We start from the raw sequence: 113,348 nt of genomic DNA on the forward strand, positions 1-113,348 counted from the left end.
GCCTCCGGTTCGGGTGCAGTCAGTACAGACCAAAATAAGTGACTGCACAGTAACCACCCGGCCGACCGAGCGACCGGCCGGGTGGCCACCGTGAAAACCGGTGGACCGAAGGAGCCCGGCCGTCAGGCCGTAGCGGCCTTCTTGCCTCGCGTCGCTCCGCCGCGTCCCCGCAGCGTGACTCCGGACTCGCTGAGCATCCGGTGGACGAATCCGTAGGAGCGGCCGGTCTCTTCGGCCAACGCCCGGATGCTCGCACCGGAGTCGTACTTCTTCTTCAGGTCTGCCGCGAGCTTGTCGCGCGCGGCGCCGGTAACCCGGCTGCCCTTCTTCAGAGTCTCGGCCACCCGTGCCTCCTCATGGGAAGTGCGCTCTGGACTCTCATGATCACCCCTCGAGGGCTTCCTGGCCACCCATTCGGCAAGGTCCGTGCGACAAGCTTTGCCGTGAACCAGCCGGCCGCCACGACCGGAATTTCTCATTCCGGGCGCTCGTGCGCGCACGTCCGAGCGGGTTCCCGCCAGAAGTAGCAGGTCAGCGACGCGCCGGGGAGACAGGCACGGCATGACACCGGACGGAGAGGATCCGCTCGCTGCCACGCCGTGGTACGAGACGTACTCACTCAGATGATGGATCACCCGTAGGCCGAATGATCCATACGGAGTGGATCAGCGCAGGACCGGACCGGAAAGCCCGGAACGAGCCGGGTCAGGCGAGCGCCACCAGGTCCGCGTAGTCCGCGCCCCACAGGTCCTCGACCCCGTCCGGAAGCAGGATGATGCGCTCCGGCTCGAGCGCCTCGACCGCTCCCTCGTCGTGCGTGACGAGGATGACCGCGCCCTTGTAGGTGCGCAGCGCGCCGAGGATCTCCTCGCGGCTGGCAGGGTCGAGGTTGTTGGTGGGCTCGTCGAGAAGCAGGACATTCGCGGACGAGACGACCAGCGTGGCCAGTGCGAGACGGGTCTTCTCACCGCCGGAGAGCACCCCGGCCGGCTTGTCGACGTCGTCGCCGGAGAACAGGAACGAGCCGAGCGTCTTGCGCACCTCGACGAGATCGAGGTCGGGCGCGGAGGAGCGCATGTTCTCCAGGACCGTGCGGTCCGGGTCGAGGGTCTCGTGCTCCTGGGCGTAGTAGCCGAGCTTGAGGCCGTGGCCCGGGGTGACCGCCCCGGTGTCCGGCGTCTCCACTCCGGCGAGCAGCCGCAGCAGGGTCGTCTTGCCCGCTCCGTTGAGGCCGAGGATGACGACCCGGGAGCCCTTGTCGATGGCGAGGTCCACATCGGTGAAGATCTCGAGTGAGCCGTACGACTTGGACAGGCCCTCCGCGGTCAGCGGAGTCTTGCCGCAGGGCGCGGGCTCCGGGAAGCGCAGCTTGGCGACCTTGTCGGAGGCCCGGACCTCTTCGAGACCGGCGAGCAGCCGCTCGGCCCGCTTGGCCATGTTCTGCGCGGCCACGGTCTTGGTGGCCTTGGCCCGCATCTTGTCGGCCTGCGAGTTGAGGGCGGCGGCCTTCTTCTCGGCGTTCTGCCGCTCGCGCTTGCGTCGCTTCTCGTCGGCCTCGCGCTGCTGCTGGTAGAGCTTCCAGCCCATGTTGTAGATGTCGATCGTGGAGCGGTTGGCGTCGAGGTAGAAGACCTTGTTGACGACCGTCTCGACGAGGTCGACGTCGTGGGAGATGACGATGAAGCCGCCGCGGTAGGTCCTGAGGTAGTCGCGCAGCCAGACGATCGAGTCGGCGTCGAGGTGGTTGGTCGGCTCGTCGAGGAGCAGGGTGTCGGCGTCCGAGAAGAGGATGCGGGCGAGCTCGACGCGGCGGCGCTGACCGCCGGAGAGCGTATGCAGCGGCTGGCCGAGTACCCGGTCGGGCAGGCCGAGCGCGGCGGCGATGGTGGCGGCCTCGGCCTCGGCGGCGTAACCGCCCTTGGTGAGGAACTCCGTCTCCAGGCGCTCGTACTTCTTCATCGCCTTCTCGCGGGTGGCGCCCTTGCCGTTCGCCATCCGGTCCTCGTTCTCGCGCATCTTCTTCAGTACGGAGTCGAGGTCGCGGGCGGAAAGGATCCGGTCGCGGGCGAGTATGTCGAGGTCGCCGGTGCGCGGGTCCTGCGGGAGGTAACCGACCTCGCCGGAGCGGGTGATGGTGCCGGCGGCGGGGATGCCTTCGCCCGCAAGGCATTTGGTGAGGGTGGTCTTGCCCGCTCCATTGCGGCCTACCAGCCCGATGCGGTCGCCTTTGGCGATACGGAAGGAAGCGGACTCGATGAGGACGCGGGCGCCGGCGCGCAGCTCGACGCCGGAAGTGGTGATCACGGAAAGACTCCAGGGCGGTATGGACGGCGGAAGGGAAGGGCGTAGGAGCTTCGACGCCGTCTAATGCGCAAGGAGAATTGCCATACCGGCCAGTCTAGCCGGGCCGTGCAAGTGGTTTTGCGCCGCCTTTCCCGGCTGCATTCGGGCTCGGTCCCGGCGTGGCCCGGTGCAACGCCTTCCGCTGAGTGTCAGTGGCGGCTGCGAGACTGAGACGCAGATCACATTCCACCGTCGAGCATGAAGGAGTGATCGAGATGTCGGAGTCTCCAAGCATCTGTCCGACGCTGCTGTACGCGGACGCGAAGGCTGCGATCAAACAACTCACCGAGGCCTTCGGCTTCGCCGAGCACGCGGTGTACGAGGACGAGGCGGGCGCGGTCGTGCACGCCGAGCTGACTTTCGGCAACGGCATGGTGATGCTGGGCAGCAAGGGCACCGGCAGCGAGTTCGACAAGCTGATGAAGGACGCCGGTCCGGTGGGGGTGTTCGTCCATGTCGACGATGTCGACGCACACCACGGCAGGGCGGTGGAGCGCGGGGCGGACATCGTGATGCCGCCGACCGACCAGGACTACGGCGCGCGTGACTACATGGCGCGTGACCTCGAGGGCAATGTGTGGAGCTTCGGCACGTACTCACCAGGGGCGCAGGGGTCTTAGCCTCCCTCGCGCCCGGCGCGTTGTCCTCAATCCCCGGACGGGCTTGATTTCAAGCCCGTCCGGGGATTGAGGAAGGCTCACCGTCCGCGGGACCAGTCGCGGGACTAGGCGTCTCCGGTGTGCACCTGGAACGCCGCCCGGCGTACGGCCTTGGCCAGAGCCGGGTCCGGGTGCGCGGCCGCCAGGGCGACCAGGACCTGGACGGTGCGGGGGTGGCCCCCGGCACGGACCTCTTCGAGCAGCGCCGGGACGGTGCCCTGCACCGCGGAGTCGAGATGGCGCAGCAGCAGCTGGGGCTCCCCGTGGTCGGCGACGGCCGCCGCCGTGTCCACCCAGAGCCAGGTCGCCTCCTCGCGGGTGAGGACGTCCGCGGCGTCCTCGGGGTCCGCGCCTTCGTACTCGGCGAGCCAGAGCAGGACGTAGGGGCGCAGCGAGGACTCGTCGGCGGCGGCGCGGACCTCGGCCTCCGCGGGGGCGCCGACGACGCGCAGCGCCTCGAAGGCGAGCCCGCGCAGCAGGGCGTCCTCGCCGCGGGCGACGGCGAGGAGTTCGGTGACGGCGCTGGAGACGGTGCGGGCGGCGAGCCAGGCGCGGTACTCGGCGCGGGCCGGGCCCGGGGTGAGGCGGGCGCAGCCGCGCAGCATGTCCTCGGCGGACTGCTCGATGTTGCCCGCGGGACTCTGGGCGGCGACGCAGATCTGCTCGAGCTTGACCCAGACCGCCCAGTTGCCGAGGGGGGTGAGGGTGGCGGACCGGCCCTTGTCGAGAGTCAGGGCGCCGACGGCGGACAGTCCCTGAAGGGCCCAGCCGAGAAGCTCGGAGACAGGGATGTCCTGCCCGGCCTCCGGCAGGTCGGACTGCGGACCGTACGGCACTTCGCAGCGCTCCTCGCGCAGTTCCGCGACGCGCTGCTGCAACAGGTCCAGCAGGAGCGGTACGAGCACGGGCCCGGCCGAGAGCTGAAGGAGGGAGAGCACCTGGGGCACGGCCTCGACGACCTCGGCGACCGCGGTGGGGGCGACGTCGTCGGGGGCGGGGTGGACCAGCGACCAGGCGTCGAAGAGGGCGACCCAGCCGCGCAGTACTGCCATGTCGTCGCGGTCCCAGGCGCGCAGCCGCCAGCCGGGGCGTGCGGTGTCGCCGTGCAGCTCGACCAGGCCGGCGAGGCGGGCCCGGTCCCAGCCTGCCCGCACCTGGAGCGGGGTCAACTCCAGTGCGGTGGCTGCCCGTTGCTGCGCCCGCTCGGTGAGCTGGGTGGTGCTGGGGTCCCGCTCGACGGCCGCCCAGCGGGCGATCCGTACGGCGTCGGCGAGGACCGCCCTCGCCTGGCGGGCCAGTTCCGAGGGGGCGGGAGTGCCCTCGGGAGGCCGGGGGGCCGGCCGGGTGCGCCGGGTCGTCACCGCCCGCCGTGCGGTGGCCAGCGATTGCGGGCGGACAAGACGGAGTCTGGAGTTGCGCGCCAATTGCTCATCAGGCTTTCGGGACGTCACGAGGAGCAGTCTTCCCGCTGACGGCCCGAAAGCCCAAACGGAACCTGGTCGGCCGTGCTGTGCGGCCGTCTCGCCAGGGCTGCGCCGGACGGCGTCAGGACCTCGTCAGGACCTCGTCAGGACCTCGTCAGGACCTCGTCAGGACCTCGTCAGGGCTACATCAAGGGAATGAGGAAGCGGCGGAGGGCTTCTTCGTAGCGTGCCGGGTCGGCGTTCCACATGGCGGCGTGCGGGGCGTGCTGGACCGTGTGCAGGCTGATCAGTTCGGGGCGGCGGGCGGCCAGTTCACGCGACCGCTGCCAGGGGGCGAGCGTGTCGTCCGGGCCGTGGAAGATCAGCGTCGGCACGCGCAGGGACTTCGGGTCCGAGGCGTTGAGCAGCCGGTCGCCGTGCAGTCCGGTCCTGCCCTGCGCCGCCCTGACGGCGAGCGGCAGCAGGGCCGCGGGGGTCCGGCGGGCGGCCAGATTGCGCAGGGTGGCCTCCCAGTCGAGTACCGGGGAGTCCAGGACGAGCCCGCTGATCCGGTCGCGCAGCGCGGAGTTGGCGGCGGCGTGCAGGGCCATCGACGCGCCGGTGGACCAGCCGTGCAGGACGATGTGCTCGGCGCCGTGGCGCACCGCGAAGCGGATGGCCGCGTCCAGGTCGCGCCACTCGGAGTCGCCGAGGTGGCCGAGGCCGTCGGGGGGCCTGGGGGCGCCCTCGTCCCCTCTGTAGGCGATGTCGAGGACGGGGAACCGCTGGGCATGCAGGAACGGCAGGAGATTCAGCGGGTGTTCCCGGGTCGCGCCCAGGCCGTGCACGGTGATCATCCACGTCTCCCGCGGGCCCGGCACGAACCAGGCGGGCAGCGTGCCGAGTTCGCCGGGGATGTCGACATCGCGGTGGGCGAGGCCGAGCGCGCTCGACGGGTCGCCACTGTGCACCTGCGGGGTGAGCCGCACCCGGCTGCCGGGCTGCAGGCTGCCGCGGCTGACCCGCTCCAGGCGGCGTACGACGGTGTCGACGGGGTGCGACACCCCGTTGAGCACGGGGCCGACGACCGCGTGGACGTCCTCGCTGTGGAGTGCGTACGTGCCGGGGCGCTGTGTGGCGAGGCTGCGGGTCAGGGTCACCTGGCCGTCGGCCGTGGCGTGCACGGTGGGCCGGGGCTCGCCGGGCAGCGGACGGCCTGGCTGCGCTTTGAGCGCGGCATCGCTTGCGTACCGGCCGACCGCGATCGCGGCCGCGCCGAGACCTATCAGGGTGGTGACGGCCGCTGCCGTCGCTGTAGCCGGGCGCACCGTTCCAGTGTCGGCATCAGCACGCCTCGCTGCCAGTGGACGGCGATCGCAGATGGTGTCAGCGGGGCTGGCCGTACCCCTGGAGCTTCTCCGCGGCCTCGCGCAGCTGGGAGCCGGAGAGCAGGCTGGGCGTGTGTCCGGGCAGCGATGCCGCGGCCAGCCAGAGGCGGCACATCCACTCCAGCTGGGCGGTGCGGTCGTATGCCTGGTCGAGGGAGTCGCCGTAGGCGATGGTGCCGTGGTTCTGCAGGAGGCAGGCGGTGCGCTCGCGCAGGGCGTGGAGCATGTTCGCGGCCAGCTCGTCCGTTCCGTACAGGGCGTACCGCGCGACACGGACGGTGCCGCCGAGGGCCGCGGCCATGTAGTGGATGGGCGGGAGCTCGGGGACGAGGGTGGAGACGGCGGTGGCGTGCACGGCGTGGGTGTGGACCACGGCCCCGGCGTTCGTGTTGCGGTAGACCTCCAGGTGGAGCGGCAGCTCGCTGGTGGGGGCGAGCTCGCCGAGGAGCTGGTTGCCGTCGAGATCGACGGCGACGGCGTCCTCGGGGGTGAGCCGGTCGTAGGGGACTCCGCTCGGGGTGACCAGGACGAGTCCGCCGACCCGTGCCGAGACATTGCCCGATGTGCCCACCACCAGGCCTTCCGCCGCTGTCCTGCGGGCCGTGGCCACGAGGTCTTCCCACGCCCGCTCGATCGCGTCCTGCCGCACCTGATCGGTCATGCGGCGATCCTGTCAGGCGGTGCCGCGGCGGCGCAGGGGCAGGTGGGTGACGGAGATCACGCAAAGTGCCACAAAGGGCCGTTTTTCGCTTCGGCGCGGCGTCGGTGCCGCACCCTCCCCGTGCTGTCACCGGGCAGGCACGGAGCCGTCCGACAAGTGGAGTCAGGAATCCTCACTCGAGGACACCGCAACGCCCGTCCCAGTTCATCTTCCGTTCACTCAGGTTAACTACGTTCACCGGGCCACTGTCGCCAAACGATTGCCTGGGTAAATGGAACACATCACCTTGCTGCTCGCGATTGTGATCGTGACAGCGCTCGTGTTCGATTTCACGAACGGTTTCCACGACACCGCCAACGCGATGGCGACGACCATCTCGACCGGCGCTCTGAAACCCAAGACGGCGGTGGCAATGTCCGCCGTGCTCAACCTCGTCGGCGCGTTCCTGTCCGTGGAGGTCGCCAAGACGATCTCCAGCGGCATCGTCACCGAGGACGGCATCACACCAGAGGTCATATTCGCGGCGCTCGTCGGCGCCATCCTGTGGAACCTGATGACCTGGCTGATCGGCCTGCCCTCCAGCTCTTCGCACGCCCTCATGGGCGGACTGATCGGCGCCACCATCGCCTCGGTCGGCGTCGGCGGAGTCAACGGCGGCACCGTCGTCACCAAGGTGCTGATCCCCGCGATCGCCGCCCCGCTGGTCGCCGGCATCGCGGCGTTCCTGGCCTCCCGGCTGACGTACAGGATCGGCAAGAACGCCGACGAGAAGGCCACCGCGAAGGGCTACCGCGCCGGCCAGATCACCTCGGCGGGCCTCGTCTCCCTGGCCCACGGCACCAACGACGCGCAGAAGACCATGGGCATCATCACGCTGGCGCTCGTTGCCGGCGGCGTGCTCTCCCCCGGCTCCAACCCTCCGATGTGGGTCATCCTCTCCGCCGGTCTCGCGATCGCGCTGGGCACATACCTCGGCGGCTGGCGCATCATCCGCACCATGGGCAAGGGCCTGACCGACCTCCAGCCGCAGCAGGGCTTCGCCGCCCAGACCAGCGCGGCCAGCGTCATCCTCGCCTCCTCGAACCTCGGCTTCTCGCTGTCGACCACGCACTCCTGCTCCGGCGCCGTGATGGGCGCGGGTCTCGGCCGCAAGGGCGGCGTGGTCCGCTGGTCCACCGCCACCCGGATGTTCGTCGCCTGGGGCCTGACGCTGCCGGCCGCCGGTCTGGTCGCCGCGGGCTCGGAGTTCGTGACCAAGCAGGGCGACTGGGGTGTCGCGGCCGTCGCGGCCTTCCTGATCAGCGCCTGCGTCGCCATCTGGTTCGTCTCCCGCCGCCAGGTGGTCGACCACACCAATGTCAACGACGTGGCCGGCGACGCCGAGCCCGCCGGTGTTGTGACCGCCGCCATCGCCGCCGTCAGCCCGCCGCCGGCCGGCACGCCCGCGCAGGACCTCAAGACGACCATCCCGGCTCAGCCCCACGCGGCCGGCTCCGAGCCGACGACGCAGCCGGCCACGGTGTAAGGACAGATCAGCATGAAAATCGACTGGGCAGCACTCGGTTCCGTCTTCGGCGTGAGCCTCGTCGCCACCGTCGCCCTGGTGGGCCTGTTCACCCTGGGCGTCGTGGGCCTGACCAAGCAGGAGTCGGCGGCCGGAGGAGGCGGCGGCTCCGCGGTCCTGGCACGCACGGGCGCGTACGCCTGCTTCGCGCTCTGCGCGGCGGCCGTGGCGTACGGGATCTATCTGATCGTCGTCTGACGGCGGCTCACTCAGCACAAGGCCGGGCCGGGCACCCCTTCGGGTGACCGGCCCGGCCTTTTTCCGTGCCGTCGATGTGGGGCTCGGCACACTGTCCCACCGCAGGTCAAGGGCGAGTTGACGGGCGTTCTCGCACGTGGTGGACTGCCGGGGCCATCTACGGCGGCAGAAGAGGAAGCCGGTGCAAATCCGGCGCGGTCCCGCCACTGTCACCGGGGGAGCACTCCCCCGGAAGCCAGGAACTCTCACCGCCGATCACGTCGAACCAGGGCGCGGACACCCTGAGTGAGGACATATCGCCATGCGCGGCTGCGGTTCAGTTCCTGCTGTGGGTACGAGGGCCATTCCAGGCGAGACGTCGGCCTGAACCCATGCGTGCCGACCGCACTTTCGCCTACGGTGCCACCGCCGGCCTGGTCGGCGACCTGCTGCTCGGCGACCCTCGCCGGGGGCATCCGGTCGCCGCGTTCGGACGAGCGGCGGGCGCCGTCGAGCGCGTTCTGTGGCGCGACCACCGTGGCTGGGGCGCGCTGCACACCGCCGTGTGCGCCGGGGGCGCCGCGGCTGCCGCCGCGCTCCTCGCCCGCGGGGTCCGGGGCCGCTCCGCCTCCTCCGTCGCGCTGACCGCCGCCGCCACCTGGGCCGTCGTCGGCGGCACATCGCTGGGCCGTGAGGCGCGGGCCGTCGGCGGCGCGCTGGCCGCCGGGGACGTGGAGGTGGCCCGGGAGCGGCTGCCGCATCTGTGCGGGCGAGACCCGCAGAGCCTGGACGAGCAGCAGATCGCCCGCGCCGTCGTGGAGTCCGTTGCCGAGAACACCTCCGACGCGGTAGTGGGCGCGCTGGTCTGGGGAGCCCTCGCGGGTGTGCCGGGTCTGGTGGGATTCCGGGCGGTCAACACGCTGGACGCGATGGTCGGCCACAAGTCGCCCAGATACGGGCGGTTCGGCTGGGCCTCGGCGCGCCTCGACGACGTGGCCGGATGGCCGGGCGCCCGGCTCACCGCGGGTCTGGCGGTGCTCGTCGGCCAGGACCCGCGCGGAGCCGTACGGGCATGGCGGGACGACGCGAAGAAGCATCCGAGTCCGAACGCGGGCCCGGTGGAGGCGGCGTTCGCGGGGGCGCTCGGCGTACGGCTGGGCGGAACCCTCTCTTACGGCGGACGCGTCGAGCACCGTCCCGTACTCAACGGCACCGGCCGCCCGGTGGAGTTCGGCGACATCGAACGTGCCGTGCGGCTCTCGCGCCGCGTCGGCTGGCTGACACTGGCGGCCTGCGCTGCGGGCCGCGTGGCGGGGCACGCGCTGCGCGTGCGGCGCGCCGGAAAGGGGCGGGGATGAGCAGACGGAAGGCCGGGGGGCTGCTGGTCGCCGGGACCACCTCCGACGCGGGCAAGAGCGTCGTCACGGCCGGGATCTGCCGGTGGCTCGTCCGGCAGGGAGTGAAGGTCGCGCCCTTCAAGGGGCAGAACATGTCGCTCAATTCGTTCGTGACACGCGAGGGCGCGGAGATCGGGCGGGCGCAGGCCATGCAGGCGCAGGCCGCGCGCGTGGAGCCGAGCGCCCTGATGAACCCGGTGCTGCTCAAGCCGGGCAGCGACCGCTCCAGTCAGGTCGTGCTGATGGGCAAGCCGGTGGGCGAGCTGAGTGCCCGCGGCTACCACGGCGGACGGCAGGAAGCCCTGCTGAGTACGGTCGTGGAGTGCCTGGAAGAGCTGCGGGGCACGTATGAAGCCGTGATCTGCGAGGGGGCGGGCAGTCCGGCCGAGATCAATCTGCGGCGTACGGACATCGTGAACATGGGCATAGCACGGGCCGCACGGCTCCCGGTGCTGGTCGTCGGAGACATCGACCGCGGTGGCGTCTTCGCCTCCTTCTTCGGTACGACGGCGCTGCTCAGCGGGGAGGACCAGGCGCTGGTCGCGGGGTACATGGTCAATAAGTTCCGGGGCGATGTGTCGCTGCTCGAGCCGGGCCTGGAGATGCTGCACGGGCTGACCGGACGGCACACGTACGGAGTGCTGCCCTTCGCGCACGGCCTCGGCATCGACGAGGAGGACGGGCTGCGCGTTTCCCTGCGCGGCGCGGTACGGGAGTCGGTGGTCGCGCCGCCCGTCGGCGAGGACGTGCTGCGCGTCGCCGTGTGCGCCGTACCGCTGATGTCGAACTTCACGGACGTGGACGCGCTGGCCGCCGAACCTGGCGTCGTCGTGCGGTTCGTGGACCGGGCCGAGGAGCTCGTCGTCGCCGACCTGGTGGTCGTGCCGGGCACGCGTGGGACTGTGCGCGCCCTGGAGTGGCTGCGCGAGCGGGGGCTCGCGGACGCGCTGAAGCGGCGGGCCGCCGAGGGCAGGCCCGTACTGGGCATCTGCGGCGGCTTCCAGCTGCTCGGTGAGCACATCGACGACGAGGTCGAGTCACGGGCGGGCCGTGTCCCAGGCCTCGGCCTGCTGCCCGTACGCATCCGGTTCGCCGTCGAAAAGACGCTGGCCAGGCCCGTCGGTCAGGCGCTCGGCGAAGCCGTAGAGGGTTACGAGATCCACCACGGCGTCGCCGAAGTACTCGGGGGCAAAGCCTTCTTGGACGGCTGCCGGGTCGGCTCCGTGTGGGGCACGCACTGGCACGGGTCGCTGGAGAGCGACGGCTTCCGGCGCGCCTTCCTGCGCGAGGTGGCCGCAGCCGCGGGACGGCGCTTCGTGCCCGCGCCGGACACCAGTTTCGGCGCGCTGCGCGAGGAGCAGCTGGACCGGCTCGGCGATCTGATCGAGGAACACGCGGACACGGATGCGCTGCTGCGGCTCATCGAGTCGGGCGCACCGTCAGAACTTCCCTTCATTCCACCCGGAGCACCCGGAACACTTGGAGCGCCCGTATGAGCACCGTGCTGTTGCTGTCCACCGCCGACACGGATCTGCTGGCGGCCCGGGCCTCCGGCGCGCCGTACCGGATCGGCAACCCGACCCGTATCGATGTGGAGGAGGAGCTGCCCGCACTCGTCGCGGGCGCGTCCGTCGCGGTCGTACGGCTACTCGGCGGCAAGCGGGCCTGGGAGGACGGGCTCGCCGCGCTGCGCGCGTCCGGCGTCCCGACCGTGCTGCTGGGCGGAGAGGCCGTCCCCGACGCGGAGTTGATGGCCGAATCGTCCGTGCCCGCCGGTGTGGTCGCCGAGGCACTGCGCTATCTCGTCGAGGGCGGCCCCGGCAACCTGGTGGAGCTGGCCCGGTTCCTCTCCGACACCGTGCTGCTGACCGGCCATGGCTTCGCGGAGCCGCAGAAGATGCCCGAGTGGGGCGTGCACGGCACGCGCGCGTACATCGAGGGGCGGCCGAGTGTCGGCGTGCTCTTCTACCGGGCCCACCAGCTCTCCGGGAACACCGCCTTCGTCGACACCCTCTGCGACCGGATCGAGGCGCGGGGGGCCAACGCCCTTCCCGTGTACTGCGGTTCCCTGCGCGGCGCCGACCCCCAGCTGTACGAGCTGCTCGCCAGGACCGACGCTCTGGTCGCCACCGTGCTGGCCGCCGGCGGCACGCGCGCCAGTGACGCGAGCGCCGGCGGGGACGAAGAGGCCTGGGACATCGGGGCGCTCGCCGAGCTGAACGTGCCCGTTCTCCAAGGGCTCTGCCTGACCTCGTCGCGGGCCGTCTGGGCGGCGTCGGACGCCGCGCTGTCCCCGATGGACGCGGCGATGCAGGTGGCGATCCCCGAGTTCGACGGGCGGCTGATCACGGTCCCGTTCTCGTTCAAGGAGCAGGGCCCCGACGATGTGCCGGTGTACGTCGCCGACCCCGAGCGGGCCGGGCGCGTCGCCGGAATCGCCGTACGCCACGCGAAGTTGAAGCACAAGCCGAACGCGGAGAAGAAGCTCGCGCTCGTCTTCACCGCCTATCCGACGAAGCACTCGCGGGTGGGCAATGCGGTCGGTCTCGACACGCCCGCCTCCGCGGTGCGGGTCCTGGACGCCCTGCGCGACGCCGGATACGCCGTCGAAGGGCATCCGGACAACGGCGACGAGCTCATTCACCGGCTCATCAACGCCGGCGGCCACGATGTGGAGTGGCTGACCGAGGAGCAGCTCGCAGCCGCCCCCGCGCGCGTGCCGCTCGCCGACTACCGTGCCTGGTTCGACAAGCTCGACCCGGAGCTGCGCGACAGCATGCTGGAGCACTGGGGCGAGCCGCCGGGCTCGCTCTACGTCGACGGCGACGAGATCGTCCTCGCCTCCCTCCAGTTCGGGAATGTCGTCGTGATGATCCAGCCGCCGCGCGGCTTCGGCGAGAACCCGATCGCGATCTACCACGACCCCGACATGCCGCCCTCGCACCACTACCTGGCGGCGTACCGGTGGCTCGACCATTCCTTCGGGGCCGACGCGGTCGTCCACATGGGCAAGCACGGCACGATGGAGTGGCTGCCCGGCAAGGGCCTCGGCCTGTCGGCGGGCTGCGGTCCGGACGCGGTGCTCGGCGAACTGCCGCTCGTCTACCCGTTCATCGTCAACGACCCCGGCGAGGGCACCCAGGCCAAGCGCCGCGGCCACGCCACGGTCGTGGACCATCTGGTGCCGCCGATGGCGCGCGCGGACACCTACGGCGATCTGGCAAAACTGGAGCAGCTGCTCGACGAGTACGCGCTCGTCAGCGATCTCGATCCGACGAAGGCCCCCGCCGTCCGGGCGCAGATCTGGACGCTCGTGAAGGCCGCCGAGCTCCACCACGACCTGCATGTCGACGAGCAGCCGGACGACGGCGACTTCGACGAGTTCGTCATGCACATCGACGGCTACCTCTGCGAGATCAAGGACGTCCAGATCAGGGACGGTCTGCACATCCTGGGCGGCGGGCCGGAGGCGGAGGCCCGGGTCAATCTCGTACTGGCGGTGCTGCGCGCGTCCCAGGTGTGGGGCGGCCAGGCGAACGCCCTGCCGGGGCTGCGGGCCGCTCTCGCCGAGCACTTCGGCCTCGAGGAGAAGGCGCTGCTCGCCGAGCCGGGCGCGGCGGTGAAGGTGCCGGTGGAGCTGACCTCGCTGGTCGAGGGGCCCGCGCGGACGGGTGCCGACGCGATCGATCTGCTGGAGCAGCTGTGCCGCCGCCTCGCGGAGGGGATGGAGCAGCGGGGCTGGGACGTCTCGGCTGCGGCCGCGCTGGCACGGGATGTGCTCGGCGTCGAACTCCCCGATGCGGTGGCCGTGTTGGGGTTCGCCTGCGAGGAGGTCGTGCCACGGCTCGCCCGTACGACCGACGAGATCGGCAACATCCTGCGGGCGCTGGACGGCGGCTATGTGCCCGCCGGTCCTTCCGGGTCGCCGACCCGCGGGCTGGTCAACGTCCTGCCGACCGGCCGCAACTTCTACTCCGTCGACCCGAAGGCGATCCCGTCCCGGCTGTCGTGGGAGGTCGGCCAGGCACTCGCCGACTCGCTGGTGGAGCGGTATCTGGCGGACACGGGCGCGTACCCGAAGTCGGTGGGACTGACGGTGTGGGGCACGTCGGCGATGCGCACACAGGGCGACGACATCGCCGAGATCCTGGCGCTGCTGGGCTGTCGGCCGGTCTGGGACGACGCGTCGCGACGGGTGACGGGCTTCGAGATCGTGCCCGCGCAGGAGCTGGGACGGCCGCGCATCGATGTGACAGTGCGGATCTCGGGCTTCTTCCGGGACGCCTTCCCGCATGTGGTGGGGCTCATCGACGACGCCGTACGGGCGGTGGCGGAGCTGGACGAACCGGCCGAGGCCAACTACGTACGGGCGCACGCGGACGAGGACACGGCCGCGCACGGCGACCGGCGGCGGGCCACGGCGCGGATCTTCGGCTCGAAGCCGGGGGCGTACGGAGCCGGGCTGCTGCCGCTGATCGACGCCCGGAACTGGCGCTCGGACGCCGACCTCGCCGAGGTGTACGCGGTGTGGGGCGGCTATGCGTACGGGCGTGGGCTCGAAGGGCGGGCGGCGCGCGGGGACATGGAGACGGCGTTCCGGCGGATCGCGGTCGCCGCGAAGAACGTCGACACGCGGGAGCACGATCTGGTCGACGCGGACGACTACTTCCAGTACCACGGCGGGATGGTCGCCATGGTGCGGCATCTGACGGGTGAGTCGCCCGAGGCGTATGTGGGTGACTCCGCGGTGCCGGACCAGGTGAAGACGCGCACGCTTGGCGAGGAGACGCACCGGGTGTTCCGGGCGCGGGTGGTCAATCCGCGGTGGATGGCGGCGATGCGGCGGCACGGGTACAAGGGCGCGTTCGAGATGGCCGCGACGGTGGACTACCTGTTCGGGTACGACGCGACGGCGGGTGTCGTCGACGACTGGATGTACGAGAAATTGTCGGCGGAGTACGTCTTCGACCCTGAGAACCGGGAGTTCATGCAGAAGTCCAACCCCTGGGCGCTGCGGGGGATTACGGAGCGGCTGCTGGAGGCCGCCGAGCGCGGTCTGTGGGCGGAGCCGGACGCGGAGACGCTGGAGCGGCTTCGGCAGACGTACCTGGAGCTCGAGGGCGACTTGGAGGGGGACGCGTGAGGGTTGCGCCTGCGGCGGGCTTCAAGAACTGGGGCTCCGCCCCACACCCTCCCCCTACACCCTGCGGGCGTGGGGGGACCCCCACGCCTCGAACGCCGGCGAGGCTTGATTCGGGGCTCCGCCCCGGGCCCCGCGCCTCAAACGCCGGCGGGGCTGATTTTTCAGCCCGTCCGGCGAGTGAGGACTGGGGGTCCAGGGGGCGAAGCCCCCTGGTTACGGGAAGGGGCGGGGTGGGGGAATCACACCGCCGCAACACGATCGAGGAGCCCGCATGAGCACCCCATACCCCTTCACCGCGATCGTCGGCATGGACGATCTGCGGCTCGGGCTGCTGCTGAATGCCGTCTCACCCGCCGTGGGCGGTGTGCTCGTACGCGGCGAGAAGGGCACCGCCAAGTCCACCGCCGTACGCGCCCTTTCCGCCCTCCTGCCCAAGGTGTCGGTCGTCGCCGGGTGCCGGTTCTCCTGCGACCCCGCGGCGCCCGATCGCGCGTGCCCCGACGGTCCGCACGAGGCCGGTGGCGGTGTGGCGCGGGCCGCGCGGATGGTTGAGTTGCCCGTCGGCGCGTCCGAGGACCGGCTCGTCGGGGCCCTCGACATCGAGCGGGCGCTGGCCGAGGGCGTGAAGGCCTTCGAGCCGGGGCTGCTCGCGGACGCGCACCGCGGGATTCTCTACGTCGACGAGGTCAATCTGCTGCATGACCACCTGGTCGACCTGCTGCTGGACGCGGCCGCCATGGGCGCGTCGTACGTCGAGCGTGAGGGCGTCTCGGTACGGCACGCCGCCCGTTTTCTGCTCGTGGGGACGATGAACCCCGAAGAGGGCGAGCTGCGGCCGCAGTTGCTGGACCGCTTCGGGCTCACCGTCGAGGTGGCGGCCTCGCGCGAGCCCGACCAGCGGGTCGAGGTGGTGCGGCGGCGGCTCGCCTACGACGACGATCCGGCCGGATTCGCCGCTCGCTGGGCGGATGAAGAGGCCGCCCTGCGGGCGAGGATCGTGGCTGCGCGGGCGCTGCTGCCCGACGTCCGGCTGGGGAACGGCGCGTTGCGGCAGATCGCCGCGACCTGCGCGGCCTTCGAGGTGGACGGCATGCGCGCGGACATCGTGATGGCGCGGACCGCGACGGCGCTGGCCGCGTGGGCGGGGCGCAGCGACGTACTCGCCGAGGATGTGCGGCAGGCCGCTCTGCTGGCGCTCCCGCACCGGCGGCGGCGCAATCCCTTCGACGCGCCCGGTCTGGACGAGGACAAGCTCGACGACACGCTGGAGGAGTTCGGCGGCGAGGAAGACGATCCGGATCCCGACGGTCCGGGCGGCGGTGGCCGCCCGCCGCAGGACGGTCCCGGCACACCGCCGCAGGGCGATACGGGGCAGGGCGACGCTGAGCAGGCTGACACGCCCGCGCAGCCGCAGGAGGCCGACGGCGGGGAGCCGCAGGGCGCGGGCGGCGGTGAGCAGCAGGCCGTACGGGCCGCGGAGCCGTTCCGTACGAAGGTGCTGAGCGTGCCCGGCCTGGGCGAGGGTGCGACGGGGCGCAGGTCCCGTGCGCGGACCGAGCATGGCCGGACGACGGGGGCGCGGCGGCCCCGAGGGGCGCTCACCAAGCTGCACTTGGCGGCGACCGTGCAGGCCGCGGCTCCGCACCAGCGGGCGCGCGGGCGCAGCGGCCGCGGCCTGGTGGTGCGGCGTGACGATCTGCGGCAGGCGACCCGGGAGGGGCGCGAGGGGAACCTCGTGCTGTTCGTCGTCGACGCGTCGGGGTCGATGGCGGCCAGGCAGCGGATGAGCGCGGTCAAGGGCGCGGTGCTGTCACTGCTGCTCGACGCCTACCAGCGGCGCGACAAGGTCGGCCTGATCACCTTCCGCGGGAAGGACGCGGAGGTGGCGCTGCCGCCGACGTCGTCGGTGGACGCGGCCGCCGCGCGTCTTGAGACGCTGCCGACGGGTGGCCGTACGCCGCTGGCGGCCGGGCTGCTGCGGGCGCACGACGTACTGCGCGTGGAGCGCCTGCGCGATCCGTCCCGCCGGCCACTGCTGGTCGTGGTGACGGACGGCCGCGCGACGGGCGGGGTCGATCCGGTCGCGCTGGCGGCGCGGGCCGGGCGGCTGCACGCCGCGGAGGGCACGGCCGCGATCGTCGTGGACTGCGAGTCCGGGCCGGTACGCCTCGGTCTTGCCGGCACGCTCGCAGGCGATCTCGGCGGCACGGCCGTCACACTCGACGAGCTGCGGGCCGATTCCATCGCCGGGCTCGTCCGCGACGTACAAGGATCAAGGAGGGCAGCCTGATGCCACAGGGACAGCCGGCCGTCGTGCCGGACGACGGACTCACGACGCGTCAGCGCCGTAACCGCCCACTCGTCGTCGTGCATACCGGCATCGGCAAAGGGAAGTCGACGGCCGCGTTCGGGCTCGCGCTGCGCGCCTGGAACCAGGGGTGGCCGATCGGGGTTTTCCAGTTCGTGAAGTCCGCCAAGTGGAAGGTCGGCGAGGAGAACGCGCTGAAGGTCCTCGGCGCCTCCGGCGAGGGCGGCCCGGTCGCCTGGCACAAGATGGGCGAGGGCTGGTCGTGGGTCCAGCGCGACAGGCAGCTCAACAACGAGGAGGCGGCGCGCGAGGGCTGGGAGCAGGTCAAGCGCGACCTGGCGGCCCAGACGTACCAGTTGTATGTGCTGGACGAGTTCGCGTATCCCATGCACTGGGGGTGGGTGGACACGGCCGAGGTGATCGACGTACTGCGGAACCGGCCCGGCAGCCAGCATGTGGTCATCACCGGCCGCAACGCTCCGGCGGAGCTCGTCGACTTCGCCGATCTGGTGACCGACATGTCGAAGGTGAAGCACCCGATGGACGCCGGTCAGAAGGGGCAGCGGGGCATCGAATGGTAGCACGTCTCGTCATCGCCGCGCCGTCGTCCGGCAGCGGCAAGACCACCGTCGCGACGGGCCTGATGGCGGCCTTCGTCGGGGCGGGGCTTTCCGTGTCCCCGCACAAGGTCGGTCCGGACTACATCGACCCGGGCTACCACTCGCTCGCGACGGGCCGCCCGGGGCGGAACCTGGACCCGTATATGTGCGGTACGGAGCTGATGGCACCGCTGTTCGCGCACGGCGCGGCGGGGTGCGACCTGGCGGTCGTCGAGGGCGTGATGGGACTGTACGACGGTGCGGCGGGGGCGGGTGAACTGGCGTCCACGGCACAGGTGGCGAAGCTGCTGCGGGCGCCGGTGGTGCTGGTGGTAGACGCGTCGTCACAGTCGCGGTCGGTGGCGGCGCTGGTGCACGGGTTCGCGTCGTGGGATCCGCAGGTGCGGATCGGGGGCGTGATCCTGAACAAGGTCGGGTCGGACCGGCATGAGGAGTTGCTGCGGGAGGCGCTGGAAGAGGGCGGGGTGCCGGTGCTTGGTGCCTTGCGGCGGGCTGAGCAGGTGGGGACGCCGTCGCGGCACTTGGGGCTGGTGCCGGTCGCCGAGCGGCGGGCGGAGGCGGTTGAAGCGGTGCGGGCGATGGGCGAGCAGGTGCGGGCGGGGTGCGACTTGGAGGCCCTGCTCGCGCTGGCGCGCAGCGCGCCCGCGTTGCCGGACGCGGCGTGGGACCCGGGGGTGGCCTGCGGCGCTGTTCCCCACCCCGCCCTCCCCCAGAGCTTCGCCTGGGTGGGGGTGCCCCCGGCGCAGCCAGGGGGAGTACTCCCATCCCGTAACGGGGGGCTCCGCCCCCAGACCCCCGCTCCTCAATCGCCGGAGGGGCTTGCTTGTGCGGCCAGGCCGACATTTTCAGCCTCGCCTGCGATTGAGGAGCGGGGTCCGGGGCGGAGCCCCGGGGAACAAGCCCGCCGCAGGCCGCTCGTCGCCGTCGCCGGTGGTCCCGCCTTCACCTTCTCCTACGCCGAGCACACCGAACTCCTCACCGCCGCCGGCGCCGACATCGTCACCTTCGACCCCCTCCGGGACGAGCAACTGCCCGACGGGGCAAGCGGACTGGTCATCGGCGGCGGATTCCCCGAGGTGTACGCCCCCGAGCTGTCCGCCAATGAACCGCTCCGCAAGTCCGTCGCCGAGCTCGCGCACTCCGGCGCGCCCGTCGCCGCCGAGTGCGCCGGGCTGCTGTATCTCGCGCGGTCGCTGGACGGGCAGCCGATGTGCGGGGTGCTGGACGCCGAGGCGCGGATGGCGGACCGGCTGACGCTCGGCTACCGAGAGGCCGTCGCGGTGGGCGACAGCGTGCTCGCCTCGGCCGGGACGCGGATGCGCGGGCACGAGTTCCACCGGACCGTCGTCGAGCCCGCCGCAGGAGCCGCCCCCGCCTGGGGGATGCACCGGCCCGAGCGCCGCGTCGAGGGGTTCGTACAACAGGGCGTGCATGCGAGCTATCTGCATACGCACTGGGCTTCCGGGCCCGGCATTGCCCGCCGATTCGTTGAAAGGTGTACGCGATGAGCAGGTTGATCGGGGTCGGAGTGGGGCCCGGTGACCCGGAGTTGGTGACCGTGAAGGGCGTACGCGCCCTTCAGGAGGCCGATGTCGTCGTCGTGCCCGTGATGGCCGCATCCGACGGGAAGGACGGCGGCGAGCCGGGACGCGCCGAGGCGACCGTCCTGCACTACGTCGACGCCGACAAGGTCGTACGGGTCGTCTTCGCGCTCAACGAGCGCAGCGACCGCGCCCGGCGCGAGGCCGCCTGGGACGCCGCCGGCGAGTCCGTCGCCGCGCTGCTGCGCGACCGCGGCACCGTCGCCTTCGCGACCATCGGCGACCCCAACGTGTACTCCACGTTCACCTATCTCGCCGAGACCATCGGTGGACTCGTGCCGGACGTCGTCGTCGAGACCGTGCCCGGCATCACCGCGATGCAGGATCTCGCGGCCCGCAGCGGCGCGGTCCTCACCGAGGGCACCGAGCCGCTGACCCTGGTGCCGGTGACCGCGGGGGCCGCCGTGCTCAAGGACGCTCTGGAGGGGCCCGGGACGGTCGTCGCCTACAAGTTCGGGCGGCTCGCGGCGGAGGTGGCGACCGCGCTGCGGGAGACGGGGCGCACCGAGGGCGCGGTGTGGGGGTCGGCACTCGGGCTGCCCGAGGAGTCGATCCGGCCGGCGGCGGAGCTGGCCGAGGGCCCGTTGCCGTATCTGTCGACGCTGATCGCGCCCGCGCCGCGCGGCGGCGGCCGCGGGGGCAAACTGTGAGCTCCTCATTCGGCGAGGCCCACCACCAGCCAGATGAAGCCCACTCCCCCGGCCGTGCAGAGCAGGGTGGAGCGGGCGGGGTGGGAGTGGTGCGCCTCGGGGAGGATCTCGGCCGCGGCGAGATAGAGCAGGGCGCCACCGAAGAACCCGAGATAGCTGCCGAGGAATGCGACCGGCAGCGTGAACAGCAGAGTGGACGCGGCGCCGACGACGGGGGCGAGCGCGTCGGCGACGAGCATCGCGATCGCCTTGCCGCGGGAGTTCCCGTACAGGCTGGTGATCGTGTACGTGTTGAAGCCGTCGGCGAAGTCGTGGGTGATGACGGCGAGCGCCACGGTCGCGCCCATGCCCTCGCCCACCTGGAAGGCCGCGCCGATCGCGATGCCGTCCATCAGGCTGTGGCCGACCATCGCCGCGGCCGCCGTCAGACCCACCTGCGGGACGCGCTCATCCGCACCGTGTGCTGCCTGACGGACGGCCAGCAGCCGTTCCACCAGGTGCGCGGCGAGGAAGCCGCCGACGAACAGCAGCAGTGCCTGCGGCACTCCGAACACCTCGTTGCCCACCGCCCGAAGTGCCTCGGGCAACAGGTCCAGGCCGACCACACCGAGCATCAGCCCGCCGGTCAGGCCCAGCACGAGGTGGCGGCGGTCGGTGACGCGCCCAGCCGTCCAGCCGCCGAACAGCGTCATCAGGAACGCGCCGAGCGCGACGAACACCGCCATGCGCCTTTGCTAGCGGATTGACCGGCCTCACGGCACAGCGAAGATCGAGATCCACCCGAATGACACGAGCGACACGTAAGACACGAACCATCCGAGAGGACCACTGCTGATGGCCGATGCCGCCACCCACGGCAAGGTGACTTTCGTCGGCGCCGGCCCGGGCGCCGCCGATCTGCTGACGTTCCGGGCCGCGCGGGCCATCGCTGACGCCGACGTCGTCATCTGGGCGGCGAGCCTGGTGCAGGCGGACGTTCTCGACCACGCTCGCGAGGGCGCCGAGATCCTCGACTCGGCGGCGATGTCGCTCGAGGACGTCGTCGCGGTGTACGAACGGGCCCGCGACGAGGACCTGAAAGTGGCCCGCATCCACTCCGGCGATCCCGCCCTGTGGGGCGGCACACAGGAACAGCTCGACCGGTGCGTGGAGCTGGGGCTCGCCGTCGAGATCGTGCCGGGCGTCTCGTCGTTCTCGGCGGTCGCGGCGATCACGCAGCGCGAACTGACGATCCCGGAGGTCGCGCAGTCCGTGATCCTGACCCGGCTCGGCGGCGGCAAGACGCCGATGCCGCCGGGCGAGGAGGTGCGGGAGTTCGCGCGGCACGGCACGACGATGGCGCTGTTCCTGTCGGCGGCCCGCTCGGGCCAGTTGACGCAGGAGCTGCTTGAGGGCGGCTATCCGGCGAGTACGCCGGTGGTCGTGGCGTACCAGGCGACCTGGCCGGAGGAGCTGATCCTGCGCTGCACGATCGGCACGCTGGAGGAGACCGTCAAGGAGCACAAGCTCTGGAAGCACACGCTGTTCCTGGTGGGGCCGGCGCTGGCGGCTTCCGGGACGCGTTCGCACCTCTACCACCCGGGACACTTCCACGGCTTCCGGAAGGCCGACCCGGCCGCCCGCAAGGCGCTGCGCGCACAGGGCGCGAACGAAGGAGCAATCGAGGGAGCAACCGAAGGAGCGACGCAGAAGTGATCGGCCTGATCTCAGCGACGACGGCGGGCGCGGCCGCCCGTGACCGGCTTGCGGCGGCGTGGCCCGGCCGCACGAAGGTGTACGAAGGGCCGGTGCGCGAGAGCGTCGAGCGGGCCTTCGCGGAGTGCGAGCAGCTGGTGTGCTTCCTGGCGGCGGGCGCGGTCGTACGGATCGTCGCCCCGCTGTTGGCGGGCAAGTCTGCCGACCCGGGCGTGGTGTGCGTGGACGAGGGGCAGCGGTACGCGGTGTCCCTGCTGGGCGGCCACGGCGGCGGCGCGAATGCCTTGGCAGCGGCGGTGGGTGAGGTTCTCGGTGCGGAGCCGGTCGTCACGACGGCGACGGACGCGGCCGGGATCCCGGGCCTGGACACGCTGGGCTGGCCGGTCGAGGGCGCGGTCGCGTCCGTGACGCGGGCGGTGCTTGACGGCGATCCGGTGGCGCTGCGGGCGGACGCGGTGTGGCCGCTGCCGCCGCTGCCCGGGAATGTGGCCCCGGGGGGCGAGGGCGCTGCCGCCGCTCTCCATGTCACGGACCGGGTCGTCGAAACCGGTCCGCACGACGCGGTGTTGCGGCCGCCGTCACTGGTCGTCGGGGTGGGTGCGTCCAAGGGTGCTCCCGTCGAGGAGATCCTCTCGCTGGTCAGGACGGCGCTGAGCGAGGCGGGACTGTCGGTGCGATGCGTCGCGGAGCTGGCGACCGTCGACGCGAAGGCGGACGAGCCCGGCATCGTCGGGGCCGCTCAGCGGCTCGGGGTGCCCTTGGTGACGCATGCCGCCGAGAGGCTCGCCGGGATCGCCGTGCCGAACCCGTCCGGTGCGCCGCTCGCCGCGGTGGGCACGCCGTCCGTCGCCGAGGCCGCGGCGCTCGCGGGCGGGGGTGAACTCCTCGTTCCCAAGCGGAAGTCGAGCCCTGAGGGGCGGGCCGCGATGGCGACCTGCGCGGTCGTGCGCAAGACGCCGCGCGGCCGGCTGGCCGTGGTCGGCCTCGGGCCCGGGGCCCGCGATCTGGTCACCCCTCGCGCCACGGAGGAGCTGCGGCGCGCGTCGGTACTGGTCGGGCTCGATCAGTACGTCGACCAGATCCGCGACCTGCTCAGGCCCGGCACCCGGGTCATCGAGTCCGGCCTCGGTGCGGAGGAGGAGCGGGCCCGTACCGCTGTCGCCGAGGCCCGCGCCGGGCATGCGGTCGCGCTGATCGGCAGCGGTGACGCGGGCGTGTACGCGATGGCCTCCCCCGCACTCGCCGAGGCGTCCGACGACATCGACGTGGTGGGCGTGCCGGGCGTGACCGCGGCGCTGGCCGCAGCCGCGATCCTGGGCGCGCCGCTCGGGCACGATCATGTCTCGATCAGCCTGTCCGATCTGCACACGCCGTGGGAGGTCATCGAGCGCCGGGTGCTGGCCGCCGCGGAGGCGGACATCATCGTGACCTTCTACAACCCGCGCAGCCGCGGCCGCGACTGGCAGCTCCCGAAGGCGCTGTCGATCCTCGCGGAACACCGGGAGCCGCAGACGCCGGTGGGTGTCGTACGCAACGCGTCCCGGCCGGACGAATCCAGCCGCCTCACGACACTCGCCGGACTGGATCCGGCGATGGTGGACATGATGACCGTCGTGACGGTCGGCAACACGGCCACGCGCGAGATCGCGGGCCGCATGGTGACCCCGCGCGGCTACCGGTGGCAGTCATGACGCCACCCCGCCGGCCACGCGGGCACACGTCGCCGCGCCGCGCACCGACGCCGTACCCCCTGGGCGTGTTCTAGAAGTCCCGCCGCACCCCCGCCGCAAGCTCAGCCGCACCACCCCCACCTCAAGGAGAACGCGTGACCACCCCGCCCGCACTGCTCATCGCCGGCCACGGCACCCGTGACGAAGCCGGGGCCGAGGCCTTCCGGGACTTCGTACGGGAGCTGGGGCGGCGCCATCCCGAACTCCCCGTCGGGGGCGGCTTCATCGAACTGTCCCCGCCGCCCCTCGGCGAAGCCGTCGCCGAGCTGGTGGAGCGCGGTGTGCAGCGCTTCGCCGCGGTGCCGCTGATGCTGGTGTCCGCCGGGCACGCCAAGGGCGACATCCCGGCCGCGCTGGCCCGCGAGCGGGAGCGGCACCCCGGGATCTCGTACACCTATGGCCGTCCCCTCGGCCCGCATCCGGCGCTGCTGCGTGTCCTGGAGCGGCGGCTCGACGAAGCGCTGGGCTCCGTCTCCCGTACGCCCGCGGACCGGGCCGATGTGACCGTGCTGCTGGTGGGCCGCGGTTCGACCGACCCGGACGCCAACGCCGAGGTGCACAAGGCGGCCCGGCTGCTGTGGGAGGGGCGCGGATACGCGGGCGTGGAGACGGCGTTCGTGTCGCTCGCCGCGCCCGATGTGCCGAGCGGCCTGGACCGGTGCGTAAAGCTGGGGGCGCGCCGGATCGTGGTGCTGCCGTACTTCCTGTTCACCGGGATCCTGCCGGACCGGGTGCTCCAGCAGACGCAGGGCTGGGCGGAGGCGCACCCCGAGGTGGAGGTCGTGTCGGCCGATGTGATCGGTCCGACCGAGGAGTTGCTCGACCTGGTGATGGAGCGCTACCGGGAGGCCGTCGCGGGCGACATCCGGATGAACTGCGACACCTGCGTGTACCGGATCGCGATGCCGGGCTTCGAGGACAAGGTGGGCCTTCCGCAGCAGCCGCACTTCCACCCGGACGACGACGGGCACCACCACGGTCATGGGCACGGAAGCGCCCATCACCACCACGGCAGCCATGCGCACTCACACTGACGCACACGACCTGCGGCACCACGGTGACGCGGAGGTGCGGGACGCGGATCTGACGGACCTCGCGGTCAATGTCCGCACCGGGACTCCCCCGGCCTGGCTCCGTGAGCGCATCGCCGGCTCGCTGACCGGCCTTGCCGCCTATCCGGACGGGCGGGCAGCGCGGGCGGCGGTCGCGCGGCGGCACGGTCTGCCGGTTGAGCGGGTGCTGCTGACGGCGGGGGCCGCGGAGGCGTTCGTCCTGCTTGCGCGTGCGCTGACGATACGTCACCCAGTGGTGGTGCACCCGCAGTTCACGGAACCGGAGGCGGCGCTTCGGGACGCGGGGCACGAGGTGGCGCGGCTGCTGCTGCGGGAGCAGAACGGCTTCCGGCTCGATCCGGCTGCCGTGCCCGACGCGGCGGACCTGGTGATGATCGGCAATCCGACCAACCCCACGTCCGTACTGCATCCGGCAGCCGACATCGCCGAACTGGCCCGCCCCGGGCGGCTGCTGGTGGTGGACGAGGCCTTCATGGACGCGGTGCCGGACGAGCCCGAGGCGCTGGCGGGCCGGACCGATGTGCCGGGCCTTGTGGTGCTGCGCAGTCTGACCAAGACCTGGGGTCTGGCGGGCCTGCGTATCGGCTATGTGCTGGCCGAGCCGGAGACCGTCGAGGCACTGGAGCGCGCCCAGCCGCTGTGGCCGGTGTCGACGCCCGCGCTGGCGGCGGCCGAGGCGTGCATGGAGCCCGCCGCGCTCAAGGAGGCCGAGCAGGCGGCCCATCTGCTGGCGACGGAGCGGGCCCATCTGCTGGCGGGGCTGGCGGAGTTCGAGGAGGTACGGGTGGTGGCGGCGGCCGAGGCCCCGTTCGTGCTCGTACACGTCCGGCGCGGCGCCGAGGTGCGGAAGCGGCTGCGCGGTCTTGGCTTCGCGGCCCGCCGCGGCGACACATTCCCGGGCCTCGGCCCCGGCTGGCTGCGGCTGGCGGTACGCGACCGGGCGACGACCAACCGCTTTCTGCAGGCGCTCGACCAGGCGCTGACGATGGTGGGCGACTAGGCACCGGGACGCCGGACGGGCTGACATGTCAGCCCGTCCGGCGTTCGAGGACCGGGGTTCGGGGCGGAGCCCCGGCGTGGGGTCCGGGCGGAGCCCCGGGTCAGCGGCGGGCGCGGGCGCGGACCAGCAGCAGCGCGCCTCCCCCGAGCGCGAGCATCATGGCCGCCCCGCCCGCGATGTACGTCGTCGTGGCGCTGCCGCCGGTCTCCGCGAGGTTCTCCCCGGCGGGGTTCTCACCGGACTGGGCCTGCACGCCTTCGCTTTCGCCCGACTTGTCGGACGACTCCTGCGAGTTGTCGGACGCTTCCTGCGAGTTGTCGGACGGCTCCTGCGTGGCGGGGGCGGTGGCGTTGGCGTTGGCGGCGGTCTTGGGCGACTCGCACTTCGCCTCGGCGAGGGTGACCACGCCGGTCACCTCGGCGACGTTCAGCTTGGCAGGGTTGACCGAGACCTTGAGCTCCAGCGCGGTGGCGGCGGCCGTACGGGACGTGGTGTGCGTCTTCGACAGATCGAGCGTCACCTCGCCGACGCCGGGCACATCGACCCGGGTGGTGCCCTTGGCGGAAAGCGTGACCTTCTTGCCGAGCACGGTCACATGGCCGAGCACGTTCGACTCTGCGACCGGCTGCTTGCCCGCCTCGCAGACGGCCTTCGACGTGACCTTCTCGACCTCGATCAGGGAAAGCAGCGGCAGCCCGGGCACATGCACCCGGGCGCGCACGAGGTTGCTGTACCCCTCGGCCCTGTGCTTGTCGACGGTCGCCTTCGCGGTGGCCACGTCCGCGCGCAGCACCTGGATGGGCCTGCCCTGGTCGACCCCGTCCAACTGCACGGTCAACGCGGTCTTCTCGGCACTCGCCGGCGCCTGCACCTCGTTGAGCGTGGCCTTGAGCGGGACGTCGACGGTCTTGCTGAGCAGGGAGACATCGAGACCGGTACGGAGCACGACCGCACTCGCCCGACCCTCGCCGCCCCCGGTGGCGTGCGCCGGAGCGGCGAGGGCCACGGGGCCGGCGACCAGCGCGGCGGCGGCCGTGACGGCGGCGCAGCGGCGTGCGGCGGGCATGCGGAAGATGTTGCTGTTCAAGGTGGTGGAACCCCCACAGGAGACATGGCGTCGCCGACCGCCCCACGGGGACGCGTGGGCGGCGGCGACCAAGACACCGGAATCCTGTACGCACTGAGAGTGAACTGACAGACACCTGGCGCGAGTTCACCCCAAAGTGGGGTTTCCGTGCCGTTATTCGATTCTTGAGGTACGGATGTTCCCCTGAGCCACGCGTGTCACGGCGACAGGGTGGTGCGCCGGTCGACCCCGCGGGATCGCGCGTGGAGTGCTTCCACCAGCGTTTCCGGCCCTGGGGCACGCTCGGTCAGCACGGCGGTGGTGTCCGTCAGCCGATCACCCGGCCGTTCAGGATCACCCGCCGCGGCCCCGCCAGCGCCCTGACGTCGGCCCGCGGATCCTCGTCGTACACCACGAGATCCGCCGGTGCGCCCTCCTCGAGCACCGGGCGGCCCAGCCACTGGCGCGCCCCCCAGGCCGTCGCCGACAGGGCCTGCAGCGGCGGGATGCCGGCCTTCACCAACTCGGCCACCTCGGCCGCCACCAGGCCGTGCGCCAGCGAGCCGCCCGCGTCCGTGCCGACGAAAATGGGCACACCCGCGTCGTACGCCGCGCGCACCGTGTCGTAGCGGCGCTGGTACAGCCGCCGCATATGGGCGGACCAGACAGGGAACTTGGCCTCGCCGCCCGCCGCGAGGTCCGGGAACGTGGCGATATTGACCAGCGTCGGCACGATCGCGACACCCCGCTCCGCGAACAGCGGGATGGTGTCCTCGGTGAGCCCGGTGGCGTGCTCGATGCAGTCGATGCCCGCCTCGACCAGGTCCCTCAGCGCTGCCTCGGCGAAACAGTGGGCGGTCACCCGCGCGCCCAGCCGGTGCGCCTCGGCGATCGCCGCCTCGACCGCGCCGCGCGGCCAGCAGGCGGTCAGATCCCCGGCGTCCCGGTCGATCCAGTCGCCGACGAGCTTGACCCAGCCGTCGCCGCGCCGGGCCTCCTGGGCGACGTACGCGACGAGGTCGTCGGGCTCGATCTCATGGGCGAAGTTGCGGATGTAGCGGCGGGTGCGCGCGATGTGACGGCCCGCCCTGATGATCTTCGGCAGGTCTTCCCTGTCGTCGATCCAGCGGGTGTCGGACGGTGATCCCGCGTCCCGGATGAGCAGCGTGCCCGCGTCCCGGTCGGTGAGGGCCTGCTTCTCACTGGTCGCCTCGTCGACCGCGCCGTGGTGGTCGAGCCCGACATGGCAGTGCGCGTCGACCAGGCCGGGGAGCGCCCAGCCCTGGACTGTGACGGCCTCGGCGAGGGGCCGGTCGTAGGAGATCCGGCCGTCCACCACCCACAGTTCGTCCCGCGCCTCCTCGGGCCCGACGAGCACCCGCCCCTTCACATGCAGCACTGTGTGATCGCTCATATCGAGCACTGTACGAGGCGCCGTGGGGGCAGCCCGCCGGGCGGTCACCGGGGCCTTCCGGCGACGGTGAACAGCATTTCTCCTGGTATCAAAGTCGGCGTTAATTAAAAATGCGTGAAGATGCTTTATTCCAGCCAGCTTCCCGTATTCTTCTGCCCCCGTTCCGCGATCCTAAACGCCAAGATTTCGATAGGATCGAACGGCGTAATTCGGACGGGTCTCGTTGCCGTTACGGATATGTGACCGACCCCACAGGGTGCCCGATTAGCCCCTTATTTACGGCACAAATCGCCCGAAATCGCTGGTCGGCAGCACTAGCGCCCGCGCCCGCGCGATAACACAAAGAGGCGCTCCACCCAACCCCTTCCCTCAGTGCATTTTCAGAATTAGCTCGGTAAATTGCCTCGGCATGACCGCCGCACAAGAAGACCTTGTACGAGCCAACCCCCCGAACGAATTCCCGGAGATCGACACCCCCCGAGTGGAGGACGGAGCCGCGATCTGGCGCATCGCCCGCGACTCCGAGGTCCTGGACCTCAACTCCTCGTACAGCTATCTGCTGTGGTGTCGCGACTTCGCAGCCACCTCGCTGGTGGCGCGCGGCCGTGACGGTGAGCCGATCGCTTTCGTCACCGGCTATGTGCGCCCCGACCGCCCGGAGGCCCTGGTCGTCTGGCAGGTCGCAGTCGACCACGCGCACCGCGGCCGGAGGCTCGCCGGTGTGCTGCTCGACGCGCTGACCGCCAAGGTCACGGACGAGCGCGGGGTGCGCGAGGTCGAGACGACCATCACCCCCGACAACACCGCGTCCGACCGGCTGTTCACCTCGTACGCCAAACGCCACGGGGCGCCACTCGCGCGTGAAGTCCTGTTCGACGGCGGGCTGTTCCCCGAAGGAACGCACCAGCCGGAAGTGCTGTACCGCATCGGCCCCTTCTCCGCCTGACCCCCCACATCTGGAGACTTGCTGTGACCATCACCCCGCCCGCCCTGAGTGTCTTCGAGACCCTGGAGTCGGAGGTGCGCAGCTACTGCCGCGGTTGGCCCGCTGTGTTCGACCGTGCGCAGGGCAGCTACCTCCACGACGAGGACGGACACACCTACCTCGACTTCTTCGCCGGCGCCGGATCGCTCAACTACGGGCACAACAACCCGGTGCTCAAGCGCGCGCTGATCGACTACATAGAGCGCGACGGCATCACGCACGGCCTGGACATGGCGACCACCGCCAAGCGCGCGTTCCTGGAGACGTTCCAGAACGTGATCCTGCGGCCGCGCGACCTTCCGTACAAGGTCATGTTCCCTGGCCCGACCGGCACCAACGCGGTCGAGTCGGCGCTCAAACTGGCCCGCAAGGTGAAGGGGCGCGAGTCCGTCGTCTCGTTCACCAACGCCTTCCACGGCATGTCGCTCGGCTCGCTCGCCGTCACCGGCAACGCCTTCAAGCGGGCCGGCGCCGGCATCCCGCTGGTGCACGGCACACCGATGCCGTTCGACAACTACTTCGACGGCCAGGTCCCCGACTTCCTCTGGTTCGAGCGCCTCCTCGAGGACCAGGGCTCCGGCCTCAACAAGCCGGCCGCCGTGATCGTCGAGACCGTGCAGGGCGAGGGCGGCATCAATGTGGCCCGCGCCGAGTGGCTGCGCGCGCTCCAGGACCTGTGCCACCGCCAGGACATGCTGCTGATCGTCGACGACATCCAGATGGGCTGCGGCCGCACCGGCGGCTTCTTCTCCTTCGAGGAGGCGGGCATCACGCCGGACATCGTCACTCTGTCGAAGTCGATCAGCGGCTACGGACTGCCCATGGCGCTCTGCCTGTTCAAGCCGGAGCTGGACATCTGGGAGCCGGGCGAGCACAACGGCACGTTCCGCGGCAACAACCCCGCCTTCGTCACCGCCGCCGCCGCGCTCGACACCTACTGGGCCGACGGCCAGATGGAGAAGCAGACCCTCGCGCGCGGCGAGCAGGTCGAGCAGGCACTGCTGGCCATCGTCGGCGAGAGCGGCGAGCCGGGCGTGAGCTTCCGTGGCCGCGGTCTGGTGTGGGGCCTGGAGTTCGAGGACAAGACGCGCGCCTCGGCGATCTGCGCCCGCGCCTTCGAGCTGGGGCTGCTCCTTGAGACCTCCGGCCCGGAGAGCGAGGTGGTCAAGCTGCTGCCCGCGCTCACCGTCTCCTCCGAGGAGCTCGACGAGGGTCTGCGCATCCTGGCCCGCTCCGTCCGCGAGACGGCCTGACACCCCGTACCAACCCCCGCAGGAACCCGGCGGGGAAGAGGAAAGGCAACAACTCACCGTGATTGTCCGATCGTTCAAGGACATCGAGAACACCGACCGCCATGTGAAGGCGGCGTCCGGGACCTGGGAGAGCAAGCGCATCGTGCTCGCCAAGGAGAAGGTCGGCTTCTCGCTCCACGAGACCGTGCTGTACGCGGGTACGGAGACGTCGATGTGGTACGCGAACCACATCGAGGCCGTGCTCTGCGTGGAGGGCGAGGCCGAACTCACCAACGACGAGACCGGCGAGACGCACTGGATCGAGCCCGGCACGATGTATCTGCTGGACGGCCATGAGCGCCACACCATGCGTCCCAAGACCGATTTCCGCTGTGTCTGCGTCTTCAACCCGCCCGTCACCGGACGGGAGGACCACGACGAGAACGGCATCTATCCGCTGCTCACCGAGGAGGGCTGATCCATGACCACCGCCGCTGTACGCACCGACCTGTACCCGACTCGTGGCGTGAACGAGGTGACGACCCCGCGCCAGGACCCGGTGGTCTGGTCGGCACACGGCGCGCCGGGGCCGATCGCCCCCTCCGGGCTGATGGAGTTCGAGCGCGACGGCTTCCTCACCGTCGACGAGCTGATCTCGCAGGACGAAGTCGCGCTCTACCGCACCGAGCTGGACCGGCTGATCGCCGATCCCGCCGTACGGGCCGACGAGCGCTCGATCATCGAGCCGAAGTCTCAGGACGTGCGCTCGGTCTTCGAGGTGCACAGGCTCAGCGAGATCTTCGCCTCTCTGGTGCGCGACGAGCGGGTGGTGGGCAGGGCCCGGCAGATCCTCGGCTCGGACGTGTACGTCCACCAGTCCCGTATCAATGTGAAGCCGGGCTTCGGCGCCTCGGGCTTCTACTGGCACTCGGACTTCGAGACCTGGCACGCCGAGGACGGTCTGCCGAACATGCGCACCGTCTCGGTCTCGATCGCGCTGACTGAGAACCGCGACACCAACGGCGGGCTGATGATCATGCCCGGGTCGCACAAGACGTTCCTGGGGTGCGCGGGCGAGACACCGCAGGACAACTACAAGAAGTCGCTGCAGATGCAGGACGCGGGCACGCCCTCGGACGCGGCGCTGACGCGGTTCGCCGACCGGCACGGCATCCGGCTGTTCACCGGCAGGGCGGGGTCCGCAACCTGGTTCGACTGCAACTGTATGCACGGCTCCGGGGACAACATCACCCCGTACCCGCGCAGCAATGTCTTCATCGTCTTCAACAGCGTGGAGAACGCGGCGGTCAAGCCCTTCGCGGCGCCGGTGCCCAGGCCGTCGTTCATCGGGGCGCGGGACTTCACGCCGGTGCGCTAGCCCGTCCTGTCACGAATGGGCCGGGCGCCCCTCACGGAGAGGGGCGCCCGGCCCTTTCGTACAACCGCCTTACAGGGCCGGGTAGTCGATGTAGCCCTTGTCGTCACCGCCGAAGAACGTGGCCGTGTCCGGGGTGTTGTACGGGCCTTCGGCCTTGAGCCTGACGGGCAGGTCCGGGTTGGCCAGGAACAGCGAGCCGAAGGCGAGGATGTCGGCGATACCGTCCTCGATCAGCTCCAGCGCCCTGTGGTCGGTCGGCCCCTCGGTCGCCGGATTGAGGATGAACGTGCCGCTGAACTGCTTGCGCAGCGCGAGCGTCACGTCCCTGAGCCCCGGGACCATCTCGACGATGTGCAGATAGCCGAGGCCCAGCGGCTCCAGCTCCCTGACCAGCGCGGGGTAGACCGTCTCCGGGTCGGTCTCGGCGATGTCGTTGTACGGGTTGCCGGGAGAGATCCGCAGTCCGGTCCGCTCGGCACCGATCGCCGCGGCCACGGCCTGCGTCACCTCGACGGCGAAGCGGATGCGGTTCTCGACGGAGCCGCCCCACTCGTCGGTGCGCAGGTTGGTGTTGGGGGCGAGGAACTGGTGGATGAGGTAGCCGTTGGCGCCGTGCAGCTCGACGCCGTCGAATCCGGCCTCGATGGCGTTGCGGGACGCCTCGACGAACTCGCCGACGACGGCGCGTACTTCGTCGCCGGACAGCTCGCGCGGGGCGATGAAGTCCTTGGGACCCTCGTGCGTGAAGAGCTGACCCGCGGCGGCGACGGCGGACGGGGCCACGCTCACCTGGCCGTCCGGGAACAGCACCGGGTGGCCGATGCGTCCGGCGTGCATGATCTGGGCGAAGATCTTCCCGCCCTTGGCGTGCACGGCGTCGGTGACCTTGCGCCAGGCGGCCACCTGCTCGGCGCTGTGCAGGCCGGGGGTGTCCGGGTAGCCCTGGCCGACGACCGAGGGCTGGATGCCCTCGGTGATGATCAGGCCTGCCGAGGCGCGCTGGCCGTAGTACTCGACGGTGGAGTCGGTGACTGTGAGGCCCTCGCCGTGCGCCCTGCTACGGGTCATCGGCGCCATGGCGATCCGGTTGCCGAGCTGTGTGCCGGACAGGTCGATCGGGTCGAATGCAGTGGTCATGAAAAGCTCCCCAGAATTTATGTGGTCGGCCAAGTAATCGCGCCGAGTGCCACTGTAGACCATTAATTGGCCGACCAAGGTAAAGTTTTTGGGGACACTGTTCACCAGACAGTCGCCACCCCTCCCGAGGAGGCCCGATGAAGCCCGAGACCGCGGCCGACCCGGTCTGTACCGAGCCGCTGCCGAGCTCCGCGCTGGCCGGGCCCGTCAGCCATGCCGTCTCCCGGGTCGCCCGGCTGCACCGTATGGCGGCGGGCAAGCTGCTCAGGGGAGCCGGCCTCTACCCGGGGCAGGAGTTCGTGATGATGCACCTGTGGGACGCGGGCCCGGTGCGCCAGTCCGAGCTGATCAAGGCCGTCGAGCTCGACCCCTCCACGGTGACGAAGATGCTCCAGCGTCTGGAGCAGGCCGGACACGTCCGCCGCTGCCCCGACCCGGGCGACCGGCGCGCGGTGCTCGTCGAGGCCACGGAGGAGAGCTGCGCACTGCACTCCGCGGTGGAGGCGGCCTGGGCGGATCTGGAGGAGCACACGCTCGCGGGGCTCGACCCGGACGAGCGCAGGGAGCTGACCCGGCTGCTCGGGAAGGTCGAGGAGAACCTCTGCGTCCAGACGGCGGACTGCCCCGGCCTTCGGGCGTAATGGCATGGCGGGGTTTCGCCGCGAACTCGGCGTGGACGTAGGCGAGTTCGCATAATCTGACGAGACCACGGGGAAGGGGGAGCCGAACATGGCGTACGCCGGAGAGATACGGCTGACAGACGGCAGCGGCGTGTGGGTGGAGATCGCCGACGGGGAATCCGGCGGTGTGAACCGCGTCGGCCGGGCGGCATCCTTGGCGCGGGCCACGTCCGAGACGTTGCAGGACGCCATGAGCCATGTGCGGCCGGCACTCGACGTCATAGCGGAGGGCCTGCGCGGCATGGCCCATGTGCCCGAGACCGTGCGCGTGGACTTCGGTATCAAGCTGTCCGCCGAGGCTGGAGTGGTCGTGGCCAAGGCGGCCTCGGAGGCCAACTTCACGGTGAGCGTGGAATGGCGGCCACGGGACGGGGCAGGACCGGCCTCCAGCCCGGCGTAACAGGCATCACCATGGCAGCGGTCCATGAGGAAGAGGTACTGGCGCGCTCCCTCGTCCGCGTCCGCTCCCGCTCCGGCGAAGTGGTCGGAGCGGGGTTTCTGGTCGATACGGACGTCGTGTGCACCTGCGCCCACGTCGTCGCGCAGGCAGCGGGACTGTCCACGACCCCCGCGGAGGCTCCGCAGGACACGGTGCTGCTGGAGTTCCCACTGCTGCGGGACGACTCCGGAGCCGTACCCGGCGGCCGCTCCACGGTGGTCGCCTGGCGGCAGATCAACGACGACGACACCGGAGATGTCGCGCTGATGCGACTGGAGCGGCCGGTGCCCGGTACCCGTCCCGTGCCGCTCGTGGACGGTACCCAGGTATGGGATCACGCGTTCCGGGTCATGGGCTTCCCCCAGGGTGCCGAGCACGGGGTGTGGGCCTCGGGTACGCTCCGCGGTCGCCAGGGCGCGGGCTGGCTGCAGATGGAGACGGCTGCCCCGGGGCAGCGGATCTCCCCCGGATTCAGCGGGTCCCCGGTGTGGGACGACGCGCAGGGCGGTGTCGTCGGAATGACGGTGGCGGTCCAGCGGGGCACCGACTCGACCACCGCGTACCTGACTCCGTCCGCCTCGCTCGTCGACGAGCGCATCCTGCGTCCACGCTGCCCGTTCCGTGGGCTGGCCCCTTTCACGGAAGCCGACGCGGGCGTGTTCCACGGACGGGAGGAGGAGACGGAGCGCCTGCGGGCCGCCGTCGGCCGGCATCCGCTGACCCTTGTGGTCGGTCCTTCCGGCTGCGGCAAGTCCTCACTGATCCGCGCCGGCCTGCTGCCCCGGCTCCAGGCCGCCGGTATGACGGTGTCCGAGTTACGCGCGGTCCCGGGGGTGAGTCCGGCCGCGGTCGTGGCCCGTACCGTGGTACCCGTACTGGAACCCGGACTCGGTGAGGTCAACCGCCTGCGTACGGCCGCGGAGTTGGCCGAGCTGCTGTCCGCCCGGCAGCAGGGCGCCGAACCCGCCACCGGACCGCTCGACGAGCTGTCGGCCGAGCTGCGATCCCGCATCCTCGCCCACGCGGGCGAGGGCGGACATGTGCTCTTCGTGGACCAGTTGGAGGAGTACGCCGGCGCCGACCCGTCCGCCGCCCGTGAACTCCTGCGGCTCCTCACGTCCCTCGGCTCGGGGCAGGACCCCGGAGCGGAGCCGGCGCTGCGCGTGGTCGCCACCGCCCGCCCGGAGTCGCTCGACACCCTCGTGACGCCCGGGACCGCTGACGTACTGAGTGGCGCGACCCAGTTCCTGGCCCCGCTCTCCTCCCAGGGACTCCACCGGGCGGTCACCGCCCCCGTCGAGGCGGTTCCCGGCCTGTGGTTCGAAGCAGGCCTGCCCGAACGAATCGTCGCCGACGCCGCGGACGAGCCCGGGCGGATGCCGCTGGTGGAATTCGTCCTGACCCGGCTGTGGGAGCGGCGGGACCGTGCGATGCTCACGCACGCCGCCTACGACGGCCTGGGGGGCGTCGCCGGGGCACTGGTCGGCTACGCCGAGGAGTCCCTGCGTACCCACCTCGCCGCCGACGAGGACTTCCTTGCCCGGCGGCTGTTCGCGCAGATGACACGCCCTGACGACAGCGGAGGCTTCTCGCGCCGACCGGCACAAGTGGCCGACCTCGACCCCGCCCTGCAGTCACTCGCCCGGCGGCTGAGCCCGACCAAACTGGTGGTCCTGGGCCGCGCGCCCGACGGCGGCGAGATCGTCGACCTGGCCCATGAGGCGCTGGCCACGCTGTGGCCGCGGCTGAACCAGTGGCTGGTCGATTCCCGGGACTTCCGGTTGTGGCAGGAGCAACTGCGCCGCGACATCCGGCGCTGGCAGGACCAGGGAAGAGAGCCGGGCGCGCTCCTGCGCGGCAGCATCCGGGCCACGGCTTCGGACTGGCTGGAGCGGCGGCCCGAGGACATCGCCGACGCCGAGAGCGCGTACATCCGGCAGAGCAACCACCACCACCGGCGCAGCGCCCGGCGCTGGCGCATGCTGGCAGCAGTCCTCACCGTGCTGACACTGCTGGCGGCAGGCCTGGCGGTGAGCGTCCTGGAGAGCAACAGGCAGGTCGAAGCGCAGCTCCAGACCCAGGCGTCGCGGCTGCTCGCCGACATCTCGGACCGGCATGCGGTCAACGAGCCGGCCCTGTCGATCCAGTTGGCCCTCGCCGCCTGGCAGACCGATCCGACACCCGAGGCGTATGCAGCGCTGCTGCGCCAGTACGCACGCGGACAACGGCTGACGGGCAGCCATCCCGGGCTGTGGCCGGGCCGCTTCCAGGGCATGAGGACCACGGCGGACGGCGGGACCATGGTGGTGCATTCGGTCGGGGACAAGGGCGAGCTCACGTTCACGGTGATCACGGGTCTCCTGGAGAACCGCCTTCGGCAGCACCGGCTCCGCGAAGTCCCGGAAGGCGTACAGGAAACCAGCAGGAGTGCCCTGAGCCCGGACGGCCGCAGCTACGCCCTGGCGGGGGCGGACGGCAGAGTGTGGATATGGGACCTCACCGCCGATGGGGAACCTCGCGTTCTCGGGTCCGAGGACGCGAAGGGTCGCAAGGTGAACGGCGCCGCACTGGACTACAGCAGCGACGGGCGACGTCTGCTGCGGATGCTCAAATTCTTCGACGGGTCCGGGGCTACCGGCGCCCGCGACCGCCACGCGGCGATCTCCGCGTGGGACCTCCCCTCCGGCCGGCGCGTGGCGACCGCCCCGGGCCTGGTGCCCGGCGAGCCGGTGGATGTCGCGTTCACGGCCGACGCCGGCCAGGTCGTCTTCACGGTCAGCTCCGGGGCCGTCGGGCGGCGAGCCGTGATTCGCGACCTGGTGACCGGCCGCGACATCCGTGCCTTCACCGAGGCGTCCGGAGTCACGGTGATCGCCGGAGGCGGCGAGTTGATCGTCGAAGAGCAAGGAGCCTCCGGCGCGGAAAGGGCCGCTCGCGCCCTTCCGGCGAGCCCGGATCGGGGCCGTACGGTGCCCCTGCCCCCGACGGCCGGCGTGCTCGACATGACCGACGCGACGGGCGAGTTCGCTGTCCTCGCCGAGTCATCCACGAAGGGTGCCTACCTCGAACTCACCCTGATCGAGCTGCGCACCGGTAAGGCCTACCGGACCAGGACGCCCCCGAGCGGGCTCTCCGACGCCCCCCAGACCGGATCTGACGTCGCGGTGGTACCGGCCGCGGGTGGCAACGTCACCGTCATCATCCCCACGGTGGACGCACTGCTGACCGCCGTGGCCGTCCCGGTGGACGGGAAGTTGTGGCCCCGCGTGGCCGACGTGTCGGCAGAAGGGGCTCTGTCGCCCGACGGCAAGTATGTCGCGCGGGCCGGACGCACGTTCCTGGAGGTCGTCACGACCACCCACGGCAGTCGCGAACAGGTGCCTTGGGCTCTCGAAACGCAGCCAAAGCCGCTGTGGACAGCCGATTCGCAGTGGGTCGTACTGGAGCGGCCCGACGGCGGGCTGTCGGCATTCGCGGCACGCAACCCCCGCAGACGCGTCGACTTCTCATGGGAGGACGGGGACGGGACAGCCAGGAGGAAGGGCGTGGAGGCAGTCGCGCCGGTGCAGGGCAGTGAGGTCGCGGTACTCACCACCGACGGCAGGCTGATGCTGGTCGACGCCTCCACGGGGAGGCGGATCGGACCGCCCATCCAGGTGGAACGGAAGACCGAGCAGCAGACAACCAACCCCTTAACGGCGTTCGGCCAGTTGCGCACCCGCCCTGGACATCCGTATGAGATGGCGGTGGTGACGAGCGCCGGGACGAAGACTGGGACGGTGGAAGTGTGGAACGTGCGCACCGGCACCCGCCTCCATACCCTGACCGTGGGCGAGCTTGAACCCGTCTTCGTACTGACGCGACCGGCCGGCCTGCTGTTCACCCCGGACGGAAAGCACCTGATGTCGGCCAACGACGACGGCTTTCTGCGCCGGTGGGACGTGGACCGGGGTGTCGTGGTCGGACGTCCGCTGGCCGCCACCGGCACCGACGTCTTCGAGCTCGTCGCCTTCGGTGTGAACGACACCCTGATCACCTACGGGGGCAAGGAGGCCGAGCTGCAGTTCTGGGACCTCCGCAGCGGGCTGCTGCTCGCCGGCCACCCCGCGACGGCGGTCTGGGGCATCGTGGTGCGCGACGAACGGCTGATGATCGCCGGTGAGGGCTGGTATCAGGAACTGGACCTGCGCCCGAAGGCCATGGTGAAAGCCCTGTGTAAAGGGGTGGGCCGGGACTTCACGGCAACCGAACGCGAACTCCTGCCCTCAGGCGCGCTGCGGACCCCGCCATGTAAGAGGAGCCACCGCGCAACCGAGGACCTGGACTTCTGAGGTCAGGAGTTCTGTTCCCATATACGGCGAGGCTTTCGAGGGCCGCGCCCCTGGCATCCGGTCCGATGCTCTCAGAGCCCGGTCAGATCCAGCTCGCCGACGACCTGCTCGCCGCTCTTCTCCCCGGTCAGGCAGAAGCCGAGCCCCAGATAGAACTGCTCGGGTCCGTGCTCCCCCAGCCCCCAGGTCGTCGTCACACGCGTCTGCCCACGCCTACGGACTTCCTCGCACACAGACTCCACGGCGAAGCGGCCGTACCCACGGCCCTGTTGACCGGCAGCGATGTTCAGCCGCCAGAGGCCACTGCGGGGCGTGTCGTCCGGGTTGTCCGGGTCGAAACGGACCATGAAGAAGGCCATCACGAAACCGACGAGCAGCTCGCCGTCGAAGATCAATCGGGGCCAGGCGATCTCGGGTTGCACATACGCCTCGGCGAGTGACCGCGCGACCGGGGCCACGAACTCCTCCTGCTCAGGCCGCACTTTCAACCGGCACGCGTCGAGAACGCTGTCCGGTGTGACCTTGTCCAGGCGAAGTGACGAAGACATCCCGACACCCTATCGACCGCCTCCGGGACGGGCGGTGCCGCTCTCGTCGGCGTCGGCGAGGCGGTCCAGCACCCGTTCAACATCGGCTGCGGAGTTGTACAGATGGAACGCGGCCCGCAGGTTGCCCGCGCGATCGGACACGACGATCCCCACGCGGGCCAGTTCCGGCACGCGGTCCCCGAGCCCGGGTACGGCGACGATCGCCGAGTCGCCCGGGAGCGGCTCGTACCCCAGATCCGTAAGCCCCGCCCTGAACTGCCGGGCGAGCGCGGTGTCATGGGCGTGCACCGCCTCGATCCCGATCTCCTCCAACAGCGCCAGGGACTGTTCGGCCGCGTGGTAGGCGAGGAAGGACGGGGGCTCGTCGTAGCGGCGGGCCGAGCGTGCGAGTTCCTCGATCGGGCCGTACATCTTCTCGGTCTCGGCGGCGAAGGGTCCGGCGTGCAGGGGCGGCACCGACTCCTGCGCCTCCTCCGTCACGGTGAGGAAGGAGACACCGCGCGGGCAGAGCAGGAACTTGAATCCGCCGGTGACCGTGAAGTCCCAGGCGCCCGCTTCCAGCGGCAGCCAGCCCGCGGACTGGCTGGTGTCGAGAAGCGTACGGGCCCCGTGCGCGGCCGCCGCCGCCCGCACCGCCGCCAGATCGGCGACCCGGCCGTCGGCGGACTGCACCGCGGAGAAGGCCACCAGGGCGGTGCCCGGCCGTACCGCGTCGGCGAGCGCGTCCAGCGGCGCGTAGCGCAGCTTGAGATCGCCGCGCACGGTGAAGGGCGTGACGACGGAGGAGAACTCGCCCTCCGGGAACAGGACCTCCGCGCCGGGCGGCAGCGAGGCCGCGATCAGCCCCACATGCACCGCGACCGAGCCTCCGGCGGCGACCCGGTCCTCGTCCACGCCGCTGAGCCGGGCGAAGGACCGGCGGGCGGCGTTCATCGCGGAGTAGTCCCCGGCGCCACCGGGTCGCCCGGCGGCCAGCTCGTCAGCGAGCGTCTTCACCGCCCGGACCGCCCGCCGCGGCAGCCGCCCGCAGCTCGCAGTGTTCAGATACGTCGTCCCGGGCGCGAACTCGGCGCCGGCCAGCGTGCGAAGGGTCTCCATGGGATCACCCTCCGACGCCCCGCGGCTGTGGTCAATCACGAATTGCTGCGGGGCACCGTTCAGCTGTGGTCAACGGTCGGTGTGCCGTCAGGACGCGGTCTGCGGGACCTCGCAGGAACCGTCGGCGTCACAGGCGGCGGCGTCGGTGCCGATCGGGGTGATCGCCCGGCCCTGCCAGGCCTGCTCCAGCGCCTGCGTGAAGTTCGGCGGGCTGGCCGCCGGAGACCCCGTAGCGGCGGTCGAGTACGAAGAAGGGCACCCCGGTCGCGCCGAGCTCGGCGGCCTCGCGCTCGTCGGCCCGCACGTCGTCGGCGTACGCCGTCTCGTCGGCGAGGACCGCCCGGGCCTCGTCCGCGTCCAGACCGGCCTCGACCGCGAGCGTGATCAGTACGTCGCGGTCGAAGACGGACCGCCCGTCGGCGAAGTTCGCCCGGTAGGCGAGGTCCAGCAGCTGGTCCTGGCGGCCACGGGCCTTGGCCAGGTGCAGCAGCCGGTGGATGTCGAAGGTGTTCCCGTGATCACGGCCCTCGGTCCGGTACTCGAGCCCCTCGGAGTGGGCATTGGAGGCGACGTGCTCCTCCATGGCCCGGGCCTCGTCGAGGGTGCGGCCGTACTTCTTCGCCAGCATCTCGACCACGGGAGCGGTGTCGTGCTTGGCCCGGCTCGGGTCGAGCTCGAAGGAGCGGTGGACCACCTCGATCTCGTCGCGGTGGGCGAAGGCCGCGAGTCCCTTCTCGAAGCGTGCCTTGCCGATGTAGCACCAGGGGCAGGCGATGTCGCTCCAGATCTCGACGCGCATCTTCTTCATCACTCCAGGGTCGTACGGTGCGGAGGCCACCTCCGCCAAGAGGTGAACGCGCACCGGGACCGGCGCATTCCGGCCCTGACATCAGGGCCGGTCGCATGAGCGGTCGGCCCTGGCCAATTTGCGCCTCGCCGGGGCAGGACTATTCCTCTGCGAAGATCTCCTCTGCGCAGGATGCGGTGATCGCCCGGGCGAGCCACTGCCGCAGGATCTCGGGATCGCCGCAGCTGGTGATGCGTTCGCGGGTGTCGACGGGAACGGCGATGTCGCGCTGCTCGAGCAGGAGCAGGATGCTCTGCGCGATGCCCTGGGCGCGGCCTTCCGCGCGGCCTTCGTCTCGGATCTCTTCCGAGAGGGGTGAGGTGTAGAAGGAGAGGTCCACGGCCACCAGGTCCTCCAGTGTTGTGCGGCCGGGAGTCTGCCCAGGCCTTGTGCTGTGAGTTCGACGATGGGGTCTGCGATGGTTTCCGGCGTGTCCCGCAGTGCGGTGGACAGTGCTTTGAGTATGGCACCGATGTCCGGATCCGCGGCGTGTGTGATGGCGGACAGGGTGGCGAGTGCCAGGTCCTTCCGGGCCTCGGCCGTGTTGGTGATCCGCGGCATGTTGTGAGGGCCTGCGACGAGGGGGGGGCAGGGTGAGGGCGGGCCACTGGGGCGGGCCGATGTGGGTGGTGCGGGAGGCCCATTCGGCGGTGGTGCGGTCCTGGCAGACGACCAGCAGGAGGGGATGGAGTTGGTACTTCGTGTGCAGGTAGGACAGGTAGTAGGCCCAGCTGGCGGGTTTGGCCGGGTCCTTCTTGCCCTGGGCTTCGACTGCGAGGAGGAGCGAGTCGCCGTCTTCGGTATCGAGTCGTAACAGGGTGTCGACGCGGCGTTCGACCGGCCGTGCCTCGGTGAGATCGGTGGGCAGGACGGTGACCGAGGTGGGTGGGGCGAAGGTGACGCCCAGCACTTCGGAGACCCGGCAGAAGAGTCCGGGGTACTCCTGGAAGATGCGGTGCATCGCCTCGTGAGGTGAGCTGACCATGCGGGTCCTTGTCGATACGGGGTGGTGCGAGTCGTGCGGTGGAGGTGCCAATGGCACATGCAGATGGCGACTCTCGTGGCGAGCGTAAGAAGGCAAGGCGGTCTTGGTGAGGGGAAGTTGAGGCAATTCACTCGCAGGAGTGTGCGTGTTCGATGTGCCTGGCCTCGGCTACGTCGGCACGAGGTCCGTACAGGTAGGGCGCTCGGACCCAGCGGTCGTGTGGGCGGGCCGCATGCGCACACGGACGGGTGTTCCGCCCTGCTCTAGGATCAGGTTCTTGTCGATCCGGGGGAGTTATGCGAAGGCGTCTGGACCGAAGGGCTCGGCTGCATGCCGTGACGATGGTCGGGGCGAGCGCGGCGGGGCTGGCCCTGCTGGCGGTGGTGGTGTTGCTCCTGCCGGGCCTCGTGGTTGATCACGACCTGGCAGGCGCGAGCATTGCGCCGAAGGATCGGCTGGGCGCGGTGAACAACGTCCGGACCACGCTGCTGCAAGCCGTAGGCGGCATAGCGATCTTCGTCGGAGCGTACGTGACCTGGCGTCAATTGCGGGTAAGCCAAGAGGGGTTGAACGCGACGCGGGAAGGGCAGATCACCGACCGCTTCGGGCAGGCGGTGGAGCAGACCGGGAGCGACAAGCTCGACGTGCGCATCGGCGGCCTGTACGCGCTGTGGCGGGTGGCGGACCACTCCGACCGGGACCGTGAAGCGGTCATCGCCATCATGGCTGCGTTCATCCGGACCCATCTGCCCTGGCCGGGAGCGGAAACGGGATCGCACGCGCCTGCGGCGGATGCGCCGATCAATTCCGTTCTGCCGTTGGAGACGCGGACTCCGGATGCTCAGGTGGCGCTGACCTGCCTGGGAGTCCTGTGTGAGGGTCGCCGGCCCGAATGGCTCAGCCTCATTGCCACCGACCTTCGGCGGGCCGACTGCGACGGGCTGCATCTGCAGGGAGTCATCCTCGACCGGGCCTGCCTGGAGGCGGCAAGCATCTTCCGCGTTGATCTGACCCGGGCGTCACTGGCCGGAGCCGTCCTCAGACACGCCGAGCTGGCGACATCAATTCTCCGGTTCTCCCGGTGTGTTGCCGCCGATCTGCGGGGAGCGCGGCTTGTCGAAACGGACCTGGAGGGTGCCGATTTCACCGGTGCGGACCTGCGGGAAGCCGATCTGGGCAACGCCCGGGCAGCCAACGCCTCGTTCCGTCAGGCGGATCTCTCGATGGCTGATCTGCGCGGAGCCGATCTGAGCACCGCGGATCTGCGGGAGGCGCGGCTGGAGGGAGCCCGAGCGAGTGCTCGTACTCTCTGGCCGGCCGGCATCGACGCCTCACAGGTCGGCGTCACCATGGCCGAGGATCGGGAAGACGAGGATCCGTCCTTCGCTCTGTCCGGCTTTACGCTGCGAACAGATCTTCCGCCGTTGCGCTCGTATCCGTAACTGCTTACAGGAATCAGGCGCGCGGCACCGCGAAGCGCAGCACCAGGTGGTTCCCCGCGCGCGGCTCGTCCGGGTCCGGGAGCCAGCCATGGTGGGCGTAGAAGGACTGGGCGCGCGTGTTGTGTTCGAAGACCTCCAGGCGGGCCGTGTTCACGCCCGCGCGCTGCCAGGCCTCGACGCAGGCGGCGTGCAGGGCGGTGCCGATGCCGTCGCGCCAGCGCTTCGGGGCGACGTGGAGCTGGGTGAGGGTCATGACACCGTCCACCTCGCGGGAGACTGCGACCCCCGCTACCACCCTGTCCCGTACGGCGCACAGCACCGCTCCCCGCTCGATCGACGTGGCCCAGCCTGCGCGGGTGCGGGCGTGCTCGGCGGGGCTGTCGAAGGCCTCGTCGGGGATGTGGCCGCGGTAGTAGGTCGCGCGCGCCTCGGCGTGCAGGGTGGCGATGGCGTCCAGGTCCTCAGGCGTGGCGGTTCTGATCATGCTGGTGGGGACGCGGCGGAGCCTGGCCTAGGTTCCAGCCGGCCCGTGCAGGTCCTGTACCGGGATTCCGGCGTCACCGCGCTTCCGGTACGGGTAGTGGAGGAGGCTTGGCCGGCCCGCCTTCGGTACTGGCCCGGTGCCATCCCGTACTCCCGCTTGAACGCCTTGGCGAAGGCGAACTCCGATGCGTAGCCCGCCCGGTGGGCCACCGTGCGCAGCGGGGCGTCGTCCTCCCGCAGCAGGCGGCCCGCCGTCGTCATGCGCCACCAGGTCAGATACGCGAGCGGGGGCTGGCCGACCAGCGTGGTGAAGCGGCGGGCGAAGGCGGCCCGAGAGAGTCCGGCGCGGCGGCCCAGTTCCTCGACCGTCCAGGGGTCGGCCGGGTCGCCGTGGATGGCTTGCAGTGCGGCGGTGATGCCCCGGTCGCGCAGCGCCGCCGCCCAGCCGCCCGGGGCGTCGGGGCGCTCCGTCAGCCACCAGGTGCGCAGCAGGTAGAGCAGGAGTGTGTCGAGCAGCGCGGGTACGACCGCGTCGGAGCCGGGCTGCGGGTTCTCCAGTTCCGCGCCGAGGAGTTCGACCGCCGCGCGCACCGAGGCGTACTTGCCGATTCGGGCCGGCAGATGGATCACGTCCGGCAGCTCGGTGAGCAGCGGATGGGCCCGCGCCCTGCTCAACTGGTAGGCGCCGCACAGGAGAAGGTTCTCGGGCCGCCCGTCGGCGGGTCCGGGGTGCGGGACGGGCGGCCAGGTGCCGTCCGGTTCGATCTCGACGTCGCGCAGCGGGGTTGCGGGGTCGTCGGCGAGGCCGTGGCCGTAGCCGTGGGCCATGAAGACCACGTCCCCGGGGCCGAGCAGCACCGGCGGGGCGTCGTCCGGCAGCAGCCAGGCCGAGCCCTGGAGCACCACATGGAATCCTGCGCCCTCACTGGCCGGGAAGCGCACGCCCCAGGGGGCATATCTGACGGAGCGCGCCGAGTGGGGGCGTCCCGTGCGCATGGCGGCGATCGCGTCGCTCAGCACGTCCATGACCGCACCGTACCCGACACTGGCAAGACGATCAGGCATGACCGAGAGGCTTTGGGACATGGATCGTCTCGCGGAGCCTGCTTAGCGTCGTACCCATGACAACTACCGTATTGACCAAGGCAGTTCTTTTTCATGAGCTCGGCGGCCCGGAGGTCCTGGGCATCGAGGACGTGGAGCTCCGCGAGCCCGGCCCGGGCGAACTCCGCTTCCGTATCGAGGCGATCGGTCTCAACCGCGCCGAGGCCCTCTTCCGTTCGGGCACGTACTACTACCAGGCCACCCTCCCCGGCTCCCGGCTCGGCTACGAGGCGGCCGGTGTCGTGGAGGCGGTCGGCGAGGGCGTGAGCGAGTTCGCGCCCGGCGACCCGGTGATGACCGCGGCCAACTTCGACTTCGGGGTGCACGGCGTGTACGCGGAACGGGCCGTGATGCCCGTGGAGTCGGTGGTCCACCGCCCCGAGGGCGTGGACGCGGTGAGAGCGGCGGCGGTCTGGCTGACGTACTCCACCGCGTACGGCGGCATGCTCGAGACCGGCGGCCTCCATGCCGGCGACCATGTGGTGATCACCGGCGCGTCCAGCGGTGTGGGGACGGCGGCGATCCAGATCGCCGTCCGGACCGGCGCGATCCCGATCGCCACCACACGCACCGAGGCCAAGCGCAAGCAGTTGCTCGATCTCGGGGCGGCCCATGTGATCGTCACGGACGAGCAGGACCCTGCGGCCGAGGTCAAGCGGATCACCGGTGGGCGCGGCGCGGACCTGGCCTTCGACGCGATCGGCGGGCCCGGCTTCCGGGCCCTTGGTGACGCCGTCGTGCCGGGCGGAGCGATGGTGCTGTACGGCTGGCTGGACCCGCGCCCGATCGAGCTGTCGATGAACTGGCCGCTGACTGTGCACACCTTCGCCAACAGCGTCCGCGTCCGCACCGCGACCGGCCGCCGCCGCGCCGCGCACTTCATCGGCACAGGTCTGCGCGACGGGTCGCTGAGCCCGGTGATCGCGGACGTCTTCGACGGGCTGGAGCGCGTCGTCGACGGCCACCGGTTGATGGAGTCCAACAGCCACACCGGGAAGATCGTCGTGACGGTCTGAAATCACGGTCTGATCGGTCTGAACGGGCTGAACGGTCTGAAATCAGGAGCCGTCGCGCAGACCCGCCGGCCAGTTCGGGCGGTACTCGATCCGGTCGAAGGTGACCACGCACCCCTCTCCCACCGGTGACTGGGCCATGAACCCGACCAGTGCCGCGCCCGCCTTCTCCTCGTCGCCCAGGGCGAAGATCCGTACGAAGGTCCAGTGTTCGCCGTCCGTCGACGCATGGAAGGCGAATGCCTTGCCGGTGCGGCTGATCCGCAGCCAGGCGCTGTCGCCGTCCACCACGAAGGAGTTGGCGTCGTCGGAGTGGCCGCGGGTGACGACCGTGCAGATGGTGGGCTTGTCCGGGGAGTGCTCCAGGCAGAGCTTGGCCCACTCCCGCTCGCCGACGTGCAGATAGAGCACGCCGGCGTCGAAGGCCGCGGTGAAGCCGACGGTGACCCGCGCGATGAGCTGGAAATCGCCCTCCGGCGCGCCGAGCAGGCGCGGCGCGTCGGAGACGGGGTCCAGGGCTTCGCCCGCGGGCGGCACGAAGAGGTCCTGCCGGGCTCCCGCCCAGCCGGTGAGCGCGCCCTTGTCGTACGACCAGTTGGCCTCAGGGCCGTACGGGCGCAGCGGGAAGGGCAGTTCGGTCAGGTCGATCGGGTCGGTCACGTCGCTCAGCTTCGCCGAGTTTCCCGGCGGCCGTCCACCCGACGCGGCAGACCGAGCGGGTTGTCGTCGCGCAGCTCGGGCGGCAGCAGCGCCTCGGGCGTCGTCTGATACGTGACCGGGCGCAGCCAGCGCTCGATCGCGGTGGCGCCGACCGAGGTGGAGGTGGAGGTGGTGGCCGGGTAGGGGCCGCCGTGGTGCTGGGCGGGGGCGACGGCGACGCCGGTCGGCCAGCCGCCGACGAGCACGCGGCCCGCGAGCGGGGTGAGTTCGGCGAGCAGTTCGGCGCCCCTGCCATCGCCTTCGGCCTCGCCGGAGGAGAGGTGCAGGGTGGCGGTGAGGTTGCCGGGGAGTCGGCCGAGCACCGCGGTGATCTCAGCGTCCGACTCGTAGCGGGCGACGATGGTGACCGGGCCGAAGCACTCTTCGAGCAGCAGGTCGTGCGGCCCTTCTGCGGCCAGCAGCCGTGCCGGTACGGACAGGAAGCCGGCGCTCACGGTGTGCTCGCCGCCCGCGCCGGGGGTGATCGGGGCCTCCACGTCGGGCAGTTCGGCCCGTTCCCGTACGCCCTCGACAAAGGCCGAGCGCATCCGGTGGTCGAGCATCACGCCGGGCTCGGTCTCGCTGACCGCGGCCGTCAGGGACTTGAGCAGCCGGTCGCCCGCGTCGCCCGCCGGGGCCAGGACGAAGCCAGGCTTGGTGCAGAACTGCCCCTCCCCCAGGGTCATCGAGCCCGCGAGCCCGGCCCCGAGCTGCTCGGCCCGCTCCCCGGCGGCCGCCTCGGTGACGACGACGGGGTTGAGCGAGCCGAGTTCGCCGTGGAAGGGGATGGGTGCGGGCCGGGCGGCCGCGGCGTCGAAGAGCGCGCGCCCGCCGCGTACCGAACCGGTGAAGCCCGCGGCCGCCACCAGCGGGTGCCTGACCAGTTCGATGCCCGCCTCGAAGCCGTGCACGAGGATCACGACATCCTCGGGCAGACCGACGCGCTGGGCGGCCCTGCGCAGGACGGACGCGCAGAGTTCCGAGGTCCCGGGGTGGTCGGGGTGCGCCTTGACGACGACCGGGCAGCCGGCCGCGAGGGCGCTGGCGGTGTCGCCGCCGGGCACGGAGAAGGCGAGCGGGAAGTTGCTCGCGGCGTAGACGGCGACGACGCCGAGGGGGATCTTGTAACGGCGCAGATCCGGCCAGGGCGGGGTCCTGGAGCCGTCCTCGTGGTCGATGCGGATGTCGAGGAAGGCACCCTCGTCGACGACCTCGGCAAAGGCGCGCAACTGGGCGGTGGTGCGGGCGAGTTCACCGGTGAGGCGGGTGGGGCCGAGCGCGGTCTCGGCGTCGGCGGCCTCGATGACGTACTCGCTCGCCTCGTCGAGCAGGTCGGCGGCGGTACGGAGCAGGAGCGCGCGTACACTCCGGTCGGCGAGAGCGGGGCGGGCGGCGTGTGCGGCGCGGACCGCGTTGTCGATCTCCTCAACCGTGGACTCGACCGCAACCTGCTCACGCGGGTTCCCGGTTCGGGGGTCGACACTCCAGACTGGTGCTGCTGCCACCGCGGCTTCCTTCCCGGTCTACTGCACCCATCAGGGGTTTTGTTCGGTATTCTGAACAGCGTTCCTGATGGTGAATGTGTGGGGACTCTATTTCCGGGCGTTCTGCGCGGTCAAGAAGGGGCGAAGAGCAATGTCAACTGCGGATTCCGGTGGAGCACAGGTCAAGTCCGCGGTGCGGACGGTGGAATTGCTCGAATACTTCGCCGGGCGCCCCGGCATGCACTCTCTCGCCGCGGTCCAGGAGGCCGTCGGCTACCCCAAGTCCAGCCTCTACATGCTGCTGCGCACCCTGGTCGAGCTCGGCTGGGTGGAGACGGACGCGACGGGCACGCGGTACGGCATCGGCGTACGGGCCCTGCTGGTGGGCACCTCGTACATCGACGGCGACGAGGTCGTGGCGGCCGCCCGGCCCACCCTGGACCGGCTCTCCGACGACACCACGGAAACCATCCACCTCGCGCGCCTCGACGGCACCAATGTCGTCTATCTCGCCACCCGCCAGTCGCAGCACTATCTGCGCCCCTTCACCCGCGTCGGCCGGCGGCTGCCCGCGCACTCCACCTCGCTGGGCAAGGCGCTGCTCGCCACCCACAGCGACGAGCAGGTGCGCAAGATGCTGCCGGAGACCCTGGCGTCGCTGACCGAGCACACCATCACCGACCGCGAGAAGCTCATCGAGGAACTGCATCTGATCCGCGAGCAGGGCTACGCCGTGGACCGCGAGGAGAACACGCTCGGGCTGCGCTGCTTCGGCATCGCGATTCCGTACCGCACGCCGGCGCGGGACGCGATCAGCTGCTCGGTGCCGGTGGCGCGGCTCACCCCCGGCCATGAGCAGATGATCAAGGACGCGCTCTTCGACGCGCGTGACCGGCTGACGCTGGCGACCCGGAGGCTGTGACGCCCGCGGTGCGGAGATCGACGAGCTGGTCCTCACCCTGACCGGCTGACCGGTCTCCGCCGTGCGGCGGAGGAGGATCGTCGCCGCGCGTGATGTGGTCAGGGCGCCCGCCCGGGAGCGTAGGGGACATGACACGGACACCGCTCGTTCCCGCTCCCCAGCCGCTGGATCCCGTAGGACCGGGGCGTGCCCGCACGGTGCTGCGCGCCGTCGCGATCGCCTCCTGCGTCCCGTATCTCTCGCTCAAGGCCGCCTGGATCGCCGGCAGCCGGATCGGCATACCGGAGGGCAGTGCGCTGCTCGACGACCGGGCCCTGATGGCCGTCGCGAACAGTGTCACGGTCCTGATGGACGGCGCCGTCATCGTCCTGGCGCTGCTGCTCACCCAGGGCTGGGGCAGGCGGGTGCCCGGCCGGCTGCTGGCCGCCCCCATGTGGATCGCGGGCGGGCTGCTGCTCCCGATCATGGTCGGCTACCCGGTCCAGCTGCTGGTCGCGGCCTTCACCGGGGCCGAGGCCGATCGCTCCGGGAGCTCGGGGAGTGAGCCCTTCCTCGACGAGTGGGTCTTCGGGGTCGTCTACACAGGCTTCATCGTCCAGGGTCTGGCCCTCGGCACACTCTTCGTGCTGTACGCGAAAGAGCGCTGGGGCCATGTGTGGCGGGGCCGGATCTGGGACCTGCCCACAGCCGCCACCGGTCGGACGCTGAAGGTGACCGCCGTGGCCGCCGCCGTGCTCGGGTTGTTCCCCGCCACGATGCGGCTGCTCTGGGCGTGCGGCGCGACGACCGGCCTCTCCGGCGCGCGGATCGAGCAGCGTACGGCCGACTTCTACGTACTCGAAGGGATCAGCGCCCTTTTCGTGGTCGTCGCCGTGGCCGGACCGCTGCTGCTCGCCTTCCGCCGGGGCCGCGCTCTGTCGCTGAAGACGCCGCTGGCCATGGCCTGGCTGGGCTCGGGCGCGGTGGGCTGTTGGGGAGTCTGGCTGCTGATCGCCGCACTGCTGCCCGGGGCCGAAGAGAGCGAGCGGGCAACGGGGTTGATGGCCCTGACCTACGCTGTCGGCATGATTGTCGGTCTGCTCGTCGCCACCGGCACCGCCTCCTTCCTGCGGCGGCGCGGCGCGTGAAGAGAGTCTTCGGGGCGCTGTTCGGAGGTCGGGCGCGGCTGCGCTGGGTCCATCTGATCCTGGGCGGCGCGCTGTTGACGCCTTACTGGCTTCTCGCCGCCGTCTTCGTCGGACCGATCGCCGGCGCCGACAGCATGTTCGCCGACTCGCTGAGGGTGCAGCTCGGCTCGTACGCCGTTGCCCTGCCGCTCGCCGCGGTGACCGCGCTCTTCCCGCTGACCCGGCCGATGTCGGTGGCGGCCGCGCGGGCGCTGTGCGGGGTGCCCGCCGACCGGTTCGCGGAAGGACCGGCGCGGACGCGGGCGGCGCGGCTGCGGACCTCGGGCTGGTTCACGCTGCACCTGGGCCTGGGCGGGCTGGTCAGCAGTGCCAGCCTGGCGCTGCCGCCGTTCGCGGTGACCGTGATGCTGCTGCCGCTGTTCGCAGGGATACGGGACTGGGTGAAGCTGCCCGGGCATCTCGACCAGGCGTGGTTCCTGGCCCTCGCCCCGTTCGCCGGGGCCGCCATGCTGCTGGGGCTCGCGGCGTGCGCGGCGGGGGCCGGGGCGCTGCTGGCCCGCCAGGCACCGGTGCTGCTCGGGCCGACGCCCGCGGACCGGCTGGCCGCGGCCGAGCGACGGGCCACCGAGCTGGCCGAGCGCAACCGCCTCGCCCGCGAGCTGCACGACTCGGTCGGCCATGCGCTGAGCGCCGTCACCCTGCAGGCGGGCGCGGCCCGCAAGGTGCTGGACAGCGATGTGGAGTTCGTACGGGAGGCGCTGGCCGCGATCGAGGAGACCACGCGGCGCACGGTGGGCGAACTCGACTCCGTACTGGGCCTGTTGCGGCAGGATGACGCCGCCGCGCCGCTCACTTCCGGGCCCGCACTGGACTGCCTGGACGGCTTGCTGTCCCGCAGTGGGGTGCCGGTCTCGCTCACCGCCGACGGCGATCTGGCCGCCGCCCCCGCGGCCGTCTCCCGCGAGGCTTACCGCATCGTCCAGGAAGGGCTGAGCAACGCCCTGCGTCACGCCGGGGCGTCCCCGGTGTCCCTGTGGATCACCCTGCGCGGCGAGGAGTTGGAGATCACGATGGAGAATCCGCTGCCCGACAAGGCACCGGCGGTCCGACCGGGAGGCGGCCGCGGAGTGCGGGGGATCACCGAACGGGCCGCGCTGCTCGGCGGGCATGCGCAGGCCGGTCCTGAAGGCGGGGTGTGGCGGCTGTCCGCCCGGCTCCCGTTGGCGGGCCGCCGATGAGCGCGATCCGGGTGGTCATCGCCGACGACGAGCGGATGGTGCGTACGGCGCTGCGCGTCATCCTGGACGCCGAGCCCGACCTGGAGGTCGTGGGCGAGGCGGCGACCGGCGCGGAGGCGGTGTCGGTGGTGCGTGAGCTGCGCCCCGACGTGGTCCTGATGGATGTACGGATGCCGGAGATCGACGGCATCCGGGCCACCGAGCAGATCCTGGGCACGCTCACCGCCTCGCCGCGCATCGTGGTGGTGACGACGTTCGAGAACGACTCCTATGTGTACGACGCGCTGCGCGCCGGAGCTGCCGGCTTTCTGCTCAAGCGGGCCGCGGCGGAGGATCTCGTCCAGGCGGTCCGGCTGGTGGCCCGCAGCGACTCGCTGCTGTTCCCGTCGGCCGTCCGTTCGCTGGCCGCCGAGTACGGCCGCCGGGAGCCGGCCGCTCCCCCGCCGTGGGCGGCGCGGCTGACCGAGCGCGAGAGAGAGGTGCTGCGGCTGATGGCGACGGGGCTGACGAACGCGGAGATCGCCGGACGGATGGGCGTGGGGCCCGCGACGACGAAGACGCATGTGGCGTCGGTCCTCGCGAAGACGGGCGCCAGGGACCGTACCCAGGCGGTGATCGCGGCGTACGAGTCGGGGTTCATCTCGCCGCGCTGAGACCCCGCCCGCCGGGGCGGCCCGTATGAAGAATTGAACAACAGCAAGACGCCGTACGCCTGGTTCACCTCCTACGCCAAGGACTCGTCCACCGGCAAGGAGGTGGCGGTCGCCGTGCTGATCGAGGACTCGGGCGCGGCCCGCTCCGAGGTCAGCGGCAACGGCCTGGCCGCGCCCATCGCGAAGAAGATGATGGCCGCGGCCCTGAAGTCCTGACGCCTGATGGCTACTTGACGCCGAGGAGCTGCTCGACCGGGTCGATCGCGAAGTAGACCACGAACAGCGCGGCCGTGCCCCACAGCAGCCAGTGCACGTCGCGCGCCTTGCCCAGCACCGTCTTGATGACGGCATAGGCGATGAAACCGGCGCCTATGCCGTTGGTGATGGAGTACGTGAACGGCATGACCGCGATCGTGAGGAAGGCCGGGATGGCGATCTCGTACCGCTCCCAGTCGATGTGCCGCACCTGCGCCATCAGCAGGAAGCCGACGGCGACGAGCGCGGGGGCAGCGGCCTGCGCGGGCACGACGGTGGCCAGCGGGGTGAGGAAGAGAGCGAGGCCGAAGAGCGCGCCGGTGACCACGGAGGCGAGTCCGGTGCGGGCGCCCTCGCCGACGCCGGCCGCCGATTCGATGTACGAGGTGTTGGAGGAGGCGGATGCCGCGCCGCCCGCCACGGCGGCGGCGCCGTCGATCAGCAGCACCCGGCCGAGGTTGGGGACCTTGCCGTTCTCGTCGAGCAGACCGGCCTCGCTGGAGATGCCGACGACCGTGCCCATGGTGTCGAAGAAGTCGCTCAGGATGAGGGTGAAGACCAACAGGACGAGCGTGATGACGCCGATCTGCTCGAAGGCGCCGAAGAGGCTGAAGGAGCCGACGAGCCCGAAGTCGGGGGCGGCCACGATGTCGTCGGGCACGGACGGGACGGTCAGGCCCCAGGCGAGCGGGTCGATGTCGGCGATCTCGTTGATGACGATCGCGACGACGCTCATCGTGACGATGGAGATGAGGATCGCGCCCTTCACCTTGCGGGCCATCAGCGCGACGGTGAGCAGCACGCCGAGACAGAAGACCAGGACGGGCCAGCCGGAGAGCTGACCGCTCGCGCCGAGCTGGACGGGCACGGTGCCGGTGTCCCCGGGGATGCGGGTGGCGAAGCCCGCGTCGATGAAGCCGATGAACGCGATGAACAGGCCGATGCCGACGCTGATGGCCACCTTGAGCGAGCCCGGGATGGCGTGCATGACGGCCTCGCGCAGTCCGGTGACGACCAGGACGCAGATGAGGATCCCCTCGATTACCACCAGGCCCATCGCGTCGGGCCAGCTCATCAGGGGCGCGATCTGGAAGGCGACGACGGCGTTGAGGCCGAGTCCGGCGGCGATGGCGAGCGGGAGATTGCCGCCGAGCCCCATGATGGCGGTCATCACGGCGGCCACCAGGGCGGTCACGGTGACCAGTTGGGGCCCGGAAAGGTGGGCGCCGAACTTGTCCTCGGCGCTGCCGAGGATGATCGGGTTGAGCACGAGAATGTAGGCCATCGTGAAGAACGTGGCGAAGCCGCCACGGATCTCCCGCGCGAAGGTCGAGCCTCGTGCGCTGATGTGGAAGTACCGGTCGACCTGTGCGGACATGGCTCTCCTCGGGGGGCGATCCTGCTGGCGGGTAGCTGGATTGTTCCCCCGGGACGAGCGTTTCAGGTTATGGGGGTGTTACGTCACCTCCGCCCAGCGCTTGATCGTCAAGGCCGCCAGGGCCAGACGGTCCGGGCCGCCTGGGACTGACGGTCCGGACCGGCCCGCTCAACCCGCGTACGGATCGGGGCTGTTGCCCCGGCGGGCGAGAAAGGCGAAGTCGCAACCGGTGTCGGCTTGGGTGATCTGCTCGCTGTACAGGGCGCCGTAGCCCCGTTCGTACCGCTCGGGCGGCGGCGTCCAGGCCGCCCTGCGCCGCGCCAGTTCCTCGTCGGAGATCTCCAGCCGCAGTGTGCGCGCCGCGACGTCCAGCGTGATCAGGTCTCCGCTGCGGACCAGGGCCAGCGGCCCGCCGACGTACGACTCGGGGGCGATGTGCAGCACACAGGTGCCGTAACTCGTACCGCTCATTCGGGCGTCCGAGATCCGCACCATGTCCCGTACGCCCTGCTTGAGGAGGTGGTCGGGCAGCGGCAGCATCCCGTACTCGGGCATGCCGGGCCCGCCCTTGGGGCCCGCGCCCTGGAGCACCAGCACATGGTCGGCGGTGATGCCGAGCTCCGGGTCGTTGATGGTCCGCTGCATCGTCCGGTAGTCGGGGAAGACCACGGCGGGCCCGGTGTGCTTCAGGAGGCGGGGCTCGGTGGCGATGTGCTTGATGACCGCGCCGTCGGGGCAGAGGTTGCCGCGCAGCACCGCCACGCCGCCCTCCTCGGCGAGGGGGTTGTCGCGCGGGCGGATGACGTCGGCGTTGTGGACGCGCGCGTCCGCGAGCTGTTCGCGCAGGGTGGGGTGCGCGACGGTGGGCCGGTCCAGATGCAGTACGTCGGTCAACCGGGCCAGAAACGCGGGGAGTCCGCCCGCGAAGTGGAAGTCCTCCATCAGGTAGCGGCCGCCGGGGCGGAGGTTGGCCAGCACCGGGACCCTGCGGGCGATGCGGTCGAAGTCGTCGAGCGTGAGGGGCACGCCCGAGCGGCCCGCCATCGCGATCAGATGGATCACGGCATTGGTCGAGCCGCCGAGCGCGAGAACGGTGGCGACGGCGTCCTCGTACGCCTCCCGGGTGAGGATCTTCGACAGCCTGAGGCCCTGGTGCACCAGGCCGACGATCAGCCTGCCGGATGCCGCGGCCATCCGCTCGTGCCCGGAGTCGACGGCCGGGATGGACGACGCCCCGGGGACCGTGACGCCGAGCGCCTCGGCCGCGGCGGTCAGGGTCGATGCGGTGCCCATGGTCATACAGGTGCCGGGCGAACGGGCCAGGCCGTTCTCCAGCTCGGCCAGCTCCGCGTCGCCGATCAGGCCGGCGCGTTTGTCGTCCCAGTACCTCCACATGTCGGTGCCGGAGCCGAGCACTTCGGTGCGCCAGTGGCCCGGCAGCATCGGGCCCGCCGGTACGAAGACGGCAGGCAGGTCGGCGCTGGCCGCGCCCATCAGCAGCGCGGGCGTGGACTTGTCGCAGCCGCCCATCAGCACCGCGCCGTCCACCGGATAGGAGCGCAGCAGCTCCTCCGTCTCCATCGCGAGCATGTTGCGGTAGAGCATGGGGGTCGGCTTCTGGAAGGTCTCGGAGAGTGTGGAGACCGGGAATTCGAGGGGGAAGCCGCCGGCCTGCCAGACCCCGCGCTTGACGGCCTGGGCGCGGTCGCGCAGATGGACATGGCAGGGGTTGATGTCGGACCAGGTGTTGAGGATCGCGACGACCGGCTTGCCGAGGTGTTCCTCGGGGAGGTAGCCGAGCTGGCGGGTGCGGGCGCGGTGGCTGAACGAGCGCAGCCCGTCCGTGCCGTACCACTGGTGGCTGCGGAGTTCCTCTGGGCGCTTGGCGCTCATGCGTCCCATCCCGCGACCAGGGCGGCAACCTCGGCGCGCTGTTCGGCGGGCAGGGTTCGGCTGGGCGGTCGCACATCGCGGCGGCACAGGCCGAGCGAGGCCAGCGCTTCCTTGACGACGGTCACGTTGTTGGCGGACTGGTGGGCCGCGCGCAGTTCCTCGAACGGCCTGATCTGCTCCCAGGTGCGCATGGCGTCGGTGTACCGTCCCGCGCGCAGCGCGTCCCGCATGGCGAGGGAGACGGCCGGGGCGACATTGACGAGGCCGGAGGTGAAGCCGGTGGCGCCGCCCGCCCAGTAGGAGGGCGCGTACAGCTCGGCGAGGCCCGCGACCCAGACGAAGCGGTCCAGACCCGCGTCGCGCGCGAAGGCTGCGAACCTGGCCGCGTCGGGGACGGCGTACTTCACACCGATGACATTGGGGCAGAGCGCGCCCAGTTGGGCCAGCGTGCCGCCGCCGAGCAGCGGGTTGCGGATGTACGGGACGACGCCGAGCCCGGGGACCGCGTCGGCGATCGCCCGGTGGTAGTCGATCCAGCCGCCCTGCGAGACGTACGGATGCACGGGCTGGTGAACCATCACCAGCTGCGCGCCCGCGTCGCGCGCGTGCTGTGCGGCGGCGACGGCGGTGGGCACTTCGTGGCCGACCCCGGCGACGATCGTCGCGGCGCCCGCCGCCTCCTCGACGCTCAGCTCGACGGCGCGGCGGCGCTCCTCGGGCGTGAGGGCGTAGAACTCGCCGGTGTTGCCGTTGGGCGTGAGGGTGACGATGCCGCCGTCGACGAGGCGGCGCAGCAGGGCGCGCTGGGCCTTCTCGTCCACCGTGCCGTCGGCGGCGAACGGCGTCACCGGGATCGCCACGACGTCGGCGAGCGCGGCACGCAGGGCGGGGAGTTGGGGCTCGGTCATGCTTCGTCCTCCTCGGGGAAGGCCCGCCGTACGAATCCGGCGATGTGCTCGTGCAGGGCGCGGGCGGCACCCTGCGCGTCGCCGGTGAGCGCGAGCCGCAGGATCTCCCGGTGCTCGGCCGCCTCGCGCTCCCAGGACGGGTCGGCGGCCCAGGCGACGGTCGAGACGAGGGCGGCCTGGTCGCGTACGTCGTCGAGCATCCGGGTCAGCAGCGGATTGCCGCAGGGCAGGTAGAGGGCGCGGTGGAACTCCCGGTTGGCCAGCGAGCGTTCGGCCCGGTCGGCGGAGTCGTCGGCCTTCAGCAGCGCCTCCTGCGCGGCCTCCAGGTCCGCGGCACGCTCGACGGACCTGCGTAGCGCCTCCGGTTCGAGCAGCAGCCGTACGTCGTAGACCTCGCGGGCCATCGCGGAGTCCACGGTGCGGACGGTGGCGCCCTTGTACTGGCTCATGACGACGAGGCCGGTGCCGGCGAGGGTCTTCAGGGCTTCCCGCACGGGGGTCTTGGACACTCCGAACTGCGCGGCGAGTTCGGTCTCGACCAGAGCCTGTCCCGGCCGCAGCCGCCCGGTGAGGATGGCGTGCTTGACCGCTTCCAGTACGTACTGGGTGCGGGAGGGGATGGGGGCGGGGGCGAAGGTCATGGCGCTGTCACGCTCTCATGTCTCGCGTCTCATATATGACGTACGAAGTACGACGCGCCTGAAGCTAGGGCGCGGGCGGGTCCGCGTCAAGGGCGGGGCCTTTCGTAACTGGGGCTCCGCCCCGGACCCCGCGCCTCAATCTCCCCCCAGACTTCGTCCGGGGGGAGATTGAGGACACGCGCGAAGCGCGTACGGGGGCTGGGGGCTTGCCCCCCAGTTCGGGAAGGGGCGGGGCTGGGGACAAGCTCGGGTCTTCAGGCCGGCCGGGACAGCGCGTCCGCCACCAGCGCCAGGTCCGCGTCGGACGCCAGCCCCGCGTGGTAGAGCCGGACCTCAGTCGCCCCGAGACCCGCCGCCCGGGCCGCGTCGTCCGCGAGCGTGCCGGGGCTGCCGCCCATCCCGCTGACCACGGTGAAGTTCGCGGCCAGCACAGCGCCGTCCACCCGCTGCTCCGCGAACGGTTCGAGCAGCCGCGGGCTGCCCGTGCACGGTACGACCACGCCGTCCGCGACGGACAGGATGTGCGCCGGGTCGACGCCCGCGTTCGCCCCGCAGTGGTGCGCGACGGGGTCGGCGTGCAGCAGCACCTGGAAGCCCTGCGGCGCGGCGGCCCGCACCGCGGCGACGGCGGCCTCCTGGAGCGTACGGGCGGTCCGCGTCCGGAAGTCCTCAGTCGCGGCGGCGAGTTCGGCGCCGAGGAGTTTCTCGACCCCGGCGTCGGCGGGCACGGCGCCCGCCCAGACCGGCTCCAGTGCGCCCCGTACGGCAGCGGCCAGCAGATTCGGCTCCAGCCCCTGTTGTGCGTAGCCGTCGCGGCAGGCGGGGCAGAAGCACAGCGACATCAGATACTGCGCCGCGTCGCCCAGGCCCACACCGGCGATCTTGTCGTGGGCGTGCAGGTGCGCGAGACCGTACCAGCCGCAGGACTCCAGCTCGGTGCCGCGCGCGCCCGGCCTGGTCGCCGCCTCGGCCGCGAGATCCGTCACCAGGGCGCGTACGGCGGGCTGTGCGATGCAGGGTGCCCAGGGGTAGCGGTCGCCGTATGCGTTGACGACGGAGGTGTCCGGATACTCGGCGCCGAGGCGGGAGTTGTGGGCGAGGACCACCCAACTGTGGACCTCGACGCCGGCGTCGGCCAGAGCCGCGGCGGCCTCGCCGTACGCGTCGCCCACGGCCCAGTCCCCTGCGGTGTACGGGCGCAGCTCGCGGCCCGCCCAGCGCTCCTCGTCGACTTCGTAGAGCACGGCGGCGTGCTCCGCGGTGACGATCCGGTGCCGGGGGTGGCGCGGGGTCAGGGCGCGCGTGGAGTGGTAGGCGGCGGCGAGGGTGACCTGCTGGACGCCGAGGTCCGCGATGCGGGCGGCGGCGTCCGGGTCGCCGACGACATCCCAGGGGTAGAGGAAGGCGGAGGTCTTCACGCGCCGTCCTCCAGCAGGGAGCGGCCGCGCTCGATGAGCGCCGCCAGGGCCTTGATGTGGGCGTCGAGGGGTTCACTCAGCGGTGGCCGCACTTCGCCGACGTCGAGGCCGCCGAGGCGTACGCCCGCTTTGACGAGCGAGACGGCGTAGCCGCGGCCGAGATTGCGCAGTTCGACCAGCGGCACGTAGAAGCCGTCGAGCAGCCGGTTGACGGTCTTGTCGTCGCCGGTCATCAGCGCGCGGTAGAAGGCGAGCGCGATGTCCGGGGCGAAGGCGAAGACGGCGGAGGAGTACAGAGCAATGCCGATGCCGCGGTAGGCGAGGCCGGTGAGTTCGGCGGTGGGCAGCCCGTTGAAGTAGAGGAAGTCCTGGTCGGGCAGGTCGCGGCGGACGGCGCCGACGATGCGCTGCATCAGGTCGAGGTCGCCGTAGCCGTCCTTGAGGCCGATGATGCCGTCCACTTGGGCGAGTTCGACGACGGTCTCGGGGGTGAAGACGGCGTTGTCGCGCTGGTAGACGATGACGTCGAGGGAGGTCGCCGCGGCGAGCGCGGTGTAGTGGCGCAGCAGCCCGGCCTGGTCGGCGACGACGAGGTAGGGCGGCATGGCGAGCAGTCCGTCCGCGCCCGCCGCTTCGGCGATCTTCGCGTACTGGACGGCGAGCGCCGTGCCGTAGCCCGCGCCGGCCACGACGGGCACCTCGCCGGCTGTCTCCTCGACTGCGGCGGCGATGCAGTCACCGAACTCCTCGGGGGTCAGGGCGTGGAACTCGCCCGTGCCGCAGCACGCGAAGACCGCGGCCGCGCCGGAGTCGATGCCGCTCCTCACATGGGCGCGGAAGACATCGAGGTCGAGAGCGCCGTCCGGTCCGTACGCGGTGACGGGGAAGAACAGCGGTCCTTGGACCCGGGTGAGCCGGGCGGCGAGCGGGGCTGAGGTCACGGGCGCTCCCTGGGCCGTGCACCGAGCCTGCGGACTCGTGCACAATTCTGATCGATGTCCATATCTCTGAACTCAGCCACGCTATGGCAGCCACATCGCCCGGGTCAAGACGGAAAACCGCAACTCAGAGGCGGAGTCGGCTCCTCCGCGCGACACTTGACGCTGTCCGGACCACTCCCTAGCTTGTCCATGAATGTGAATGCTGTCTATGGACCTGAGCATTTCAAGGAGATCCCCCCATGCCCGCTCCCCGCACAGTCCTGCTCACCGGCGCCGCCGGCGGCGTCGGCACGCTGATGCGGGGGCTGCTGCCCGCGTACGGCTACGAGCTCCGCCTCTTCGACGCCACCCCCATAGAGGGAGTGCCGGACGCGGTCACCGCAGACCTCGCCGACAAGGGGGCACTGCGCGAGGCGGTACGCGGCGTCGACGCGATCATCCACCTCGCGGGCATCTCCCTGGAAGCCCCATTCGAGAAGATCCTCCGCGCGAACATCGAAGGGACCTACAACCTCTACGAGGCGGCCCGCGAAGAGGGCATCGGCCGGATCGTCTTCGCCTCCAGCAACCACGCGGTCGGGTTCACTCCGCGCCCGCAGGGCGAGCCGCCCTTCCCGCCCGATGCGCTGATCCCCATCGACACCCCGCGCCGCCCCGACACCTACTACGGCCTGTCCAAGTGCTTCGGCGAGGACCTGGCGCAGCTCTACTGGGACCTGCACGGCCTGGAAACCGTCTCCGTGCGCATCGGCTCCTGCTTCATGGAGCCGACGTCCGTGCGGATGCTGTCGGTCTGGATGAGCCCCGGCGACGGCGCCCGCCTCTTCCACGCCGCGCTCACCGCCGAGGGTGTCGGCCACGCCGTCGTCTACGGCTCTTCCGCCAACACCCGCCTGTGGTGGGACCTTTCGACGGCGCGGGCGCTGGGCTACGAGCCACAGGACGACTCCGAGCAGTACGCCGAGAAGCTTGTCGCGGAACAGGGCGAACTCGACCCGGACAACCCCGACCACGCGCATCTGGGCGGCCACTTCACCACCAACCCGCCCCAGTGGCCGTACTGATCGGCCGGGGCCCGGCCAAGCACTTTGCGGGGGAGCCGGCCGGGCCCGTCTCGCGGGGAGTGAGTGCCACCGACGGCCACTCACACGCGCACTCGCGATGCGGGACACAGTAGGAGCAAGGCGCCCCGATCACCGATCCGCTCAGCGCAGCCCCCACCGCCAGGCCGCGTCGACCGGTGCGTACAAGTTCGGCAATGAGCGCACGGCCCGGAACCACCCGCGCAGATGAAAAGGGTAAGGGAACGGTAAAGCGGCTTCGCTCGTTATCCCTGGCATGACAGCTATGACCCCCGGCTCGAACATCCCTCTCGCCGTCACCCGCGTGGCGGTGGACGTCACCGCTCCGGTGCGGCTCGACGTATCGGGCCTGCTGCTCACCGCCGACGGCAAGGTGCGCTCCGACGACGACTTCATCTTCTACAACCAGCCGGCGGGCCCCGGCGTCAGCTATCGCTCCGGCGGGGACAACGCCCCCGACGCGATCGTGGTGGACACCTCCGCCGTCCCGCCCGGTATCGAGAAGATCGTCGTCACGGCGAGCCCGGACGCCGCGGGGCAGACCTTCCAGGGCATCGAGCCGACCGCCACCATCCGCAGCGCCGACGACGGCAGCGCGCTCGCCACCTTCACCCCGCCGCAGCTCGGCACCGAGACCGCGCTGGTCGTCGTAGAGATCTATCTGCGCAACGGCGCCTGGAAGGCCCGTGCGGTCGGCCAGGGCTATGCGAACGGGCTGGCGGGCATCGCCACGGACTTCGGCGTCTCGGTCGACGAGGAGCCCGCCGCGGCCCCCGCGCCGGTCGCGCCGCCCGCCCCGGTCGCGCCGTCGGCCCCAGTCGCGCCGCCCGCACCGGTCGACCCGCGTCTCGCCGCGCCCGTGCCGCCCGCACCCCCCGCGCCGCCGGCCGCTCCCGCCCCCGGCTCAGGGAAGATCAACCTGGACAAGGGCCGGGTCAGCCTGCAGAAGAATCAGACGGTCTCGCTGGTCAAGGGCGGCCGCCCGCTGCTCTCCCAGGTCAAGATGGGCCTCGGCTGGGAGCCCGCCTTCCGCGGCAAGGACATCGACCTCGACGCCTCCGTGATCGCGTACGGCCCCAACCGCAACCACCTGGACAGCTGCTACTTCGGCAAGCTGTCGATCCTGAATGGCGCGATCAAGCACTCCGGCGACAATCTGACGGGCGAGGGCGCGGGCGACGACGAAGTGATCGTCGTGGATCTCGGCCGGCTGCCGGCGGAGGCGACGGGCCTGGTCTTCACCGTCAACTCGTTCTCGGGACAGAAGTTCACCGAGGTTGCCAAGGCCTACTGCCGGCTGATCGACGCGGCGACGGGCGAGGAGCTGGTCCGCTTCGATCTGACCGGCGCCGAGCCGCAGACCGGCGTGATGATGGCCAAGCTGATCAAGCAGTTCTCGGGTGAATGGGACATGACCGCCATGGGCGATTTTGTGAAGTCCCGCACCGTGCGCGGCATGGTCAAGCCCGCCGCACAGGCGCTGTGACCGACGCCGCCGGGCCCGCCATCCGTTGAGTGGTGGCGGACCCGGGGGCCACGGTCCTCAGAGTTTGGCCAGTTTGGAGTATGGGCTCAGGATTCTTCCCTGGCGTCCGGAGAAGTCGACGAGCACAGCGGCATTGTCGCCCTCGACTGCGATGACTCTTCCGAGTCCGAATTGGTCGTGCGAGACCCGGTCGCCCACTTCGTACTGCTCAATCGGCGGGGCAGCCGCGGCCGGTTTGTTGAAGGGACTGGAGGGCAGGTGGCGCCGGGATCCGGCTGACTTTGTCATTACCTGGAGTATGCGCCCTCGGGCACCCGCCACGCCACGTCAGAGGAGGGCGCTGTACGCATTGAGTGCGGGCTGACCGCCGAGATGGGCATAAAGCACCGTCGATGACGAGCCGATCTCACCGCGTGTGACCAGGTCGATCAGTCCTGCCATCGACTTCCCCTCGTACACCGGATCCGTCACCATCCCCTCCGTACGGGCGGCGAGCCGCATCGCCTCCAGCGTCGTTTCATCCGGAATGCCGTATGTGCCCGCGTGGTACCGCTCGTCCAGCTCGATGTCCGCGTCCCGCAGCTCATGCTCCACCCCGATGAGTGAGGCGGTGTTCCGCGCGATCCGCCCGATCTGCTCCCTGGTGCGCTCCGGCGCCGCGGAGGCGTCGATGCCGATCACCCGCCGGGGCCGGGCGCCCGCCTCTTCGAGCGCAGCGAAGCCCGCGACCATCCCGGCCTGCGTGCTTCCGGTCACCGAGCACACCACGACCGTGTCGAAGAACACGCCCAAAGCCTGCTCCTGCCCGGCCACTTCGTACGCCCAGTTCGCGAAGCCCAGCCCGCCCAGCGGATGGTCGGAGGCGCCGGCCGGGATGGCGTAGGGCCGGCCGCCACTCTCCTCGACCTCGCGCAGCGCCTGCTCCCAGCTCTCCTTGACACCGATCCCGAACCCGGCGCGCACCAGCCGGATGTCGGCGCCCGCGAGCCTGCTGATCAGGATGTTGCCGACCTTGTCGTAGACCGCGTCGGGCCACTCGACCCAGCTCTCCTGCACCAGCACACAGCGGAGCCCGGCGCGGGCGGCGACCGCCGCGACCTGGCGGGTGTGGTTCGACTGCACCCCGCCGATCGACACCAGGGTGTCGCAGCCCCTGGCGAGAGCGTCGGCGACGAGGTACTCCAGCTTCCGCGTCTTGTTGCCGCCGTAGGCGATGCCGGAGTTGCAGTCCTCGCGCTTGGCCCACAGCTCCGCGCCGCCGAGACGGTGGGTCAGCCGGTCGAGCCGGTGCACCGGGGAGGGGCCGAACAGCAGCGGGTAGCGTTCGTACGACGTGATCGACATGCGGGCTCCTTCGGGTCAGACCATGCCGGATTCATGCGTTACGCCTGCTTCGTCCGCATCATCTGTTTCGTCTGCCAGTTCTTCGAGTGCGCTCCAGATCTGTGCGGTGATACGGGCCGCCCGGTCTGCATCTTTGGCCGCGCAGGCGTCGATGAGCCGCTCGTGCAGCGCGGCTGACTCCAACGCGCTCGCCTCGGCGAACTGCCGCCACTCCAGTCGGCGGATCAACGGGGTGTACCGCGCGATCGTCGCCGCGACGGCGCGGTTGCCACAGGCCCGTACGAGCACGTCGTGCAGCTCGTCGTCGGCCCGCAGGGCCTCGCCGACGGCGGCGCTGCGGGTCGCGCTTTCGAAGCGGGCGTTCGCCTCGCGCATCACGCCGATGTCCTCGGTCGTGAGGAACGGCACGGCGGCTCGGGCGGCCAGCTCGTGCATGGCGCGCACGACGACGGCGGCCTCGCGCACGGCACGTGGTTCGAGCCTGGTGACCCGCGTATAGCTCTGCGGCTTGGTCTCGACGAGCCCTTCCTCGCCGAGCCGGGCGAGCGCCTCGCGCACGGGGGCGCGGGAGAGCCCGAGCCGCTCGGCGAGGTCGGCGTCGCGCACAGGGTCCCCGGGCGGGAGTTCGCCGCGCACGATGGCGTCGCGGATGGCCGCGTACGCCGTGTCGCGCAGCAGGGTCCGCTGTATCGGCCGCAGTGCTCCCATGAACTGAAATGTTAGATGTCAGCTCGCGGGAGCACAACGGCCGTAGTGCGGACGTTCAGCCCGTCACTTCGTGTGTATCAGTGGTTGTGTGACTGACGCTTCCAGGGGCCCGTGATCGCGAACATGATGCCCGGGGTCTGGATGCTGGCGTAGAGGGTCCGGCCGTCGGGCGAGAAGACGACGCCGGCGAACTCGCTGAAGTCCGGGTCCTCCGCGGTGCCCAGGTTCAGCTCGTTGCGTGCGATCGGGTAGGTGCGCCCGCGCTCGGTCGCGCCGAAGAGGTGCTGGACGCCCTCACCGTCCTCGGCGATGATCAGCCCGCCGTACGGCGACACGGTGATGTTGTCGGGGCCGTCGAACGCGCCGTCCTTGGACGGGTCGGGGTTGACGCCGAGCAGCACCTTCAGGGTGAGGGTGCGGCGCTTGGGGTCGTAGAACCAGACCTGGCCGTCGTGGTGGACCGGGCTCTCGTCACGGGCGTACGAGGAGACGACGTACGCGCCGCCGTCGCCCCACCACATGCCTTCGAGCTTGCGGGCGCGGGTGATGTCCGTGTCGGCGAACTGCTTGCGCACCGGGACTGTGCGGCCGTCGCGGTCCGGCACGTCGGCCCAGTCCACGCCGTAGACGGTGCCGATCTTCGTGGCGCGGGACAGGTCGTCGACGAAGCGGCCGCCGGAGTCGAAGCACTTGGCGGCCTGGAGGACGCCCGCGTCGTCGGCGAGGTGCCTCAGGTGGCCGCGGCCGTGCTTGAAGCCGTGCGGCGGGACCCAGCGGTAGAACAGGCCGTTGGGGGTGTCGGCGTCCTCGGTGAGATAGAGGTGGGCACGCTTGGGGTCGACGACGACGGCCTCGTGGGCGAACCGGCCGAGCGCCTTGATGGGCCGGGGGTGCCGGTTGGCACGGCTGTCGCAGGGGTCGACCTCGAAGACGTAGCCGTGGTCCTTGGTCATACCGTTCTGGCCGGCCCGGTCCTCGGTCTCCTCGCAGGTGAGCCAGGTGCCCCAAGGAGTGCTGCCGCCCGCGCAGTTCTGCGAGGTGCCTGCGATGCCGACCCACTGGGCGACCTCGCCGCTGCGGTGGGTCTCGACGACCGTGCAGCCGCCGGCCGCGGCGGGGTCGTAGACGAGGCCCTCGGCGAGCGGGACCGGGTGCTTCACCTTGGTGCGGGCGCCCTTGAGCTCGTGGTTGACGACGAGGAGGGTCACTCCGCGCGGGCCTTCGAAGGCGGCGGCGCCGTCGTGCTTGGAGGGGGTGAACTCGCCCGACTCCAGCTTGGTGACGCCCGCGTGGGCGAGAACGCGGTACGAGAATCCGGCGGGCAGCGCCAGGAGTCCCTTGGGGTCGGGGATCAGGGGGCCGTAGCCGGGGCCGTGGCCGCCGTGGCCGTGCTCGTGCCCGTCTCCGGCGGTGTCGGCGCCGTCCTCGGCGGCGAGCGCACCCGGCGCGGTGGCGAGCGCGCCGACGGCGCCGGTGAGGGCGACTCCCGCGCCGGTGAGCGCGGACTGTCTGGTGAATTCCCTGCGGGTGAGCGGCATCGAGTACTCCTGAAGGCCTGAAGTGACGCATGCGGCTGGCTGATGACGGCCTCACACTCCCGTCCGCGCATAAACGGCACTTGAACGCCGGCCGACATCGAAAGGCCCCGCGGTCCATGAATATCCCCGCAGTCGGCCACCGTGTCCCCGTCTCCGCCTACCTGACGGACCGTCCGAAGAATCTTCGTAAAGAAGGTCAACTGGAATAGATCACCACCAATCCCAAGTTTTCATGCCGAACTCCTTGACCCCTGAGGGGAAGGGCAATAGACATGCCGTACCTGCATCACCCGCAGGGGGAGGCGAGCCGAACGGATGGACGTGACACGGGCTCGCGAACTCCATGAGAGCCGGCTCATGCAGCTGGCCAATGTGACCGGTGTCGGCACCGGGAGGGACGAGCACTCGGGCGTGGACGTGATCGTCGTCTTCGTCACCCGCAAAGTGCCCCGTGACCGGCTCCGCGAAGAAGACGTGGTTCCCGCACAGCTCGAGGGCGTACCGGTGCGCGTGCTCGCCGTCGGTGCAGTCACCGCCCATGACCAGGAGCAGTGAGGGAGCCCCTTCGAATCAGGGGAAGAGGTGGTCTGGCGTGACGCGCCAGCCCGAAATGATGCGAGGACCGACCGGCGGGCAGCTCAGTGACAGCTCCCGGCAACAGGCGATGAGCGACTTCCTGCGGCCACAGGCGCCGCTCGCCAATGTCGTCGGCTTCGGCCACGGCGTGAAGTGGAGCGACGGCCGCCCCACCGGGGAAGAGGCCGTACTCGTCTTCGTGACCCAGAAGGTCCCGGAGTCGATGCTGCCGGAGCGGGATGTGATCCCGCAGCAGATGGACGACGGAACACCGACCGATGTCATCGCGGTCGGACATGTCTCCGCACAGCGCCGGCAGCGGCAACAGCCGCGCCGGGCGATGGATGCGGAGGCGGCCTACCGGCCCGACGGCAGTGTCGCGGGCCAGCTCTCACAGCTGTCGCAGCCGCTGCTCGAAGAGCTGCGGGAGATGGGCACCCTGGAGCCGCAGCTTCTGCGGCTCCGGCTGCGGCCCGCGCCCTCCGGGATCTCGGTGGGCAATGTACGGGTGACGGCCGGGACGCTCGGCAGCGTGGTGTACGACTTCCTGCCCGGGGCCACGACGGACCCGCCGGGGCCGGGGCTCGGCGTACCGGGGAAGTTCTACATCCTGTCCAACAACCATGTGCTCGCGGACTCCAACCGCGCGCAGTTGGGCAGCGCGATCCTGCAGCCCGGCGTGTTCGACGGCGGACAGGACCCGGCGGACCGGATCGCGACGCTGGACCGGTTCATCACCATCCAGTTCGCGCCGCAGATCCCGCCGGCCCAGCACAACAATGTCGTCGACGCGGCGCTCGGAAAGGTCGAGTTCGAGGACGCGACGCGCGAGCAGTACTTCGGCGCGGCGCCGCGGGCCTGGCGGCGCAAGGCGAATGTGGCGGTCGGCGACCTGGTGAAGAAGACGGGGCGGACGACGAACGTCAGCTTCGGCCGGATCATCGCGGTGGACGCCACGATCGACGTCAACTACGGCACGGCGGGAACGGCCCGCTTCAAGGACCAGATCCTGACGACGAACATCTCGGCGGGCGGTGACTCCGGCTCGCTGGTGACCTCGTTCGACAACGTCGCTGTCGGGCTGCTGTTCGCGGGTTCGTCGGTGGTGACCGTGGCGAACCACATCGAGAACGTCCGCGCGCTGCTGCGCGTCGAGATCGCCGAGCAGCTGGCCTGACGAGAGGAGGCACCACCATGACCACGCAGGCACGGAAACAGCAGAAGAGCGGCGGCCAGGCGCGCGCCGAGCACCGCTACCTGAATGCTCAGGGCGCGGAGGTCAAGACGCGTGACGAGGCGTTCGCCAGGCCGATGGAGGTCTCCGCGGAGGCGATCCAGACGACGGCGAGGCTGGAACTGCACAACGGTCAGGTCACCTTCGCCATCGAGGTGAAGTACAACCCGAACACCTACCCGCATGTGGTGACGGGCGGTCAGATCACGTCCGGCATCTGCGGCGCGCCGTGGAACATCACCGGCGGCACCATCGGCGACCAGCTGCGGCTGGACGCGAAGCGCGCGGGCCAGGGTTCATGCGCGAACACGATCACGATCGTCGGCGAGTACCAGAATCCGCCGGCGTACCGGGGAACGTACGGCTTCGAGGGCGCGACGTCCTCGTTCAAGCACACGACACGGTACGAGTGCTGACGTTCCCTCACGGTCGGGCGGCGGACACCTCAGGGTGCCCGCCGCCCCTCATATGACCGAGGACCCGCTGATCGGGGCTCAGTTGACCGGGGCTCAGCCGCCCGGCCGCGAACGCGCCTTGAAGGCCGCCTTGCGGGCCTCCTTCGCCGCCGCCTTGTCCCGGTGCAGCCTGCCCATCGCCTCCAGCACCTCCGCCGTCGCCGGGTGGTCCACCCGCCACGCCGCCTCGAAGAAGCCGCTGTGCTGACCGACCAGGTCCTCCACCAGGCCCTGGAGTTCCTCCAGTTCGCCCTCCGCGTCCAGCTGCGCCGCAATCGTGTCGATCGCCAGCCAGAAGATCATCGACTCCGGCGGCGCCGGTACGTCCGTCGCGCCGCGCTCCGCCAGCCAGACCCGCGCCAGGCCGCCCAGTTCCGCGTCGTCGAGGACGGCCCGGACCGCCGGCTCGGCCAGCGGGCCCACCAGGGTCAGCGCCTGCTGGCAGTGGAGGCGGCGCAGCGGAGCGCCCGCGTCCGTGCCCCGGGCCGCGGCCAGCAGGTCGCGGGCGGCGTCGGCCGGGCCACGCCGTGCGAGCCACTGTTCGGTCTCGGCCCGGGCCGCCGGCTCCGGGAACTGCGCGAGCCCGTCGAGGAGTACGTCCGCGCCCTTGTCCGCGAGATCCCCCACCGCCGGCGCATCGATCCCCGCCTCCAGCATCCGGGCCCTGATGCCGTACAGACCGAGCGGGGTGAGCCTGACCATTCCGTACCGGGAGACGTCCTCGTCGTCCACCGGCGCCACGGGCTCCTCGCCCTCCTCCGCCATCAACGCCTCGTCCACCGGCCGGTATTCGACCAGGCCGATCGGCTCGAACAGCTGGAACTGGTCGTCCAGCCGCATCATCGCCACCGACACCTGCTCCAGTACGTCGTCGGTGGGCTCGCCCATGTCGTCGGGCACGATCATCGACGCGGCGAGCGCGGGCAGCGGCACCGGCCCTTCGCCCGCGCCGCCCTCCGCGACGGTGAGCAGATAGAGATTCCCGAGGACCCCGTCGAGGAACTCCGCCTCGGCGTCCGGGTCCCAGTCCAGCGCCTCGTAGTCGATCTCCCCGTCCTCGCCGATCACCTCGGCCAGGTCGTCGAGCAGCGGCGCGATGGCGTCGGCGTACACGGCCTCCAGGGCCTCCAGCCAGATGGCGAGGATGTCCTGCGGCCCGCCGGAGGTGATCAGCGCGAGGTTCTCGCCCGCGGTGACCGTGCCGTGCTCGGCGGCGTCGTCGACCGGCTCCTGGACCTCCACGAGCCCGGTGTCGACGGCCGCGCGCCACGCCTCGCTCGCGTACGCAGGTCCGTCGCCGCCGGTCCCGAGGCCCAGCTCTTCGGCGGCGGCGGGCAGCTGCTCGTCCACGAGTTCGCCGCCTGCACCGACCCGGGTGTCCGGACCCGCCCAGCGGGCGAGCCGGACGGCCCTGGTCAGCAGCGGCGTGGCAAGCGCGTCCCGCGCCAGCTCCGCGTCCGGGTGCAGCCGCACCGGCGGCAGGGTGGGGCGGTCCTCTGGCATCTGGTGGTTCTCCTCGGGCGTACGGGGTCCGGGCGGCCCCCAGCGTAGACGCATTTCACCGGGTTTCGCCGCGCCCGGGCAGTACGCACAGGAGCGCGCCCGCGCGCCTTGCGCGTCCCGTGCGCAGGTTCACCGATCCGTCGGGCTCCGTACACCCGTCAACTCTTGACAACTCCCCTGCCCAACCAAGAGATTGACGCGCGTAGAACCATTCGGGGAGTCCAATCCCCGCCTCTCATCCCACACCTCCGGAGTTCCTTGATGCCTTCCTCCGTCGCACCGAGAACGGCCGCTGTCGCGGCCGTCGTCGCCGCCGCGCTGGCCGCCGGCCTGCTCGCCGGCTCCTCCGCCTCCGCCGCCGCGGTCCGGATCCACGACATCCAGGGCACCACCCGGGTATCCCCGCTGGCCGGACAGCAGGTGTCCGAGGTTCCCGGAATCGTCACGGGCGTACGGACCTACGGCTCCAGGGGCTTCTGGCTCCAGGACCCGGAGGCGGACGCCAACCCCGCCACCAGCGAGGGTGTCTTCGTGTTCACCGGCTCCGCCCCGACCGTCGCCGTCGGCGACAAGGTGCTGGTCTCCGGCACGGTCACCGAGTACGTCCCGGGCGGCACGTCCTCCGGCAACCAGTCGCTGACGGAGATCACCAAGCCGGCCGTCACCGTCGTCTCCTCCGGCAACGAACTGCCCACGCCGGTCACGATCTCCGCGTGGTCGGTGCCTTCGGCGTACGCCCCGGCCGGCGACGCGGCGGCGGGCAGCAGCATCAACGCCCTCCCCCTCGAAACCCGTAAGTACGCCCTGGACTACTACGAGTCGCTGGAGGGCGCGAACGTACGCATCGGCACCTCCCGCGTCGTCGGCGCCACCGACCCGTTCGCGGAGCTGTGGGTGACGGTGAAGCCGTTCGAGCACGCGAACCGCCGCGGCGGCGCGGTCTACGGCTCGTACACCTCGCAGAACACCGGCCGGCTGCAGATCCAGTCGCTGACGCCTCTCGCCCAGCAGCCCTTCCCCAAGGCGAATGTCGGGGATGTGCTGGCCGGGACGACCGAAGGGCCCCTGGACTTCAACCAGTTCGGCGGCTACACGATCACGGCCCGCACGCTCGGCACGGTCGCCGACCTTGGCCTGGAGCGTGAGACGACGCGCAAGCAGAGCCGCGGTGAGCTGGCGGTCGCCACGTACAACGTGGAGAACCTCGACCCCTCCGACCCACAGGAGAAGTTCGACGCGCTCGCGGCCGCCGTGGTGAACAACCTTGCCTCGCCCGACATCCTGGCCCTGGAGGAGATCCAGGACGACAACGGCGCCAAGAACGACGGCACGGTCGCGGCGGGCGAAACGCTGAAGAAGTTCACCGCGGCGATCGCCGCGGCGGGCGGCCCGGCGTACGAGTGGCGGACCATCGACCCCGAGAACAACAAGGACGGCGGCGAGCCCGGCGGCAACATCCGCCAGGTCTTCCTCTTCAACCCGGAGCGGGTCTCCTTCACGGACCGGCCGGGCGGCGACGCGAAGACGGCGACCGGTGTCGTGGAGGAGAAGGGCCGGGCGGCGCTGACGCTCTCCCCCGGCAGGATCGACCCGGCGAACGCCGCCTGGGGGAGCAGCCGCAAGCCGCTGGCGGGCGAGTTCACCTTCCGCGGCCGCACGGTCTTCGTGATCGCCAACCACTTCGGATCGAAGGGCGGCGACGAGGGCCTGACCTCGCACCACCAGCCGCCGGTCCGCTCCTCCGAGACCAAGCGCCTCGAGCAGGCGCAGGCGGTCAACGCCTTCGTCAAGGACATCCTGAAGGCCGACCGCCGCGCCGACGTGCTGGTCCTCGGTGACATCAACGACTTCGAGTTCTCGGCGACGACGAAGGCCCTCACCGACGGCGGCGCGCTCTACCCGGCGGTCAAGTCGCTGCCGCGCTCGGAGCGTTACTCGTACGTCTACCAGGGCAACAGCCAGGTCCTCGACCAGATCCTGACCAGCCCGTCGATCGACGACTTCGCGTACGACAGCGTGCACATCAACGCGGAGTTCGCGGACCAGAACAGCGACCACGACCCGCAGGTGCTGCGCTTCCGCCCGTAGGACCCGTCCCGGCTACACGCCCGCGCTGAGGCTCAGTGCGGGCGTGTACCGGTGCACGCCGCCGCCGGTCACGCCGGGGAAGTTCTGCACCTTGGCCCACTGCTCGGTCCTCGACCCCACCCCGTCGCCGGGCCCGGCCAGGGCCTCGCGGTGGGCCTCGGCGCTCTCCCACTCGGCGTAGTTGAGTACGCGTGTCCCGTCGACGCTGATATGGAAATGCCCGGAGATCCCGCCCGGGTGCGGGTGCGGCTCGGACGCCAGCGCCTCGAAGACACCGTCCACCCAGGCCCGCTGACGGGCGGGGTCGGGTCCTTCGAACTCCACGTCCACGATCACGACGCAGCCCGGGACGCGCCGGTCGTCGGCGCCCAGGGCGCCGCTGCGGTAGAGCTCGTACGAATGGAGCCCGAGCCGCTCGACGCCGGGCACGGCAGCGTCGATCTCCGCGTTCCGCTCGTCCCGGAGGGTGCGGAAGAACTCCTGGCAGGCATCCTCACCCGTCCACTGCGAGTAGTGGAGGAGGGTCCTGCCGTCCTCACCGATGTGGACGCTGTACGAGAGCAGTCCGGCATCGGGCCAGGCCCGGCTCTGCCATGCCTTGGCGATGGCGTCGACGACGGCCCGCTGCCGCTCGGGCGTGCCGACGTCCCAGGTGGACACCTTGATGACGCCGACCCCGGTGCGGGTGAGGTCGGGCCGGGAGTCCGGTTGCACGGTCACGCTCATGGCGGTGCCTCCTCGATCGGCGCGCCCCTGCGGTGCGCCGCTGATCACCATCGTGAAACGTGAACCATGGTTGAGGTCAACAGCCGGAGTCGTTCACGCGGCAACCGGCCAACTGTTCAGCACTGCTTTCCACTGACCCCAAGAAAATCTAAGTGGACCTTCACTGTCCGGCGGGCCGACACTGCGGAGCATGACCACACCACGCCCGTTCGGCCGCGCCCTCTGCGCGATGATCACGCCCTTCACCGCCACCGGTGAGCTGGACCTGGACGCGGCGGCGCGCCTCGCCGTGCATCTGGTGGCCGAAGGCTGCGACGGACTGGTCCTGAACGGCACCACAGGCGAGTCCCCGACCACCACCGACGCCGAGAAGACCGCGCTGGTACGAGCCGTACGCCAAGCGGTCGGCGACAGCGCCGCCGTGGTCGCGGGCGTGGGCAGCGCATCCACGCGGCACACCGTCGAGCTGGCGCGCGCGGCCGAACAGGCGGGCGCGGACGGCCTGTTGGTGGTCACGCCGTACTACAGCCGTCCGCCGCAGGAGGCCGTCGAGGCCCACTTCCGTACGGTCGCCGACGCCACCGCACTCCCCGTGATGCTCTACGACATCCCCGGCCGCACCGGCACCCGCATCGAGCCCGACACAGTCCTGCGCCTCGCGGAGCACCCCCGCATCGTGGCGGTCAAGGACTGCGCGTACGACCTGCTCGGCTCGGCCAAGGTGATCGCGCGGACCTCGCTCGCGTACTACTCGGGCAGCGAGGAGCTGAATCTGCCGCTCTACGCGGTGGGCGGCGCGGGCTTCGTCAGCACGGTCGCGAATGTCGCGCCGCGACAGCTGCGCGCGGTGCTCGACGCGTACGACAAGGGCGCCACCGCCGAGGCCGCCCGCCTCAACGGGCTCACGCTCCCCCTGGCCGAGCTGATGATGGCGTCGGGCCTGCCCGGCACGGTGACGGCGAAGGCGCTGCTGGACGCGGGCCCGGTCCGGGAACCGCTGCAGCCCGCGGGCCGCGAGGCGACCTGCGGGCTGCGTGTGGCGTACGAGCAGCTGCTTGCGGAATCAGGCCCGTCTGGGGGGACCCCCGGACGGAGTCTGGGGGAGAACTGAGGACGAACCGGCTGCCCGGGCGGCCCCCGGGCAACTAGTTGTGGCTGTGCAGGATGTCGTTGAGGCCGCCCCAGACCGCGTTGTTCGGGCGGGCCTCGACAGAGCCGGTGACCGAGTTGCGGCGGAAGAGGATGTTGCTCGCGCCGGAGAGCTCACGTGCCTTGACGATCTGCCCGTCGGGCATGGTGACCCGGGTGCCCGCGGTGACGTAAAGACCGGCCTCGACGACGCACTCGTCGCCGAGCGCGATGCCGACGCCCGCCTCCGCGCCGATCAGGCAGCGCTCGCCGATGACGATGCGGACGTTGCCGCCGCCGGAGAGGGTGCCCATGGTGGAGGCTCCGCCGCCGATGTCCGAGCCGTCGCCGACGACGACGCCCGCGGAGATACGGCCCTCGACCATCGACGTGCCGAGCGTGCCGGCGTTGAAGTTGACGAAGCCCTCGTGCATCACGGTGGTGCCCTCGGCGAGGTGCGCGCCGAGCCGGACGCGGTCGGCGTCGGCGATACGTACGCCCTTGGGCGCGACGTAGTCCGTCATCCGCGGGAACTTGTCGATGCTCGTCACGGCCAGGTGCAGACCCTCGGCGCGGGCGTTCAGCCGCACGCTCTCCACCTGGTCGACGGCGACGGGGCCGAGCGAGGTCCAGGCGACATTGGCGAGCAGCCCGAAGAGGCCGTCCAGGTTCTGGCCGTGCGGCTTGACCAGCCGGTGGCTCAGCAGGTGCAGGCGCAGATACGCGTCGTGTGCGTCCAGCGGCTTGTCGTCGAGCGAGGCGATGACCGTACGGACGGCGACGACCTCGACGCCGCGGCGGGCATCCGGTCCGATGGCCTTGGCGGCCCCTTCGCCGAGCAGCTCGACGGCACGCTCGGCGGTCAGCCGCTCGGTCCCGGCGGGCCCGGGCTCGGCGACGAGCTCGGGGGCGGGGAACCAGGTGTCCAGGACGGTGCCATCGGCGGCCAGGGTGGCGAGTCCGGCGGCGACGGCGCCGGTGGTGCGAGTAGCAGTGGTGCTGTCGGGCGAGTCAGTCATGGTGGAACGCTAACCGGCAAGGGCCCGCGGGAGCGAACCGGTCTCAGTTGACGGGCGCGTACGGAGCCTCCCGGCCGCCAGAACCGCGGCTCCGGCGGCCCCCGCGAGGACCGCGCAGGCGGGCCAGAGCAAGCCGGGCGCGGTGGAGTAGAGGGCTCCGCCCAGCGGCGGGGCGAGTACCTGGCCGCTGACGGAGGCTCCCGCGTACAGGCTCTGGAAGCGGCCCTGCGCATGGGCGGGGGCCTCGTCGGCGACGTAGGCGGTGGCGGTGGTCTTGTAGAGGATCTCGCCTGCAGTCAGCGACAGCATCATGGTGATCGCGAACAGCAGCCCGGCGCCCGGTATCAGCACCGCGTAGCCGAGGCCGACGAGCAGCAGTCCGGTGCCGACGATGGAGAGCGGGGCGCGTTTGCGCAGGGCGTGCGCTGCGGGGAGTTCGAGGCAGAGGATGACGCCGCCGTTGATGGCCAGCAGCCAGCCGTAGACCTGGGTGCCGAGACCGTGGTCGGCGAGGAAGACGGGCAGTGTGGAGTACTGCTGCCGGTAGACGAGGTCTACGCAGAGGATCGCGGCGAGCAGCACCAGCACCGCGGGCCTGGCGCGCAGCTCGCGCCAGACGGACGGAGCGTCCGGGTCGTGGGCGGGTTTGGCGTGCACCGCGGCGCGGGCCGGGAGCACGCGCGATGCGTACGCCGCGAAGGCGAGCGTGCCGAGGCCGTCGACGGCGAAGAGCCAGTCGTACGAGGTGTGGGCGGCGAGCAGCGCGCCGAGCGGGGGTCCGACGGTGAAGCCGGCGTTGCCCGCGAAGCGCATCACGGCGAAGCCCTGGCGGCGTGCGCCCTCGGGGACGGAGACGGCGACGAGCGCGGAGTTGGCGGCGCGTACGACGCCGGAGGCGTATTCGGCGAGGGGCAGCGCCGCGTACAACGCGGCGACGGGAAGCAGCGGGAGCGTGACCAGGACCGCGCCGCTCACGGTCGCCCCGGCGAGGAGGGCGCGACGGTGGCCGTAACGGTCGCCGAACCAGCCGCCGGTGAAGTTCCCGGCGACCAGTCCCGCACCGCCGATGCCGCTGATCAGCCCGGCCTGGGTGACGGTCAGCCCACGCGGTCCCGTCAGGTACACGAAGAGGTAGACGAAGGTGAGGCTGACGGCGGAGTTGAAGAACCCGCCGAAGGCCAGTAGCCGTACCGCCCGCGGCACGTCCCGCAGCATCCCCATGTACCCCGCCCCAGTGAGTTCCCTTTGGAAACTGACTATGTCAGCGCGGTCTCCGCGGGTCAACAGCGGCAGGGACCATCACCCTCGGACGCGTCGCCCCGGGGCACATCACCCTCGGGCGATGACCCGCGCCAGCATCTCCCGCGCGAATTCCGCCTCGTACTGAGCGTCCGTCAGCAGCACCTGCAGACAGATCCCGTCCATCAGCGCCACCAGCGCCCGCGCCGTGACCGGATCGGTCCGCCGGGCCAGGATCTCGGCGAGCTCCCGGCACCACTCCGCGGCGACCGGCCGCAGCGCGGGCCGCCGCAGGGCCGCCAGATAGAGCTCGTACTCCAGCTCCACGCCCGTACGCTCCCCGGCGAGCCACTCCCCCATGACCCGGGCGAGTTCCTCGGCGAGGTCGGCGTCCGGGTCGACGAGCGCGCCGCTCTTCCGCACCATCGCCGCGAACCCCTCGTTGGCCTGGCGCAACGCGGCGACCAACAGCTCGTCGAGGGAGGCGAAGTGATACGTCGTCGACCCGAGCGGCACATCGGCCTCGGCCGCCACGGTGCGGTGGCTGAGCCCGGCGATCCCGCTTCTGCCGGCCACCCGGATCGCCGCGTCGATGATGCGCTGACGCCGCTCGGGGTCGTACCGCCGCGCCATCAGTGGACACCGCCCAGGTTGAGGACCACGACGCCGACGATCACCAGCGCGATGCCCGTGATCCTGACCAGACTGGTCGACTCACCCAGGAAGATCATGCCGATGGCGGCGATCGCGGCCGTGCCGACGCCGGCCCAGATCGCGTACGCGGTGCCCACCGACATGGTCTTCAGCGTCTGGGCGAGCAGCGAGAACGCGAGCACATAGCCCGCGACGGTGAGCAGCGAGGGCCACAGCCGGGTGAAGCCCTCGCTGTACTTCATGGCCGTCGTGCCGGCCACCTCCGCCGCGATAGCCGCGGCCAGCAGTCCGTATCCCATGTGTACGAGAGTACACAACGTTGCGTACGGATGTACACAACACGGTCGGCCCACCGACCCCTGGTCGAGCAGTGTCTTCTTCGGCCGCAGCACACAGAACTCATTGCCCTCGGGGTCTCCCAACACTCCGAGTTCATGACCGCGAGTACCAGAGCCGTCCTACGGTTCGGGCTCGGCGCTCCCGAGGACGGACACGGACGGCAACGTGCACGTGCTGTGCGGCGGGTGCCACAAGCTGAAGACGGCTACGGAGTTCGGGGCCACCCGTGCTGACACGAGAGGCGGAGCCTACTTCCAAGAGACAGTTAAGGCCACGGGCGAGCGGAACCAAAAATCAGTGTAGGTTCCCGCGACAACGGCACCGAAAGCGTACCGGGTGTCATGCGTCCCCGAGGTATTGAACGGGGGAAGAGTGGAGTACCGAGACCATTCGATCGTGACAGCCGAAACATCGAAGCTTCCGAAGTGCTGGCCGAATATGAGCGACGTATAGAGAACCTTCGTCCATGTGTTCGCGGGGCAGAATACCGAGGGTTGACCGCCACTCATTGGACTAGCTCCTCGGGTAGTGGGTGACTTGCCTGGAGATCGAACCCCTCCGCCATGTAGCGATCACGTTCTACGCGTGCACTCTTCTCATGGCTGATCACAATTGCCATGTAGACCTTGCGGAGTAGATCCAGTCGATCCCGGACGGGCAGAAAGTCGTTGGGGAAGCGATCTCGGGCGTCACGCCGAGAGATCGACACGCCAGGGAATTCGAACGCATCGTCGGCGCCAGCAAGCTCGGAGAGGGCATTTTCTATATCCCTGTCGGACGAGATGGGGAACCGTTCGCTTCCCAGCTTCTTGCTAACGAGGAGGGCTGCGAAGACTTCGGGGGCTAGGTGGATCGCCTGCTCAAGCACTTGCGGATCATCCAACCCGAATGCATCTAAACCCAGGCGGTCATCCATAGGTGATCCTCTCCTGAACTCGGCCCATTCGGCCGTGATTCATGCCCATGCCTATGCATGGGCAGGGATCAGAATCCCGCCCAGTCGGGATAGCGTCAATGCTTGGTGTAACGAAAGTGGCACGTCCGTCTATCGTCCGATAGACGGCGGCTGATTTATGTATCAAAAAATACTCCACAGTGGAGTTATCCTGTCGCCGCACTTTCGATACTCGCACGAGCCCCTCTAGTAACGAACGCAGCGAGGCACGCGCCGTGGGCAACGGGTCGAAGGCCTCTGACGGCAACGTCGAGATCCGCAACCACCCGCACGAGGGGCGCACGTACGTGGAAGTCGGTGCACCAGCGAAACGGCCATGCTCACCAGTGTGCCTGGCGGGCATGGCCGTTTTCCTGGAACTCAGCTGGTCTCAAACGCTCAGACGTTGAAGCCCAGCGCGCGCAGCTGCTCGCGCCCGTCGTCCGTGATCTTGTCCGGGCCCCACGGCGGCATCCAGACCCAGTTGATCTTCAGCTCGTTGACGAGGCCTTCCGTCGCCGACTTCGCCTGGTCCTCGATCACATCGGTCAGCGGACAGGCCGCGGACGTCAGCGTCATGTCCAGCGTCGCGACATTGGAGTCGTCGATGTGGATGCCGTAGATCAGGCCGAGGTTGACGACGTCGATGCCCAGCTCCGGGTCGACGACGTCATACAGCGCCTCGCGGACCTCTTCCTCGGAGGCCGGCTTCAGTGCGGTCCCTGCGTTCTCAGTCATGCCGTCTTCCTCTCGGGGGCCTCACCCAGCGCCTGGGCGGTCGCGTCCTTCCACGCCATCCAGCTCAGCAGCGCGCACTTCACGCGGGCCGGGTACTTGGAGACGCCGGCGAACGCGACCGCGTCCTCCAGCACCTCCTCCATCGCGTCGTCCGGCTCCAGCTGACCCTTGGACTGCATCAGCTCCAGGAAGGTCGCCTGGATCTTCTGCGCCTCGGCGAGCTCCTTGCCGACCAGCAGCTCGTTCAGCACGGACGCGCTGGCCTGGCTGATGGAGCAGCCCTGGCCCTCGTACGAGATGTCAGCGATCAGCGAGCCTTCGTACCGCACACGCAGAGTGATCTCGTCGCCGCAGGTCGGGTTGACGTGATGCACCTCGGCATCGCCATCCCGCAAGCCCCGCCCGTGCGGGTGCTTGTAGTGGTCCAGGATGACGTCCTGGTACATCGAATCAAGCTTCACGTCCCAGCCCTTCAGCCGAAGAAGTTCCGTACGTGCTCCAGCCCGTCGATCAGCGCGTCGACCTCCGCGGGCGTGGAGTACAGATAGAACGACGCCCGCGTGGTCGCAGGAATTCCGTACCGCAGGCAGACCGGCCGCGCGCAGTGGTGGCCGACCCGGACCGCGATGCCCTGCTCGTCGAGGACCTGGCCCACGTCGTGCGGGTGGATATCCCCAATCGTGAACGAGATCGCGGCACCGCGCTCCTCGGCCGTGGTGGGGCCGATGATCCGCAGCTCCGGGACCTCGAGCAGCCGCTTCACCGCGTACTCGGTGAGGACGTGCTCATGCTGGGCGATCTTGTCCATGCCGATCGCGGAGAGGTAGTCCACGGCCGCGCCGAGGCCGACGGCCTGGGCGATCGGGGGCGTACCGGCCTCGAACTTGTGCGGCGCGGGGGCGTACGTCGACGAGTGCATCGACACGGTCTCGATCATCTCGCCGCCGCCGAGGAACGGCGGCAGGTCCTCGAGCAGCTCCTGCCGGCCCCACAGCACGCCGATGCCGGTCGGGCCGCACATCTTGTGGCCGGTGAAGGCCACGAAGTCGGCCTGGAGCGCCTGCACGTCCAGCACCATGTGCGGGGCGGCCTGCGAGGCGTCGATCAGGACCAGCGCGCCGACCTCCTGGGCGCGGCGGACGATCGCCTCGACCGGGTTGATCGTGCCCATGATGTTGGAGACGAGCACAAAGGAGACGATCTTCGTCTTCTCGGTGATGATCTCTTCGATGTTGGACAGGTCGAGCCGGCCGTCGTCGGTGAGGCCGAACCACTTCAGCTTCGCGCCGGTGCGCTGCGAGAGCAGCTGCCACGGCACGATGTTGGAGTGGTGCTCCATCTCCGTGATGACGATCTCGGTCTCGTGGTCCACGCGGTAGGGCTCGTCGGCCCAGCCGAGCATGTTGGCCACGAGGTTGAGCGACTCGGAGGCGTTCTTGGTGAAGATCACCTCGTCGCGGCTCGGCGCGTTGATGAAGGCGGCGACCTTGTCGCGGGCGCCCTCGTACAGCGCCGTGGCCTCCTCCGCGAGCACATGAATGCCGCGGTGGACGTTGGCATTGTGCTGTTCGTAGTACTCGCTCAGCACATCGAGCACCTGGCGCGGCGTCTGTGACGTCGCCGCGTTGTCCAGGTACACGAGCTTCTTCCCGTCATGGATCAAGCGGTCCAGGATCGGGAAGTCCTTGCGGATCGCCTCGGTGTCGAGGAGGCCCGGCAGCTGTGTCACGCGGATACGCCACCCTTCGTGTATGCCTCGTAGCCCTCGGCCTCGAGCTTGTCGGCGAGCTCGGCGCCGCCGGACTCGGCGATACGTCCGTTCGCGAAAACGTGCACGAAGTCGGGCTTGATGTAGCGCAGGATGCGCGTGTAGTGCGTGATCAGCAGGGTGCCGACCTCGCCGGACTCGTGGACGCGGTTGACGCCCTCGGAGACCTGACGCAGGGCGTCGACGTCCAGGCCGGAGTCGGTCTCGTCGAGGATCGCGATCTTCGGCTTGAGGAGCTCCAGCTGAAGGATCTCGTGGCGCTTCTTCTCACCGCCGGAGAAGCCCTCGTTGACATTGCGCTCGGCGAAGGCCGGGTCCATCTGGAGCTGCTCCATGGCGGACTTGACCTCCTTCACCCAGGTACGCAGCTTGGGGGCCTCGCCGCGGATCGCGGTGGCGGAGGTGCGCAGGAAGTTGGAGACCGAGACGCCGGGGACCTCGACCGGGTACTGCATGGCGAGGAACATGCCGGCGCGAGCACGCTCGTCGACGGTCATCTCCAGGACGTCCTCGCCGTCCAGGGTCACGGTGCCGCTGGTGATCGTGTACTTGGGGTGACCCGCGATGGAGTACGCGAGCGTCGACTTGCCGGAGCCGTTGGGGCCCATGATGGCGTGGGTCTCGCCCTGCTTCACGGTCAGGTCGACGCCCTTGAGGATCTCCCGGGGGCCGTTCTCGGCCTCGACGGAGACGTGCAGGTCGCGGATTTCAAGCGTTGCCATGGGTGACTCAGGACTCCTGGGTGACGGAGACGAGCACATCGTCCCCTTCGATCTTTACGGGGTATACGGGGACGGGGCGCGTCGCGGGAAGGCCGGACGGCTTGCCGGTGCGGAGGTCGAAGCTGGAGCCGTGCAGCCAGCACTCGATCTGGCAGTCCTCCACCTCGCCCTCGGACAGCGAGACGTTCGCGTGCGAGCAGATGTCGTTGATCGCGAACACCTCGCCCTCGGTGCGGACGACCGAGACCGGCGTGCCGTCGAGTTCCACCCTCTTCGGGGTGTCCTCCTCCAGCTCGCTCAGCGCACAGGCTCGTACGAAGGACATCAGACCGACGCCTCCAGCTCCGCGTCGATCTTGGCGAGCAGGCGCTCCTCGACATCGGGCAGGCCGATCTTCTGGACCAGCTCGGCGAAGAAGCCGCGGACCACCAGACGGCGGGCCTCGTCGGCCGGGATGCCGCGGGACTGCAGGTAGAAGAGCTGCTCGTCGTCGAAGCGGCCGGTGGCGGAGGCGTGACCCGCACCGACGATCTCGCCGGTCTCGATCTCCAGGTTCGGCACGGAGTCGACCCGCGCGCCGTCCGTGAGGACGAGGTTGCGGTTCATCTCGTACGTGTCCGTGCCCTCGGCCTTGGCCTCGATCAGGACATCGCCGATCCAGACAGCGTGTGCGTCCTGGCCCTGGAGGGCGCCCTTGTAGGCGGCGTTGGAGCGACAGTGCGGGGCGTTGTGGTCGACCAGCAGACGGTGCTCCTGGTGCTGGCCGGCGTCGGTGAAGTACAGGCCGAAGAGCTCGGCCTCGCCGCCGGTGCCGGCGTACTGGACGCGCGGGTGGAGGCGTACGACGTCGCCGCCGAAGGTGACCACGATCGACTTGAAGGAGGCGTCCCGGCCGACCAGCGCATTGTGCTGGGAGACGTGGACGGCCTTGTCGTCCCAGTCCTGGACGGAGACGACGGTGAGCTTCGCGCCGTCGCCCAGCAGGAAGTCGACGTTGGCGGCGACGACCGCGTCACCGGTGTGGTCGATGACCACGACGGCCTCGGCGAACGCGCCGAGCTCGATGACCTGGTGGGCGAAGGCGGTGCCGCCCTCGCCGTGCACGGCGATCCGGACCGGCTCGGTGAGCACGGTCTCCTTGGGCACGGTGACGACAGAGGCCTTCTCGAAGGAGGAGTACGCCTGGGCGGCCACCCGGTCCACCGGGGTGCCGGCCCGGCCGATCCGCGCGTCGTCACGGCCGACGGTCTCGACGACGACGCCTTCGGGGGCGTCGATGTCGACCTTGATGCCGGTGCCGTTGGCGACGGCGGTGCCGTCGTGCAGACCGCGCAGCCGCTCCAGCGGAGTGAAGCGCCACTCCTCCTCGCGGCCGTGCGGGACCGGGAAGTCCGCCACGTCGAAGGACGGGGGCGCACTCATGCGGGTGGCGACGGTCGACTCGGCGGCCACCGCGATCGAACCGGCAGTGGTGGACCCCGCCGGAATGTTCTGAGCCTCAGCCATGGCTGTCGTCTTGCTCTCTTCCTACGTCAGACAGAAAAACAGTCGCTGCTCGGGACGGCGGGCCGTCAGGCTGTGCTAGCCCACCGAGCCCTCCATCTGCAGCTCGATCAGCCGGTTGAGCTCCAGCGCGTACTCCATGGGCAGTTCCTTGGCGATCGGCTCGACGAAGCCGCGCACGATCATCGCCATCGCCTCGAACTCGGTCATGCCGCGGCTCATCAGGTAGAAGAGCTGGTCCTCGGAGACCTTGGAGACGGTCGCCTCGTGGCCCATGGACACGTCGTCCTCGCGGACGTCGACGTACGGGTAGGTGTCGGACCGCGAGATCGTGTCGACCAGCAGCGCGTCACAGAGCACATTGGACTTCGAGCCCGGCGCGCCCTCGCCGATCTCGATCAGACCGCGGTAGGACGTGCGGCCACCGCCTCGCGCCACCGACTTGGAGACGATGTTGGACGAGGTGTTCGGGGCCATGTGGACCATCTTGGCGCCGGCGTCCTGGTGCTGGCCCTCGCCCGCGAAGGCGATGGACAGGGTCTCGCCCTTGGCGTGCTCGCCCATCAGGTAGACGGCCGGGTACTTCATGGTGACCTTGGAGCCGATGTTGCCGTCGACCCACTCCATGGTCGCGCCCTCGTACGCAACGGCGCGCTTGGTGACCAGGTTGTAGACGTTGTTCGACCAGTTCTGGATCGTCGTGTAGCGGCAGCGGCCGCCCTTCTTGACGATGATCTCGACGACGGCGCTGTGCAGCGAGTCGGAGGAGTAGATCGGGGCGGTACAGCCCTCGACGTAGTGGACGTAGGCGTCCTCGTCGACGATGATCAGCGTCCGCTCGAACTGGCCCATGTTCTCCGTGTTGATACGGAAGTAGGCCTGCAGCGGGATGTCGACCTGCACGCCCTTCGGCACGTAGATGAACGAGCCACCGGACCACACGGCGGAGTTCAGCGAGGCGAACTTGTTGTCGCCGACCGGGATGACCGTGCCGAAGTACTCCTGGAAGAGCTCAGGGTGCTCCTTCAGCGCGGTGTCCGTGTCCAGGAAGATGACGCCCTGCTCCTCCAGGTCCTCACGGATCTGGTGGTAGACGACCTCGGACTCGTACTGGGCGGCGACGCCGGCGACCAGGCGCTGCTTCTCCGCCTCCGGGATACCGAGCTTGTCGTACGTGTTCTTGATGTCCTCGGGCAGGTCTTCCCAGGACTCCGCCTGCTTCTCGGTGGACCGCACGAAGTACTTGATGTTGTCGAAGTCGATGCCCGACAGGTCCGAGCCCCAGCTTGGCATGGGCTTCTTGTCGAACAGCCGCAGACCCTTCAGGCGCAGCTTCAGCATCCACTCCGGCTCGTTCTTCTTCGACGAGATGTCGCGGACGACAGCCTCCGAGAGGCCGCGCTTGGCCGCGGCACCGGCCGCGTCGGAGTCGGCCCAGCCGAATTCGTACGTACCCAGACCCTCGAGTTCGGGGTGGGCAGTCTCCGTGGGGAGAGTCATGCGGGGTTCCTCCCGGCCGTACTTGCAGATGCTGATGGTGTGGTGGTCTTGGGGATGAACGTCGTGCAGACCCCGTCGCCGTGCGCGATGGTGGCCAGTCGCTGTACATGCGTCCCGAGTAGCCGCGAGAAGGTCTCTGTCTCCGCCTCGCACAGCTGCGGGTACTGCTCGGCCACATGAGCGACCGGGCAGTGGTGCTGGCAGAGCTGCTCGCCGACCGGTGCGTCACGCGCCGTAGCAGCGTACCCGTCGGCACTCAGAGCCTTGGCCAGCGCTTCGGTGCGCTGTTCGGATGGTGCGGCCTCTATCGCCTTGCGGTAGGCCACCGCCTGCGCCTCGAGGCGGTCGCGGGCGAAGGCGGCGACGGCCGCCTCTCCGGCTGCCCCTCCCCCTGCGGTCCGCTCGATCCAGCGGAGAGCGTCCACGGCCAGTGCGTCGTACGACTGGTCGAAGGCGTCCCGGCCGCAGTCGGTCAGCGCGAACACCTTGGCGGGTCGCCCACGGGTGCGTGCGCCGTAGACCCGCTGCTCACGGGGCTCGACGACGCTCTCGGTGACGAGCGTGTCGAGGTGGCGGCGGACGGCGGCCTGGGTGAGGCCGAGGCGACCTGCGAGATCGGCCACGGTGGACGGGCCGTGGTCCAGGATGGACCGCGCGACCCGGTTGCGCGTGGAGTGCTCACCGGTCGCGAGTTCCTCGTGCGGAGCCTCGCCGACGTTTTTCACAACGCCATTGTTGCGTAATTCCTCTGACAGTGACAACCGCCGTCCGAGGCGTGAACCGGTGCGCTTCATCACTAAGGGTTACCTAAGCGCAGGGCCCGTCCGGCAGCTGCCGGACGGGCCCTGACCAGGGAAGCACCGGGAATTACCCGGCAAGATCCGGACGGTCGGTGACCCTGATCGAATTCACCAGAGTCTTGCCGGAATTCGCCACGAAACGCAGGTTGAGCCGGCCGTCGGTGACCTTCACCGTAAAGGCCCGCTCGTGCGCGGTGCGGACGCCCGCCTCCAGCGCCAGGTCGAGGTTGGGCACGTACTGCGTCCCCTCGGCCATCACGTCGAAGACCCGGTCCGTCGGATCCTTGGAGCTCAGCTCCGCGAAGCCCAGCTCGATCCGGTAGGTGCCGGCCGGCAGGCCGTCGAAGCGGTACTCGTACATGCCCTGGCGGGCGGTCCGGTAGAGCTTCGGGTCGGCCGCGCCCGTGATCGAACGGGTGGTGGAGAGCTCACTGGCGCTGCCCAGATATCCGTACGCGCCCGCGGCGTGCTTACGGTCCGGCCCCCAGGTGTCGCCGAGGGCGTCCACCGAGGACTTGGCCGTGCCGGTGTCGATCGCCGTCTGATAGGCGGGCACGACCACGGTGACCGGGATGTCGATCACCGGTCTGCGGCCGCTGTCGGACTTCACCTGCAGGGTCCCGGTCAGGACCGTGCCCGGGGCGGCCCCGGTGGTGTCCACGCTGAGCGCGACCTTCTGCGATGCGCCGGCCGCCAGCTGTCCGGTGCCGGGCGCCGCCTTGATCCAGCTCTTGCCGTCCTTCTCGGCGACCGTGAAGGGGGTGGCGGAGCCGGTGTTGGCGAGGGTGAGCGTACGGGCGCGCTGCTGCGCCGCCGGTACGACGACGGTCAAAGCCGTGCTGTCGGCGGCGACCCGGCCGGTCTTGAGGGCCGTGTCCGACACCGCGATCTCGCCCGGCTTCGGGGTCTGCTGGGCACTCGCCCCGGTGTAGGCGGGGGCGGAGACGGCGATGTCGTACGGGGCGCCGGCGGGCACCTGGAGGAGATAGCCGCCGTCGGCGCCGGTGGTGTCACTGCCGGTCGCTGTGCCGGCGCTGCTCACCGCGACGGACGCGCCCGCCACCGGCTTGCTGTCGTTGGCGTCGGTGACCCGGCCCGCGACGACCGCGGTCTTGGTCGTACGGAAGGCGATGGCCGTCCCGTCGCGGACTGTGCCCTCGTTGAAGGAGTAGAGCAGCGCGTCGGTGCCGGTCGCGTTCTCGGCACCGATGGTCGCGCCGGAGCCGTTCTCGAATCCGGTTCCGGAGATGTCCTTGTACTGGAAGGACGCGGAGCCGTCCTCGCCGAGGACCGCGGCGAAGGAGACCCGCTCGGCGGTGGTCGCCGCGATCAGCGCGTTGCGCCACTCGACGACGATCTTCCGGTGCGGGGCGGTGCCGGTCGCGGACCAGTACACGCCCGCGTCGGCGTCGACCGTGAGGTTGTCCCAGAACGGATAGAGCGAGCCGTTGGGGGCGAAGGTGGTGGGCAGAGTGGTGTTGCTGCTGGAGGTGGAGGCGGTCCCGAAGGAGAGCACCCCGTCGATGGACGCGCTCGCCGACCGGTAGGTGCGTCCGTAGAACGCCACCGGGAACGGCAGCTCGAAGGAGGCCGTACCGAAGGTGGTGCTGGTGTACGCCAGCTTGGTGGCACCGGCCGGGAAGCCGCCGGCGCCCACCGTGCATGCGGTGCCGAAGGCGTCGGTCCGGTCGGGCAGGACGATGTCCTTGACCGTGTTTCCGGTGACCTCGACGCGGACGCTGGTCGCCGACGCGCAGCGGTGGCCGGGGGTGACGGCGAGGTCGTACGTGCCGACCGGGAGCCGCAGCGTGTACGCGCCGTCGGCGCCGGACTTGGTGGTGACCGGGGTGCCCTGGGCGGTGACGACGGCGCTCGCCTCGGCCCCGCCATGGCTGGTGACCTTGCCGGTGACATCGGCGGACGCGGCCTCGTCGAGCGCGAAGTCCTTGACCGTGCTGCCGTTCTCGACGACGGTGACGGCGCCCTGGACCGTGACGTATCCGAACTTGGCGACCCTGATCGTGTAGTCGCCGACCATCAGCTTCGGCAGGGCGTAGCCGCCGTCGGCGCCGGTGGTGACGGTCGTCTTCATCGGGCCCTCGAAGCGCAGGGTGGCGTCGGCGAGCGGGCCGGCGGCCGTGCTGACCTTGCCGCTGACCGCGCCGAGCGCGCCACGCGGGGCGGCGGTGACGGCGGCGTACGCGTCGAGGCGGCCCTCGCCGAAGACGTTGTTGTCGGCGGCCGTGCCGCCGCAGCTGGTGTTGTCCACGTCGACGGCGGTGGAGTCGAGGAGCTTCTCGGTCTCGGCGACACTGCCGCGGATCGCGGGCGACGCCGACCACATCAGCGCCACGGTGGCGGCGGTGTGCGGTGAGGCCATCGACGTACCGGAGATGGAGTTGTAGCCACCGCCCGTCCAGGAGGAGCGGACGTTTACGCCGGGTGCGGCGAGGTTGGGCTTGAGGCCGCCGGCCTCACCGGTGCCGCGCGAGGAGAAGGACGCGATGGCGTTGTTGATGTCGAAGGCGCCGGAGGAGTACGAGTTGGTGTAAGTGCCGGGCGAGCCCGAGGTGTTGCAGCCGGGGCCGCTGTTGCCGTTGGAGAACGCCGGGAAGATGCCCGCGTCCCGCCACGACTGCACGACCTCCTTGTACCAGGGGTCCAGGACAGTGCTGCCCCAGGAGTTGTTCACCACGTCCGGTGCGAGGTCGGGGCGGGGGTTGGCGCCTGCCGGGTCGGTGGGGGCGACGATCCACTGGCCGGAGCGGAGCAGCGAGTCGCGGCTGCAGGAACTGGACTCGCAGCCCTTGGCGGCGATCCACTTGGCGTCGGGGGCGACGCCGACCTGATTGCCCGCGCCGTCGTCGCCGACCATGGTGCCCATGGTGTGGGTGCCGTGGCCGTTGTTGTCGCAGGGGGCGGTGCCGGTGCAGACCTTGGCCGGATCGAACCAGTTGTAGGCGTTGTCGTAGCTGCCGTCGGACTTCAGCCCGCGGTACTTCGCCTTGACGGCCGGGTGGTCGAACTGCACGCCGGAGTCGATGCTGGCGACGACCACTCCCTCACCGCGAACGCCGAGCTCGGACCAGACCTTGGGGGCGTTGATCCGGTCGATGTTCCACTCGACGGCGTCCAGGCGCGGTTCGTTCTTCCCCGGCAGCGGGTCGGGGATGGTGATCGGCTCGTCGGCCTCGAGCGCGGCGACGTCGGTGCGCACCGCGATCTTCTCGGCGAGCGCCTTGTCGGCGGTGACCTTGAGGGTGTTGGCGATCCAGAAGGACTCGTAGCGGACGCCCGCGCTGTCCAGCAGAGCCCTGAGCGGGGCCTGGGACTTTTTGGCGTACGCCAGCTTCGTCTCGTAGAGCGTGCGTGCCTTGGCAGTCTTGCCCTTGGCCCGGCGGGCGGCCGAGGTGTCCGCCTCATGCGTCAGGGCGACCCAGAAGGTCGCCCTGTCTTTGGCGTCGAGCTGCGCGAGGACGCCGGCCTCGGTCTTGATCCGATACGCGGATGGACCGGAGGGTAAGGCGGCGTCGGGGTCCTGTGCCTGCGCGGGGGCGGCGCCGAGGGCGATGGGCAGGGCTACGGATATGGCGGTCAGGGCGGCGAGTGCTGCCCGCCGCCCCGGTCTGCGTCTAGCCACGAACGCTCCTTCGTGAGTGGGTTCGTACCGACACTCGATCGTGAAGGAGTTGGCAGGTTCATGTGAAGAACGCCTCAATAGTCAGTTCAGGCCATTCCTGTCCCGGGTGTCCCTGCCCTTCTGCGGGAGGACCCGGGCCCCGCCCCCCGGCGGTCTTGCCACCCCGCCTAGACTTCCCGCCATGCGAAGCGAGCCCGTCGTCCAGATCCGGGGACTGGTCAAGCGGTACGGATCCAAGACGGCCGTGGACGGCCTCGACCTCGAGGTCCCCCAGGGCTCCGTGACCGCCGTCCTCGGCCCCAATGGAGCGGGCAAGACCACCACGGTCGAAACCTGCGAGGGCTACCGCCGCCCCGACGCCGGAACAGTTCGGGTCCTCGGCCTCGATCCGGTCGCCGACGCCGCGAAGCTGCGACCCAGGATCGGCGTGATGCTCCAGTCCGGCGGCGTCTACTCCGGCGCCCGCGCCGACGAGATGCTCCGCCACATGGCGAAACTGCACGCCCACCCGCTGGACGTGGACGCGCTGATCGAGCGGCTCGGCCTCGGCAACTGCGGCCGTACGACCTACCGGCGGCTCTCCGGAGGCCAGCAGCAGCGGCTCGCCCTGGCGATGGCCGCCGTCGGCCGCCCCGAACTGGTCTTCCTGGACGAGCCGACCGCCGGTCTGGACCCGCAGGCCCGCCGGTCCACCTGGGAGCTCGTACGCGAACTGCGCGCGGACGGCGTCTCCACCGTTCTCACCACCCACTTCATGGACGAGGCCGAGGAGCTTGCGGACCATGTCGCGATCATCGACGCGGGCAAGGTCGTCGCCGAGGGCAGCCCGGAACAGCTCTGCCGCGGCGGCGCCGAGAACACGCTGCGCTTCACGGGGCGGCCCGGCCTGGACGTCGGCTCGCTGCTGAAGGCGCTGCCGGACGGCACGGAGGCGGCGGAGCTCACGCCCGGCGCGTACCGGATCACCGGCCAGGTGGACCCGCAGCTGCTGGCGACCGTGACGTCCTGGTGCGCACAGCACGGCGTGATGCCGGACGGCATCTCGGTCGAGCGCCACACCCTGGAGGACGTGTTTTTGGAGCTGACCGGCAAGGAGCTGCGCTCATGAGCGTCGGTACGTACACCCCGGCGCCCGGCGCCGCGCCGCTGCCCCGCATGATCGCGGCGCAGACCGCGTTCGAGACGAAGATGCTGCTGCGCAACGGCGAGCAGCTGCTGCTCACCGTCATCATCCCCTCGCTCCTGCTGGTGCTGTTCTCGACCGTCGACATCATCGACACGGGAGAAGGCAGGTCGGTCGACTTCCTGGCCCCCGGCGTCCTCGCCCTCGCCGTGATGTCCACCGCCTTCACCGGGCAGGCCATCGCGACCGGCTTCGAGCGGCGGTACGGAGTCCTCAAGCGGCTCGGCGCCTCGCCGCTCCCCCGCTGGGCGCTGATGACCGCCAAGACGCTCTCGGTCCTGGCCACCGAGATCCTCCAGATCGTGCTGCTGACCGTGATCGCGTTCGCGCTCGGCTGGTCCCCGGACGGCAACCCTCTTTCCGTACTGCTGCTGCTCGTCCTCGGCACCGCCGCCTTCTCCGGCCTCGGTCTGCTGATGGCCGGGACGCTCAGGGCCGAGGCGACGCTGGCAGCCGCCAACCTGGTCTTTCTGCTGCTCCTGGTGGGCGGCGGCGTGATCGTGCCGCTGGACAGGTTCCCGGACGGCGTCCAGTCGGCGCTCGCCCTGCTGCCGATCTCCGCGCTTTCGGACGGTCTGCGCGATGTCCTCCAGCACGGTGCCGCGATGCCGTGGGGCGAACTCGGCATCCTCGCCGGCTGGGCAGTGCTTTCACTGGGCGCGGCCGCCCGGCTCTTCCGCTGGGAGTGACGCACGCGCCAGGATGAGCCCGCTGGGATCCGCGCGGTGGGAGGCCTCGATGGACCGGACTGCCGCGCTGCGACTGGACGCGGAATGGGCCAAGGTGAGGTCCGGCAGAGCCGGCGTCTCACCCGGCGAGCGCGAGCGCATGCTGACGGATCTGATCGCCGCGCTCGCCCCGCACGCCGATGACGATCTCTCGCTCGCCGCGAGGCTGAGCCTGCGGTACGGCGATCTGGCGCGGCACCACTTCGACACCGGCCGGCGCGAGGACGCGCTGAGTGCCGTCGGCGAGGCGGTCCGGCGCTGCGAGGAACCGGCCAGGCACGACGAGGAGCACGCCCGCTGGTACGCCAGGGCGCTGATCAACCAGTCCGTGTATCTCGCCGAACCGCTCAGCGACGAGCTCGGAATGCCGCGGTACGCCTTCCACGCGAACGGGGAGCAGCCCCCGCCCGTTGACCGCGAGGACGGGCTCGCGGCGCTGGCTGCCACCCGCCGGGCCATCGAGGTCTGGGAGAGCCTGGACGGATCGGAGCCGCGCAACCGGGAGGGCCTCGCTCAGGCCCATGTCTTCCTGGGCGACCGGCTGGAGGAGCTGGGAGAGCCGGTGGACGCGGCGGCCTGGGCGGTACGGGCGGAGCGCGAGTTCCAGACCTTGTGGTCGGCGGCTCCCGAAGCACCCGGAGCACCGGATGCGCGCGCGACCGCCCATGCCGCGGCCCTCGAGCACCTCGGCGACCAGTTGGAGCGCAGGCTGCGACGCTGCCCCTTCGACGGCGGTCTGACCCGGCTGCGGGAGCAGGACCTGCTTCCGGAGCGGCTGCTGCCGCTGGCGGTGGTGGCGGCGCGTATAGAAGGCGTGGAAGCGGACGCGATCGCCGAGGGGCTGCGGCTGGACGGCACGGAGGTCCGCCGGATCCTGCGGGCGCGCTCCTGGCGTGCGGTGTGGCGGTTCGACGTCCAGGAGGCCGACGGGACCTGGACCCCGATGACATACCCCTGGCGCGGCAGGGACGCGGTGGCCGACCGCAGCGCCGAGGCGGTCGCCGCCGAGCTGACCGACGCGTTCCTGCACTCGCCCGACCGGCCGCCGCCGTCGGTGCACTGGCGGATCGCCGTGTGGTGGGAGGAGGACCACCTCGACGGCGCGCGCTTCCGGCTGACGTACGCACCGCTCTGACCTGGACCGCGCGACCGTGCCGTACCCGGACCGCACCCGGACCGGACCCCTCGTGAAAACGTGCACAATCGCCCGTTTACGATAGGGCCCGTGCTGACCCCCCTCGCCTATATCGCCCAGCGCTGGACGCCGACTCCCAGAACGCTCCGGCGCGCCGCGCTCTCCGCCGTCGTGATGAGCGTGTTCATCATCGTCACCGGCGGCGCGGTCCGGCTGACCGGCTCCGGCCTCGGCTGCGACACCTGGCCCAAGTGCACGGACGACAGCCTCTTCGCCACGCCCGAGCAGGGCATCCACGGCGCGATCGAGTTCGGCAACCGGATGCTGACGTACGTCCTGTCGGCCGCGGTCGGCTGGACGATCATCGCGGCGCGCGCGGTCAAGCCGCTGCGGCGCGGGCTGACCCGGCTCGCCTGGTCGCAGTTCTGGATCGTGATGGGCAACGCGGTGCTCGGCGGCATCACCGTGTGGGCGGGCCTCAACCCGTGGACCGTGGCCGGGCACTTCATGCTCGCCACCGGGCTGCTCACGGTCGCCACCGTCACCTGGCAGCGGTGCCGCGAGGGCGACGGCGCACCGCGCCCGCGCGTCCCGCGCCCGGTTCGCAAGCTGTCGTGGGCGATCGTCGTCACCTCCGTACTGCTGATCGCACTGGGCACCTCGGTGACCGGTTCCGGCAAGCACGCCGGCGACAGCAGCGATGTGCCGCGCATGCCCTGGGACTGGGCGGACGCCGCACACATCCACGCCATCGCCGCCTGGGTGGTCTGCGCGCTGGCCGTCGCGATGTGGCTGGTGCTGCGGGTGGTCGACGCCCCCGACGACACCCGGGCGCGCGCCCGCGACCTGCTGATCGTGCTGCTCCTGCAAGGGGGAGTGGGCTATCTGCAGTACTTCACCGGGGTTCCCGAGGCTCTGGTCGCCGCCCATATGCTCGGCTCCGCGCTGATGTGGATCGCGGTGGTGCGGCTCGCGCTGAGCCTGCGCGAGCGGCCGCTGACGGATGCCGGGATCCCGGACCGGACCGACTCGGCGCTATCGAGCGTCTGACAGTCCGTAGACGCGGGCGGCATTGCCGGCCGCGATCATCCCGGCGACCCGTTCCGCGTCCGTACGGGCCCAGGCGCCGTCGCCGACCCAGCCGCCGAGCACCCGTGCGAGCGCCTCGCGGAAGATCCGGGCGCCCACCACATGCAGCTCGGGCAGCCCGCGCGCGCCGCTGGAGAAGAGCAGCTTCCCGAACGGCGCCAGCTCCAGGATCTCCGCGAGCACGGCCGCGGCCCGCGCCCCCGTGTGCACCAGGGCGGGCCCCAGATCGGCGTACACATGCGGGTACACGCTCGCCAGATGCGCGGCATGGCGGTGGTACGGATAGCCGTGCAGCAGCACCAGATCGGTGCCGAGACCAGCGGTGGCGGCCGCGAAGCCGGTCATCAGCATCGGGTCCTCCACGCCGACATGGAGCTGGAGCGGCAGTCCCGATGCGACCGCGATCCACAGCAGATGCCGCACCAGTACGGGATCGGTGAGTTTGCCGCCGACATGCCGTGCGGCCAGCCAGCGGCCGGCCGCCCCGCGCACCTCCCCGGGGCCCGGCGGCTCGGGCGCGAGGGCGAGCCCGTGGCCCACGGCGCCGACGGAGGTGAAGGCGACGGCGGACGCGGCGGCTCCGTGCACGGCCTCGGCAAGGTTCGCGAGGAAGCTCTCGACGGTGCCCGAGGTGTCGGCGACCTGTTCGGCGAGGAGTTCGAGGCGGACGATCTCGCGGGCCTCTGCCGCGCCCGCGGCGGCGATCTCGGGCGGCCCGGTGAGATCCCCCGGCAGCCCGGTGTCCACCAGGTATGTGGAGATTCCGCTGCCCCTCAGCAGCCGCCTGCCCGCCTCCAGCACACCCAGTTCACGCCGGCGGGCGAGATAGCGGGCGGGCGGGCAGTGCGGCTCAAGACCCAGCAGCGGCGGGCACCAGCGCCGTACCGCGAAGCCGGTCTGCGTGTCGAAGAAGGTGGTGCCGGGGGCCGGGGGCCCGGCGGTCCGGCCCAGATGCGCCTCGAAGGTGCCGAGGCCGAGCTCCGTACGGAGCACTCCGTGGCAGTACTGGTCCACGAGGGTCGGGGTGTCGATCATCCGGGCTCCCAGTCGTGGACTGTGCTTGCACAGTCCTAACGGGTGACACCCGCACGAGGTGTTGCTCAGCTATTGGACGGGCCTCCGACCTGGATGCCCGCCATCCGGGTCCACTCGTACGGACCAGTGCGGACCTTCGCCGCGAACTCCCCGTCGAACGACTCGTGCAGCGTGATCCCGGACTTCTCGGCGGCGGCCTGCGCGATGTCGTGGCTCGGCGCCACGAGGTCGCCCCAGGCGCCGTCCTCGCCGACGAGCACGATGCGGGTGCCCATCTGACCGAGGTACGCGAGCTGTCCCTCGGCACCGCCGTGCGCCTTGGCGAAGGCGCCGATCTGCTTGGCGAGCCTGGCCGCCTTGCGCTCTGCCTGCTTGACCTGCTTCGTATCTGCCATGAACAGGATGCTACCCACTGGTAGCTAGCGCAGGAAGGGGTCCACCGCAACGGCCACGAAGAGCAGCGAGACGTAGGTGATGGACCAGTGGAAGAGCCGCATCTCCTTGAGCTCGCCGCCGGTGGCGCCGCCCTTCGCGCGGTTCTGCAGGGAGTGCGCCTCCCAGAGCCACCAGCCGCCCGTCGCCAGCGCTACCACTGTGTAGAACCAGCCGGTGTAGCCGAGCGGCGTCAGCATCAGCGAGACCGCGACCATCACCCAGCTGTAGAGGACGATCTGGCGGGCGACGACCTTGTTGGAGGCGACGACGGGGAGCATCGGGACGCCCACGCGCGCGTAGTCCTCCTTCACCTTCATCGACAGCGGCCAGTAGTGCGGCGGTGTCCAGAAGAAGATGACGAGGAAGAGGATGAGCGCGGCCCACGACATCGAGTTGGTGACGGCGGACCAGCCGATCAGGACCGGCATACAGCCGGCGATGCCGCCCCAGACGATGTTCTGCGAGGTTCGGCGCTTGAGGATCATCGTGTAGACGACGACGTAGAAGAGCAGCGCGCCGAGTGACAGTGCCGCGGACAGCCAGTTGACGAGCAGCCCGAACCAGAGGGTGGAGACGGCGGCGAGTACCAGGCCGAAGACCAGGCCCTCGCGGGGCGACACCATTCCGGTGACCAGCGGGCGCTGCGACGTACGGTCCATCAGGGCGTCGATGTCGCGGTCGATGTACATGTTCAGCGCGTTGGCGCCGCCGGCCGAGAGGTATCCGCCGATGCACGTCGTGAGAACGAGCCACAGGTCGGGCACATCCTGCGCGGCCAGGAACATCACCGGGACGGTGGTGATCAGCAGCAGCTCGATGATCCGCGGCTTGGTCAGCGCCACGAATGCCTTGACGCGGGCCCTGAACGGCCGATGGCCCCCCGGGCTGGGAGTCAAGACGACCCCTGCGGGTCGGGACTCGACGGCCGTCACGTACACCCCTGACAGAGAATTCCCAGCAAGCTCCCGGAGTGAAGACCGGGTAAAGACTTGCGCGTACCACGCCACTCTAGACGTTGCCGATACACCGATCTTCGCGGGGGTGGGCACGTGTTGAGCGGCAGCCCCGGCCCGTCCGTATACCTCGCCAGGAGGCGAAGAAGAGGCGAAGAAGACCCAGCGATTGCACCCTGGCTTTACCTGATTCTTTCAAAGACCTGCACTCGAAAAGTTGGGCGTTGTTCCGGGGGTAGGCTCGACAACGCCCGGCGCTTCCGTCGTCACCGGGATACGAACATGTGGAGAGGAGCCCTGACCCAGGGTGAGCACCAAGCCGACCACCACAGACCTCGAGTGGACCGATCTGGACCAGCGGGCTGTTGATACCGTCCGCGTCCTGGCCATGGATTCCGTACAGAAGGTCGGCAACGGCCACCCCGGTACGGCCATGAGCCTCGCGCCCGCCGCGTACGTGCTGTTCCAGAAGCTGATGCGGCACGACCCCGCCGATCCGGACTGGACGGGCCGCGACCGGTTCGTACTCTCCGCGGGCCACTCGTCGCTGACCCTCTACATCCAGCTCTACCTGGCCGGGTACGGCCTGGAGCTCGACGATCTGAAGGCGTTCAGGACCTGGGGTTCGAAGACCCCGGGCCACCCGGAGTACGGGCACACCCCGGGCGTCGAGACGACGACCGGGCCGCTCGGCCAGGGTGTCGCCAACGCTGTGGGCATGGCCATGGCCTCTCGCTACGAGCGCGGTCTGCTCGACCCGGATGCTCCTGTGGGTACCTCCCCGTTCGACCACACCATCTGGGCCGTCGCCGGTGACGGCTGCCTCCAGGAGGGCATCTCCCATGAGGCGTCCTCGCTTGCCGGCCACCAGAAGCTGGGCAACCTCGTCCTCCTCTGGGACGACAACCACATCTCGATCGAGGGCGACACGGAGACGGCCGTCTCCGAGGACACCCTCGAGCGGTACGAGGCGTACGGCTGGCACGTCCAGCGCGTTGAGCAGCTGCCGAACGGCGACCTGGACCCGGCCGGCCTGTACAACGCCCTGAAGGCGGCGCAGGCCGAGACCGATCGCCCCTCCTTCATCGCGATGCGCTCGATCATCGCCTGGCCCGCGCCGCACGCGCAGAACACCGAGGCCGCGCACGGCTCAGCCCTCGGCGAGGAAGAGGTCGCGGCCACCAAGAGCGTCCTGGGCTTCGACCCGGAGAAGTCCTTCGAGGTCTCCGACGAGGTCCTCGCGCACACCCGTGAGGCGCTCGACCGCGGCCGCGAGGCCCGCGGCGAGTGGGAGAAGACCTTCGCCGCATGGCGCACCGCCACCCCGGAGCGCGCCGCCGAGTTCGACCGGATCCGCGCGGGCGAGCTCCCCGCGGGCTGGGAGGACCGGCTCCCGGAGTTCGAGACCGGCAAGGGCGTCGCCACCCGCGCGGCCTCCGGCAAGATCCTCCAGGCGCTGGGCGCGGTCATCCCCGAACTGTGGGGCGGCTCCGCCGACCTGGCCGGCTCGAACAACACGACGATCGACAAGACCTCGTCGTTCCTGCCCAAGGGCAACCCGCTGCCGGGAGCCGACCCGTACGGCCGCACGATCCACTTCGGGATCCGCGAGCACGCCATGGCCGCGACCATGAACGGCATCGCGCTGCACGGCAACACCCGTATCTACGGCGGCACCTTCCTGGTGTTCTCCGACTACATGCGCAACGCGGTACGGCTCTCGGCGCTGATGCACCTGCCGGTGACGTACGTCTGGACGCACGACTCGATCGGTCTCGGCGAGGACGGCCCGACCCACCAGCCGGTGGAGCACCTGGCCTCGCTGCGCGCCATCCCGGGCCTGAACATCGTCCGCCCGGCCGACGCCAACGAGACCGCGATCGCCTGGCGCGAGATCCTCCAGCGCTACACCAAGGAGTTCGGGGTCGGCGCACCGCACGGTCTGGCGCTGACCCGCCAGGGTGTGCCCACCTACGAGCGCAACGACGATGCGGCGAAGGGCGGTTACGTCCTGTTCGACGCCGAGGGCGGCGACGCGCAGGTCGTGCTCATCGGCACCGGCTCCGAGGTGCAGCTCGCCGTCGAGGCGCGCGAGCAGCTGCAGGCCGAAGGCGTGCCGACCCGGGTCGTCTCAATGCCGTCCGTCGAGTGGTTCGAGGAGCAGGACCAGGAGTACAAGGACAGCGTTCTGCCGCCGGCCGTCAAGGCGCGGGTGGCGGTCGAGGCCGGTGTCGGTCTTACCTGGCACCGCTTCGTGGGCGACGCCGGTCGCATCGTTTCGCTGGAGCACTTCGGCGCTTCGGCCGACGGCAAGGTCCTCTTCCGCGAGTTCGGCTTCACTGCCGAGAACGTGGCCGCCGCCGCCCGGGAATCTCTGGCCGCCGCCGCGCGCTGACGCCGGTACACGACAAGTAGGAGATGCAACTCTCATGACAGACGCACTCAAGCGCCTCTCCGACGAAGGCGTCGCGATCTGGCTCGACGACCTGTCGCGCAAGCGGATCACGTCCGGCAATCTCGCCGAACTGATCGACCAGCAGCACGTCGTGGGCGTCACCACCAACCCCTCGATCTTCCAGAAGGCCATCAGCAGCGGTGACGGTTACGAGCAGCAGCTCGCCGACCTCGCCGTGCGCAAGGTGACCGTCGAGGAAGCCGTACGCATGATCACGACGGCGGACGTCCGGGACGCCGCCGACATCCTGCGGCCGGTCTTCGACGCCACCGGCGGCCAGGACGGCCGGGTCTCCATCGAGGTCGACCCGCGCCTGGCCCACAACACCCCGGCGACCATCGCCGAGGCAAAGCAGCTGGCCTGGCTGGTGGACCGGCCGAACACCCTCATCAAGATCCCGGCGACGAAGGCCGGCCTGCCGGCGATCACCGAGGTCATCGGCAAGGGCATCAGCGTCAATGTCACGCTGATCTTCTCGCTGGAGCGCTACCGCGAGGTCATGGACGCCTACCTGGCCGGTCTGGAGAAGGCGAAGGCCGCGGGCCTGGACCTTTCCAAGATCCAGTCGGTGGCGTCCTTCTTCGTGTCGCGCGTGGACACCGAGATCGACAAGCGTCTGGACGCGCTGGGCACGCCGGAGGCCAAGGAGGCCCGCGGCAAGGCGGGGCTGGCCAACGCGCGGCTCGCCTACGAGGCGTACGAGGAGGTCTTCTCCTCCGACCGCTGGGCCGCGCTCGACAAGGCGCAGGCCAACAGGCAGCGTCCGCTGTGGGCCTCGACGGGCGTCAAGGACCCGGCGTACAAGGACACGCTGTATGTCGACGAGCTCGTCGCGCCGGGCACGGTGAACACCATGCCGGAGGCCACCCTCGAAGCCACCGCCGACCACGGCGAGATCAGGGGTGACACCGTGCGCGGCACGTACGAGCAGTCCCGCGCCGAACTCGACGCCGTCGAGAAGCTCGGGATCTCCTACGACGACGTCGTGCAGCTGCTCGAGGACGAGGGCGTCGAGAAGTTCGCCTCGGCCTGGAACGACCTGCTCAAGTCGACCGAGGCCGAGCTTCAGCGCCTCGCTCCTTCGGAGGGCTGACCACCTTGTCCGGTTTTGGCGGAGCCAATCCGCTCCGTGACCCAGCAGACCGACGGCTCCCGCGTATCGCGGGGCCGTCGGGCCTGGTCATCTTTGGTGTCACGGGCGATTTGTCACGTAAAAAGTTGATGCCTGCGGTCTATGACCTGGCCAACCGCGGGCTGCTGCCACCGGGCTTCTCGCTCATCGGCTTCGCCCGCCGTGAATGGCAGGACGAGGACTTCGCGCAGGAGGTCCACGACGCCGTCAAGGCCCACGCGCGTACGCCGTTCCGCGAGGAGGTGTGGCAGCAGCTCATCCAGGGGATGCGCTTCGTCCAGGGCACCTTCGACGACGATGACGCCTTCGAGAAGCTGAAGGCCACCATCGAGGACCTCGACAAGAAGCAGGGCACCGGCGGCAACTTCGCCTTCTATCTGTCCGTGCCGCCGAAGTTCTTCCCCAAGGTCGTCCAGCAGCTGAAGAGGCACGGGCTGGCCGACCAGAAGGAGGGCTCCTGGCGCCGCGCGGTCATCGAGAAGCCGTTCGGCCACGACCTGGTCTCCGCCAAGGAGCTCAACCAGGTGGTGCACGAGGTCTTCCCGGCCAACGAGGTCTTCAGGATCGACCACTACCTGGGCAAGGAGACCGTCCAGAACATTCTGGCGCTGCGCTTCGCCAACACCCTGTTCGAGCCGATCTGGAACCGGTCGTACGTCGACCATGTCCAGGTCACCATGGCCGAGGACATCGGCATCGGCGGCCGCGCCGGCTACTACGACGGCATCGGCGCCGCCCGTGACGTCATCCAGAACCACCTTCTCCAGCTGCTCGCGCTGACCGCGATGGAGGAGCCCGCCTCCTTCGACGCGGACGCGCTCGCGGCCGAGAAGACCAAGGTCCTCGGCGCGGTGAAGCTGCCCCAGGACCTGTCCAAGAGCACGGTGCGCGCGCAGTACACGGCGGGCTGGCAGGGCGGCGAGAAGGCCGTCGGCTATCTCCAGGAAGACGGCATCGACCCCAAGTCGAAGACCGACACCTACGCCGCGGTCAAGCTGGAGATCGACAACCGCCGCTGGGCGGGCGTCCCGTTCTATCTCCGTACGGGCAAGCGGCTCGGCCGCCGGGTCACCGAGATCGCGGTGGTCTTCCAGCGCGCCCCGCACTCCCCCTTCGACCACACGGCCACCGAGGAACTGGGCCAGAACGCCCTGGTCATCCGCGTCCAGCCGGACGAGGGCGTGACCTTGCGGTTCGGCTCGAAGGTGCCTGGCACCTCGATGGAGGTGCGGGACGTCTCGATGGACTTCGCGTACGGCGAGTCCTTCACAGAGTCCAGCCCGGAGGCGTACGAACGGCTCATCCTCGACGTCCTGCTCGGCGACTCCAACCTCTTCCCGAGACTCGAGGAGGTCGAGCTGTCCTGGAAGATCCTCGACCCGATCGAGCAGTTCTGGGACAAGCACGGCAAGCCCGCACAGTACCCGGCCGGTACGTGGGGCCCGGTCGAGGCGGACGAAATGCTCGCACGAGACGGACGGAGCTGGCGTCGGCCATGAAGATCGACCTTACGGACACCACGGCCAGCAAGATCAACAAAGCGCTGGTGCAGGGGCGGCGGGCGATCGGCACCCCGGCCGTCGGCATGGTGCTCACCCTTGTCATCGTCACCGACGAAGAGAACGCCTACGACGCGCTGAAGGCGGCCAACGAGGCGTCGCGCGAGCACCCTTCGCGCACGCTGGTCGTCATCAAGCGGATCTCGCGCTCGCCGCGCGACCGGGCGAAGGCCCGCCTGGACGCCGAGGTACGGGTGGGCGCGGACGCGGGCACCGGCGAGACGGTCGTGCTTCGGCTGTACGGCGAGGTCATCGATCACGCCCAGTCAGTGGTTCTGCCGCTGCTGCTGCCGGACGCGCCGGTCGTGGTCTGGTGGCCGGTGAACGGGCCGACCGACCCGGCCAGTGACCCGCTGGGCACGCTGGCGCAGCGCCGGGTGACGGACTCGTACGCCTCCGAACAGCCGGTGCGTGACCTGATGGCGCGCGCCGAGGCGTACACCCCCGGCGACACCGATCTGGCGTGGACCCGGATCACGCCGTGGCGCTCCATGCTCGCGGCCGCTCTGGACCAGGTGACGTGCGAGGTCACCTCGGTGGAGGTGGAGGGCGAGGAGTTCAACCCGAGCTGCGAACTGCTCGGGATGTGGCTCGCCGACCGGCTGAAGGTGCCGGTGACGCGCTCGGCTTCGTCCGGGCCTGGTCTCACGGCCGTACGGATGGAGACGAACTTCGGCCCGATCGTGCTGGACCGGGCGGACGGCTCGCTGGCGACGCTGTCCATCCAGGGGCAGCCGGACCGGGCGGTGGCGCTGAAGCGGCGTGACACGGCCGAGCTGATGGCGGAGGAACTGCGGCGCCTCGACCCGGACGACACGTATGCGTCGGCGCTGCGGTTCGGCGTGGAGCGGCTCAGTTACGGCGACGAGGCGTCGGGGGCCGGGGCGTCCGCGTCGCAGGCCACGTCCGGAGCGAAGTCCGAGACCAAGTCCGAGACCAAGTCCGAGGCCAAGTCCGCCCCCGCGAAGAAGGCCGCTCCGGCCAAAAAGGCGGCTCCGGCCAAGAAGGCGGCGGCGAAGTGAGTGCCCCGCAGCTCGTCGTCCACCGCGACAAGGAGCTGATGGCGCAGGCCGCGGCGGCCCGGCTGATCACGAAGATCGTGGACGCCCAGGCCGCGCGCGGCTCCGCGTCGGTGGTGCTGACGGGCGGCCGCAACGGCAATGCCCTGCTCGCCGCCCTCGGGACCTCGCCGGCCCGGGACGCGATCGACTGGCCGCGTCTCGATCTGTGGTGGGGCGACGAGCGGTTCCTCCCGGACGGCGACCCGGAGCGCAACATCACGCAGGCCCGCGAGGCCCTGCTGGACAGCGTGCTGGTGGACCCGAAGCGGGTGCATGCGATGCCCGCGTCGGACGGTGTGTACGGCAGTGACGTGGACGCGGCAGCCGCTGCGTACGCGGCCGAACTCGCCGCGGCGGCGGGCCCGGAGGACCACGGTCCGGTGCCGAGCTTCGATGTGCTGATGCTGGGGGTGGGGCCCGACACCCATGTGGCGTCGCTCTTCCCCGAGCTCCCCGCGGTCCGCGAGACGGACCGCACGGTGGTCGGCGTGCACGGCGCGCCCAAGCCGCCTCCGACGCGTATCTCGCTCACGCTCCCGGCGATCCGGTCGGCGCGCGAGGTATGGCTGCTGGCGGCGGGCGAGGACAAGGCGAAGGCGGTGGCGATAGCTCTGTCGGGCGCGGGAGAGGTCCAGGCCCCGGCGGCGGGCGCGAGGGGCCGCAGCCGGACGCTGTGGCTGCTCGACGCGGCCGCGGCGTCACAACTGCCGCGGGACCTGTACCCGCCGGCGTCGCCCTGACTGGGGCTCCGCCCCAGACCCCGCGCCTCAAACTCCCCCAGACTTCGTCCGGGGGGACCCCCACGAGGCTGGAGAGGTCGGCCCGAACAATCAAGCCCCTCCGGCGATTGAGGAGCGGGGGTCCGGGGGCGGAGCCCCCGGTACGGGCAAGCCCGCCGCGGGCTCACCCCGTTCGGTTCTCCACCCGTCGGACGAGCTTCAGCCCCGACCAGTCCTCATCCAGCTGCGCGACCTTCACATCGACAATGCCGAGCGGCAGCAAAAGCTCCCGCAGCGCATTCCCATCAATGTCGCTCTCATGCCCCGCAGCCCTGCGCGGCCACGCGATCCAGAGCATCGCCCGGTCCGCCAGGCGCTCGACGAGCGTCGCCGCCTCAGCCGCCAGATCTCCGTACGTACGGTAGAACGCCGGCGTCACATCCGTGTCCCGCGAGCCGCGTTCGCCGACCGTGACTCCTTCGGGCAGACCGGGAATCGCCCAGTCCCCCGGCCGGTGCCGGAGCACGACCCGCTGGCCCGGTTTGATGCCGAGCTTCTTGGCCAGCGGGGTTCCCGAGTAACCGGATGCGGTCATACGGGGATTGTCGCGCCGACCTCGGCCGAACCGCACCCCGCCGTCCCGTCGCCCCGTACGAGGAACGGCTCCAGCAGCCCCGGCACCGCGTCCGACGCGAACGCCAGACCCTCGCTCTCCCCCGCGTCGTACACCGAATACGCCCCCGCCCCCGCGGCCGTCGTCGCGGTCAGCGTCAGCACTCCGGCCCGGCGCTGGAAGACCGACTGCTTCACCGTCCAGCCGATGACCCCGCCCCGCTGCAGCGCGACCGTCGCGCGGCGGACCGTGCCGGAGCGGGCCACCAGATACGCATCGCTGATGCCGTGCCCCAGACTGCGGTACGCATCCAGGGCGACGATCACCGCGGCCGGCAGCCCAACGACCGCGCACGCCGCCGCGATGTACAGCAGTACGGAAGTGAGCCAGGCGCCCAGAACCGTCAGCACCAGCAGCGGCAGCAGCGCCGATGCCAACGCCCAGCGCAGCCGCCGGGTGCGCGCCGCCCGGGGGTGGGCGGTCAGGTGGGCCGCGCTCGTCGGAGCCACGGGCTCGCGCAGCACCTGCGCGGCCACCTCGTCCGCCATCGCCCGCGGGGCCGGCGGCAGCAGCACCTTCAGATCGGCGTGCTTGTCCTGCTCGTCGTCGGTGAGACCGGTGGCGACCGCGTCCACCCGGGCCGCGCCGAACAGTCTGACGCCGAGCGGCTCGACGAGTTCGACACCGCGCAGGCGGCGCTCCTCTATGGAGATCGAGCGCGCGGTGAACAGGCCACGCCGCACTCGCAGGGTGCCGCCAGGCTCCCGCTCCAGTCGGTAGTTCCACCACATCTCGATCCACAGCCCGAGCGCGCCGACGACTCCGGCGGCCACGGCCGCGGCGACAAGCACCACGACCATCATGGCGATGGAGGTGTCCCGGAACCGGTCCCCCACCCAGTCGATGACCTTGCCCTGCGCCCCGAACCACTCACTGACCTGCATCACACCGCCGGCCGCAGCGCCGCCGAGCAGCGGTGCGACAAAGCTGACCGGTGCGTACCGGATCCAGGACGGATCGAGGGCAGCGAGCTCGCCCTCCCGGTGGGTGCCGGGATCGGTCGTCGCCGCCCGGGCCAGCAGCTGCGTACGCAGCCGCTCACCCTCCGCCTTGCTGACCGGGTCGAGCTCCAGCGTGGACTCGCCGCCGGCGTGCTCGCCCGTGCCGATACGCACCTTGACCAGGCCGAGGACGCGCAGCAGCGGGTTGGCGGACAGGTCGACGCTACGGATGCGCTCGCGGGCCAGCGAACGGCGTTTGACCAGCAGCAGTCCGGTGTGGAGTTCGGCGCGCTCGATGCCGATGCGGTAGCGCGTCCGGCGCCATCGTGTGTAGTCCGCGCCCGCGCCCACGGCAATCAGCAGCACGGCACCGGCCAGCACCCAGCCGAACGCCTGCCCGAGCGGCATTCCGCCGGCGAGGCCGAGTGTGGTGGGCAGTCCTGCGCCCGCGGCCACTCCCGCCATGACGAAGGCGGTGACGAGCACGGTGCGCTTGTCGAGCCGCCGCCACTCCCCCTCGGCAACCGGCTCCCCCTCGGCCACCGGCTCCCCGTCGGCCACCGGCTCCGGCTCGGCCGCGCTCATGTCGCGTCCCCGGGCGTGGCCTGGGTTATCCGGGTCAGCTGCTCCGCGAGCTCCGCGGCGAGCTCATGGTCGAGCCCCTCGATCTTGATCGCGCCCTTGGAGGATGCGGTGGTCACGATGACCGTGGCGAGCCGGAACGCCTGCTCCAGCGGCCCGCGCATCGTGTCCACGGTCTGGATCCTGGACATGGGCGCGATCCGCCATTCCTGCCACAGCGCCCCCGTACGGACGTAGACCGCCTCGTCCGTGACCTCCCAGCGGTGCACCCGGAACCACCAGTTGGGGAGGAAGAGGGTGCAGGCCAGGCCCAGCACCGCCAGTACGACGGCGGGCGTCAGCAGCCACAGCCGGGCCGGTTCGATGAGCAGGCCCAGTACGGCGAGCACGGCCACCGGAATCGCGGTCGTCAGCAGCAACTGCACCCGCCACCAGCCGACTACCCGCTCGTTCAGTGTGCTGTTCGGCGGCCTCAGCCTCACCCCCTCCTCCTCCATCGGCTCAACGACCCCGCAGCGTGCGGTACTTGGCGGCCAGCGTCGCGGTCGAGCTGTCCAGCTGCTCCCCGCCTGTCCCCTCGGTGAGCACCGGCTCGATCTTCTTGGCGAGCACCTTGCCGAGCTCGACGCCCCACTGGTCGAAGGAGTCGATGTTCCAGATGGCGCCCTGGACGAACACCTTGTGCTCGTAGAGCGCGATCAACTGGCCGAGCACGGAAGGCGTGAGCTCGTTGGCGAGGATCGTGGTCGTGGGGTGGTTGCCCTGGAACGTCTTGTGCGCCACCAGTTCCTCGGGCACACCCTCCGCCCGTACCTCCTGAGGCGTCTTGCCGAAGGCGAGCGCCTGCGTCTGTGCGAGGAAGTTGGCCATCAGCAGATCGTGCTGGGCGACCAGACCGGGCCGCAGATCCCCGACGGGCTTGGCGAAGCCGATGAAGTCCGCCGGGATGACCTTGGTGCCCTGGTGGATCAGCTGGTAGTACGCGTGCTGTCCGTTGGTGCCGGGCGTGCCCCAGACCACCGGACCGGTCTGCCACTCGACGCGGTTGCCCTCGCGGTCCACGGACTTGCCGTTGGACTCCATGTCGAGCTGCTGGAGATAGGCGGTGAACTTGCTCAGATAGTGGGAGTACGGCAGCACCGCGTGCGACTGCGCGTCGAAGAACTCGCCGTACCAGACGCCCAGCAGGCCGAGCAGCAGCGGCGCGTTGGCCTCCGCCGGAGCCGTACGGAAGTGCTCGTCGACCAGGTGGAAGCCGGCGAGCATGTCGCGGAAGCGGTCCGGGCCGATCGCGATCATCAGCGAGAGGCCGATCGCGGAGTCGAAGGAGTAGCGCCCGCCGACCCAGTCCCAGAACTCGAACATGTTCGCCGTGTCGATGCCGAAGTCGGAGACCTTCTCGGCGTTCGTGGACAGCGCCACGAAGTGCTTGGCGACGGCCTCCTGACCGGCCTTCAGCTCGGTGAGGAGCCAGTCACGGGCGGAGGTGGCGTTGGTGATGGTCTCGATGGTGGTGAAGGTCTTGGAGGCGATGATGAAGAGCGTCTCGGCCGGGTCCAAGTCCCTTACGGCCTCGTGCAGATCGGCTCCGTCGACATTCGACACGAAACGGAACGTCAGATCGCGTGCGGTGTAGGAGCGCAGCGCCTCGTACGCCATGGCCGGGCCCAGGTCGGAGCCGCCGATGCCGATGTTCACCACGTTCTTGATGGGCTTGCCGGTGTGGCCGGTCCACTTGCCCGACCTGACGCGGTCGGAGAAGGCGGTCATCTTGTCGAGCACGATGTGCACCGCCGGCACCACGTTCTCGCCGTCCACCTCGATCACGGCATCCCGCGGGGCGCGCAGCGCCGTGTGCAGAACGGCGCGGTCCTCGGTGGTGTTGATCTTCTGACCGCGGAACATCGCGTCCCGCAGCTCGGCGACGTTGGTGGCCTCGGCCAGCTCGCGCAGCAGCGCCAGCGTCTCGTCGGTCACCAGATGCTTGGAGTAGTCGAGGTAGAGATCGCCGACCTGGAGGGTGTACCGGCTGCCGCGCGCCTGGTCGGCTGCGAACAGCTCCCGCAGATGCGTCTGTCCGAGTTGCTCGCGGTGCTTGCCGAGAGCAGTCCATTCGGGCGTCTGATTGAGCCTGGTACGGCCTTCTGCATTCATACTGGACATCAGCCCACTTCTTCTCGTACCTGCCTGCGTGCCCCGCTGCGTCTCCAACCTAATTGATCAGCGGGGCGAGCGATGCGACTGCCGGAATGAACAGTGCGGCCGCCAGCAAGGCGGGTGTGTTCGGTCCCCAGGCGGCCGCCGCCGCTCCGCCGAGCAGCGCGCCGAGCGGAGCGCCGGCGACCGCGAGCGTACGGAAGGCAGAGCTGATCCGGCCCAGCAGCTGCGCCGGGCTGCACTCCTGGATCAGCGTCGTCTGGTTGACGTTCCACACCATGCCCATGACCGCGAACACCGCTATCGCGGCGATCGTGACCCACAGCGCACGCACGGACCCCATGGCGACCAGGCATCCGGTCTGCACAAGCCCGGCGGCGAACACGCTCCGTATTCGCCCGATCCGGTCGGCCAGCCTGCGGGCCAGCAGGCCGCCCGCCGCGCTGCCGGCCCCGAAGGCAGTGATCACCGCCGCGTATCCGCCGGCCCCCGCGCCGAGCCAGCCGGTGACATGGACGACGAGGGTGGCGATGAGCGCGCCCATGCCGATGTTGCAGAGTGTGGTGGCGATGCAGAGCCCGCGCTGTGCCCGATCCCGCCACAGGCCGCGCAGCCCTTCCCCGATCTCCCCGCGCAGGGTGCTCCCGGCCGGTCTGGGGTCCCGCTCCGGCGCCCCGACGCGCAGGGATGCCACCAGCGCAGCCGCCACGACATAGGTAGCCGCATCCGCTGCGTACGGCATGGCGGCGCCCACCACGAGCAGCACCGGAACCAGGGGCGCGGCCACAAAGCCCCCGACGATCTGCTGTGCGGTCATCAGCCGGGCATTGGCGCTGATCAGCGCCTCGGCCGGCACCAGCGAGGGCAGCAGGGCCGTCGCGGCGTTGTCGAAGAGTGTCTGGAGCGTGGTGAGGGCGAAGGCCAGCGCGAGCAGCAGCGCTATGGATCCCAGGTCCAGCCATACCGCGCCCGCGAAGCCCGCCATCAGCAGGCCGCGCAGCAGATCAACGGCCCACATCGCCCGCCGCTGGTCCACCCGGTCGGCGACGGCGCCGCCCAGCAGGCCGAACAGCAGCCAGGGCAGATAACCGCACGCCGTCACCGAGGCGATGAGGAGGGGGTCGTCGGTCAGCGAGGCGGCAAGCAGCGGCATCGCGGCGATCCGCAGCGAGTCGCCGAGTTTCGAGACGACGGCGGCCGTCCACAGCCGTCCGAACCCTCCGCGCCACGCGGGTGTTCGCGTCTGCACAGCTTCGGTCGCCGTCACAACATCCCCCGTCCGGTCCGTTGATTCAGAACCGTAGAGGGTGCCACTGACAATCAGCCGCGAACGCACTCCGGCCGGACGCCCACAGGCATCCGGCCGGTAACAACTTCTAGATTTCGCCCCGCAGTTTCGCGAGCGCCTCGGCGAGGATCGCCTCGCCGTCCGCGTCGCTGCGCCGCTCGCGTACATAGGCGAGGTGCGTCTTGTACGGCTCGGTGCGCGGCGGGTCCGGCGGATTGTCCCGGTCCTGTCCGGCCGGGAACCCGCAGCGAGGACAGTCCCAAGTATCCGGAACCTGTGCGTCGCTGGCGAAGCTCGGCTGCGTCTCGTGCCCGTTCGAGCACCAGAAGGAGATGCGCAGGCGCGGCGCGGACTCGCCCCGCTCGGCCTCACCCATCGGCCCCGCTCCGACCCGGCTTCCCCGGATCGCGTTGCCACTTGCCACGGTCGTAACTCCCTGCGTGATGGTGCTCGAAGATGCCCCAGTCTACGTAAGGCCCAACGTGCGTCCAGTGATTGGAGTTACACCCCGCACCCAGACGCTGACGGCGACGGGTCAGCTGTCCAGCTTCATCAGCAGCCCAAGTACGACAATGCACGCAAACCACAGCAAACCGACGACCACCGTAATGCGGTCGAGGTTGCGCTCGGCGACCGAGGAGCCGCCTACTGAGGACTGCATACCGCCACCGAACATGTCGGAGAGGCCGCCGCCCTTCCCCTTGTGCATCAGCACCAGCAGCATCATCAGCAGGCTGAAGACGATCAGGGCGATCGAAAACCCCATAATCACGGCTGGACCAACTTCCTCGGACTGAAATGGACGACGGGGGCCCGGGCTCGGAAAAGCCTCAGGCCCCCGCAAGGGTACGACGGATCCGCGCTACCGCATACTTACTGGTCGCGGAACCGGACGATCTTGACGAACTCGTCCGCGTCCAGCGCCGCACCGCCCACCAGAGCACCGTCCACATCGGGCTGCGCCATGATCGCGGCGACGTTCCCGGACTTCACCGAGCCGCCGTACTGGATGCGGACCTTGTCGGCCAGCTCCTGGGAGTACAGCTCGGCAAGACGCCCGCGGATCGCCCCGCAGACCTCCTGCGCGTCCTCGGGGGTGGCGACCTCGCCGGTGCCGATGGCCCACACCGGCTCGTACGCGATCACGATGGACTCGGCCTGCTCGGCCGGGATGTCCTTCAGTCCGCCGTCGAGCTGCGTGATCGTGTACTCGACCTGCTGGCCGGCCTTGCGGACGTCCAGGCCCTCACCGACGCAGAGGATCGGGGTCAGGCCATGCCGGAAGGCGGCCTTCACCTTGGCGTTGCAGAGCTCGTCCGTCTCGGCGTGGTACTGCCGGCGCTCGGAGTGGCCCACGGCGACGTAGGTGCACTTCAGCTTGGACAGCATCGGGCCCGAGATCTCGCCGGTGTACGCGCCGGAGTCGTGCGCGGAGACGTCCTGCGCGCCGTACTTGATCCTGAGCTTGTCGCCGTCGACCAGGGTCTGCACGGACCGCAGGTCGGTGAAGGGCGGCAGTACGGCGACCTCCACGGCGTCGTAGTCCTTGTCCGCCAGGGCGAAAGCGAGCTTCTGGACATGGGCGATGGCCTCGAGGTGGTTGAGGTTCATCTTCCAGTTGCCCGCCATCAGCGGGGTGCGGCCGTTTTCAAGAGCAGTCATTGAGGGTCAGTCCTCCAGTGCGGCGAGGCCGGGAAGCGTCTTGCCCTCGAGGTACTCGAGGCTCGCGCCGCCACCGGTCGAAATGTGGCCGAATGCCTTCTCGTCGAAGCCCAGGATCCGGACGGCCGCGGCGGAGTCGCCACCGCCGACGACCGAGAACGCCGGGGAGTCGACGAGCGCCTGGGCAACGGCCTTGGTGCCCTCGGCGTAGTCGGGGTGCTCGAAGACGCCCATCGGACCGTTCCAGAAGACGGTGGCCGCGTCGGCGAGCTTCGATGCGTACAGCTTGCGGGTCTCGGGACCGATGTCCAGACCCTCCTGGTCGGCCGGGATCGCGTCCGCGGCGACGACGGACGGGTTGGCCGGAGCCTTGGTCTTCAGGTCCGGGAACTCGGTCGAGATCAGGACATCGACGGGGAGCACGAACTCCACGCCCTTCGCCTTGGCCCGCTCCAGGTACTCCAGGACCGCCGGGATCTGGTCCGCCTGCAGCAGCGAGATGCCGACCTCGTGCCCTTGGGCCTTGAGGAAGGTGTACGCCATGCCGCCGCCGATCAGGATGCGGTCGGCCTTCTCCAGGAGGTGGTCGATGACCCCGAGCTTGTCGGAGACCTTGGCGCCGCCGAGGACGACGACGTACGGGCGCTTGACGTCCTCGGTGAGCTTCTTCAGGACACCGACCTCGGTGGCGATGAGGTAGCCGGCGGCGTGCGGCAGGCGGGCCGGGAGGTCGTACACCGAGGCGTGCTTGCGGTGTACGGCGCCGAAGCCGTCGCCCACGTACAGATCGGCAAGAGTGGCGAGCTGATCGGCGAAGGCGCCGCGCTCGGCGTCGTCCTTGCTGGTCTCGCCGGCGTTGAAGCGGAGGTTCTCGACGACGGCGACCTGGCCGTCGGCGAGGCCCGCGACGACGGCCTTGGCCGACTCGCCGACGGTGTCGGTGGCGAAGGCGACATCGGCGCCGAGCAGTTCACCGAGCCGCGCGGCCGCGGGGGCGAGCGAGAAGGCCGGGTCGGGGGCGCCCTTGGGGCGGCCCAGGTGGGAGGCGACGACGACGCGCGCGCCCGCCTCGGCGAGCTTGGTGACAGTCGGCACTACGGCGCGGATGCGGCCGTCGTCGGTGATCGTGGTGCCGTCGAGCGGCACATTGAGGTCGGCGCGGACGAATACCCGCTTACCGGCGACCCCTTCGGCGAGAAGTTGGTCGATCGTCTTCATGTGTAGGGCTCCTCAGAGGGCTGGGACGTGCGAAGGGCTCGAACCGCGCTGCGTTGCGCTGCCCGAGCCCTGTCGCTCACATCGTGGTGCTCTCGTTGCAGATCAGAGCTGGCCGCCGACGAAGACCGTGAGGTCCACGAGACGGTTGGAGTAGCCCCACTCGTTGTCGTACCAGCCGATGACCTTGACGTTCTTGCCCTGGACCATGGTCAGGGAGGAGTCGAAGGTGCAGGAGGCGGGCCAGTTGACGATGTCCGAGGAGACGATCGGGTCCTCGGTGTAGTCCACGATGCCCTTGAGCTGACCCTCGGCCGCCTTCTGGAACGCGGTGTTGACCTCGTCCTTGGTGACCTCGCGCTCGAGCTCGATCACCAGGTCGGTCACGGAGCCGGTGGGGACCGGGACGCGCATCGCGATGCCGTCGAGCTTGCCCGCCAGCTCCGGGATGACCAGCGCGGTGGCCTTCGCGGCACCGGTGGTGGTCGGGATGATGTTCTCGGCGGCGGCGCGGGCGCGGCGCAGGTCCGAGTGCGGGAAGTCCAGGATGCGCTGGTCGTTCGTGTACGCGTGGACCGTGGTCATCAGGCCCTTGACGATGCCGAAGTTCTCCAGGAGAACCTTGGCCATCGGCGCCACACAGTTGGTGGTGCAGGAGGCGTTGGAGATGACGTGATGGTTGGCCGCGTCGTACTTGTCCTGGTTGACGCCCATCACGATGGTGATGTCCTCGTTCTTGGCCGGAGCCGAGATGAGGACCTTCTTGGCGCCGCCGGCGATGTGCTTCTCGGCGTCGGCCTTCTTGGTGAAGATGCCGGTCGACTCGATGACGATGTCGACGCCCAGCTCGCCCCACGGAATGTCGGCGGGGTTGCGCTCGGAGAGCACCTTGATGGTGTGGCCGTCGACCGTGATCGTGTCGGCGGTGTGGGTCACCTCGGCCTTGAGGCGGCCCAGGATGGTGTCGTACTTCAGCAAGTGGGCCGTGGTCGCAGTGTCACCCAGGTCGTTGACAGCCACGATCTCGATGTCTGCACCCTGCTCCAGCAGCGCGCGGAAGTAGTTACGACCGATGCGGCCAAAGCCGTTGATGCCTACGCGGATCGTCACGAACCGATCTCCTCGTTGGTACGCCGGTTTTAGACGCCGGCGAGTTGTATGGGATGTCCCCGACCGCCTACGACCCTACCTCCATGAGGGCCCCGGAGTGACATCGAGTGGCTCCGTGCGTGGCACGGCGGTCCGTACTTCCCAGTAGGTGCCACGGACCGCCGTTCCGGCTACGCAGCGTCAGCGTCGGAGCGCGCTGAGAGCCTTTCCGATGAGCTGCTTGCGGTCGGCCGCGCCGGGCACATGCTCCAGGCCGAAGCCGATGAGCACGGTGTCCCGGGTGGTGACGGCCGCATGGGCGTGGAACAGAGCCTGGGCGCGTGCCCAGTCGCCGGTGTTGCCGGGGCTGCCGGCCGGCGGTCCCGCGACGGTCCACGGGCCGAGCGCGGTCTCGAAGCCCTCGGGACCCTGCGGGGTGCCGCCGACGACGAGCTTGGTGTCGTCGACGAAGGCGCCGATTCCGCCGGTGCCCGGGTCCGTGACGTACGAGATGGAGAGCTCGACCTGCTTGCCCGCGTAGGCGCTGAGATCGACGGAGACGGGCTGCCAGCCGTTGGAGGAGCCGGTGAAGCGGTTCCAGGCGCCGGTGGTGCCGGTCGCCGTGCAGCCGCTCTCCGCGACGGTCAGGTAGTGGGCGAGGAAGGGGTGGCCCTCTACGTAGAAGCCCTCCTCGCACTGGACGGGCACCTGGGTTGTGGTGCCGCCGTTGGCGTCCGGCAGGGTCGTCCAGTCGTCCTGGCCGACCGTGTGCGCCTCGACGACGACATTGTCGTAGCCGCGCTCGGTGTCATGGCTGAGCTGGAACTGCAGGCTCGGCTTGGCACCGGCCGCGGTACCGGTCAGATCCACGGTGCGCGACAGCCGCATATACGCGTCGTCCTCGTGCTTCGCCGCCGCGAACCAGGAGCCGTCGGCAGGCTCGAACGGGGTGCGGATGCCCGGGTAGCCGCCCGCGGCAGCGCTCTTGAACTGCGGGAACTGGTCCGGCTTCAGGGTGTCCGAGGTGATCGTGTACGCCCCGGCCAGGTCGAGCGGGTTCCCGGCCGCGGCGGCGAGTGAGGCCTGCGCGCCCGCGAGCCTTCCGGTGCCCGCGAAGGAGAACGGGGACTTCAGCCCGACGCGGTTGTACGCGCCTAGGTAGTACTGCGCGAAGTCGTTGGAGTCGGCCCCGCCGAGGTCGACGTCGCCGCCGGCCAGCTCACCGGCGTTGATCAGCTTCCCGCCCTCGTTGAGGTAGTCCCGTACGGCGCCCGTGGTCGCCGCGGAGGGCTGTCCCGCGCCGGTGTACCAGAGGACCGTCTTGAAGTGGCCGAGCACGCCGAGGGCGTCCGGGACGCCCTGCGTGGCGACGTCCCAGACCGCGGCCCTGTGGCCGTTGTCCGCGAGGGCCTTGGTGTAGGCGGCGGTGTGCTGCGCCGGGGTGGTGCCGCCCTCTTCGGCGATCACCAGGGTGTTGCCGCGCGGCCGTTCGGCGACCGTGTAGGTGAAGTGCTCGCTGGAGGTGGGTTGTCCGGCCTTGGTCTCACCGGTGAACCAGACCTCGACCTTGTCGCCGACGTCGCCGTCCTGCACCTTGGCGCGGTACTCGTCGAAGCGGATGTTGTCGTCGCCGCCGTAGACCTCGCCGCCCTTCCAGGCCCTGAGTGCCTGGTCGTGCGTACGTCCGCCGTTGACGCGGTACTTGAGCTCCTTGTCGCGTACGGACTTGCGCGCGATGACGGAGACTTCCTGGTCGCCACCGCGGGCGTAGGAGGTGGTGAAGGCGTCGGGGGTGAAGTCCGCGGCCTTCAGGCCGATCGAGGAGGACGGCTGGTCGGGGTGGGCCGCGGTTTCGGCGACGGAGAGCGCGAACGGGATGTTCTTGGCGAACTCCTGCTGGATCAGCTTCTCGTCGTCCGGGAAGGTGAAGATGGATGCGCAGTCGGCAGCGTTCCAGGGGTCGTTGGGGTCGATCCTGGAGGCGGTGGCGCAGGTCGACATCTCCGGGGTGTACATCATCATCCCGTTGACGTTGGCCGCGTGGCCGTCGGCCTCGCCATTGGTGGTGTAGAGCTCGGAGGACACCTGGGGGCGGTAGCCGGGGACGGCGGAGTTCTGGGGCGTACCGGCGAGGGACTCGTACAGGACGTCGTCGGGCGTCGGCGTGGCGACCTGCCAGCCGACTCCGTACAGGAGCAGCTGGGCCGCGGAGTGGTAGTTGATGCCGTACTCGAAGCCGATGCGCTTCTGGAAGGCGTCGAGCGCCTTCGTCTCGGGCTCGGAGGCCGGACCGGTACCGCGGTAGGTCTCGGAGGCCGGGTCGGGGGACGAACCCTCGTTGTCGTAGCCCCACTTGTAGGTGAAGTTGCGGTTGAGGTCGAC

98 protein-coding genes, 3 pseudogenes and 1 riboswitch (1 of these 102 only partly in view) are annotated in these 113,348 nt (G+C 70.4%); of the genes and pseudogenes, 44 read left to right on the forward strand and 57 right to left on the reverse strand.

Translation table 11 applies throughout. From position 1 onward, the window contains the following. Positions 1-122: 122 nt before the first annotated feature. Together ACZ3H8_RS11060 and ACZ3H8_RS11065 are read right to left on the reverse strand one after the other, a co-directional pair. Positions 123-344: a helix-turn-helix domain-containing protein gene (locus ACZ3H8_RS11060; RefSeq protein ID WP_018518904.1), complete on the reverse strand. Its 222-nt coding sequence runs from the start codon at positions 342-344 to the stop codon at positions 123-125. Positions 345-705: 361 nt separating this feature from the next. Beyond that, on the reverse strand, positions 706-2,304 hold the full coding sequence (locus tag ACZ3H8_RS11065; RefSeq protein WP_467400124.1) for an ABC-F family ATP-binding cassette domain-containing protein: 1,599 nt from the start codon (positions 2,302-2,304) through the stop codon (positions 706-708). Between the two features lie 254 nt (positions 2,305-2,558). Between ACZ3H8_RS11065 and ACZ3H8_RS11070 the strand changes: the two genes are divergently transcribed. After that, on the forward strand, positions 2,559-2,963 hold the full coding sequence (locus ACZ3H8_RS11070) for a VOC family protein (RefSeq protein WP_467400126.1): 405 nt from the start codon (positions 2,559-2,561) through the stop codon (positions 2,961-2,963). 104 nt (positions 2,964-3,067) lie between these two features. On the opposite strand, the gene ACZ3H8_RS11075 is transcribed toward ACZ3H8_RS11070, so the two are convergent. The 3 genes from ACZ3H8_RS11075 to ACZ3H8_RS11085 all read right to left on the reverse strand — a co-directional run bounded on the left by ACZ3H8_RS11075 (position 3,068) and on the right by ACZ3H8_RS11085 (position 6,454). Continuing rightward, on the reverse strand, positions 3,068-4,453 hold the full coding sequence (locus tag ACZ3H8_RS11075) for a hypothetical protein (protein WP_467400129.1): 1,386 nt from the start codon (positions 4,451-4,453) through the stop codon (positions 3,068-3,070). 155 nt (positions 4,454-4,608) lie between these two features. Further along, complete coding sequence (locus ACZ3H8_RS11080; RefSeq protein ID WP_467400131.1) at positions 4,609-5,733, reverse strand: alpha/beta hydrolase; 1,125 nt, start codon at positions 5,731-5,733, stop codon at positions 4,609-4,611. Positions 5,734-5,791: 58 nt separating this feature from the next. Further along, positions 5,792-6,454, reverse strand: a complete 663-nt coding sequence (locus ACZ3H8_RS11085; RefSeq protein WP_467400134.1) for a class II aldolase/adducin family protein — start codon at positions 6,452-6,454, stop codon at positions 5,792-5,794. Positions 6,455-6,725: 271 nt separating this feature from the next. Here ACZ3H8_RS11085 and ACZ3H8_RS11090 point away from each other — a divergent pair, with 271 nt between their 5' ends. The 9 genes from ACZ3H8_RS11090 (at position 6,726) to cobI (ending at position 19,914) form a co-directional block, all read left to right on the forward strand. Continuing rightward, positions 6,726-7,979 (forward strand): inorganic phosphate transporter, encoded by a 1,254-nt coding sequence (locus tag ACZ3H8_RS11090; RefSeq protein ID WP_467400136.1) that lies wholly within the window; start codon positions 6,726-6,728, stop codon positions 7,977-7,979. Between the two features lie 12 nt (positions 7,980-7,991). Then, positions 7,992-8,216: a hypothetical protein gene (locus tag ACZ3H8_RS11095; protein WP_356232991.1), complete on the forward strand. Its 225-nt coding sequence runs from the start codon at positions 7,992-7,994 to the stop codon at positions 8,214-8,216. 131 nt (positions 8,217-8,347) lie between these two features. Beyond that, positions 8,348-8,482, forward strand: a riboswitch (cobalamin riboswitch). A gap of 105 nt (positions 8,483-8,587) precedes the next feature. Further along, the gene (locus tag ACZ3H8_RS11100) at positions 8,588-9,553 is read left to right on the forward strand and encodes a cobalamin biosynthesis protein (RefSeq protein ID WP_467400140.1); all 966 of its coding nucleotides are present in this window, start codon (positions 8,588-8,590) and stop codon (positions 9,551-9,553) included. After that, positions 9,550-11,088 (forward strand): cobyric acid synthase, encoded by a 1,539-nt coding sequence (locus tag ACZ3H8_RS11105; protein WP_467400142.1) that lies wholly within the window; start codon positions 9,550-9,552, stop codon positions 11,086-11,088. Before ACZ3H8_RS11100 ends, ACZ3H8_RS11105 begins: the two co-directional genes overlap by 4 nt. Next, a complete protein-coding gene (cobN, locus tag ACZ3H8_RS11110; protein WP_467400145.1) occupies positions 11,085-14,735 on the forward strand; it encodes a cobaltochelatase subunit CobN in 3,651 nt (1,216 codons plus the stop codon). The genes ACZ3H8_RS11105 and cobN overlap by 4 nt, the downstream gene beginning before the upstream one ends. A 271-nt stretch (positions 14,736-15,006) precedes the next feature. Beyond that, entirely contained in the window at positions 15,007-17,025 is a 2,019-nt protein-coding gene (locus ACZ3H8_RS11115; RefSeq protein ID WP_467400147.1) for a putative cobaltochelatase, read from the forward strand. Next, complete coding sequence (gene cobO / locus ACZ3H8_RS11120) at positions 17,025-17,624, forward strand: cob(I)yrinic acid a,c-diamide adenosyltransferase (protein ID WP_307664269.1); 600 nt, start codon at positions 17,025-17,027, stop codon at positions 17,622-17,624. Before ACZ3H8_RS11115 ends, cobO begins: the two co-directional genes overlap by 1 nt. Further along, positions 17,618-19,171, forward strand: coding sequence for a cobyrinate a,c-diamide synthase (locus ACZ3H8_RS11125; RefSeq protein WP_467400149.1), 1,554 nt, complete (start codon positions 17,618-17,620; stop codon positions 19,169-19,171). Before cobO ends, ACZ3H8_RS11125 begins: the two co-directional genes overlap by 7 nt. Beyond that, a complete protein-coding gene (cobI, locus tag ACZ3H8_RS11130; RefSeq protein WP_467400151.1) occupies positions 19,168-19,914 on the forward strand; it encodes a precorrin-2 C(20)-methyltransferase in 747 nt (248 codons plus the stop codon). Before ACZ3H8_RS11125 ends, cobI begins: the two co-directional genes overlap by 4 nt. A gap of 5 nt (positions 19,915-19,919) precedes the next feature. Here the strand turns inward: cobI and ACZ3H8_RS11135 are convergent, their stop codons facing one another. Further along, positions 19,920-20,639 (reverse strand): ZIP family metal transporter, encoded by a 720-nt coding sequence (locus ACZ3H8_RS11135; protein ID WP_467400154.1) that lies wholly within the window; start codon positions 20,637-20,639, stop codon positions 19,920-19,922. Between the two features lie 109 nt (positions 20,640-20,748). Between ACZ3H8_RS11135 and cobM the strand changes: the two genes are divergently transcribed. The 4 genes from cobM to cobC all read left to right on the forward strand — a co-directional run bounded on the left by cobM (position 20,749) and on the right by cobC (position 25,412). Then, positions 20,749-21,609: a precorrin-4 C(11)-methyltransferase gene (gene cobM, locus ACZ3H8_RS11140; protein ID WP_467400156.1), complete on the forward strand. Its 861-nt coding sequence runs from the start codon at positions 20,749-20,751 to the stop codon at positions 21,607-21,609. After that, positions 21,606-23,300 carry a precorrin-3B C(17)-methyltransferase gene (gene cobJ / locus ACZ3H8_RS11145; RefSeq protein WP_467400158.1) on the forward strand — a complete coding sequence of 565 codons (1,695 nt, stop codon included), beginning with the start codon at positions 21,606-21,608 and terminating at the stop codon, positions 23,298-23,300. The genes cobM and cobJ overlap by 4 nt, the downstream gene beginning before the upstream one ends. 134 nt (positions 23,301-23,434) lie before the next feature. Beyond that, positions 23,435-24,373, forward strand: coding sequence for a sirohydrochlorin chelatase (locus tag ACZ3H8_RS11150; protein WP_467400160.1), 939 nt, complete (start codon positions 23,435-23,437; stop codon positions 24,371-24,373). Next, positions 24,357-25,412: an Rv2231c family pyridoxal phosphate-dependent protein CobC gene (cobC, locus tag ACZ3H8_RS11155; RefSeq protein WP_467400162.1), complete on the forward strand. Its 1,056-nt coding sequence runs from the start codon at positions 24,357-24,359 to the stop codon at positions 25,410-25,412. The genes ACZ3H8_RS11150 and cobC overlap by 17 nt, the downstream gene beginning before the upstream one ends. Before the next feature lie 100 nt (positions 25,413-25,512). On the opposite strand, the gene ACZ3H8_RS11160 is transcribed toward cobC, so the two are convergent. Continuing rightward, a complete protein-coding gene (locus tag ACZ3H8_RS11160; RefSeq protein ID WP_467400165.1) occupies positions 25,513-26,499 on the reverse strand; it encodes an SCO1860 family LAETG-anchored protein in 987 nt (328 codons plus the stop codon). Positions 26,500-26,806: 307 nt separating this feature from the next. Beyond that, on the reverse strand, positions 26,807-27,892 hold the full coding sequence (locus ACZ3H8_RS11165; RefSeq protein ID WP_467400167.1) for an amidohydrolase family protein: 1,086 nt from the start codon (positions 27,890-27,892) through the stop codon (positions 26,807-26,809). 409 nt (positions 27,893-28,301) lie between these two features. Between ACZ3H8_RS11165 and ectA the strand changes: the two genes are divergently transcribed. The 4 genes from ectA to thpD are packed head-to-tail and all read left to right on the forward strand — an operon-like array spanning position 28,302 to position 31,487. Beyond that, on the forward strand, positions 28,302-28,838 hold the full coding sequence (gene ectA, locus ACZ3H8_RS11170; RefSeq protein WP_307664259.1) for a diaminobutyrate acetyltransferase: 537 nt from the start codon (positions 28,302-28,304) through the stop codon (positions 28,836-28,838). 23 nt (positions 28,839-28,861) lie between these two features. Then, a complete protein-coding gene (ectB, locus tag ACZ3H8_RS11175; protein ID WP_467400170.1) occupies positions 28,862-30,130 on the forward strand; it encodes a diaminobutyrate--2-oxoglutarate transaminase in 1,269 nt (422 codons plus the stop codon). 58 nt (positions 30,131-30,188) lie between these two features. After that, positions 30,189-30,587, forward strand: coding sequence for an ectoine synthase (locus tag ACZ3H8_RS11180; protein WP_307664257.1), 399 nt, complete (start codon positions 30,189-30,191; stop codon positions 30,585-30,587). A 3-nt stretch (positions 30,588-30,590) separates the two neighbouring features. Beyond that, a complete protein-coding gene (gene thpD, locus ACZ3H8_RS11185) occupies positions 30,591-31,487 on the forward strand; it encodes an ectoine hydroxylase (RefSeq protein WP_467400173.1) in 897 nt (298 codons plus the stop codon). Positions 31,488-31,556: 69 nt separating this feature from the next. Here the strand turns inward: thpD and ACZ3H8_RS11190 are convergent, their stop codons facing one another. Further along, a complete protein-coding gene (locus ACZ3H8_RS11190; protein ID WP_356227998.1) occupies positions 31,557-32,624 on the reverse strand; it encodes an alkene reductase in 1,068 nt (355 codons plus the stop codon). Positions 32,625-32,761: 137 nt separating this feature from the next. On the opposite strand from ACZ3H8_RS11190, the gene ACZ3H8_RS11195 reads away from it, so the two are divergent. From ACZ3H8_RS11195 to ACZ3H8_RS11205, 3 genes are all read left to right on the forward strand, one after another. After that, positions 32,762-33,265, forward strand: a complete 504-nt coding sequence (locus ACZ3H8_RS11195; RefSeq protein ID WP_398988200.1) for a MarR family winged helix-turn-helix transcriptional regulator — start codon at positions 32,762-32,764, stop codon at positions 33,263-33,265. Positions 33,266-33,353: 88 nt separating this feature from the next. Continuing rightward, positions 33,354-33,704, forward strand: coding sequence for a CU044_2847 family protein (locus ACZ3H8_RS11200; protein ID WP_467400176.1), 351 nt, complete (start codon positions 33,354-33,356; stop codon positions 33,702-33,704). An 11-nt stretch (positions 33,705-33,715) separates the two neighbouring features. Then, positions 33,716-38,074 carry an nSTAND1 domain-containing NTPase gene (locus tag ACZ3H8_RS11205; RefSeq protein WP_467400178.1) on the forward strand — a complete coding sequence of 1,453 codons (4,359 nt, stop codon included), beginning with the start codon at positions 33,716-33,718 and terminating at the stop codon, positions 38,072-38,074. 71 nt (positions 38,075-38,145) lie between these two features. On the opposite strand, the gene ACZ3H8_RS11210 is transcribed toward ACZ3H8_RS11205, so the two are convergent. The 4 genes and pseudogenes from ACZ3H8_RS11210 to ACZ3H8_RS11225 form a co-directional block, all read right to left on the reverse strand. Continuing rightward, positions 38,146-38,622 carry a GNAT family N-acetyltransferase gene (locus ACZ3H8_RS11210; RefSeq protein WP_467400179.1) on the reverse strand — a complete coding sequence of 159 codons (477 nt, stop codon included), beginning with the start codon at positions 38,620-38,622 and terminating at the stop codon, positions 38,146-38,148. Between the two features lie 9 nt (positions 38,623-38,631). Next, positions 38,632-39,720, reverse strand: a complete 1,089-nt coding sequence (locus ACZ3H8_RS11215) for an aminotransferase class V-fold PLP-dependent enzyme (RefSeq protein WP_467400182.1) — start codon at positions 39,718-39,720, stop codon at positions 38,632-38,634. A gap of 87 nt (positions 39,721-39,807) precedes the next feature. Continuing rightward, positions 39,808-40,519, reverse strand: a pseudogene (locus tag ACZ3H8_RS11220) (DsbA family oxidoreductase). Positions 40,520-40,667: 148 nt separating this feature from the next. Then, positions 40,668-41,552: pseudogene (locus tag ACZ3H8_RS11225) on the reverse strand (RpnC/YadD family protein). 341 nt (positions 41,553-41,893) lie between these two features. Here ACZ3H8_RS11225 and ACZ3H8_RS11230 point away from each other — a divergent pair. After that, complete coding sequence (locus tag ACZ3H8_RS11230; protein ID WP_467401266.1) at positions 41,894-42,994, forward strand: pentapeptide repeat-containing protein; 1,101 nt, start codon at positions 41,894-41,896, stop codon at positions 42,992-42,994. 13 nt (positions 42,995-43,007) lie between these two features. Here the strand turns inward: ACZ3H8_RS11230 and ACZ3H8_RS11235 are convergent, their stop codons facing one another. Then, complete coding sequence (locus tag ACZ3H8_RS11235; RefSeq protein WP_467400184.1) at positions 43,008-43,478, reverse strand: GNAT family N-acetyltransferase; 471 nt, start codon at positions 43,476-43,478, stop codon at positions 43,008-43,010. Then, positions 43,475-44,503, reverse strand: a complete 1,029-nt coding sequence (locus tag ACZ3H8_RS11240; protein ID WP_467400187.1) for an AraC family transcriptional regulator — start codon at positions 44,501-44,503, stop codon at positions 43,475-43,477. The genes ACZ3H8_RS11235 and ACZ3H8_RS11240 overlap by 4 nt, the downstream gene beginning before the upstream one ends. 95 nt (positions 44,504-44,598) lie before the next feature. Between ACZ3H8_RS11240 and ACZ3H8_RS11245 the strand changes: the two genes are divergently transcribed. After that, entirely contained in the window at positions 44,599-45,597 is a 999-nt protein-coding gene (locus tag ACZ3H8_RS11245; RefSeq protein WP_467400189.1) for a zinc-dependent alcohol dehydrogenase family protein, read from the forward strand. 42 nt (positions 45,598-45,639) lie between these two features. Here the strand turns inward: ACZ3H8_RS11245 and ACZ3H8_RS11250 are convergent, their stop codons facing one another. Continuing rightward, positions 45,640-46,254: a DUF1349 domain-containing protein gene (locus tag ACZ3H8_RS11250; protein ID WP_467400191.1), complete on the reverse strand. Its 615-nt coding sequence runs from the start codon at positions 46,252-46,254 to the stop codon at positions 45,640-45,642. A gap of 5 nt (positions 46,255-46,259) precedes the next feature. After that, positions 46,260-47,798, reverse strand: coding sequence for an aldehyde dehydrogenase (NADP(+)) (locus tag ACZ3H8_RS11255; RefSeq protein ID WP_467400194.1), 1,539 nt, complete (start codon positions 47,796-47,798; stop codon positions 46,260-46,262). Between the two features lie 130 nt (positions 47,799-47,928). On the opposite strand from ACZ3H8_RS11255, the gene ACZ3H8_RS11260 reads away from it, so the two are divergent. The 5 genes and pseudogenes from ACZ3H8_RS11260 to ACZ3H8_RS11280 form a co-directional block, all read left to right on the forward strand. Next, positions 47,929-48,699 carry an IclR family transcriptional regulator gene (locus ACZ3H8_RS11260; RefSeq protein ID WP_398988188.1) on the forward strand — a complete coding sequence of 257 codons (771 nt, stop codon included), beginning with the start codon at positions 47,929-47,931 and terminating at the stop codon, positions 48,697-48,699. A 128-nt stretch (positions 48,700-48,827) separates the two neighbouring features. After that, positions 48,828-49,826, forward strand: a complete 999-nt coding sequence (locus tag ACZ3H8_RS11265) for a hypothetical protein (RefSeq protein ID WP_467400196.1) — start codon at positions 48,828-48,830, stop codon at positions 49,824-49,826. Beyond that, positions 49,823-51,064, forward strand: a complete 1,242-nt coding sequence (locus tag ACZ3H8_RS11270) for a sensor histidine kinase (RefSeq protein ID WP_467400199.1) — start codon at positions 49,823-49,825, stop codon at positions 51,062-51,064. Before ACZ3H8_RS11265 ends, ACZ3H8_RS11270 begins: the two co-directional genes overlap by 4 nt. Beyond that, positions 51,061-51,717: a response regulator transcription factor gene (locus ACZ3H8_RS11275; protein ID WP_467400201.1), complete on the forward strand. Its 657-nt coding sequence runs from the start codon at positions 51,061-51,063 to the stop codon at positions 51,715-51,717. Before ACZ3H8_RS11270 ends, ACZ3H8_RS11275 begins: the two co-directional genes overlap by 4 nt. Positions 51,718-51,756: 39 nt before the next feature. Further along, positions 51,757-51,933 (forward strand): annotated as a pseudogene (locus tag ACZ3H8_RS11280) (penicillin-binding protein 2); the annotation flags it as partial. 10 nt (positions 51,934-51,943) lie between these two features. Here ACZ3H8_RS11280 and ACZ3H8_RS11285 read toward each other — a convergent pair. From ACZ3H8_RS11285 to ACZ3H8_RS11310, 6 genes are all read right to left on the reverse strand, one after another. Beyond that, positions 51,944-53,350 (reverse strand): NCS2 family permease, encoded by a 1,407-nt coding sequence (locus ACZ3H8_RS11285; RefSeq protein ID WP_467400204.1) that lies wholly within the window; start codon positions 53,348-53,350, stop codon positions 51,944-51,946. A gap of 168 nt (positions 53,351-53,518) precedes the next feature. After that, complete coding sequence (araD, locus tag ACZ3H8_RS11290) at positions 53,519-55,243, reverse strand: L-arabinonate dehydratase (protein WP_467400206.1); 1,725 nt, start codon at positions 55,241-55,243, stop codon at positions 53,519-53,521. Beyond that, complete coding sequence (locus tag ACZ3H8_RS11295) at positions 55,240-56,151, reverse strand: dihydrodipicolinate synthase family protein (RefSeq protein ID WP_467400209.1); 912 nt, start codon at positions 56,149-56,151, stop codon at positions 55,240-55,242. Before ACZ3H8_RS11295 ends, araD begins: the two co-directional genes overlap by 4 nt. Beyond that, complete coding sequence (locus ACZ3H8_RS11300; RefSeq protein WP_467400211.1) at positions 56,148-56,792, reverse strand: GntR family transcriptional regulator; 645 nt, start codon at positions 56,790-56,792, stop codon at positions 56,148-56,150. The genes ACZ3H8_RS11295 and ACZ3H8_RS11300 overlap by 4 nt, the downstream gene beginning before the upstream one ends. A gap of 254 nt (positions 56,793-57,046) precedes the next feature. After that, a complete protein-coding gene (locus tag ACZ3H8_RS11305) occupies positions 57,047-58,210 on the reverse strand; it encodes a hypothetical protein (protein ID WP_467400213.1) in 1,164 nt (387 codons plus the stop codon). Next, entirely contained in the window at positions 58,207-59,151 is a 945-nt protein-coding gene (locus tag ACZ3H8_RS11310) for a 5-dehydro-4-deoxyglucarate dehydratase (protein WP_467400215.1), read from the reverse strand. The genes ACZ3H8_RS11305 and ACZ3H8_RS11310 overlap by 4 nt, the downstream gene beginning before the upstream one ends. Before the next feature lie 239 nt (positions 59,152-59,390). Between ACZ3H8_RS11310 and ACZ3H8_RS11315 the strand changes: the two genes are divergently transcribed. Further along, a complete protein-coding gene (locus ACZ3H8_RS11315) occupies positions 59,391-60,215 on the forward strand; it encodes an NAD-dependent epimerase/dehydratase family protein (RefSeq protein WP_467400216.1) in 825 nt (274 codons plus the stop codon). Between the two features lie 274 nt (positions 60,216-60,489). Next, positions 60,490-61,719: a TerD family protein gene (locus ACZ3H8_RS11320; RefSeq protein WP_467400218.1), complete on the forward strand. Its 1,230-nt coding sequence runs from the start codon at positions 60,490-60,492 to the stop codon at positions 61,717-61,719. A 57-nt stretch (positions 61,720-61,776) separates the two neighbouring features. On the opposite strand, the gene ACZ3H8_RS11325 is transcribed toward ACZ3H8_RS11320, so the two are convergent. The 4 genes from ACZ3H8_RS11325 to ACZ3H8_RS11340 all read right to left on the reverse strand — a co-directional run bounded on the left by ACZ3H8_RS11325 (position 61,777) and on the right by ACZ3H8_RS11340 (position 65,309). Beyond that, positions 61,777-62,007: a hypothetical protein gene (locus tag ACZ3H8_RS11325; protein WP_266542984.1), complete on the reverse strand. Its 231-nt coding sequence runs from the start codon at positions 62,005-62,007 to the stop codon at positions 61,777-61,779. Between the two features lie 39 nt (positions 62,008-62,046). After that, on the reverse strand, positions 62,047-63,063 hold the full coding sequence (locus ACZ3H8_RS11330; RefSeq protein WP_467400222.1) for a 1-aminocyclopropane-1-carboxylate deaminase: 1,017 nt from the start codon (positions 63,061-63,063) through the stop codon (positions 62,047-62,049). Positions 63,064-63,078: 15 nt separating this feature from the next. Then, a complete protein-coding gene (locus ACZ3H8_RS11335) occupies positions 63,079-63,771 on the reverse strand; it encodes a GntR family transcriptional regulator (protein WP_467400224.1) in 693 nt (230 codons plus the stop codon). A 77-nt stretch (positions 63,772-63,848) separates the two neighbouring features. Beyond that, positions 63,849-65,309 (reverse strand): alkaline phosphatase PhoX, encoded by a 1,461-nt coding sequence (locus tag ACZ3H8_RS11340; protein ID WP_467400226.1) that lies wholly within the window; start codon positions 65,307-65,309, stop codon positions 63,849-63,851. A 315-nt stretch (positions 65,310-65,624) separates the two neighbouring features. Here ACZ3H8_RS11340 and ACZ3H8_RS11345 point away from each other — a divergent pair, with 315 nt between their 5' ends. Genes ACZ3H8_RS11345 through ACZ3H8_RS11355 form a run of 3 tightly spaced genes read left to right on the forward strand, consistent with a single transcriptional unit; the run spans position 65,625 to position 67,535 of the window. Continuing rightward, positions 65,625-65,864, forward strand: a complete 240-nt coding sequence (locus ACZ3H8_RS11345; RefSeq protein ID WP_307664231.1) for a hypothetical protein — start codon at positions 65,625-65,627, stop codon at positions 65,862-65,864. 37 nt (positions 65,865-65,901) lie between these two features. Beyond that, the gene (locus ACZ3H8_RS11350) at positions 65,902-67,062 is read left to right on the forward strand and encodes a chymotrypsin family serine protease (protein WP_467400229.1); all 1,161 of its coding nucleotides are present in this window, start codon (positions 65,902-65,904) and stop codon (positions 67,060-67,062) included. Positions 67,063-67,079: 17 nt separating this feature from the next. Further along, complete coding sequence (locus tag ACZ3H8_RS11355; protein ID WP_467400231.1) at positions 67,080-67,535, forward strand: hypothetical protein; 456 nt, start codon at positions 67,080-67,082, stop codon at positions 67,533-67,535. 93 nt (positions 67,536-67,628) lie between these two features. On the opposite strand, the gene ACZ3H8_RS11360 is transcribed toward ACZ3H8_RS11355, so the two are convergent. Then, positions 67,629-69,077 carry a hypothetical protein gene (locus ACZ3H8_RS11360; RefSeq protein ID WP_467400234.1) on the reverse strand — a complete coding sequence of 483 codons (1,449 nt, stop codon included), beginning with the start codon at positions 69,075-69,077 and terminating at the stop codon, positions 67,629-67,631. A 261-nt stretch (positions 69,078-69,338) separates the two neighbouring features. Between ACZ3H8_RS11360 and ACZ3H8_RS11365 the strand changes: the two genes are divergently transcribed. Next, positions 69,339-71,165 carry an endonuclease/exonuclease/phosphatase family protein gene (locus ACZ3H8_RS11365; RefSeq protein WP_467400236.1) on the forward strand — a complete coding sequence of 609 codons (1,827 nt, stop codon included), beginning with the start codon at positions 69,339-69,341 and terminating at the stop codon, positions 71,163-71,165. Positions 71,166-71,177: 12 nt separating this feature from the next. On the opposite strand, the gene ACZ3H8_RS11370 is transcribed toward ACZ3H8_RS11365, so the two are convergent. After that, positions 71,178-71,891, reverse strand: coding sequence for an antibiotic biosynthesis monooxygenase family protein (locus ACZ3H8_RS11370; protein WP_467400238.1), 714 nt, complete (start codon positions 71,889-71,891; stop codon positions 71,178-71,180). A gap of 190 nt (positions 71,892-72,081) precedes the next feature. Here ACZ3H8_RS11370 and dapA point away from each other — a divergent pair, with 190 nt between their 5' ends. Continuing rightward, on the forward strand, positions 72,082-73,002 hold the full coding sequence (gene dapA / locus ACZ3H8_RS11375) for a 4-hydroxy-tetrahydrodipicolinate synthase (RefSeq protein ID WP_467400241.1): 921 nt from the start codon (positions 72,082-72,084) through the stop codon (positions 73,000-73,002). Positions 73,003-73,036: 34 nt separating this feature from the next. Here dapA and dapD read toward each other — a convergent pair whose 3' ends face one another. The 14 genes from dapD to ACZ3H8_RS11445 all read right to left on the reverse strand — a co-directional run bounded on the left by dapD (position 73,037) and on the right by ACZ3H8_RS11445 (position 87,875). Further along, the gene (gene dapD, locus ACZ3H8_RS11380; RefSeq protein WP_467400243.1) at positions 73,037-74,038 is read right to left on the reverse strand and encodes a 2,3,4,5-tetrahydropyridine-2,6-dicarboxylate N-succinyltransferase; all 1,002 of its coding nucleotides are present in this window, start codon (positions 74,036-74,038) and stop codon (positions 73,037-73,039) included. A gap of 9 nt (positions 74,039-74,047) precedes the next feature. Further along, on the reverse strand, positions 74,048-75,259 hold the full coding sequence (locus tag ACZ3H8_RS11385; protein ID WP_467400246.1) for an MFS transporter: 1,212 nt from the start codon (positions 75,257-75,259) through the stop codon (positions 74,048-74,050). Between the two features lie 108 nt (positions 75,260-75,367). Next, positions 75,368-75,910 (reverse strand): TetR/AcrR family transcriptional regulator, encoded by a 543-nt coding sequence (locus tag ACZ3H8_RS11390; protein WP_467400248.1) that lies wholly within the window; start codon positions 75,908-75,910, stop codon positions 75,368-75,370. Further along, a complete protein-coding gene (locus ACZ3H8_RS11395) occupies positions 75,910-76,230 on the reverse strand; it encodes a DMT family transporter (RefSeq protein WP_467400250.1) in 321 nt (106 codons plus the stop codon). Before ACZ3H8_RS11395 ends, ACZ3H8_RS11390 begins: the two co-directional genes overlap by 1 nt. Positions 76,231-76,775: 545 nt before the next feature. Then, the gene (locus tag ACZ3H8_RS11400) at positions 76,776-77,186 is read right to left on the reverse strand and encodes a hypothetical protein (RefSeq protein WP_467400253.1); all 411 of its coding nucleotides are present in this window, start codon (positions 77,184-77,186) and stop codon (positions 76,776-76,778) included. Positions 77,187-77,603: 417 nt separating this feature from the next. Next, positions 77,604-77,942, reverse strand: a complete 339-nt coding sequence (locus tag ACZ3H8_RS11405; protein ID WP_307664220.1) for a metal-sulfur cluster assembly factor — start codon at positions 77,940-77,942, stop codon at positions 77,604-77,606. After that, positions 77,939-78,403, reverse strand: a complete 465-nt coding sequence (sufU, locus tag ACZ3H8_RS11410) for a Fe-S cluster assembly sulfur transfer protein SufU (protein WP_398988139.1) — start codon at positions 78,401-78,403, stop codon at positions 77,939-77,941. The genes ACZ3H8_RS11405 and sufU overlap by 4 nt, the downstream gene beginning before the upstream one ends. Positions 78,404-78,414: 11 nt before the next feature. Then, entirely contained in the window at positions 78,415-79,671 is a 1,257-nt protein-coding gene (locus ACZ3H8_RS11415; protein ID WP_467400257.1) for a cysteine desulfurase, read from the reverse strand. Beyond that, a complete protein-coding gene (gene sufC, locus ACZ3H8_RS11420; RefSeq protein ID WP_389187221.1) occupies positions 79,668-80,432 on the reverse strand; it encodes a Fe-S cluster assembly ATPase SufC in 765 nt (254 codons plus the stop codon). The genes ACZ3H8_RS11415 and sufC overlap by 4 nt, the downstream gene beginning before the upstream one ends. Positions 80,433-80,439: 7 nt before the next feature. Beyond that, positions 80,440-80,757: a bifunctional 3-phenylpropionate/cinnamic acid dioxygenase ferredoxin subunit gene (locus ACZ3H8_RS11425; RefSeq protein ID WP_398988134.1), complete on the reverse strand. Its 318-nt coding sequence runs from the start codon at positions 80,755-80,757 to the stop codon at positions 80,440-80,442. Continuing rightward, positions 80,757-81,938, reverse strand: a complete 1,182-nt coding sequence (gene sufD, locus ACZ3H8_RS11430) for a Fe-S cluster assembly protein SufD (RefSeq protein WP_398988132.1) — start codon at positions 81,936-81,938, stop codon at positions 80,757-80,759. Before sufD ends, ACZ3H8_RS11425 begins: the two co-directional genes overlap by 1 nt. A 75-nt stretch (positions 81,939-82,013) precedes the next feature. Then, positions 82,014-83,435, reverse strand: a complete 1,422-nt coding sequence (gene sufB, locus ACZ3H8_RS11435) for a Fe-S cluster assembly protein SufB (protein ID WP_467400262.1) — start codon at positions 83,433-83,435, stop codon at positions 82,014-82,016. After that, positions 83,432-84,160 carry a helix-turn-helix transcriptional regulator gene (locus ACZ3H8_RS11440; RefSeq protein WP_467400265.1) on the reverse strand — a complete coding sequence of 243 codons (729 nt, stop codon included), beginning with the start codon at positions 84,158-84,160 and terminating at the stop codon, positions 83,432-83,434. Before ACZ3H8_RS11440 ends, sufB begins: the two co-directional genes overlap by 4 nt. A gap of 142 nt (positions 84,161-84,302) precedes the next feature. Further along, entirely contained in the window at positions 84,303-87,875 is a 3,573-nt protein-coding gene (locus tag ACZ3H8_RS11445; RefSeq protein ID WP_467400267.1) for a S8 family serine peptidase, read from the reverse strand. Between the two features lie 181 nt (positions 87,876-88,056). Here ACZ3H8_RS11445 and ACZ3H8_RS11450 point away from each other — a divergent pair, with 181 nt between their 5' ends. The 4 genes from ACZ3H8_RS11450 to ACZ3H8_RS11465 all read left to right on the forward strand — a co-directional run bounded on the left by ACZ3H8_RS11450 (position 88,057) and on the right by ACZ3H8_RS11465 (position 91,971). Then, complete coding sequence (locus tag ACZ3H8_RS11450) at positions 88,057-88,983, forward strand: ABC transporter ATP-binding protein (protein WP_467400270.1); 927 nt, start codon at positions 88,057-88,059, stop codon at positions 88,981-88,983. Beyond that, entirely contained in the window at positions 88,980-89,747 is a 768-nt protein-coding gene (locus tag ACZ3H8_RS11455) for an ABC transporter permease (protein WP_467400273.1), read from the forward strand. Before ACZ3H8_RS11450 ends, ACZ3H8_RS11455 begins: the two co-directional genes overlap by 4 nt. A 49-nt stretch (positions 89,748-89,796) precedes the next feature. Further along, the gene (locus tag ACZ3H8_RS11460) at positions 89,797-90,921 is read left to right on the forward strand and encodes a hypothetical protein (RefSeq protein WP_467400276.1); all 1,125 of its coding nucleotides are present in this window, start codon (positions 89,797-89,799) and stop codon (positions 90,919-90,921) included. Positions 90,922-91,011: 90 nt separating this feature from the next. Continuing rightward, positions 91,012-91,971, forward strand: a complete 960-nt coding sequence (locus ACZ3H8_RS11465) for a COX15/CtaA family protein (RefSeq protein WP_467400279.1) — start codon at positions 91,012-91,014, stop codon at positions 91,969-91,971. Here ACZ3H8_RS11465 and ACZ3H8_RS11470 read toward each other — a convergent pair. The 3 genes from ACZ3H8_RS11470 to ACZ3H8_RS11480 all read right to left on the reverse strand — a co-directional run bounded on the left by ACZ3H8_RS11470 (position 91,957) and on the right by ACZ3H8_RS11480 (position 94,412). Next, on the reverse strand, positions 91,957-93,045 hold the full coding sequence (locus ACZ3H8_RS11470) for an amidohydrolase family protein (RefSeq protein ID WP_307664206.1): 1,089 nt from the start codon (positions 93,043-93,045) through the stop codon (positions 91,957-91,959). The genes ACZ3H8_RS11465 and ACZ3H8_RS11470 overlap by 15 nt on opposite strands. A 65-nt stretch (positions 93,046-93,110) precedes the next feature. Continuing rightward, complete coding sequence (locus ACZ3H8_RS11475) at positions 93,111-93,440, reverse strand: hypothetical protein (protein ID WP_467400282.1); 330 nt, start codon at positions 93,438-93,440, stop codon at positions 93,111-93,113. Positions 93,441-93,464: 24 nt separating this feature from the next. Continuing rightward, entirely contained in the window at positions 93,465-94,412 is a 948-nt protein-coding gene (locus tag ACZ3H8_RS11480; RefSeq protein ID WP_467400285.1) for a heme o synthase, read from the reverse strand. Between the two features lie 328 nt (positions 94,413-94,740). Between ACZ3H8_RS11480 and tkt the strand changes: the two genes are divergently transcribed. The 5 genes from tkt to pgl are packed head-to-tail and all read left to right on the forward strand — an operon-like array spanning position 94,741 to position 101,380. Continuing rightward, entirely contained in the window at positions 94,741-96,828 is a 2,088-nt protein-coding gene (gene tkt / locus ACZ3H8_RS11485) for a transketolase (RefSeq protein WP_467400287.1), read from the forward strand. A 34-nt stretch (positions 96,829-96,862) separates the two neighbouring features. After that, on the forward strand, positions 96,863-97,981 hold the full coding sequence (gene tal, locus ACZ3H8_RS11490) for a transaldolase (protein WP_467400290.1): 1,119 nt from the start codon (positions 96,863-96,865) through the stop codon (positions 97,979-97,981). Between the two features lie 5 nt (positions 97,982-97,986). After that, on the forward strand, positions 97,987-99,519 hold the full coding sequence (gene zwf / locus ACZ3H8_RS11495; protein WP_467400293.1) for a glucose-6-phosphate dehydrogenase: 1,533 nt from the start codon (positions 97,987-97,989) through the stop codon (positions 99,517-99,519). Then, positions 99,516-100,601, forward strand: coding sequence for a glucose-6-phosphate dehydrogenase assembly protein OpcA (gene opcA, locus ACZ3H8_RS11500; protein WP_467400295.1), 1,086 nt, complete (start codon positions 99,516-99,518; stop codon positions 100,599-100,601). Before zwf ends, opcA begins: the two co-directional genes overlap by 4 nt. Next, positions 100,598-101,380, forward strand: coding sequence for a 6-phosphogluconolactonase (gene pgl, locus ACZ3H8_RS11505; protein WP_467400298.1), 783 nt, complete (start codon positions 100,598-100,600; stop codon positions 101,378-101,380). Before opcA ends, pgl begins: the two co-directional genes overlap by 4 nt. Before the next feature lie 163 nt (positions 101,381-101,543). On the opposite strand, the gene ACZ3H8_RS11510 is transcribed toward pgl, so the two are convergent. From ACZ3H8_RS11510 to ACZ3H8_RS11560, 11 genes are all read right to left on the reverse strand, one after another. Then, on the reverse strand, positions 101,544-101,954 hold the full coding sequence (locus ACZ3H8_RS11510) for a DUF3052 domain-containing protein (RefSeq protein WP_467400300.1): 411 nt from the start codon (positions 101,952-101,954) through the stop codon (positions 101,544-101,546). Further along, the gene (locus tag ACZ3H8_RS11515; RefSeq protein ID WP_467400303.1) at positions 101,951-103,558 is read right to left on the reverse strand and encodes a PH domain-containing protein; all 1,608 of its coding nucleotides are present in this window, start codon (positions 103,556-103,558) and stop codon (positions 101,951-101,953) included. The genes ACZ3H8_RS11510 and ACZ3H8_RS11515 overlap by 4 nt, the downstream gene beginning before the upstream one ends. Next, complete coding sequence (locus ACZ3H8_RS11520; RefSeq protein ID WP_467400306.1) at positions 103,555-104,052, reverse strand: PH domain-containing protein; 498 nt, start codon at positions 104,050-104,052, stop codon at positions 103,555-103,557. Before ACZ3H8_RS11520 ends, ACZ3H8_RS11515 begins: the two co-directional genes overlap by 4 nt. Positions 104,053-104,056: 4 nt before the next feature. Then, on the reverse strand, positions 104,057-105,709 hold the full coding sequence (pgi, locus tag ACZ3H8_RS11525) for a glucose-6-phosphate isomerase (RefSeq protein ID WP_467401268.1): 1,653 nt from the start codon (positions 105,707-105,709) through the stop codon (positions 104,057-104,059). Positions 105,710-105,767: 58 nt separating this feature from the next. Continuing rightward, positions 105,768-106,979, reverse strand: a complete 1,212-nt coding sequence (locus tag ACZ3H8_RS11530) for an MFS transporter (protein ID WP_467400308.1) — start codon at positions 106,977-106,979, stop codon at positions 105,768-105,770. Between the two features lie 109 nt (positions 106,980-107,088). Further along, positions 107,089-107,424, reverse strand: a complete 336-nt coding sequence (locus ACZ3H8_RS11535; protein WP_003957010.1) for an RNA polymerase-binding protein RbpA — start codon at positions 107,422-107,424, stop codon at positions 107,089-107,091. 111 nt (positions 107,425-107,535) lie between these two features. Continuing rightward, positions 107,536-107,766, reverse strand: coding sequence for a preprotein translocase subunit SecG (secG, locus tag ACZ3H8_RS11540; RefSeq protein WP_215093480.1), 231 nt, complete (start codon positions 107,764-107,766; stop codon positions 107,536-107,538). A gap of 107 nt (positions 107,767-107,873) precedes the next feature. After that, positions 107,874-108,662, reverse strand: coding sequence for a triose-phosphate isomerase (gene tpiA / locus ACZ3H8_RS11545; RefSeq protein ID WP_467400311.1), 789 nt, complete (start codon positions 108,660-108,662; stop codon positions 107,874-107,876). Positions 108,663-108,668: 6 nt separating this feature from the next. Then, positions 108,669-109,880 carry a phosphoglycerate kinase gene (locus tag ACZ3H8_RS11550; protein ID WP_467400314.1) on the reverse strand — a complete coding sequence of 404 codons (1,212 nt, stop codon included), beginning with the start codon at positions 109,878-109,880 and terminating at the stop codon, positions 108,669-108,671. A gap of 102 nt (positions 109,881-109,982) precedes the next feature. Beyond that, positions 109,983-110,987 (reverse strand): type I glyceraldehyde-3-phosphate dehydrogenase, encoded by a 1,005-nt coding sequence (gene gap / locus ACZ3H8_RS11555; protein ID WP_467400317.1) that lies wholly within the window; start codon positions 110,985-110,987, stop codon positions 109,983-109,985. A 180-nt stretch (positions 110,988-111,167) separates the two neighbouring features. Then, a protein-coding gene (locus tag ACZ3H8_RS11560; protein ID WP_467400320.1) for a M14 family metallopeptidase crosses the window boundary here: on the reverse strand, positions 111,168-113,348 show its 3' portion. 765 nt of this gene lie beyond the right edge of the window; 2,181 of the gene's 2,946 nt are visible here — the last part of the coding sequence; its start codon lies beyond the right edge, outside the window — the gene reads right to left on this strand; the stop codon is at positions 111,168-111,170.

This window comes from Streptomyces sp. NPDC002868, assembly GCF_055563295.1.

What these genes read in the sequence shown, in the direction of transcription:
- ACZ3H8_RS11070 (WP_467400126.1), top strand. Translation starts at nt 2,559, where the DNA reads ATGTCGGAGTCTCCAAGCATCTGTCCGACGCTGCTGTACGCGGACGCG.
- ACZ3H8_RS11085 (WP_467400134.1), bottom strand. Translation starts at nt 6,454, where the DNA reads ATGACCGATCAGGTGCGGCAGGACGCGATCGAGCGGGCGTGGGAAGAC.
- ACZ3H8_RS11090 (WP_467400136.1), top strand. Translation starts at nt 6,726, where the DNA reads ATGGAACACATCACCTTGCTGCTCGCGATTGTGATCGTGACAGCGCTC.
- ACZ3H8_RS11095 (WP_356232991.1), top strand. Translation starts at nt 7,992, where the DNA reads ATGAAAATCGACTGGGCAGCACTCGGTTCCGTCTTCGGCGTGAGCCTC.
- ACZ3H8_RS11100 (WP_467400140.1), top strand. Translation starts at nt 8,588, where the DNA reads ATGCGTGCCGACCGCACTTTCGCCTACGGTGCCACCGCCGGCCTGGTC.
- ACZ3H8_RS11105 (WP_467400142.1), top strand. Translation starts at nt 9,550, where the DNA reads ATGAGCAGACGGAAGGCCGGGGGGCTGCTGGTCGCCGGGACCACCTCC.
- cobN (WP_467400145.1), top strand. Translation starts at nt 11,085, where the DNA reads ATGAGCACCGTGCTGTTGCTGTCCACCGCCGACACGGATCTGCTGGCG.
- ACZ3H8_RS11115 (WP_467400147.1), top strand. Translation starts at nt 15,007, where the DNA reads ATGAGCACCCCATACCCCTTCACCGCGATCGTCGGCATGGACGATCTG.
- cobO (WP_307664269.1), top strand. Translation starts at nt 17,025, where the DNA reads ATGCCACAGGGACAGCCGGCCGTCGTGCCGGACGACGGACTCACGACG.
- ACZ3H8_RS11125 (WP_467400149.1), top strand. Translation starts at nt 17,618, where the DNA reads ATGGTAGCACGTCTCGTCATCGCCGCGCCGTCGTCCGGCAGCGGCAAG.
- cobI (WP_467400151.1), top strand. Translation starts at nt 19,168, where the DNA reads ATGAGCAGGTTGATCGGGGTCGGAGTGGGGCCCGGTGACCCGGAGTTG.
- ACZ3H8_RS11135 (WP_467400154.1), bottom strand. Translation starts at nt 20,639, where the DNA reads ATGGCGGTGTTCGTCGCGCTCGGCGCGTTCCTGATGACGCTGTTCGGC.
- cobM (WP_467400156.1), top strand. Translation starts at nt 20,749, where the DNA reads ATGGCCGATGCCGCCACCCACGGCAAGGTGACTTTCGTCGGCGCCGGC.
- cobC (WP_467400162.1), top strand. Translation starts at nt 24,357, where the DNA reads ATGCGCACTCACACTGACGCACACGACCTGCGGCACCACGGTGACGCG.
- ACZ3H8_RS11165 (WP_467400167.1), bottom strand. Translation starts at nt 27,892, where the DNA reads ATGAGCGATCACACAGTGCTGCATGTGAAGGGGCGGGTGCTCGTCGGG.
- ectA (WP_307664259.1), top strand. Translation starts at nt 28,302, where the DNA reads ATGACCGCCGCACAAGAAGACCTTGTACGAGCCAACCCCCCGAACGAA.
- thpD (WP_467400173.1), top strand. Translation starts at nt 30,591, where the DNA reads ATGACCACCGCCGCTGTACGCACCGACCTGTACCCGACTCGTGGCGTG.
- ACZ3H8_RS11190 (WP_356227998.1), bottom strand. Translation starts at nt 32,624, where the DNA reads ATGACCACTGCATTCGACCCGATCGACCTGTCCGGCACACAGCTCGGC.
- ACZ3H8_RS11195 (WP_398988200.1), top strand. Translation starts at nt 32,762, where the DNA reads ATGAAGCCCGAGACCGCGGCCGACCCGGTCTGTACCGAGCCGCTGCCG.
- ACZ3H8_RS11200 (WP_467400176.1), top strand. Translation starts at nt 33,354, where the DNA reads ATGGCGTACGCCGGAGAGATACGGCTGACAGACGGCAGCGGCGTGTGG.
- ACZ3H8_RS11205 (WP_467400178.1), top strand. Translation starts at nt 33,716, where the DNA reads ATGGCAGCGGTCCATGAGGAAGAGGTACTGGCGCGCTCCCTCGTCCGC.
- ACZ3H8_RS11210 (WP_467400179.1), bottom strand. Translation starts at nt 38,622, where the DNA reads ATGTCTTCGTCACTTCGCCTGGACAAGGTCACACCGGACAGCGTTCTC.
- ACZ3H8_RS11215 (WP_467400182.1), bottom strand. Translation starts at nt 39,720, where the DNA reads ATGGAGACCCTTCGCACGCTGGCCGGCGCCGAGTTCGCGCCCGGGACG.
- ACZ3H8_RS11230 (WP_467401266.1), top strand. Translation starts at nt 41,894, where the DNA reads ATGGTCGGGGCGAGCGCGGCGGGGCTGGCCCTGCTGGCGGTGGTGGTG.
- ACZ3H8_RS11235 (WP_467400184.1), bottom strand. Translation starts at nt 43,478, where the DNA reads ATGATCAGAACCGCCACGCCTGAGGACCTGGACGCCATCGCCACCCTG.
- ACZ3H8_RS11240 (WP_467400187.1), bottom strand. Translation starts at nt 44,503, where the DNA reads ATGGACGTGCTGAGCGACGCGATCGCCGCCATGCGCACGGGACGCCCC.
- ACZ3H8_RS11245 (WP_467400189.1), top strand. Translation starts at nt 44,599, where the DNA reads ATGACAACTACCGTATTGACCAAGGCAGTTCTTTTTCATGAGCTCGGC.
- ACZ3H8_RS11260 (WP_398988188.1), top strand. Translation starts at nt 47,929, where the DNA reads ATGTCAACTGCGGATTCCGGTGGAGCACAGGTCAAGTCCGCGGTGCGG.
- ACZ3H8_RS11265 (WP_467400196.1), top strand. Translation starts at nt 48,828, where the DNA reads ATGACACGGACACCGCTCGTTCCCGCTCCCCAGCCGCTGGATCCCGTA.
- ACZ3H8_RS11275 (WP_467400201.1), top strand. Translation starts at nt 51,061, where the DNA reads ATGAGCGCGATCCGGGTGGTCATCGCCGACGACGAGCGGATGGTGCGT.
- ACZ3H8_RS11285 (WP_467400204.1), bottom strand. Translation starts at nt 53,350, where the DNA reads ATGTCCGCACAGGTCGACCGGTACTTCCACATCAGCGCACGAGGCTCG.
- araD (WP_467400206.1), bottom strand. Translation starts at nt 55,243, where the DNA reads ATGAGCGCCAAGCGCCCAGAGGAACTCCGCAGCCACCAGTGGTACGGC.
- ACZ3H8_RS11295 (WP_467400209.1), bottom strand. Translation starts at nt 56,151, where the DNA reads ATGACCGAGCCCCAACTCCCCGCCCTGCGTGCCGCGCTCGCCGACGTC.
- ACZ3H8_RS11300 (WP_467400211.1), bottom strand. Translation starts at nt 56,792, where the DNA reads ATGACCTTCGCCCCCGCCCCCATCCCCTCCCGCACCCAGTACGTACTG.
- ACZ3H8_RS11315 (WP_467400216.1), top strand. Translation starts at nt 59,391, where the DNA reads ATGCCCGCTCCCCGCACAGTCCTGCTCACCGGCGCCGCCGGCGGCGTC.
- ACZ3H8_RS11320 (WP_467400218.1), top strand. Translation starts at nt 60,490, where the DNA reads ATGACAGCTATGACCCCCGGCTCGAACATCCCTCTCGCCGTCACCCGC.
- ACZ3H8_RS11325 (WP_266542984.1), bottom strand. Translation starts at nt 62,007, where the DNA reads ATGACAAAGTCAGCCGGATCCCGGCGCCACCTGCCCTCCAGTCCCTTC.
- ACZ3H8_RS11330 (WP_467400222.1), bottom strand. Translation starts at nt 63,063, where the DNA reads ATGTCGATCACGTCGTACGAACGCTACCCGCTGCTGTTCGGCCCCTCC.
- ACZ3H8_RS11335 (WP_467400224.1), bottom strand. Translation starts at nt 63,771, where the DNA reads ATGGGAGCACTGCGGCCGATACAGCGGACCCTGCTGCGCGACACGGCG.
- ACZ3H8_RS11340 (WP_467400226.1), bottom strand. Translation starts at nt 65,309, where the DNA reads ATGCCGCTCACCCGCAGGGAATTCACCAGACAGTCCGCGCTCACCGGC.
- ACZ3H8_RS11345 (WP_307664231.1), top strand. Translation starts at nt 65,625, where the DNA reads ATGGACGTGACACGGGCTCGCGAACTCCATGAGAGCCGGCTCATGCAG.
- ACZ3H8_RS11355 (WP_467400231.1), top strand. Translation starts at nt 67,080, where the DNA reads ATGACCACGCAGGCACGGAAACAGCAGAAGAGCGGCGGCCAGGCGCGC.
- ACZ3H8_RS11360 (WP_467400234.1), bottom strand. Translation starts at nt 69,077, where the DNA reads ATGCCAGAGGACCGCCCCACCCTGCCGCCGGTGCGGCTGCACCCGGAC.
- ACZ3H8_RS11365 (WP_467400236.1), top strand. Translation starts at nt 69,339, where the DNA reads ATGCCTTCCTCCGTCGCACCGAGAACGGCCGCTGTCGCGGCCGTCGTC.
- ACZ3H8_RS11370 (WP_467400238.1), bottom strand. Translation starts at nt 71,891, where the DNA reads ATGAGCGTGACCGTGCAACCGGACTCCCGGCCCGACCTCACCCGCACC.
- dapA (WP_467400241.1), top strand. Translation starts at nt 72,082, where the DNA reads ATGACCACACCACGCCCGTTCGGCCGCGCCCTCTGCGCGATGATCACG.
- dapD (WP_467400243.1), bottom strand. Translation starts at nt 74,038, where the DNA reads ATGACTGACTCGCCCGACAGCACCACTGCTACTCGCACCACCGGCGCC.
- ACZ3H8_RS11385 (WP_467400246.1), bottom strand. Translation starts at nt 75,259, where the DNA reads ATGGGGATGCTGCGGGACGTGCCGCGGGCGGTACGGCTACTGGCCTTC.
- ACZ3H8_RS11390 (WP_467400248.1), bottom strand. Translation starts at nt 75,910, where the DNA reads ATGGCGCGGCGGTACGACCCCGAGCGGCGTCAGCGCATCATCGACGCG.
- ACZ3H8_RS11395 (WP_467400250.1), bottom strand. Translation starts at nt 76,230, where the DNA reads ATGGGATACGGACTGCTGGCCGCGGCTATCGCGGCGGAGGTGGCCGGC.
- ACZ3H8_RS11400 (WP_467400253.1), bottom strand. Translation starts at nt 77,186, where the DNA reads ATGGATGACCGCCTGGGTTTAGATGCATTCGGGTTGGATGATCCGCAA.
- ACZ3H8_RS11405 (WP_307664220.1), bottom strand. Translation starts at nt 77,942, where the DNA reads ATGACTGAGAACGCAGGGACCGCACTGAAGCCGGCCTCCGAGGAAGAG.
- sufC (WP_389187221.1), bottom strand. Translation starts at nt 80,432, where the DNA reads ATGGCAACGCTTGAAATCCGCGACCTGCACGTCTCCGTCGAGGCCGAG.
- ACZ3H8_RS11425 (WP_398988134.1), bottom strand. Translation starts at nt 80,757, where the DNA reads ATGTCCTTCGTACGAGCCTGTGCGCTGAGCGAGCTGGAGGAGGACACC.
- sufD (WP_398988132.1), bottom strand. Translation starts at nt 81,938, where the DNA reads ATGGCTGAGGCTCAGAACATTCCGGCGGGGTCCACCACTGCCGGTTCG.
- sufB (WP_467400262.1), bottom strand. Translation starts at nt 83,435, where the DNA reads ATGACTCTCCCCACGGAGACTGCCCACCCCGAACTCGAGGGTCTGGGT.
- ACZ3H8_RS11450 (WP_467400270.1), top strand. Translation starts at nt 88,057, where the DNA reads ATGCGAAGCGAGCCCGTCGTCCAGATCCGGGGACTGGTCAAGCGGTAC.
- ACZ3H8_RS11455 (WP_467400273.1), top strand. Translation starts at nt 88,980, where the DNA reads ATGAGCGTCGGTACGTACACCCCGGCGCCCGGCGCCGCGCCGCTGCCC.
- ACZ3H8_RS11460 (WP_467400276.1), top strand. Translation starts at nt 89,797, where the DNA reads ATGGACCGGACTGCCGCGCTGCGACTGGACGCGGAATGGGCCAAGGTG.
- ACZ3H8_RS11470 (WP_307664206.1), bottom strand. Translation starts at nt 93,045, where the DNA reads ATGATCGACACCCCGACCCTCGTGGACCAGTACTGCCACGGAGTGCTC.
- ACZ3H8_RS11475 (WP_467400282.1), bottom strand. Translation starts at nt 93,440, where the DNA reads ATGGCAGATACGAAGCAGGTCAAGCAGGCAGAGCGCAAGGCGGCCAGG.
- tal (WP_467400290.1), top strand. Translation starts at nt 96,863, where the DNA reads ATGACAGACGCACTCAAGCGCCTCTCCGACGAAGGCGTCGCGATCTGG.
- opcA (WP_467400295.1), top strand. Translation starts at nt 99,516, where the DNA reads ATGAAGATCGACCTTACGGACACCACGGCCAGCAAGATCAACAAAGCG.
- ACZ3H8_RS11510 (WP_467400300.1), bottom strand. Translation starts at nt 101,954, where the DNA reads ATGACCGCATCCGGTTACTCGGGAACCCCGCTGGCCAAGAAGCTCGGC.
- ACZ3H8_RS11515 (WP_467400303.1), bottom strand. Translation starts at nt 103,558, where the DNA reads ATGAGCGCGGCCGAGCCGGAGCCGGTGGCCGACGGGGAGCCGGTGGCC.
- ACZ3H8_RS11520 (WP_467400306.1), bottom strand. Translation starts at nt 104,052, where the DNA reads ATGGAGGAGGAGGGGGTGAGGCTGAGGCCGCCGAACAGCACACTGAAC.
- pgi (WP_467401268.1), bottom strand. Translation starts at nt 105,709, where the DNA reads ATGAATGCAGAAGGCCGTACCAGGCTCAATCAGACGCCCGAATGGACT.
- secG (WP_215093480.1), bottom strand. Translation starts at nt 107,766, where the DNA reads ATGGGGTTTTCGATCGCCCTGATCGTCTTCAGCCTGCTGATGATGCTG.
- tpiA (WP_467400311.1), bottom strand. Translation starts at nt 108,662, where the DNA reads ATGACTGCTCTTGAAAACGGCCGCACCCCGCTGATGGCGGGCAACTGG.
- ACZ3H8_RS11550 (WP_467400314.1), bottom strand. Translation starts at nt 109,880, where the DNA reads ATGAAGACGATCGACCAACTTCTCGCCGAAGGGGTCGCCGGTAAGCGG.